This is a genomic window from Enterococcus sp. HY326 (genome assembly GCF_026157065.1).
Classification (GTDB): Bacteria; Bacillota; Bacilli; order Lactobacillales; family Enterococcaceae; genus HY326.
The window spans coordinates 172,554-287,896 of sequence record NZ_JANLGQ010000006.1; the positions used below are offsets into that span (position 1 = coordinate 172,554).

The window sequence follows — 115,343 nt, forward strand, 5'->3', positions numbered from 1 at the left end:
ACTGTTCTTTCTCCAGTAGAAGATCCGACGATGGCAGAAATAACGCGACTAAATTACACGTTTAAGGTACCAGAAACTTCTGATGGAAATTGGTCAATCAATCTAAAAGATTTAGGAATTAATGAGACATTTACTGCTGAGAATATTATTCACGTATATGCGTTTTACAATTTGAAAGAAGAAGAAGTAACCAAGGTAGTTTTAGATAAGACTCCGCCTGAAGGAACGGGCCTAACTTACTATAGTTACATCGGGGATGCGTTACCTGAGGCAAGTGACTTTGTTGATATTGATTCTGTCACTGATACTAATCCGTTGATGCAGATATTTACGTATGAATACGTTGATAGAGATTCAGTAGAGACTGCTTTAAGCGAGGGTACTTCTGATACGGGAATTCCGGTTCAAATTTATGTGTATGACAACGCTATGAATCAAGGAATAATTAACGCAACCTTGATAGTTTATGACAGTCAAACGGGCATCAGTGCAGATTCACCGCTTGAATTTTCATATGTAGATATCCGTGAAATGACCGATGCAGAGTTAAGTAGCTATATTCTCAATCATTCAGATGTTAGTGCATATAGTATTGTCAATGGTGTGAAAACCGAATGGACGGATCCAACTGATTTTGTAGTGACTGATTTAGGTGGTTTAGCTGGCTTAACGGGAATTACTCCAAACGTAAATTACCCGGTAGAAATTACATTGCCTACAACAGTTTCTGGATTGTCAGCAGCATTGTCTACTTCTATCAACGTACGCATTATTAATATGAATTCTATCTTAACAGTAGAGTTTGTAAACGAAGGTGGTACTGTTCTTAGCGGCTATACCTTAACTGCTGGCGAAGCAGATATAAACGATATTGTAACGGATATTTATGTTGGAGATGTAGTGAATTTGAAATCGACAACCTATCAGCTTGTACAAGATCAATTAGCTGCTTTGGAATTAGCAGGTTATGAAATTACAACCCGCCCACCAGATGAGGAAGCTTTAAATATTACAAATGTAACACAGACGGTCCAATATATTGTGACTGGGCAAGTCTTTTTAGAATCAAGTCCGACAACACTAGATTTTGGCTCTATTGATTACACTGCTGAAAGGCAACGTATTAATGCTCCTTCAAAAGTGGGAGATGACTTGGTCGTTGCGGACACCCGTGCCGATATAACAACGGGATGGACCTTACAAGTGGCTATTAAGGAAGAAATGAAAAATTCTGGTACAGGTTCTATTATGACAGAAGCCTTGCGCTATGTTCGCGGCGATAACGATGAAATCACGTTGAATGGTGGAAACCAGAATGTATACGTGAGTACAACAGGTGGACGATTAAATGTCACGGGGACTTGGGGACCGGAAGAAAACGATTTGGGTCTCAAGTTAGAAGTGAATCCGTCTAAAGTCTCCGGTAGTCAACTTGGAACATTCTCAGGAATTGTAAAGTGGACAATTATTCCGGGACAACCGTAGAAGGGACGAGAGATAAATGAAAAAAAATAAGTTTACTCCTCGGACTGTTCGTGGTCATCATCGGAGTTTATTGGAGCGGTCCACAAGTTTTAGCTGCAGGAGATGCGGGAGGTCAAGTTCAAGTTGATGGACAAATTACGTTTTATGAAGATTCCACTGAGCCGAGTAGTACAACAAGTGAGAGTTCGAGTCTATCTACATCTACAACAACGAGCGAAGAACTACCTAGCACAGGAGGCGGAAAGTTACCCAATACTGGAGAAACAGTTCGTAACTTTAGTTTAATCGGTGGAGGTGTCATCCTCTTGGCACTATTATTCTTCCTTTACCGACGAAAAAGGGAGAATGAAAAGGAGGGGCAAGCATGAGAAAGGAACGAATTGTTATTACTTCTCTTTTGACAAGCTTGTGTATCTGTTCGGTGGTACTTAATGCAACCTATGGACAAGCAGCTTCCTCATTAGACGGTCAAGGATCGGTATCTGTTGTAGGAACAGAGACGACACCTCCAAAAGATCCAGAAAATCCTGGTGTAGAGGTTGATCCTGGACCAGGACCATCTACAAAAGGTGATCTGCGTATTGATTTTGTGTCAAGCTTAAACTTTGGAGCGATAAAGATTACAGAAAACAATCGAAAGTATGATTCCTTAGCCCAGCTATTCCACAGTGATACTCCTGCTCGTGGATATTATATCCAAATTACTGATCAGCGGGGTGGCACAGAAGGATGGAACTTAACGTTGAAACAAGAAAGACAGTTTGAAAGCAGGATTATTCAAGACCTAGAGCATCAACAATTAGATGGGGCTGTTCTATCCTTTGATAAAGGCTGGGCAAATTCAATAGACAGCGGGACTCCAACAGTGACCCGCGACACATTGGCTATTAATCAGATGGGAACAGCTTATACAGTTGCCACAGCAACCAGCGGTCAAGGTGCTGGTGTTTGGCTAATCTCATTTGGGGCATCTGGGGAGAATAATGCTAATCAAGAGAATACACTGACTGCTGTGACAGATGAAAAAGGTGAACCAGTTCTTGATGCAACTTATAATAAACCAGTTTATCGGAACTCAGCAGTCTCATTGTCTGTTCCAGTAGCAACAAAAATTTATCCAGTTCAGTATACAACAACCTTAACATGGACATTAGAAGCTGGACCAACAAGTTAAAACAGGTACCACATTATATTAGGCAAACTGAGGGAAATCCTCATTTGTAAATAAAAGGGAAAAAATATTAGGAGGAAAACAAAATGAAATTTAAACGTTTATGTGCAGCTGCTTTAATCGCAGCAGTAGGAGCTTCAGTAGCAGGACCAGTCGCAGCAAATGCGAGTGCATTGACTTTACCATCTGAAGGAAAAGTAACAATTGTTCAAGGGGATATTGATACGCCAAATACTGATCTACCTGACCCGGAAGATGACGATAAAAAAATTAAAGTCCCGGATGACGATATCAATGAAAATCCAAATACAGGTCCTTTAGCATTGATGCGGACAACAAACTATGATTTTGGCACAATGGCTAAAACAGGTCAAGCAACTAGTGCTTATGCAGCACCAGTGACAGTGGAAGTGTATGACAAATTGGATGATCCTACAGACCCTGCTACTGTTTTCACGGAAGTTACTCGCGGTGCTTTAGTACAGTGGGGAGACATCGATGATAGCGCAACATCCGGTTATGAAGTATCTGCGAATTTATCTACACAATTCACGAATACAAATAGCAAAACATTAGATGGTGCGACTATCAAATTTAGCAATGGTATCTTAGCAACACAAACTGATGGTGCAACTGATTTAGAAAGTTTTGAATCGGCATTTGAACTTTCATACAACACACCAGTTATCATTGCAAAAGGCGGAACTACAAATAAAGGAATTTATACAGCTGAATATGGCCAAAGTCCAGACTACAGTCCAGTTGCAAACAGCATTGGCTATACAGGTGTAGCTGATACAGATACTACCTCTGTTCAATTAAACGTACCAGCTGCAGCAAACGGCGGAATGGAAGTAGGCACCACATATACTGCTACAATTACGTGGTCAATTGCAAGAGTTGCTTAAAAACCACACAAAGCTTTCAAAATGAAATCAAAAATTGCAGGCTGATAGAGGATTCTCTGTCAGCTTGCTCTATTCTTAATCAAAAAAAGTACATAGTAATAATATTTGCGTACAGGCAGATGCTAAATTTAGAAGACGAGGGATTTTATGAGACTGGGAATTAATAAAGAGCGATTATTAGGCCTGCTAGCGGTTATCATTTGCTTAATGGGCTTTTTTGTAACAGATAAAGCTGCGGCTACCTCAACATCAGGAAATTCTGGACAAGGGAATTTTACATATAGTTTAGAGTATCCCGAAAATCAAACGGACACGAGTCTTGGCTATTATCATTTAATGATGCAGCCAGGGCAACAACAAACACTTAATTTAATTATGAGTAACCCAAGTGAAACAGCTGTAACAGTGAACTTGGCTTTAAATGGTGCCAAAACGAATCAGAATGGTGTTATTGAGTATGCAAATAGCGAAATTGAAAATGATGCATCATTAGCATTTGATTTTAAAGATATTGTAACTGGGCCTAATAGTGTAGAGTTAGCTCCTGGGGAAACTAAAGCAGTACCACTAGAAATCCAGATGCCTGAAACCAGCTTTGACGGCGTGATTGCTGGCGGACTGCAAATGATGCAGGCCGGTCAAGGTGAGTCTTCAGAAAATGAAAGCGGAGGCTCTACAGTAATCAACCAGTATGCATATGTTATATCTATTTTATTACAAGAAACTGATGTGGAATTAACACCAGACTTACAATGGAATCAAGCCTATGGTGGGCAAAGTAATTATCGGAATACGATGTTTGTTAATTTTTCTAATGTAGTAGCAACATATGTGAACAATATGACTGTAGATGCGCAAATTACAACTCAAGGAAGTAATGAAGTGCTCTATGAATCTCGAACTACATCAATTCGCATGGCACCTAATTCGTTCATTGACTATCCTATCACTATGAATGGGGACCGAATGGAGGCTGGAATGTATACTGCCCATGTTGTTGTCACGACTTTGACCGGTGAGCGTTGGGAGTGGACAGAAGACTTTGAAATTACTGAAGAGGAAGCCACTCAATACAATGAAAGAGATGTTGGATTAGTACAAGATACAGGTATTGACTGGAAGATTATTGCAGCAATTGCAGGTGGTTTTCTAGCAGTTGTATTATTGGTCTTCATAGTAGTACGTCAGGTTAGAAAGAATAAGAAAAGCAAAGCAAAAGCAGTGCGAACAAAAAAAATAAGTACTAATAAGAAAAATTCTTCTAAAGAGACGAATACTAAACGAAAGCAATCTTAATAGAAAGAGAATGGGAGTGACATAATGACCATACTAGAATGGATTGTGATGATTGGAGCGGCTGGCTGTATCCTCTTCACGGTATTTACCCTCCTCTTCTTTTTCCAATTTCTCTTAAATCGCAGTAAATTAAAAAAAATACCTGAGCGGGCACCCAAGAATAAAAAAAAGCGGCGACGTTGGGAAAGAATAATTGTCTCGTTAAAAGAGCTTAAGAAGAAAAGCTTAGTTCGAATGGTAATCTTCTTAATTTTAAGTATGGGGGCAGGTGGTGCAACTTTTTATGCCTCGTTTTATCAATCAATAAATTTGACTTCTGATGATGCCGATGCAATCGTTCGTTCATACTATCTTTTACGAGACTTTCAGCAAGAGCTAGATAAGGCAGCTAATCAGACAGAAGATGAGACATCCAGTTTACAGAATATTCGTTATCTAGCGACTAGTCTATCAAGCTATAATACAAATAAAGCGAGTCAGTTAAACACAACTGAAGGACAGTCGGCATTGAATCGGTATTTTAATGCTTTGTCTAAGCTAGGGGTCAATGCAACTCGCGAGAGCCAGAACTTCTATGGAAATACCGAGTTGGTAGCTCAATTTCAAGAAGATGTTGAGCGGACTATTGGCTATGAAATGAAGGCTTTTGATTATTATAAAGTAAATCAATCCGCATTAGAATCGAAGGAGAGCGGGGGGCAATGACCTCTAAAAATCATTATAATAAATTAAAAGCCGAAACAACTCTCCATACAAGTAGAAGAAAGAGAAACACTAAGACTAGAAAGAGACAAAGAAAAAGAACACCATCACAGAATCAGCTGAATAGATTATCAAAAGAAAAATCAGTACCAAAGAGACCTCGATTAAAAAATAAAAAGGAAAAACAGTTGCGAAAATTAAAAAAAATTGTTTTGAAATTGCAACGAGAAGCAATGGATTTACTAATAGTGACAGTCGGCATAGTATTGTTTTCAATATTGATTGGTTCCTTTTTTTTCAAAGTGGCCACAATTGAGGACTTCAGTATGATTCCAACACTAAGAGATGGTGACATGGTGATTGTGAAACAAACAAAACAAATTGAAAGATTTGACTTAGTATATCTGAATTTAGGCAATAAACGTATAGTTCGTCGTGTCATAGGACTTCCTGGTGAAATGATGAAGTATGAAAATGATATTTTATATATTGATGGCTATGAAGTAGTGGAGAAATTTATTATTGATGAAATTGATGATGCTGCACTTAACGGGGGTTATTATACAGAAGATTTTATTACATCAGATATTATTGGTGAAAATTATATTCCAGAACAGTATTATATAGTATTAGGAGATAACCGACCTTATGGTACAGATAGCCGCCAGTGGGGAATGATAAATCAAGAAGAGATTATTGGTGTTGTCCAGATAAGGATATTGCCACTTAACGACATGAAGAACTTTACTGCAAAAATGCGATAGTTCTAGATCCAATTGTATGTAGATAAGTCGTTTTTATCTAAAAAATTAAACACACTTCGAGATTTGAACTATTTTAAGTAATGTAAGTGGGCGTAAAAAATATCGGAATTTATTTGATTTAGGCTAGCCATTACGGTTCTATCTGCAGTGTACTTGACATTGAGAAGCAAAAATAAGGAAAATCAATCCCTCAGAAAAAATATGTAAATATTTCAATATTACTTAATAGTAAGGGCATAAAAGATTCATAAATTAAAGGTAATCTATAGATATCCTAATAAAACAAACCCAATAAAACACTTTTTCATTTTTTACTCCTTGCCTATCGGTCCCCGCCGATGGGCTTCCTTTTTGTTTTGAGAGAAATTTTTTTCTGAAGAGTAACGGTCCGGATATGCGTAATCATAAGTTCTGTCCCTGTCATATTAAATACCTTCTCACTTCCCAAATTATCTAATCTCAACCTAAAAAGAATCTTTGTTGTCAGTAAAAAGTGCACAAAAAAACTCGGCCCCTCGATATGGCCGAGCTTTAATACTTTTCGGAAGGATATTAGTAAGAAAGAATTTATTTGTACTTGATGCTCTTACACATGCAAAGTATTGTTTGAATTTCTATTTTATAAACAAAAATTTGGTTCATTAATAAAGATTAACACGTTTGTCTTAAATACTATTCACTTTTTTGTTGCTGCATTGCCTTCTTTGTTACGTATAAAATTACTTCTAGTTGAGCGATGGTGCTGCTCATTTCGGTGATACGCATTCACTATTTTAAGGTTGCGATAAATACCTTACACGTATAATGCTTGGTGAATCTTGTTCAACTAACAATTTGTTGTTTACTGTTTCTGCTTGATCGAGAAATTCTTCTATTCTTACTAATAGTTCCTCCTTCCTTATGCTTTGAGTATAGCACAAAAAGAAAGCGTTTGCAAATAGAAAATTATAAGCAAAATTGTACTTTTTTTCAACAAAATTCTTTTGCGGTTTGATTAAATTCAATCATTTTTGTTGAACAACCCCTTTGAAACGTGCTACATTAATATAGGAAGCAACTTTATCAAAATATATTTTTGGGAAGTATTTTTTGATAAAACAAAGCTGATTAGTTGAAAATAAGCTACAGCTGCGGGGTTGTTTTCAGTGAATGGAATAAAAATTGAAAAAAATTGGAGGAATAGGATGGAATTATACGAAAAAAATATTGAAGAGATTTTCAAAGAAAATACCACGATAGAAACTGGGCTGAGCAGTCAAGAAGCACAAAAGCGTTTGAGCACATACGGCCGCAACCAGTTTGAAGAAGCAAAGAAGGATTCTTTAGCGAAAAAATTTCTACATAGCTTAGGCGACTTTACAACAATTATTTTGATTATTGCCGCCGTTATTTCTTTTTATACTGCCATTGCGACGGATCATGGCGATTATTTTGAAGGTATTTTGATTATCGCTATCGTTATTATTAATTCGGTTTTGACGATTGTCCAAGAAGGAAATGCTGAGAAATCTTTGGCAGCCTTGCAGGATATGAATAAACAGACGACTTTTGTCAAACGAGATGGTCGCGTTGAAAAAATTGATGCCGAAGAGGTCGTGCCGGGAGATATTTTAGTTTTAGAAAATGGGGCGATGATTGTTGCTGACGGTCGGATTGTTCAAGGCAACCAGCTGCGGCTGGACGAAGCTTCTTTGACGGGGGAAAGTGAAGCCGTTGAGAAGGATTTTACATTTGTTGCCGATGCCGATACACCTTTAGGCGACCGCATTAATATGGTTTACAAAGGCACCACGGTAACAAACGGTCGGGGACAAGTTTTAGTTACAGCAACAGGAATGCAGACGGAGATGGGGAAAATTGCCGGACTGCTAAATGATGAAACGACCAGTAAAACACCGCTACAAATTCGTTTAAATCAATTAGGTAAACGAATTTCTATCGTTGCTTTAGCGGCCGCTGCTCTAGTTTTTATTATCGGTGAGCTGCAGGGTGAACCGTTATTGGAAATGTTTATGACCTCAGTATCGCTTGCTGTTGCTGCCGTGCCGGAAACGTTGACGGTGATTGTGACCTTGACGCTGGCCTATGGCGTACAGCGGATGGCCAAGAAAAATGCGATTATCCGCAAGCTGCCCGCGGTTGAAACTTTGGGAACCGCCAGTGTAATTTGTTCGGATAAAACCGGTACACTGACACAAAATAAAATGCGGGTGCGGCGGGTTTGGACCCGTGGCGATGAAGTAACGGATACCGAAGATGCCATGACTGAAGAAGCGATGGAAGTTTTGAAAATGGCGGCATTGTGTACCGATGTCATCGTTGAATATGACAATGATGATTTAATTGTCAAAGGAAATCCAACCGAAGCAGCTATCGTGCGGGCGGTGGAGGAAAATTATCACACTAAGATTCAATTAGAAGAAGAATTTCCTCGTGTAGCTGAGTTGCCTTTTGATTCAGAAAGAAAAATGATGACCACCGTTCACAAGATGGGGAAAAAATATTTGTCTGTAACAAAAGGTGCCTTTGATGTTCTGCTGCCGAGATTTCATTATGGTGATGTCGAGCAGGCAGCTGTCGTAAATGACCGTTTTGGTAAACGGGCACTACGGGTAATTGCTGTCGGTTATGCTGTATATGATGAAATGCCCCAAGAGATTACCTCTGAAGCGTTAGAAAAAGATTTGAAGCTTTCTGGCTTAGTCGGCATGATTGATCCACCACGCCCTGAAAGTAAAGGTGCCATCAAGCGGGCGAAGCGGGCTGGTATCAAGACGGTTATGATTACCGGGGACCACATTGTAACGGCTAGTGCGATTGCCAAAGAATTAGGCATTCTAAAGAAAAAAACCGAAGCCATTACCGGTGCTAAAATGCGGGAAATGTCCGACGATGAATTAGTATCACGGGTGAAAGATTTTTCTGTTTATGCTCGGGTAACACCGGAGGATAAAATCCGTATCGTCAAAGCATGGCAAAAAACCGGTGCTGTTGTAGCGATGACCGGTGACGGTGTCAACGATGCGCCGGCTTTAAAAGCCAGCGATGTCGGAGCTGCGATGGGGATTACTGGAACCGATGTAGCTCAAAGTGCCGCTGATATGATTTTAACCGATGATAACTTTGCGACGATTGTCGATGCAGTAGCTCGAGGCCGGGCGGTGTATCGGAATATCCGCAAAGCGGTGAATTTCCTATTGAGCTGTAATATCTCAGAAATTTTTATTGTGTTGATCTCAATGCTGTTGGGCTGGGGAGCACCATTTACGGCCGTGCAGCTGCTTTTCGTCAATGTTGTGGCAGATGGTCTGCCAGGATTTGCTTTAGGTCGTGAGCCTGCGGAAAAAGGAATTATGCATGAGCCACCGATTCCCAAAAATGAGGGGATTTTCGCTCGTGGACTATGGCAGAAAATTGCTGTCAATGCTGCGATTTTCACCGTGGTTGCTCTTTTTGGTTTTTACCTAGGCAGCTTCGTGGATACCATTAGTCCTTGGGTTGAAGCTAGCCATGATGTTGGTCAGACGGTAGCTTTCCTCGTGTTAGCTTACTCGTCAATCCTACATGTCTTTAATGTCCGTAGCACCAAGTCGATTTTCCAAGTAAAACTTTCAACCAATAAATCTTTATTTGAAATGGCGGTCCTAGCTGTCTTGATTACAACAGCGATTGCTTTAATTCCCTTCACACAAAATTTATTTGGTTTAGTTCACATTAGTTTGAATCACTGGCTGCTAGTGGGACTACTGTCGATTGTGCCGATTTTTGTCAATGAAATGATTAAATTCCACAATGCACCAGAAGTGGACGATAGCACTAGCTCAGTCATCGTTGAAGAAGATTAGTTGAAATATCTGGACTCTTTTAAATTTCTCTATAAAGAGAATGCCTTGAAAGAGTTCAGGTATTTTTTTTGCCGAGTAATATAGAAGAGAACTAAATCTTGCCCTTTTTTTAAGAAAGGCAAGGACTCTTGCATTGACTTGAAAAAGCAAGTATGATTAATGCAGTTTGACATTTGCTCTAACTTGGATTAAAGCTGGCTTCTTCAAGTGCTGATTATTTTGCAGGGCAAAGTAATTGTTCATAGTAAAAGCCTTTTTACTCCGTGTAGAACTGTGCCGTTGGCCAAAACAAAATTCATTTTACAAATAGTATCTGGTGAAAAGTATTAATATGGTACAAACCTGCAACAAGGATTTACTGGATTGTAAAAGTAAGTGCAAGCACCTTGAGATTTTATCTGTAAAAACTAGTGCCAGGGTATCACTAAGACAAATTCTTAAATCGTTTCAGAAAGTAGGGGACTCAATGACGGAACCAGCAATTCGTTACCGTTTAATCAAAAAAGAAAAGCATACGGGTGCGCGCTTAGGGGAAATAATTACCCCCCACGGCACATTTCCCACACCGATGTTTATGCCGGTGGGAACTTTAGCGACAGTTAAAACCATGTCGCCAGAGGAATTAAAAGAGATGGGCGCCGGGATTATTTTAAGTAATACTTATCACTTATGGTTGCGCCCTGGGGAAGACTTAGTGGCAGAGGCAGGCGGCTTACATAAATTTATGAACTGGGATCAGCCGATTTTAACGGATTCTGGCGGTTTTCAAGTTTTTTCTTTGGCGGATATGCGCAATATCGTTGAAGAAGGCGTTCATTTCAAGAATCATTTGAATGGCTCAAAAATGTTTTTGTCACCGGAAAAAGCCATTGATATTCAAAATAAATTAGGCTCAGATATTATGATGAGCTTTGATGAGTGCCCGCCCTTTGATGAAAGCTATGATTACGTTAAAAAATCAGTGGAACGGACGTCTCGCTGGGCTGAGCGGGGCTTAAAGGCTCATGCCAATCCTAAAACACAAGGCTTATTTGGAATCATCCAAGGGGCTGGTTTTGAGGACTTACGAAAACAAAGTGCCCAAGATTTAGTCAGCATGGATTTTCCTGGCTATTCTATCGGCGGATTATCTGTCGGAGAGCCCAAGGAAGAAATGAATCGAGTGTTGGACTTTACCACACCGTTGATTCCAGAAAATAAACCTCGCTACTTGATGGGGGTTGGCGCTGCAGATTCATTGATTGATGGTGTGATTCGTGGCGTTGATATGTTTGACTGCGTACTGCCGACGAGAATTGCCCGCAATGGCACCTGTATGACATCCCACGGTCGTTTAGTTGTAAAAAATGCGACCTTTGCGCGCGATTTTGGTCCAATTGACGATAATTGCGATTGCTATGTTTGTAAAAATTATAGCCGAGCATACATCCGTCATCTGATTAAATGCGATGAAACCTTTGGCATTCGCTTGACCTCTTATCATAATTTGTATTTCTTATTGGACTTGATGAAAAAAGTTCGCCAAGCAATTATGGATGATAATTTGCTGGAATTTCGGGCTAACTTTTTTGAAGAGTACGGTTTTAACAAAGTAAATGCGAAAAGTTTCTAAAAAATCACCGGAAAGACTAGTGTAAACCGTTTTTTTTTGCTACAGTTATTCTTGTGAACAAAAAAAGCGAGGTGAGAATACATGGCAGGACTTATGCCTTTAATCCTTCTAGTTGCGATGGTTGCAATGTGGTGGTTTATGAGCCGCAGCCAAAAGAAACAGCAGCAGGAACGGCAAAATCAATTATCAGCGATGAAACCTGGTGATAAAGTGGTTACAATCGGCGGGTTGCATGGTGTGTTATCAGAAATTAATCCGAGTACAGTTATTATTGACTGTGAAGGAATCTTTTTAGAATTTGAAAAGAGCGCCATTCGGACAGTTAAATCTGCTGAAGCGACTGAACCAGTTGCAACAGTTGCAGAAGCGACTGAAGTAATCGAAGAAACACCAGAAACAACTGACGATACAGAAACCAAAAACTAAATCAGCAGCATTACTGATCTATTAAAGCTTCAGGCAAATTTTTTGTGCTGAAGCTTTTTTGTTTTTTATAATCGCATGTGATGGGGAGGGATTACTTTGGCGAAGCTAACTTGGATGCAAAAAATTATTTTGAAGCAGGCAGTAAAAAAGAAAATTCAATCTTTCACAAGTGCCGGTTATCAAGAAATTCAGCAGTCAGAATTATTAGAGTTTTTACTTGAATATCGCTGGAAACGTCGTAAAATCAATGATTTGAGTGCGCGTTTGCAGGACTTAAAAGAAGTCACTGCTAATGATTTTTTTGATTATCAACAGCTTAAAATTCAAACCTCCGCAAAAACCTTAGCTGAATTGGATGATTTTTCAGATTTATTCTAAGTTTTCTGTAAAAAAAAATTTAAAATATATAACAAAAAAATTTTTCTCTTTTGAAAACGGTATCTTTGTTGTCAGCTCGCAATTCCCTTGATAGCAATGTTTCTTGAAATAAAATTTCTAGTGAAAGAAATCACAAAAAACTATTTACAAACCCAAAATGATGTTGTATATTATGTATGTGAAATAGTTAACAAGAAATTTTTGAAGATAAATTTTAGGAGGACTATCATGGCTAAAGTAATTACTGAAGAAAAAGTAGATGTTCAAGGAGTCATCGATGAGTTAGCATTAAAAGCAAATGTTGCTTTGAAAGAATTAGAAACGTTTGACCAAGCAAAAATTGACCATATTGTGCACGAAATGGCAATGGCGGCTTTAGATCAACATATGCCATTAGCAAAAATGGCAGTAGCTGAAACTGGCCGCGGAATTGTTGAAGACAAAGCAATTAAAAATATGTATGCTTCTGAATATATTTGGAACAGCATCAAAGATAATAAAACAGTTGGTGTCATCAGCGAAGATAAACAAAAAGGTTTAATCGAAATTGCTGGCGGCGTAGGAGTTGTCTGTGGTGTTACACCAACAACGAACCCAACGTCAACAACTATTTTTAAAGCGATGATTGCTTTAAAAACAGCGAACCCAATTATTTTTGCTTTCCATCCAAGCGCTCAAGCATGTTCTGCTGAAGCAGCTCGCATCGTAAGAGATGCAGCGATTGCCGCTGGTGCTCCAGAAAACTGTGTGCAATGGATTGAACAGCCATCAATTGAAGCAACTTCAATGTTGATGAACCACCCTGGTGTTGCAATTGTTTTAGCAACTGGTGGACCTGGCATGGTGAAATCAGCTTACTCAACTGGTAAACCAGCTTTAGGTGTAGGTGCTGGTAACGTTCCTGCTTATATTGAAAAAACAGCTAAAGTGAAACGGGCAGTCAATGATTTAATCGTTTCAAAAACATTTGATAACGGTATGATTTGTGCTTCTGAACAAGCGGTCATTGTCGATAAAGAAATTTATGCATCTGTCAAAGCTGAATTTGAAGCGCATCAAGTTTACTTTGTAAAACCAAATGAATTAAGCAAATTAGAAGATGCTGTGATGAACGAAGGCAAATATGCCGTTGATCCATCAATCGTTGGTCATTCAGCAGAAGAAATTGCAGCCTTGGCTGGCATCAAAGTACCTGCTGGAACGAAAATGCTGATTGCTGAACTTGAAGGTGCTGGAGCGGAATATCCATTATCCCGTGAAAAACTTTCTCCAGTTTTAGCGATGATGAAAGCTAAAAATACCGCAGACGCTTTTGATTTATGTGAAGCAATGTTAGAATTAGGCGGCTTAGGCCATACAGCCGTTATCCATACTGAAAATGAAGACCTGCAAGTTCAATTTGGTATCCGTATGAAAGCTTGCCGGATCTTAGTTAACACACCATCAGCTGAAGGCGGAATTGGTAATATTTATAACGAAATGATTCCTTCATTAACATTAGGTTGTGGTTCTTACGGCCGGAACTCTGTCTCTCGTAACGTTTCTGCTGTTAACTTAATCAACGTGAAAACTGTGGCGAAACGGAGAAACAACATGCAATGGTTCAAATTACCACCAAAAATTTTCTTTGAACAAAACTCATTATTATATCTTGAAAAGATGGAAAATCTTGAAAGAGTAATGATTGTTTGTGACCCAGGCATGGTGCAATTCGGCTACTGCGATACGGTTCGTGAAGTGTTAGCTCGTCGCTCAAATGATGTTAAAGTTGAAGTTTTCTCTGATGTTGAACCAAATCCTTCAACAGATACAGTCTATGCTGGAACTAAAATGATGGTTGATTTCAAACCTGATACCATTATTGCACTAGGTGGCGGTTCTGCAATGGATGCTGCGAAGGGCATGTGGATGTTTTATGAACACCCAGATACTTCATTCTTCGGCGCAAAACAAAAATTCTTAGATATTCGCAAACGGACGTACAAAATTGACAAACCAGTGAAAACTCAATTTGTTTGTATCCCAACAACTTCTGGTACTGGTTCTGAAGTAACACCATTTGCGGTAATCACTGATAGTGATACACACGTTAAATATCCTTTAGCTGACTACGCTTTGACACCAGATGTTGCCATCGTGGACCCTCAATTTGTAATGTCAGTACCAGCTTCAGTAACGGCTGATACAGGGATGGACGTTTTAACACACGCAATTGAATCATATGTTTCTGTTATGGCATCTGATTACACTCGTGGTTTAAGCTTACAAGCAATCAAATTAGTCTTTGATTACTTAGAAAAATCCGTGAAAACGCCTGATATGGAATCACGGGAAAAAATGCATAATGCATCAACAATGGCTGGTATGGCTTTTGCAAATGCCTTCTTAGGAATTTGTCACTCTGTAGCCCACAAAATTGGGGGAGAGTACGGCATTCCTCACGGACGGACAAACGCAATCTTATTGCCACACATCATCCGTTACAATGCGAAAGATCCGCAAAAACATGCGATGTTCCCTAAATATGATTTCTTTAGAGCAGATACTGACTATGCAGACATTGCGAAATTCTTAGGCCTTAAAGGTAAAAACACTCAAGAATTAGTCGACGCTTTAGCAACTGCTGTCTTCGAATTAGGTCAATCTGTCGGCATCGAAATGAACTTGAAGGCTCAAGGGGTAACTCAAGTCACTTTGGATACAACTGTTGACCGGATGGCTGAATTGGCTTATGAAGACCAATGTACAACAGCAAATCCAAAAGAACCATTAATCAGCGAATTGAAACAAATTATTGTGGATGCTTATAATGGGTAAAGTTTAAATCTGAAATACAAAAATTCCTGAGGGAGCAATCCTTCAGGAATTTTTTTAGTCTTATTTTTTTCAGAGAATAGAACTTATGCTAAACAAACACCACAACTTCATTCACCTGAATCTTAGGGTCCAAAGACTGCACGACTGGACAATTTCGTTCAATCAAACGAATTGCTCGAGTAGCCTTAGCCTGTTGGTCAGGAGAAACGTTTTTTAGATAGAAGGTAACCGTGACAGACGCTAATGGCCGAGCTTTACCATCTTCTTGACGAGTATAAGCCAACTGAACGGTTTCGATATGATATTCAATATGAGAGTTGGTTAAAACTTGGCGGTAGACGGCGGCACTGCAACCGCCAATGGCAATCACGAGGGTTTCTAATGGTGAATAGCCTATGTCTTTTTTTAAAATCCAATTACCATCTGGATGAATGACTTCAAGGTTGTCGTTAATTAATTTAATTTCCATGGAGAAGCTCCTTTACTTTTTTTCAAGAATTTATTTTCATTCATTATACAAATAGTCCTAAGCAGAAAACAACTAATCTGAATGGAAGATTTTCCAGATAACCAAGGAGGACTAAATTTTGAACAGAAAAAAAGCTGATGCAATACCATCAGCTTTAGCGCATACTATATTTTTTTAAATCGATATTTCTTGCTTCAGCCCATTCTTTGGGGTGGCCGGAGAGAATGACTTGTTTTTGCTGTAGCTCTTGTAAGCTTTTAGCACCCACAAGGGAGAAGAGTAACCGGAGTTCCTCTTGCCAGCTGGTTAAAAGCTCAATTGTTTTGTCGACGCCATCTTTGAGCAACGAATTTAAAATCGTTGCGGAAATACCGACTGCTTGAGCACCTAAGGCAAGTGCCTTGAAAATGTCGTAGGCGTTGCGGACGCCGCCGGAGGCCAGCAGTGTGGCATCTGGTGGGAAAACCACTTCGTTAGCTTCTAATAAGGAGATAACGGTCGATTGGCCCCAATTATTTAAATAGGCCAGCTCTCTTTTAGGGCGGCGGGCATTTTCGATTTGCGTGAAGCTAGTACCACCTTGCCCGGCAACATCGATGTTTTTAACGCCTAATTCGAGTAGCTGAGCAATTGTTTCCCGGGACATGCCGAAGCCGACTTCTTTAACGATAACAGGCACGTCTAAGTTATGCACAATTTCCTGTAAACTAGCCGACCATTGTTCAAAATGGCGGTCGCCTTCAGGCATCACTAATTCCTGAGGTAAATTTAAATGAATTTGCAGGCCGTCCGCCTTTAAGCCAGCGACGGCTTTTTTGGCTTTTTCTAAATCGGCATCGGCCCCGACATTAGCCAAAACGATTCCCTCCGGATTGCTTTCTCTTAAGGAAGTAAATGTCGGCCACAACGTTTCATCTTTAATGGCAGCGCTGACGGAGCCGCTGGCAATCATCAGACCGGTTTCTTTGGCAATCAAGCCCAGGTCGTGATTGATTTTACCAGTTTTTTCACTGCCGCCGGTCATGGCATTAATGTAAAAAGGGCACGTCAAAGCAAAAGGGCCGACCGTGGTTGCCAAATTGACTTGGTCCACGTCGGCTCCTTGTAAGGAATGATGAAGGAAGCGGACCGCATCAAAATCGTTGGTATGTTCTTTATGAAAAGCTTTTGCTAATGATACGTGTTCGTCTTTACGATTCATCGGTTAATCCTTTCGTTTTTCTGAAAAATAAACGTGTAGTGGCAAAGGAGTGATATCGGCATTTTCCCAAGTGCTCATTAAAGGTAAAATCCCAGATTTTTGACTGGTAATCACAATGCCACAATCACCACCGCCAGCGCCTGAAGATTTGGCAGCTCCTTCGTTTTCTTCGGCTAAATCACAGAGTTGTTTCAAAGCAGGTGTTTCAATCACCACGCCAGTAATCGAAGTTAATTCCTGCAAAAGATGACGATTTTTGCGAATCATCTGTTGGATTTGTTTAATATTATTTTGACGGAAGCCCTCAATCATTTTTTCTACGCAGGCTTTGCTGTCAGCTAAAAATTGCGTATAGCGTTGCTGCTGCTGTTCTCTAGAATGATGGACCTGATCTACTAAATCAGAGGTTGAAGCCGGGCTGCCGGTCCAACCGATTAACAGGCGCAAATCTTTTGGCGCTTGCAGAGGCTGAATTGATAATTGCGGCCAGTCCATCGCGACTAATTCCGCAACAGAATGCTGAGCGTACACTTCTGCCAGCCAATCGTGGTCAAAGGTTGAGAAGGCTAACCAGCCACCGTAGCAGCTAGCGGCAATATCGCCGCAGGAACCATTGCTGGCTACTTCGTGGTGGGCTAGGGCTGCCAGTTTAAAAATGGTCAGCCGATCCAAGTTTAGCTGATAAAATTCATTTAAAGCCTTGACCGTCGCCACAGTCACCGCACCGCTAGAACCTAAGCCATATTTGCGTCCATTGGAGCTGTCCAGTTCGCTGGTGACTTTTAAATCAAAAAAGCGCAGAGTAGTCTCGTGCTCTAAAGCATATTTTTCAGTTAGGCGAATCGCCGCCAAAATATAATGAAAGGGATTGTCCCGGATATCTAAGACAAGCTCGCCTTTTTTGCGGGTCCAACGCACCGGCAAATCACTGTATTGTCCGGATTGAATGCTACCGTTGCGTTTGGCTTCATTCATTGAGACTGTGACAAATTGGTCGACAGCAACAATAATTGCTGGATGACCTGCTTCGACAACCGCATACTCACCGGCAATATATAATTTTCCTGGGGCAGATACTTCAATCATCTTCTCATTTCCTTTGTAAAAAATTTTGGCAGTTGTCGCAGTTTAACATCTGAGGGACAACTCATCTTAGCTAGTTTATACTTAATAGTTTAATCTTTTATAAAATTTCTAAACCGGGACCAGCTGCAGCACTGATAATTTGTTCCGGAGAAAAAGTTTGTTTCAATTCTTCTATCAGGGCGGGAACTTGGTTTTTTTTGGTTAAAATTTTAACATTGGGTCCAGCGTCCATCGTAAAGTAGCAGTCAAAGCCCGTTGCCCGCAACTCCCGCACGCGATTCATCGCCACTAGACTGTTTGGAGACCAATAAGTAAATGGCGGCTGCGCACCTAAAGTTGTTGCGTGCATCTTTAATCCATTAGCTTCTGTGGTTTCCCCAAGCAATTTGAAATCTTTTTGAGCAATCGCCTTTTTGGCAGTTTCAATATCTTCATTGACGGCCTTCAACCAGCCGTCGTAAAAAACCGAAGTCTCTACTGTTCGTTGCATGCCATCACGACTGGAGACATCTTTTTGTTGGTCATTGATTAAAATAAAAATCATCGCCAATTCTTTTTCCCAACCAGCAGCTTCAAGCGGCACAGCAAAAGACGTTTCATCGGAATCGCCCTTTTGCCATTCTGCAAAGCCACCGAAGATGCTGCGACAGGCCGAACCACTACCTTTTCGGGCAAAGCGGGACAATTCAGTCGGCGTCATCTGTAAATCTAGAGCTTCATTGCAAGCTCCAGCTAAAGCCGCTAATCCGCTGGCTGAAGAGGCGAGACCGGCTGCTGTCGGAACAAAATTTTGGCTCTCGACTTTGGCAAAGTCAGTTGTCTTGCCGAGCTTGCGGGCACGATTTAGAAATTGAATAATTTTTTTGTTTTCAGCGGCGCTTTGGACAGCGCCGTTTAAATAGAAACTATCGGCAGTAAACTCTTTTGAAAAAGTGACCTGCGTTTCACTGTAAAAGGCATCAAGGGTTAACGAAAGTGAGCTGTTCATTGGAATAATCAATTCTTGATCAGCTTTGCCCCAATATTTTATCAAAGCAATATTGGTATGGGTGCGGGCTTTTCCCTGTCTCATTTTTGATACACTCCTAATCCTTGAATCCATGTTTGTTTGGCACCGGCTTTTTCTTGGGCTGCGGCGATTTGTTTGGCAGTCGCTAAATCCTCTGCTAAGGCAATCAGACAGCCACCTCGGCCGCCACCGGTTAATTTCGCACCAAGAGCGTTGTTGGCAATCGCCGTGTCCGTCAATAAATCAAGGGCATCGTTACTGACACCTAAGGCTTTTAAATTGCGATGAGCTTTTGTCATCATGCTGCCTAGCAAGGCGGGTTGATTTGAAATAATTGCTTGTTTCGCATCTTTGGCCAATTGCCCTAAAATGTGAATAAGCTCTGGTACTGCGGGATTTTCTTGATATTGTTTAGCAACATCGGCCACGGCTCCGCGGGTTTTTCCTTTAATACCCGTGTCTGCGACGACTAAATAGGCATCGACATTCATTGGAAAGGAACTTAATTCCTGCCCTTTAATAAAGTAAAGAGGATTTGGTCCGCTGGTTGCGGCCGCATCAATACCGCTGGGATTTCCATGGGCAATTTTTTCTGATAAATTGACAAAGTCCAATAATTCTTGATCAGACAAATCAGTTTTTTGATAGTCAAAATAGCCCCGGGTAATCGCCACGGCAGTTGCTGCGCTGGAGCCCATGCCTCGTTCAGCCGGAATGGTACTGGTAATTTCTAAATGAATGCCCGCTTGCTGCTGGAATTTTTCCTGCAAAGCTGTGATTAATGCTTGAATATTTTTCAAAGGGGCGGGCACATCGGCCAACTTGCCGGAAAAATAAATAGAGTCGAGAGAGTTTTCTGGTCCGTCCGTGATTCGTGTCTGAATGTGGGTCGCGAGAAACGGCATCGCAATCGCCGGTTCGCCGTAAACGACAGAATGTTCTCCCATTAAAATAATTTTTCCTGTTGCTTTGCCAAGACCTACTGCTTCCATTGCAAGAAAGACTCCTTATTTAGCTTCCATTTTAGGGAAGTTTTTGGTAATGTTTCAATTTTGTAAGAAACCATGCTTTCCTATTTTATGCTAGGTCTTTGGATTCTGACAAGTAAAAGTTACAAACATTAAGGGAATCCCAAAAATTTTTAATAAAAAATAAGCCTTTCTTGAAAGTATTTGCGATTGACGATTTTTTTCGAAGAGCGTATAGTAAGTTGGTTGTGTGGAAACTTTTTAAGAAGAGAGCTGGAGGTTAATGAGCGTGATAGTATTAGCAGGAACGATTGGGGCAGGAAAATCTAGTTTGACAGCGATGTTGGCCAAACGGTTAAACAGTCAAGCCTTCTATGAATCCATTGATGATAATGAGGTGTTGCCATTATTTTATGCCAACCCTGAACAATATGCTTTTTTACTACAAATTTACTTTTTGAATCGCCGTTTTGAAAGTATCAAGCAGGCGATGAAGGATGATGATAATGTTTTGGATCGTTCAATCTATGAAGATTCACTACTGTTTCATTTAAATGCCGATTTAGGTCGCGCAACAGAAATTGAAGTCAAAGTCTATGATGAATTATTGGCCAATATGATGGAAGAGCTGCCCTTTGCTGCAGAAAAGAAACATCCAGATTTATTAGTCCACATCAAAGTCTCCTTTAAGACGATGCTGGAACGAATTCAAAAACGGGGCCGAGAATACGAACAGTTGGAGTTTGACCCTAGCTTATACGATTATTATGAAGAATTAAATCGCCGCTATGATTCATGGTATGACAACTACAATGAAAGTCCCAAAATTCAAATTGATGGCGACCGCCACAATTTTGTGGAGGACCCTCAAGCGCAGGAATATGTGATGCGCTTAGTGGAGGAAAAGTTGGCGGAGATTCGCGGGAATGTTGTGATTTAAGATAACTGAAACTGGACTAAATTTTTTATATAAGAGAAAAGAAAACAAGATGGCCTGAAGAAAAAGGCTATCTTGTTTTTTTGTTACTCATTATAAATATAGTTTTTTATATAGTTAACTTCCTCGGAAGGGATTACAACAGAGTAGAAAGTTTCTATAGGTAAAAAAGCTTCTTTAAAATTTTGATAGAAGGTCTGATCGAAATCAGCTTGCTGCTCTGTTAACTCTATTTCTTCGTCAATTGTACGAATTAATCTTTCAATCATGCAACATGTATGAATGTACAATCCAAAGCTAGTGTTGATTGGGAGAGTAAATTTTAAAATATTTTGGATATCATCAATTGCTTTTGTAACCAGTGAGAGGAGTTTCACAGGATTTAATATGGTTAATTCATTAATTAAATTAGTCAATGCAAATTCATTTAAGAGATTTTTACTTAATAGACGCAGTTCCCTATCAGTAAAAATATCAGATAATACATAGCTTAAAAAAGATAAAGAATTATTTGCAATTAAATCTCCAATTGAAATAAACGGAATATGGGAAATATTTGGATCAAGCGTACCGATAATAAATTTTACCTCATTTTTTTCTAGAAATGGCTGTGAAAGACCGACTGTTGCCAATTCATTATAACTGATAGTATGGACAGATAGCTTAGAATGCTCAGGAAATGCCTTTTCTAAGATTTGTTTTATTTTTTTGTCTGTTTCTGGGCCAGCGGCTGAAGAGCAAAGAATAGTATTATTCTTTGTGCTTTTTTGGACAATTTGCGTCTTGAAAGCTGATGCTGCTTCGTGAGCATTACTTTCAATTAATGTGATATGACTCTTTTGCAACAAATCATTGCCGATTGTGAGGCCGACAGGTGGATTTATTGTGTCGATAAATAGAATATTTGAATGAATTTCAGTGAGATTATCCTTCAGACTTGCTAAACTCCCCATATCGGACATGATAACTATCGTTTCTGCAGTTTTTTTCGTGCCAAGCCATTTCTCTAAATAGAGCAAGGCCTCTTTTGAATTTGCGTCTAAAGGAAGGTTGATACTATCAAAAAGATAACTATTCAATAATTGATTGATAGTCTTTGCTATTTCAGTTGCCACAGACTTTCCATGAGCCATAATCAAGCCGATAAAATCATTTTGTGTACTGCTTATTGAAAAATTCTCGATATAGCTTAACAAACAGAGTTTAGCTATTTCTAAGTTTAATGTATTTGGAAAATTTAAATGGTCTGCTAGAACAGTTGATAATTGGAGCTGCTTGTTTAGTTGGACATCCAATTTTATTATTACATCTTGAAAAAATGATTGCTTCACATCAATGTCATCTGAGACCTCATAATAAAGCCGATTCAAAAGATGAAGCAATTTCTGGAAATCTTCATTGGTTTCAGAGAAAGAATAGAAACTGCTATCGTCCATCTCAAATTGTTGTTTGAAAATTTTTTTTGATTGCTGAATCCAATCAGCTGGCTTTGAAGCCATAGGTACAGGAGAGTTTTCTAAATAAATTTTAAAGAGTTCCCAGTTTTTCTTAAAGAATAGATTTAATTGTTGTGGATCGGAAGTCTCGTCTATTTCTACACAATTCAGCTCAAGTTCCTTCACCAAAATAGTCCAAGGAGAAAAAATTTGTGCAACGGCGACTAAATCTGTGGCCCCTCGATAAGTTAGTGGACGGAAAGAGTCTTGTGGTATTGACTCTTGATGGGTAATTAATAAATCACTTAAATCGATATTAATTTGTTTTTCGGAGGATGCAAAACTCTCCTTAGCAATTGCTAGACGCAGGATGTTTTTGAACTCGCCAATATTTCCCGCAAATGTCGCTTTTAGTAGATACTCAATAAGCTGGTTACTAATTTTAATTTCTTTGTTTACTTTGTGCTCTTCTTTTTGAATTAGATTTGAGATTAAAGAAAGTTTTTCTTGATGTGTTCGTTCAGCTAAGCTAGGTACTGTTAAAATCACTGGAATTCTTCTCAAAAATGTGGTTAAAAAATTATCGCTAGGGTATTCCGTAGTCGCAAAGAGGAACCTAACTTCAGCTCTATGCCATTTTTCATTGTCTCCCAATCGATGATATTTTTTTGTATCCATAAATTGGAATAATTTTTCCTGACAAGAAGGAGTCAGACAATGAATCTCGTCCAAAAAAAGATAGCCTTGATTCGCTTCTTCGATAATTCCTGCAGTGTCTTTATACGCACCAGTATAAGCTCCTTTGACAAAACCAAATAAATTGGCTAAAAACAACTCTGGATTATTTGCGTATTCACTACAATTGATATGGATAAACGGTGCCGAGGCCTTTATTTGTTCTTCGTATTTGGAGTATTGATAAATTTTTTCCGCCAAAAATGTTTTTCCTGTGCCAGATTCTCCCACCAACATAATTGGCAGACCTTGTTTGGAGTAGGCTGCAGCAGCTTTACATTGGAAAATAATGTTTGCCAAACTATCTGTATGCCCAATCACCTCTGAAAAAGGATCTTGATTATGAGTTTGGAGATCCCGTTTTAATTCTTCTAAGGTATCAAATTCTGATTTAAGTAATATGTTGTGAAATGATAATTCTATTTTTTTCTTAGGAAAAAAAAGGACGGGTCGAGAATTGATTTTAATAGCGAGACCATCTTTGACTAGTTGGTTCAAATAACTAGAAGCGCGATTTCTGCTAATAGATAGTTCTTGAGCTAAGATATTAGCGTCTAAGTTGTCGACGAACGACTTATCGAAGTATTTTTCTAAAATATTTAGTATTTGATCTTCCATCGGCTGTATCCCCTTTCAAAATTTATGCTAACACATCTATAATGAAGCGTAAATAGTGTCCAAAAAAAAAATTAGTGTCCATCGAGATGAGATTACACTGTAATAAAAGGCGTTTGGAAGTTGGCATGCTTCTTGCTTATATATAATCAAACAAGGAAATTGGAGGAAATATTTATGACAGTTGTAGGAGCAAGAGTTGATAATCGATTGCTACATGGAATTGTGGCCACTCAGTGGGCACCGCAATCGGGTGCTAGCCGAGTAATGGTAATCAATGATGATGTAGCTAACGATCCAATTTTAAAAGAAAGTATGAAATTAGCTAGACCGAGTGGTATGGCAATCTCAATCATTACTGAGGAAACAGCGTTAGCAAATTTTAAAGCTGGCAAATATGATAATCAAAAAGTATTTGTAATTGCTAAAACACCTGAGGTATTTTTGAATATCCTGGAAGTCCCTATTGCTATTCCTGAATTAATTTTAGGGGGCACTGTTGTTTCTGAAAAAGAAGATAGCATTAAGGCTTCGAAAAGAGCTTACGTCGAGCAAGAACAAATTCCGACATATAAAAAAATATTGGAAAAGGATACGAATATTTTAGTTAAGTTTGTTCCTTCAGATAAAGATATCAAATTGAGTTCACTATTATAAGAAAGGATGAGGACATATGGAATTATCAATAATTCAAATTATCTTAATTACTTTACTAGCGTATGTGAAAGTGATTGAGTGGGGGACTACTCAGATAACTGCTTTTAATACAGTAATCTATGGTTTCTTGACAGGCTTAATTTTAGGTGATGTTAGTACAGGTTTAGCAGTAGGGGCAACCTTACAATTAATGTCTTTAGGTGTTGTGGCCGTTGGGGGAGCATCCATGCCGGATTATCCCGTAGCTGCAATTATCACTACAACAATCGCAGTGACTACTGGTCAAGGAATTGCTGCAGGTCTAGCTTTGGGACTGCCTGTAGGAATGTTAGGTGTTCAGCTGGATATTATTTGGAAATTGTTTAATGGTTTTATTACGAGAAAAGCAATGGAGTATGCAAGAAGGAAAGATTTCGGGAAAATGTTAAGAATTACCCTCGTATCGACATTTTCGATGGGCTTAACGGCAGCTGTTCCAGTTTTTCTATCAATTACACTAGGTGTTAGTGTGGTTAGTCAGCTACTAGAATTCTTACCGGAATGGTTTACAAGTGGCTTACAAGTTGCCGGCGGGATGTTACCGGCCGTTGGTATTGCTATGTTGTTAATGTATATGCCGGTTAAAAAATTATGGAGCTATTTAGCAATCGGTTTTGTCTTATCAGCTTATTTAGGAACACCGGTTTTAGGTGTTGCAATCATCGGGGCAGCTTTAGCATTTGAATTTTACAAAAGAGTTATTAATAATAGTGGAGATAATCAACAAGTGATAGGAGTTGACATGGAAGATGAATAATCCAAATACAAACGGTGTGTTAACAAAAAAAGATTTAAAGAAGGTTGGTAATCGCTGGTTTATCGGAGTTTCAACTTTCAACTATGAAACTCAGATGGCTCCTAGTGTAGTATACGCACTTTTCCCAGCTTTAAGAAAAATCTATGATAATGATGATGACTTATTAGAATCAATTGAAAACCATTATAAATACTTCAATACTCATCCGTGGATTGCTAATATTGTATTAGGTGCTGCACTAGCAGTTGAAGATGAAGGAAAATTGAACAGCTTGGAAGCTGTTCAAGATTTGAAAGTTGGGTTGATGGGACCTTTGGCTGGAATTGGTGATACTATTATCTGGGCAATGCTACCAACTATTCTTGGTTCTATTGCAGCATCTATGGCTCAAGAAGGTAGTCCAATAGGTGTCTTTATATGGGTACTAATTTACGGCTTGTCTTTATTTATTCGTCCTAGCTTGTATGAATTTGGTTATAAACAAGGGGCCAAATTAATCACGCAGATGGGGAGTCAGCTAAGTGCTTTTACCGACGCAATTTCTGTTCTCGGATTAGCTGTAGTTGGAGCGATTATTCCTACTACAATTAAACTCTCTACGGGTTTTGTATTTAAAAATGGAGATGTTGAACTTGAACTACAGTCAATGCTGGACCAAATACTACCAGCTTTACTTCCGGTTCTCTTAGTAGGGCTAATCTATTTCCTAATGTCTAAAAAACATATTAAAATGACGACGATTATTCTGTTGGTAATAGTAGTTGCTTTGTTGGGAGCCTTTTTAGGGGTGTTTACAGTTTAAGAGGAGAGATGTCATCTGATAGAAGTAGCAAATAAAAAAATATCAATTAACCCAACCGGCTACAAAGTTTATATGCCGGGTTATCCTCGAACACAAGCGGCACAAGGAATACACGATGACCCTGAAGCTATTATGTTACTAATAAAATCAAATGGTACTGAAATTCTTTTTGTTAGTGTAGATGTGGTAATTGTCACAAAAGATCGAGCAGACAGGTTAAGGGAGTTAATTTCTCGCAAAAATAAAATTCCAAAAAATCAAATTTTTGTTGAAGCAACACATACACATTCAGGACCAAGTGGTTTTGATACGATGATAAAGATTCCAGATGATAATGAAAATAGTCAATTTTTTAATTGGTCGATCAAGAAAATCCAAGAATCCGTTAATCAATTACGAGAGAATATGCAACAGGTTTCTGCGGAAATATGTGAAACAACCAGTCAAGGCTTCTATAGTAATCGAATAGACGCAAGAAAAAAGTATAATAATAAAATATGGATTCTAAATTTTGTCAATTCTGAAGATGAAACTATAGCAGGTATGCTAAATATAAATGTGCATTCAACTGTAGTTGGTCCAGAAAACACTTGGATTTCCAAGGATTTGATTGGCAGTATCAGAGAAACCTGTTATCAAGAACTCGGTGTGCTTTATTATGCTTTTCCAGGAGCTTGTGGGGATGTCTCGAATCGGCATAACCGGCAAGGGAATGATTTCGCTGAATTAAGTCGAGTGGTAAAAGGAATCACAAACCAAATTATAGATGCAAAAGAATTTAAAAAGATTACGATGGATTATCAGCAGATCGAGGCATTTTCTTATGTCATTGATTATGATAATCAAACTAACTTTCCAGCTTATCATGAGTCCTTAACTAGGATTGAGAGCATTCTAAATGCGCCAGAGACACTTAGCTTTGATGAAATTAAACTGAAAAAATCTGAAAAGAGTGCCCTTGAAAGTAAATTAATGACAAAGCATGTGCATATGGACGTAAAGATGGTGAAGATTGATTTTGGGGAGATTGTCTTGATAACCTTTCCAGGGGAGTTGTCTTCAAAATTAGGCGAGATAGTAGCAGATAGTTATGCTCCTGAAATCGCGCTAATTCTCGGGTATACAAATGATTTTCATATGTATTTTATGGAGAAGGAATTATACGGAAAAACATACGAGACAATCGCTTCGTTGGTTCCTGAAGGTGAACCAGAAAAAATAGTTGAAAGGATGTCCAAAATATGAGGAAATTTTTAATAGCCACCCACCGGAGTATGGCTGAGGGTATTAAGGATACAGTCAATTTTTTTACTGGGTCAACTTATGATATTAGTACTTTATCGGCATATATGGATAACAATGAATTGCGAGCTGATGAAATCAACGATTTCATTCCATTTTCTACAGATGATGAATTAGTTGTTTTTACAGATATTGCTTCAGGCAGCGTGACTCAAAAGTTTTATCCTTATCTAAAACAAGAAAACATTTTTTTGGTAAGTGGGATTAATTTGCCGATAGTCCTGTCAATCGTGTTAGCTACAGATCAAAAGTTAAGTTATCAAAAAATTGACGAATTGATTGGAGAAGCAAAGGAACAGATTGTACAAATTAAGTTAGAAGAAACTGTAAATATCGATGATGAGTAAAGATTGTTTTGTTATGAACAAAAGGAGTGGATCGCTTTGCAAATTAACGAAATTATTACGAAATTAAAAGGGTATTACTCTGGAATTGATTTTAATGGTCAAGTAATAGATGAAGAGACAACTAGAGACAAAGTTCTATTTGGCTCCGAAAAAATAGACATAGAATGCACTGGGATTGTAACATGCTGCTGGGCTTCAGCGGAAGTAATTAAAAAAGCGGGTGAATTGAATGCCAACTTGATTATTTGTCATGAAGCTCTTTTCTGGAATCATGGAGATCGTACTGATTGGCTCAAAGAGAACGAAACATATCTCGAAAAGAAAAAATTATTAGAAGAAAACAAGATTGTGGTATGGCGTAATCATGATTATATTCATTCAGGTTTTCCTCTAAATGGGGTAGGGTATGTGGACGGAATTTTTTACGGTTTAGCCAAGAAACTAGGCTGGGAAAGTTATATTCAAGGGGATAAAAAATTAATCACAAGTTTTTTGTTACCTGAAACGACTGTTGAAGAAGTTGCTAATAACTTTATTCAAAAGCTTAACTTAAATGGTGCAAAGATAATCGGAAATCCTAAGACGAAGGTGAGGAATACCTTCATTTGTGCCCACGTAATGGGTGAACACGATCGTGAACTAATCACATTGGTTGAAAAAGAAAAAATTGAGCTACTAATTGCGCTGGAATTAATAGATTATACTTTAACTGAAAACATCCATGACCGTAGCTTTCTCAATCAAGATAAAGCAATTTTAACTGTTGGCCACTTCAACACTGAAGAAGTTGGTATGGAATATATGCTTGAATATCTCGATGATGCTCTAGATGAAAAAGTCCCAGCTTATTTTATTCAATCGGGAGACATGTACACCTACATCACGCCTTAGGAAAAATAAAGAATCAGAAAGAGCCCCTAGTTCTATTGGCTCTTTCTTTTTTGTATAAAGTGACTCTCTCCTTTATAATTGAAACTGAGGTGAAAAAAGTGGAAAAACGCCGTCAATTCAATCAAGGCAAATGCAATTGGATTCAAATCAGCAGTCACAATTCAGATACGATTACCGATTTAAAGGAAAAATACCAGCTCACCGATGAGATTTTGGCGTATGCGCTGGACCGCCATGAACAAGGGCGGGTAGAATATGATGGCGATGAGGGCACTTTATTGGTGGTCTTCAATGTCCCCTTTAAAAAACAGCCGGACAATCATTATATGACAAAACCAATCACTTTTATTTTAAAAGAAGAAAATATTTTTACCTTCACAATGAAGGAAAACGAGTTTATCGTACCGATGATTGAAGGCATTTTGCATCAACATCCCGATCAAAGCATCTATAGCTTGCTGTTTCACAGTCTCTTGTCGATTAGCGAAAGCTATTTTCCGCTACTGGAGGAAATCACGGCCCAGCGAATTTTATTAAATGATCGACTGCGGACTCATACCACCAATAAAAATTTGATTGCCTTGTCAGATCTTTCTGTAGGTCTGGTTTATTTAGTGACGGCCACAAAACAAAATGCGATGCTCTTGGAATCCATCAAAACGTTGGAGGTCTATCGCAAAATGAAGGCCAATGAAAAAGAAGAACTGGATGATGCGCTAGTCGAAGCCAAACAGGCCGACAGCATGGCGCAAATGGCGGCCGACATCCTGCGTCAGCTTTCCAGCACTTACAATAATTTATTGAATAACAATTTGAACGACACCATGAAATTGTTAACAGTCTGGTCTTTGTTGCTGACTATCCCGACAATTGTCACCGGCTTTTTCGGCATGAACATGGACCTGCCTTTTACTAATTCAGCCTTTAGCTGGGGAATTGTGGTCGTTATCAGTTTAGGCCTATCCTTATGGCTACTGATTATTTTGTGGCGGCGGATAAAATAGCCAAAGTGTCTTTATCAATGAAATTATGAAAACTAGTAATATCTGATTCAATCTAGAGGAGTCTAATTATTATTTTTTTGTCAAAGTACAAAAATCTGATAAATGGGCTTTTTTTTTGATATCAAAAAAAGCGTTTCCAAATTAAGATGAGTTTATAAAATTTGAGGAGCGAATGATATGACTAAAATTACGATTGCCACAACAAAATATGGTGAAAGAATTAATCCGAATCTACACGGTCAATTTGTCGAATTTCTTGGAAGCGGTATCTATGATGGGATTTGGGTTGGTGAAGATTCAACAATTCCAAATTATCAAGGTTTGCGAAAAGATGTAGTAGATGCGTTAAAAGCTATCAAGCCATCAATTTTACGATGGCCTGGAGGGTGTTTTGCAGATACTTATCATTGGCGTGATGGTGTTGGACCGAGAAACCAGCGGCCAACTTATTTTAATGAAAATTTTGGAACTCAACAATTGGAAAATAATCATTTTGGGACTCATGAGTTCATGTTTCTATGTGAATTAGTTGGAGCTAAGCCTTGGTTCAATATCAACATGTTATCTGGAACAGTTCAAGAATCTCGTGAGTGGGTAGAATACGTCAATCGAGACACGGAAACTTCGTTAGTTAAAGAAAGAGCTAAAAATGGTCATTCAGAACCCTTTAATGTTGAATATTGGGGTATCGGCAATGAAAGTTGGGCTGGTGGCGGCAACTATACAGCAGAATCCTATGCCAATGAGTACCGCAAATATGCTAGTGCAATGCCAAGTTTTGGTCATGGATTGCCTTGGACAGAAACTTCTCAAGAATTAAAACTAATAGCGGTAGGACCTGACGGAAATAAACCAAAAGAGCGGGTAGATTGGACTAAGGATTTCTTCAAAGAGCTGACTAAGTATCGAAAACCTAAAATTGATGGCTATGATCTGCATTTTTACAATTGGAATTTGACGGATGAAACGGATACAGTAACGAATTTTAGTTTGGATGCTTGGTATCGCGTAATTAATGGAGCTTTTGAATTGGAGGAAGTCATCTGGGAGCAAGCTCAGCTAATTGAAGATGGTTTAAAAGCTATTCCACAGGAAGATGGAACCTTTGCCACAGATATTAAGGTAGATTTGATCGTTGGTGAATGGGGAAATTGGCATAATATTGACTTAACTGCCCCATCGATTCTATGGCAGCAATGTACAATGCGTGATGCAATTACGACAGCATTGACTTTGGATATTTTTCATCGTAATTGCGATAAAGTTCAAATGGCGTGTGTTGCACAATCTGTAAATGTTTTAAATTCTCTCTTTTTGACCAAAGATTCTGAGACTGTTTTAACCCCTAATTATTATGTTTTCAAGATGTATCAACCTCATCAAGATGGTCAAAAATTAGATTTAGGTATTATAACAAAAAAATTAGGACGGAAAACAGAACCGGGATTACAGCAGATTTATAGTTTTGCTTCTGTAAAAGAGAATCTAGTAACAGTGAATTTGGTCAATATTTCCGCGAATGATGCTGAAGAGGTTGAGCTTATATTTGACCAAAAGCTTCTGTTTAAGACTGGAGAAGTCTTAGCTGCTGAGGAGATGACTGATTTTAATGATTTTGGACAAGCGGAAAAGATTACACCTGAGCCGGCTGAAGATCCTAAAGTTAAAGGCAATATGGTTGCAATTAACGTTCCAAAAGCATCGGTATCAGTTTATCAGTTTGAATTAGTAAAATAGGAGGAACAAAAATGACAAAAAAAACAGCAAGCACAGGACTATTGAAATTGACAATCTTGTCAATCTCTCTGATGATTAGCGCAGCCAGCGCAATTTCGGTCACTTTGCCAATGATAAAAACACAATTTCCTGATGTTTCCGCAGCAACTGTAGAGTCCTTAGTGACGATTCCGTCTTTCACGATGATGATTTTTATCTTATTAAGTAGTTTTATTATCAAACGAATTGGCGAGAAAAAAACAGTAATTTTAGGGCTTAGCCTTGCTTTTATTGGTGGAGTTATCCCAGCATTTGTTGCAAATTTTGAAATAATTTTTATATCACGTTTCATTTTAGGTGCTGGAACGGGGATTTATAATTCCTTGGCAATCAGTTTAATCGGTGATTATTTTGAAGGGGAAACTCAACAAAAGATGTTAGGTTACCAAACTGCATTCTCCACACTAGGTTCAAGCTTTGTCACTTTTTTGGCCGGGATTTTAGTTAACCTGTCTTGGCAATATTCTTATCTAATTTATTTTTTCACTTTACCAATTGTTTTGATGGTCATTTTCTTTTTACCGGAAAAGAAGAAAACTTCATCTGATAATGGCACATCTCAATCTGAGGTGAAGTCCAAACAATCTGTCAATTCTTTAGTCATTTTTTCTTGTATCATGATGTTTCTCTTCTTCATTTTAGTAATGAATATATACACTAAGACTAGCACATTGATTTCAGATGAAAATTATGCCAACCAAGGATTTTTGGGCACGACGATGACAATTGGCAGCTTGGTGGGGGCATTAGGTGGTTTCGTGTACAGTTATGTGCGGAAGTTGTTTAAGAATCTGACACCTGTTATTGCACTAGCTGCAATCGCCTTAGCTTACTTTTTAATCCCTTATGCGGGTAATATGCTGATGCTGACCATTATTATGGCCATTGGTTTTGTAGTAGTTTCAACTTTTATCCCTTATATGTATGATATTCTATTACCAGGAGCACCAGAAAATTCAAGTAATTTAGCAGTATCTCTGGCGATGGTAGCCTGTAATCTAGGATCATTTTTCTCGCCTTATGTCATCCAAGGCCTAGGCTCTTTGACAGGAAATACTAGTGCAGCCTTTTCCTTTATTATTGGCGGATTCGTATTTGCAATAATGGCTTTGATTTTCTTAGTTCGAACTAGTCTGAAGCCAAAAACAGTGGCTGTCTCATCAGAGAAATAAAAAATAGAGGGGGATTTAATTGGAAATTGATAGTTTGCTGGAGCATCTTGCTCATATTATTAAAGTCCCAATTAGGACATATGATCCGCAATTTAAATTGATGCAGGTTTTTGGAGATTTTAATGCAGCACCAGATTCTCTAGCAGATGACAATGAAATTTTGCAAAGTTTTGTTGCTGAAAATCAAGTTGAAATCCCCTTAAAAATTTTTGAAAGACAAGGCGATTTTATCGCTGTCATTTTTGATTCCAAATTGCAACAATACTTTCTTACAGGTGCTGTTCAGACGCAGTCTGAAAATCAGCAGAAGCGGATTGTTTCAATTGATATTGAAACAATTTGTGAAACAACAGCTTTGATTTATGAGTATATTAGTGACATTAAGCTGTCTGTATATGAGATTTTGGCTCTCACTGAAAATAAAGAGGAGCTGCAACAGGTTTTTGCTGAATATTTAAGTGGTATCTCCTTCTCTTACCAAGAAGAAGGGGCCTTGCATAACCCTTACGACCAGGAAGTCCGCGAGCAATCCAGTATTCGTGAAGGAAATCGTGAAAAGCTACTATTAAGTTTTGAAGAAAGCTATTCTGGTCGCTTGGCAACACTTTCGAAGAATCCTCTCCGTTCAATTAAGAATTTAGGTATTGTTGTTTTGGCGATTTCAACACGTGCTGCGATTGAAGGGGGTCTGCATCCAGAGCAAGCTTTCTTGTTAAGTGACAGTTTTATCTTAAAGGTGGACGAAGCTCACACACAAACGGAGATTTTAACTATCGTTCGCAACGCAGAGCTATTCTTTACCGAGAGGGTTGCCGAAGTAAAAAAAGCTAGAACAGAAAATCCGATGATTTTGAGGGTAAAGGATTTGATCTTCAAAAATCTCCATGAGAAAATCACTTTGGATGAATTGGCAGAGCAACTCCACACAACACCAACTTATTTATCGAAAATTTTTAAAAAGGAAATGGGGAGTGGAGTGCATGAATTCATTATCCAGGAGAAATTAAAAATGACCGAAAGTTTGCTGATGTATTCAGATTATACGATTGAAGAAATAGCACATTACTATAGTTTTTCCAGTCAGAGCCATTATGGTAGTTTGTTCAAAAAATATTATCAGCTGACACCGAATAAATTTCGCCAAAAATATGGCATTAAAAGGGGAACTTAAGCGATGAAACTAGATTTTTTAAGTATTGACATCGGCGGTACAAATATCAAATGGGCTGTGATTAATCGCTCAGGCAATATTCGTAAGCAATGGTCCTTGCCAACTCCACAAAATAAGGATGATTTTTTTGCTGCATTATTGTCAGAAATTGAAGACCTTCAAAGTAAGATTCGCGGAATTGCCATCAGTTGTCCGGGGAAAGTTGATTCTACAACTGGTACAGTCTATTTCGGTGGGGCGTTACCATTTCTTGATAAAATTTCTTTAAAAGCAGTAATCAATCAGCAGTATAACCTACCTGTTGCTATTATCAATGACGGAAAGGCAGCTGCATTGGCTGAACTTTGGATGGGAAACTTACAAGAGGTAACCTATGGTGCGGCAATTACTTTAGGAACAGGTTTAGGTGGCGGACTAATCATTGATGGTAAACTCATTCAAGGTGCTCACTTTCAGGCCGGAGAGCTGAGCTTCATGTTAAAACCTGCTGTTGAACAATCTGCAAATATTGAAAATTTGTATGGATTCTCAGGTTCTGCAGTTGGTTTAATTAAAAGAATTTCAGGAATGCTAAACTATCCAGACTTAACCGATGGGAAACGTGTTTTCGCAGAAATAGTAGCAGGGAACCCACTTATTTATCCGATTTTTTCTGCTTATTGCCGAGAAATCGCTTATGTGATTATCAACTTGCAAGCAGCGATTGATTTAGAAAAAGTTGTTATTGGAGGAGGTATTAGTGCTCAGAATATTGTGATTCAAGAAATCACAAAGCAATATCAGGTATTAAGAAAAGCAATTCCGCTGATGAAAAGCTCTCTTACTGAACTCAACATCAGTGCCTGCCAATACCGCAATGAGGCTAATTTGTTAGGTGCGTTGTATCATTTGCTATTAGAGGTAGAAACAACAGAAGACTATTAAAGAAAAAAATCGTCTCAATTCAAAACTGTCCTTTGCCAGTATTTTGAATTGGAGCGATTTTTTATTATTTCTAGATATCAGAGGGGAAGTAGTTTCTATGAAATCTCTAAGTAACTAAGCGCTTTTTTATTCCTCAATCACCAAGCCTAACCCAGCAGCAATGACGATGGCTTGTTCCTGATTTACCTTCAAGCCTTTCAAAAGTTCTTGAGATAACGCAATTTTTTGAAAAGAATTGCTGGAAAAATCAAGACCGCTGAGCTTCGTTCGAAACCAGTTGCTGTCATCAAGGTTGCAGTTGATTAATTTTAAATGTCGCCAAGTGCTTTCGAAAAATTCACTTTGTGGCAGCTGACAATTTTCAAAGGTGACAACTTTTAAATTGGTACTGCTGAAGCTGCTAAAATCACCTAAGCAGTCATCAAAGAGGCAGTCGCGGAAATAACTATCGGCAAAATTGGTGCCGGTCAGCTTGCAGTTTTTAAAAAGGACCCGATGAAAGCTGCCGCCAAACATTTCGGCATTGGAAAAATCACAGTGGTCAAAGATGGTATTGCTGATATCCAGATGATCCAAACGGGTTTTGTGGAAAATCACATGGTCCAAATGACTGCTTCTGACCGCAATATTATCGGCGGTTTGATAGCTGATATCCTGACTGTTAAATTGTAAGTTTTCAAACAGCGCTTCTTCCTCAACATCAAAGAAACCTTCTGTGAGGGCGGGCAACTCAGGCAACGACGGATTATTTTTCTTCATTTATTTTCGCTCCAATAAATTTTACTCGTTTAAAATTTGCGGTACAAGGTTTGTTGGTGAAGTACCCAATAACCGACAAAAATTTCTTTGATTTTACGGGTGATAAAGGTGGCGAAGGGGCGAATTGCTGTAAAACCGACTGCTGCCAGCAGCGCTGCCAAAATTAGCCGCCACAAAGCAAAGGCTTGCAGGTGCATGACATCAGCTAAAACAACTAGCAGTGGTGATGCGATAAATGTAGCGACAACCAACCACAAAGAAAAGATAATCGCCACCAAGCCAACCGCAAAACCAAATAAAACCACATCAAGAAATAGTAAACCAACCAAAGCAAGACCATTTATTCTCATAAAGACACTCCTTATTTTTGTTTTCTATTTTATTAGTATCCCTTAGAAAACTAAAAATGGCAACGGGACTTTAGTCGGAGAAAGATTTTTGATGGCGGTGATTTATTCTCTGCTTAATGCAGGTCAAAAATCAGCAAAGGTCATATTAGCATTCTGACTCCGCCATCGTTTGCTGGAGAAATTGATAGTCAGCATCTGTGATATTTTTATCCAGCAAAAAGAAACCAATCAAAAAGACGGCAATTTTTCTTGAGATAATAATTTTTAAAGGGTCCTTTTTGTCAGCTGGTAAATCAAAATAGAGCCCAAGTAACGGCCGCTGTCCGTGCTCTAAGTCTTTATGTTTGATGCGGATGAACTGCTGGATAAGCAGCCAATGAATAAAAACAGTTTCTCTAAAATGAAAGGCATCTGCAAGTTCGCTTGTAGTCATAGTTTTATCCTCATTTTCTTGATAATAGTCTCATCTACATATACGTTTTTATGCCGCAATTTTTTTGAAAAAGTCTCTTGACATCCCTTCAAAAAGTCTGTATACTGTAAAAGTTGAGAAATAAAAGCAGAAGCCCCGCTTCTCGCCTTAGTTGACAGTGTCACTGGGCTAGATAGAAATTTTCCTGAGGTAACTCAGTTTAATTTGTACGGGCGTGTTCTGAAAAAGGACGCGTTTTTTTGTGTCTTGATTTGTTTCTCTCAATATATTCGGAGGTGAATGACCATAGCAAAGGATATGATGGTTAACGACGGCATTCGTGCTAGAGAATTACGATTGATCGGTGCAGACGGCGAACAGTTAGGCGTTAAAACTAAAGCAGAAGCTTTATCAATTGCTGAAGCAGCCAACTTGGACTTAGTTTTAGTCGCTCCAACCGCAAAACCACCAGTTGCACGAATTATGGATTACGGGAAATTCCGCTTTGAACAACAGAAAAAAGATCGTGAAGCTCGTAAGAAACAAAAAGTGATCAGCGTAAAAGAAGTTCGTTTAAGTCCGACAATTGATGTCAATGACTTCAACACAAAACTTCGTAATGCACGGAAATTCTTAGAAAAAGGCGATAAAGTGAAAGCTTCAATCCGTTTCAAAGGCCGTGCCATTACCCACAAAGAAATTGGTCAAAAAGTTCTTGATCGCTTAGCTGAAGAAACTGCAGACATTGCTACAGTGGAGCAAAAAGCGAAAATGGATGGACGCAGCATGTTTCTAACGCTGGCACCGAAAAACGAAAAGTAAGCATAACCGGTGAAAAATTCACCGATGAAAGATTTTGAGGAGGAAATTAGTCATGCCAAAACAAAAAACCCACCGCGGATTAGCAAAACGTGTTAAACGTACTGGTAATGGCGGTTTGAAAAGATTCCGCGCGTTTACTAGTCACCGTTTCCACGGAAAAACAAAGAAACAACGTCGCCAACTTCGCAAAGCAAGTATGGTATCTCGTGGCGATTACCGTCGTATTCGTCAACAATTAGCAAAAATGAAATAAGAGCCTTACTTGGCTTCAAGAAAACAAAAATTTATCTAGCTTCACCGCTGCTAGCCAGTCGTTGTGAAGGTTTTAAAAATTAGGAGGAATTAACCATGGCACGTGTTAAAGGTGGAACTGTAACTCGTAAACGCCGTAAAAAAATCCTTAAGTTAGCAAAAGGATATTACGGATCAAAACACACTTTATTTAAAACAGCTAAAGAACAAGTAATGAATTCATACAACTACGCATACCGCGATCGTCGTCAAAAGAAACGCGACTTCCGCAAATTGTGGATTGCCCGCATCAACGCAGCAGCTCGTATGAACGGCTTGAGCTATTCTAAATTAATGCACGGTTTGAAATTGGCAGAGATTGATATCAACCGCAAAATGTTAGCAGACTTAGCAGTTAACGATGCATCAGCATTCACTGCACTAGCTGACCAAGCTAAAACAGCTTTAGCAAAATAAGCTCATATACGTTGATTTATCAACACTTTACCCCACTTTAATTAGTGGGGTTTTTTGTTTGACCCAGAGATTGACCCAGATTTTTTCTGATTTTCGTCAAATCGTGTTGATGGAGATAAATTGGATAAAAATAATCGAGCAAGCAGCTAAAATCAAGTTGCTTTTTTAGTATCTATAAAATAATAATCCTTAAATCGGATACAATCTAGCTTGGAAATTGTAGAAGTTTCGATAGCTGTAGGCAGTCGTTTGATGACCTTTATTTTATTGTTTACTCTTCTGTAGTGCCATTAGAATAAAGCAGCAGAAAAGCATTGTTCACGCCTTGTCTAAATTTAGTGAACAGAGGGTCAATTCTTTTCTAATAGACTGTGGTAGCAATGGATTTAGATAAGTGGAAAGTAATCCAAAATCATCATTATCTAGCTGTTGAAAGGCAGATAACTAAGACTGCAAGGTTGAGTATGCAAGCCGCGGAAAGTATCCAAGTGATACGAGGCTTCATTAAACACAAACTACTTTCCAGCTCTAAATCCAAATCATCCGTTGACAGCGCTTTCCTCTAATGGTATATTTATATAGTAATGGAATTGTTACTGATTCGATCAGGCATAACCATAGTATAAAAAAGACAATGATTACTTATTGTTTTTGTTATACTATGGTTTTTTCTTTTGGGAGGTGGAGGCATGCTCGTAAAAAAAAGAATCAATAATAATGTGATTTTGGCAGTGAAAAATGATGGAGAGACGGATGAACAAGTTATTATTGGCAAAGGAATTGGCTTTCAAGTATATCCTGGGGACCCTGTTGATATAGAAAAAATTCAAAAAGTATATTTGCCGACAGAATCTTTAAATCTGGCGACGATTGGGAAGCTCCTTCAAGATGCTTCGATGGAGGACTTTCGTTTGGTGGAAAGAATTGTGACTTATGGGGAAGAAATTCTGCAAAAGAAAATCGGTCAGGGAATTATTTTTAGCTTGATGGATCACCTGCTGTTTGCTCTGAGTCGCTATCAAGATGAAATGACTATTAAAAGCCCATTAGAATGGGAAATTCGCCAATTTTATCCTAAGGAATTTTCTATTGGTCAAGGGGCCCTTGCGATTATCGCTGAAGAGCGGGGTATTTGTCTATCTGAATCGGAAGCAGCGCTGATTGCCCTACATTTTATTAATTATGAATTTGGGCATGATTCTTTAGAAAAGACCATGGATTTTATGGAGGCGATTAAAGATATTACCCGCTTGATTCAATTTCAATGCCAAGTCGATCTTGATGAGCAAAGCTTTGAATACCAACGGTTTTTAAATCATTTACGCTATTTTATTATTCGTTTACAAAATACCACGACAACTCACTCACCGTTAGACAATGAGGATTTACTATTTTCTGTAAAACAAAAGTATCCAAAAGAATTTCAATTAAGCTTGACCATCAGTGAGTTTATTGAAGAAAGGTATCAAAGGACTGCTGAGATTGATGAAAATCTTTATTTAACCTTGCATTTGGCAAGACTATTAAATAATTGATGCTATTATAGGATTCGTTACAGTTCGGCTGGCAAGACCTAAGTGAGCATGACGATCACATTTATTTGTGATGTCAGCTACCTAGGTCTTTTTATTTTTAAATTATTTTCAAATAGAAAGGAAGGAAGACGATGAAGGATTTGGCACAGAACATCATTAATTTAGTGGGAGGACCAGAGAATATCTCCGGTTTGACTCATTGTGTTACTCGTTTGCGTTTTAATTTGCTAGATGAATCGAAAGCCAAAACTAAAGAGATTGATGGTTTGGAAGGCGTAATGGGGGTTCAGAAAAAAGGTGGACAGTATCAAGTAATTGTTGGCGGTAAGGTGGCCAGGGTTTATCAAGAAATTATCGACTTGGTTCCTAAATTAGGCGATGATACGGGAGAAATGGCAGGCAATCAGAAAAAAGAAAATCTCTTCAACCGGATGATTAATCTGATTTCAGCTATTTTAGTTCCTAGTTTGGCACCAATTGTTGGGGGCGGTTTGCTGAAGGGTTTTTACTTTATGTTTACAACCTTTGGCTGGCTAGACGCGAGTGGGGATACGGCCATTATTTTGAATATGATTGGCGACTCAATGTTTTATTTCTTCCCATTCCTGTTAGCAGTCAGCAGTGCAAAAAAATTCCGCACCAATATGTATATGGCCCTCAGCTTGGCTGGGATTTTAATGTACCCGACATTAATTAATGCTGCAACAGCAGGAGAAATTACCAGTCTGAAATTATTAGGCTTCTTAACGATTCCAGTGGTGAATTATAGTGGTTCTATTTTACCGATTATTTTATCCGTCTGGCTATTGAGCCATATCTACCGCTTTTTAGAGAAAGTCTTGCCAGAGATGGTAACTATTTTATTTACACCTTTATTATCACTATTAATCGTTACGCCGATTATGTTATTTGCTTTAGCACCCATCGGTTTTTATGCAGGAGAATATGTGGCGCAAGGAATTCAAGTGCTGATTGATTTTTCTCCAATTGTATCCGGCTTTGTGATTGGCGCCAGCCGCCCATTCCTAGTTTTGATGGGGATGCATCACGCTATTCGGCCGATTACGCAGCAACAAATTGCGACCTATGGCTCTTCGACTATGGGAGCGATGAATTTCATGAGTACAATGGCACAAGCAACAGCTGCCTTGGCAATTTATTTTGCAGTTAAGAATCGAAAGATGAAACAAGTTGCTTTATCCTCAACAGTGTCTGGCTATATGGGGATTACTGAGCCAGCATTGTATGGTGTTTTAGTAAAATACAAATCAGCCTTCATCGGAGCTTCAGCAGGTGCTGGTATTGGTGCGGCAGTTGGAGCAGTCTTGGGAGCAAAATCTTTAGCGCCGGCGATGCCAAGTGTGTTATCAATTCCCGTATTTATTAATGATACGGCATCGGGATTCTTTATTGGTTTTTTAGTGACGGTTGTGAGTACGTTTGTGATTACCTTTGTGCTGGCTAAAAAAATGAACCCAGCAGAAGATGAATCCTCCATCGAAGACAGCGTTGCTTCAAGAGCAACATCTTATAGCATTGTTGCACCAATAAGCGGAACCACTTATCCAATGAGTGATGTGGGAGATGCTACGTTTTCTAAAGAATTAATGGGCAAGGGCAGCTCCATTTTACCGAGTAGTGATTTAATCAGCTCACCACTTTCAGGAACTGTGACCTTTACATTTAAAACCAATCATGCAATTGGGCTTGTTTCTGAGGACGGCGTGGAAGTGTTGATTCATGTCGGCATTGATACCGTTGAGTTAAATGGAAAACATTTCAAACTTCTTTGTAAAGAAGGTCAAAAAGTTCATATTGGTACACCATTGTTAGAGTTTAATCGAAAAGCCATTGAAGAAGAAGGCTACGACTCATCCGTTATCACGATTGTCACCAATACCAATGATTATCTATCCGTTTTAACTGAGGAGATGCAATTAGAAATTGAAGCTGGCGTACCGATTATCACGGTTATTCCAGAAAAGTCACAAGTTTTGGAACCAAATTTTTCATAGAGGAGATTAGAACATGAGAATTTTAAAAACAAAAAACCTAGCAGAATTTAATCAGTTGGGGGCGAATTTATTGCTAACGGAAATGCTTAAGAGCCATTATCGAGTAAATCTGGCTATTACGGCTGGTCGAACACCGAAAGGAATTTATGATGTTTTAATTGAACAGGTTAAGGATAAAACATATTTGGATAATGTTTTTTACTATAATTTTGATGAAATTCCCTATCAGCAATCAGATCGAGAAGGTATCACTATCTCTGATTTACGCTCCATGTATCTGAGACCAGCCAATGTTGCTGAAAAAAATATTCAAAAAATGGACATGACAAATTTTAACACCCAGGACGAACGCATTTTACAGGCAGGTGGGCTGGATGCAATCTTGTTAGGTGTCGGCGCAGATGGACACTACTGTGGCAACTTACCCGGCACGACAAAATTTGAGGATTTGACGACAGAGGTTGTCTGTGATGAAAAAATGAAGCAACGAATATCTCGTTTGTTTGAGACTAAAGAAGAAGTACCTGATAGCTATATTACGATGGGTCCAAGAAGTATCATGGCAGCCCACCACCTAATTCTAAGCGCCTGCGGTACAGAGAAAGCTGAGATTATTAAGGCTTTCGTCGAAGGACCCGTAACGATTGACTTACCTGTGACGTTATTAAAAACTCATCCTAATCTGACTCTCTTAGTGGATGATGAAGCTGGCAGTTTAATTTAAAAAAAATCTAGTTAATTCTTGATTCTGTGCTGAAAAGCCTGAATACAGTGAATTAACTAGATTTTTTTTGCGGTAAGTTTTATTGATGCTATTTACTTTTCTGAAATATTCTCCCCGTTACTTCCAATAACCTTTTGATACCAGTAATAGCTATCTTTTTTGTAACGCTGGCCGCTGCCGTGACCGTAATCATCTTTGTCAACATAGATGTAGCCATAACGTTTACTCATTTTGCCTTCTGTAACACTGACAAGATCGATGCAACCCCAAGAAGTATAGCCTAAAAGTTCGATATGATCTTCTTCAACTGCTTGAATCATTTGAGCTAAGTGGCGCTTAAGGTAATCAATGCGGTAATCATCATGAATTTTTAAATCTGCAGTCAATTCATCTGGAGTACCTAAGCCATTTTCAACAATGAATAGCGGGAGGTTATATCGATCATAAAGATTGTTTAGCATAATTCTCAAACCGATTGGGTCAATCTGCCAAGAATGATTTCGTGAAGTTAGATATGGATTTTTAACAGTGGTAAAGCCGTTTGTCCTGACTCTTTCCATATCCGCTTCATCAGCAGCTGCACAATCACTAGAATAGTAGCTAAAGGAAACAAAATCGACAGTGTTTCTAGCAAGAAGCTCTTCATCACCAGCTGCCATTGAGATGTCAATCTGATTCTTTTCAAAATAGCCTTTGATGTAATTCGGATATTTTCCACGAGCCTGCACGTCACCAAAGAAGAACAAGTTGCGTTCCTTTAGCATGGTTGCTAAATTGTCTTCCGGCTTAGCTGTATAAGCATATGTTTTGCCTGCAGCTAACATACTGCCAAACTGCAGTTCAGAATTGATTTTTTTACCATATTCAATAATTTTTGCATTAGCGATTAATTGGTGATGGGCCGCCTGATATTGCTTTTGTAGTTTATTTTCAGTTGTAGTAAAAGTTAAACCGCCACCTATGAAAGGAATGTGCAACAGCATATTCATCTCATTAAATGGAATCCAGTAGCGGATTTTGTTTTGATAACGGTTGACGAGAAACTTAGCAAATTGGAAATGAAAATCAACGACTTCACGACTCGCCCAACCACCGAAGTGTTCAACGAGATACATTGGAATATCAAAATGGCTGATTGTCACCAAGGGTTCAATGTCATACTTTATGAGCTCATTAATCAGGGCATCATAATACGCAACGCCAGCAGCATTCGGTTCGGCTTCAATTCCTTTAGGGAAAATTCTGGACCACGCAATTGAAAAACGAAAACACTTGATTCCCATCTCTGCTAAGAGCTGAATGTCTGTAACAAAATTCGTATAAAAATCAATTGCAGTATGGCTAGGAAAATAAGCCTCTTGATCAGAGAAAAAATTTTCTTGATCAAGGTAAACATCCTTGAGGCGCATCTCGTTCATTGGCAGCATATCAAAATTCGCCAAGCCTTTTTTATCGGCTAAATAAGCACCTTCAGTTTGGTTGGCAGAAATAGCGCCACCCCATAAAAAATTATTCGACAATTTCATTTAAGTTGTACTCCTGTTTTTCATTTTCAACAACGGTTTCCTGTTCAACAGCTTGTCGGTCTAGGATTTTGAAGAACGGAAAATAAATGGCTGTTGTAATCAAAATACAAATAAATTGTAAGACCGCTAATTGCCAACTACCTTGCAACAGTCCTTGAATTACAACCGGTACTCCCATTGGCACAGAGGTTCCAATTAACCGTGGAAATAAACCAATTGAAATAGTGATATAGCCAAAAGCTGCACTAACTAAAGGAGCCACAATAAAAGGAATTGCCATGATTGGATTCATTACTAAAGGGGTTCCAAATATTAGCGGTTCATTAATCCGACCTATACCAGGCAGAATTGCCAGCTTGCCTAAAGCTTTATAGCGTTGACTACGGGCTAAGAAAAGCATTAACAGATTTAAGCCAATTGTACAACCAGCCCCACCAATCTCTGAGAACATGTTCATAAAAGCACCACCAACGATATTCGGTAAAGCCTCACCGTTCGCATAGGCTGTCAGGTTAGCAGTATCTAAAGAAAGAAAAATCGGAGTCATGATGTTATAAACAATCAAGGATCCGTGAATTCCTAAGACCCACAAGACTTGCATCACGAGAATGGCAATCATGATACCGCCGAAGCTGCCACCAATACTTTCCAAAGGTGTTTGGATAAACTGATAGACAAAATGATGAATACTGGTAAAGCTTGTGCCATAGAAAATAGCTTTAATTACAAGTGCAACGACTAGCGTAACAAAAGCTGGGATGATGGCTGCAAAAGAACGGGAGACGGTCGGTGGAACTCCGTCAGGCATTTTAATAACTAAATCTTTTTGAATTATGAAAACATAAATGCGACCAACCAATAACGCCATGATGATAGCAACGAACAAACCTTGAGCACCTAGCCAAGTAAAAGCAAATCCGCTGAATTCATCAGTGGTAACTGACGGTGTGACAATAAAAAATGCTACAAGTGCTAATAGACCAGCGATAGTTCCATCGATACCAAAGGTTTTGGTGAAACGGTTAGCAATAAAATAGACGGCATAGACAGCAATAAGTCCAATTGTACAGTTGTAGGCTAGTGGTAAAATTTCAGCCAGACCAGTCGCTTCTAAAAACTTAGTGTAAGGCGCAATTGGTAGATTTCCTAACAGTAGAAAAATTGATCCGGAAATGGTGATGGAAAGCAAACTAGCCAGTCCATCGCTAATTCCTTTGAGATATCTGAAGTTGGAAATTTTATCAGCGACAACTAGCAAACGATCCATATTTTTTTCTGACATAAATTTCATGTTGTTCCCTCCTTTGTTTATGCTGTTATCATAATTTAAGAAAGCGGATACTTCTATAGTTTTTCAGTATTCTGTAACAGGTAACACAAGTCTGATTTTGTTCCAAAAAAAAAACAAAAAAATAGCAACTTCAAGCTGACTTAGAGAGCCAATTTTGAAGTTGCTATTTTATAGGTGCTCAGGCCAATCTTACTTTTCAAGACTGAGTTTGTAAACTTGCTTGCCGATAGATTCTAAAATGTAAATGACCGGAACTTGAGTAGTGATATTACTCAACCCAATAAATTCAGGATGGACATAGTAGGGGATATTAACATCTGATAATCTGCTAATAGTATTGTTAGCATAGTTTGTAATGCTAATGACCTTCCCATGATGCTTTTTGAAATTATTGATAAACTGGATTGTATCAGGAGTATCTCCAGATACCGAAACGATGATAAAGACAGTTTCTTCAGGAAAACGAATATCCTGTGGGTAATAAGGGTCGTCCACGTAGCTAGAGACAATGCCGAATGAAAATAAAAAACGAACAGCATATTTACATAGGATAGCCGAAGAGCCCAGGCCTAAAAAAACAATATTCGTTGAGTCGTGGATGTATTGGCTAGCTTGTATAATTTTTTGATCAATGTCACTGACTGCCATCCGCTCTAAGTTGGCGATGGCCAAATGAATATCTGATTGAACAGAGACTTCTTCCTTTGCTTCTAAAAACATTTCAAAACGGATTTTGAATTCTGTAAAGCCAGCGTATCCTAATTTGTTGCAAAATCTTAAAATCGTTGAGGTCGAAACATTAACTGCTTTAGCTAATTCGCGAATGCGCATAGACGGAATTTCTTCTTTATGAGTTATAACGTATTCATAAATATCCATCTCCAAAGGGTTCAAATCTTTTAATTTTTCATGACTAAACATAGTTACCTCCCAGAACAGCCTATTTGACTAGCTAAAGCTGGTCAGAAAATTCAATCACTTGTATTTTAGCACACATCAGCTTGGTAAAAATAGATGGGGAGTAAGTAAGCTAACCAAATGTAATCGAAAAAATTAAGTAGCAAAGAAGTTATCCATTGGTAATCCCTGAAAAGGATAGATGAAAAATGAGCACCTGATTTATGGATTCGGAAATCTTCAACGTTACAAAATTTCAGGTTGTATTGAATTTCAGTTTGCTTATCTACTAACGCTAAAGTAAAATTTATAAAACAAATACTTGAAGTGGATAAGCAGGGAACTTTGCATAAAGAAGCCTTAGAAAATTTGGAAATAGGAGAGAGGAAAAAATCATGACTAATATTAAAAGCAACCAGCATCCCACCACCCTAACCCAAATCCTTCAACAAGCTGAAGCCCTCTATTCCTTCAAAGTCCAAAAAGAAATCAAAAACGGACTTTCTGGCAGTTGGGTTTTTGAAGGACAGGCGGATGTTTCCTGTATTCTAAAAATTTCTGAGTATAGCAAAGCTAGAGCAGCTCACCTTAACTTTGAAACCAAGTGGACAGCAAATTTAGCGAAAAATATGACAGGTATCGCTAGACCAGTGCTGAGTTCTAAAAACCGGCTTTTTGAAACAATCACTACGGGAGATGGCAAAGAATATCTTTTATTTCTTCAAGAAAAGGTCGCTGGAAAATTAATTGACAGCGAAAGTCCAGCTGAATTTAATCTGCAATTGTTTGAAAATCTTGGAGCAGTGATGGGGGAGATGCATCAATTGACGCAGCACTATCCCGAAAATCAAGAGGATTTTAGCTTTGCTTGGAATGGTCCGCAGATTTGGCGCAGAAATATTCCGATTTTGGATGAGGCAGTCAGCCAGCGGGAGCAGGGGTTGATTCATCAGCTAGCTAGTTTGCCAAAAGAGACGGCAGTCTACGGGATTGTCCATTTTGATATTCATCCTGAAAATTTTTTAGTAGAGGAAACGCAGATTACGCTGATTGACTTTGATGCATGTCAGTTTAATTGGTATGCGGCGGATATTGCGAGTACGTTATTTTTTATAGTTCAAACAGCGGCGGGACCGCAAAAAAAATTGGCTGAGGAAAAACGTAGGGAATTTGCTGAACAATTTTTGATAGCTTATCTTAAAGGCTATTTAGAGAAAAAAACGATTGAGCCTGAATGGATACGACGGCTTGATTTGTTCATGAAATATCAGATGGTTGACGAGTATGTGGCGGCTCAGACTTATTGGCAGGGGGATGCAGCAGACAGGCAATGGTATCTTCAATGGTTCAAAGGGCGTTTGTTGGATAATTTGTCATATGTCGAAATTGATTTTGATAAGGTTATTTATACTGTATTTTCTGAGTAAAGTCGGGAAATACTTTTAAAATTCCAAGCTGAGCATTGATGAATTTGTCAGCTAGGAATATAAATAGTTTGAAAACTATCTCTACAGCTGATGTCCAGCAATTTGGGGTAGTTTTTTTGTAGTCTTAGTTTTCTAAATAATTATTTTAACTCAACTAATTCTATTTTTTCAGCCGTAGAAAAGGCATTAAACAACAATTTTTACTTCCTCCATACTTCACCTAATTGTATGCCATTTTGATGCCACTCTATGTTTTCTTCGTTCATCTTATAAAAGAAGTTTTAAAGATCAGAATAGTTTATAATATTTATGAATGGTGATGATTTTTATACAGGATGACCTGTTGAAGAAAAATTTTTCAAAGGTGTATTACAGCTGGGATTGTTGCTAGCGTCACGTCAAAGGGAGTAAAGGTAGTCTTTACTTTTTGGCAAAAATATCATTTGATGAAAGGATTAAAGATGATTGAAAAGAAGACAACTTTTGTAAGTGGCCTGACTATTTATTTGAACAGAAACAATCAGCAACATGAGCCCATCTATTCTGAAAATTATATCCCTTTTTATTGGGAGTTATTTTTTCTTGCTGCAGAACTTGAGTACGTTTATGAAGAGGATGGCCTGTCTTTTAAACTGGACCAAGTAAATCATGAGCAACAAATGAATGGCTATCTTCAGCGAATCGGTGAGTCAGGTTTGATGAGCTACCAGAAATTTTTAACATGGTTAAATAAAATTTTGCAGGAATACAGTTGCGAGGTTTCAATTTCTGGCTTAGAATCGATGTTTTTGTGTCAAGATCGGAGTAATCCTGAAGATTTTATAATGAGGGATAATCAGCTTGAGTTGCTTGTTGAGATTATGGAATTTGATTTGAAATACTATGTTTATGAAGTGAAGCAAGATATTGAAAATTATGATAATTATCTGTCTGACTATGGTGAAGTACCATTAGATTTACAGGGACAGGAATATTTGCAGTTCACTAAAGCAAGACAATTGCAGATGAATCAAGAAAGTTTAAAAGTAGTTCGCTCGCAATTAGGCAATACGTATTTCAAATTTTTAATTCCTGTCTTTCTACTAGGAATTATTCTACTCTTGTTTTCTTCGGTAGTAATCAACCCACAAGAATCAAAAATTCTAAAGGGAGGATTGGATACGGTAAAAGCTATTTTTGCTCGCATTGTTTTTGGAAGTATCGGTATCGGCTCAGGCTATATTGTCTTTAATTTGCTAAAAGAGGTCACTCAGTTGAAAAAAAGAAAACGGGAGCTTAAAGCAAAGATTCGGTTTTTTAAAACTCTATAAAAAAGAAAGAACGATAAGCGGATTAAAATGTAAGGCTATTAAGGACGTGAACTAAAATGAAAAAAATTGGTATCCTGATGATTTTTATTGTTGCCCTCCTATCTGCCTGTACTTCTATTGAGAGGGAAGCGGGAGTTATCAGACGTATTACTTATGAAGGGTCAACTTTTGGCCTAATCGTGGATGCTGTTGAAGTAGATTTTCAAAATGGAACCAGAAAGCTCTATGAAAATGATTTGGTAAGTAGAGAGAAAAATCCAACTGAATTTGATGAAATCCCTCAAAGTGATTTTACCGTTTCTAAAATTGAGGATATTCCAGAATTAGAACAAGATATTTTAGACACAGGGACTTGTGATTGGCAGGAAGAGTATATTGATCCAGATATGATGGACGGCTATCAATGGTTGTTAAACATCTATTTTCAAAATGACGAAGTGAAATCAATCTATGGAAGTAATAGTGCCCCTGAAACTTTCCTTGAATTGAGAGCTTTATTGTCGGGAAAAGATACCGTGTAACTTTTGAGCATAGCTTCGTGACTGTCGGCTCTGTCTTATATGAAGGACGGGATGTCATTTTATTGCAACTAATACTAATTGTGAATTGTGCTTAATGATTCGCTATTTTATTTAGGAGGATTTATTATGGGGAATCGTTCATATCTATTGGCAAGTAAAGAGGGGATTTTTTTTGAGTCTAACAATACACTACCACTTTTTTGGCTGATGGGTTTTAATGATACAAAAGATATGGCTGTGCTAAAGGAACAAATGGAGGAGTTAAATTTTGTAAGTAATCTGAATCACAAGAATGTGAGTGAACCAGACGTAATGTTATACTTTTTGTCTAAGAATAGAGTGGATTTTTACCAAACTTTCCTTTCTAGGAAATCCTATGTCGAGTTTTATCATCCCGACTTACTAGTATTATTCAAACAATTTTCAATTGTTCTTGAGCCCTCCTCTTCTGGTTATCAAAATGTTGGTATTGCCTTCAAAGAATATCTGGATTTTTACGATAATCCTTTTGAGTTTCTAACTGAAATTAGAAAAACCCTTTACGAAGTCTGCCACAACCAAGAAATATCTTGTGGGAATTATCAAATTAATAGACACGATATTTTAGCGACAACCACAGGTTTCCCATCTGACGATTTAGACAAGGAATCCACCCAAATCATTGAAGACATTGAGTATGAGTTTAAAAATAAATACGATACGAATAAAAGTCGGGATTTAGCTGTGCCTGTCTTGGCAGAACAAGAGATTCTTTCTCAAGTTCAAGTCTTTCCGTCTATTAGAAAAATAGCGAAATCTTCTCACGTGAAGTATGCTGAAATCATCACGATAGTCGACAAAATAAAACTACATCTAACCGTTCAAGAAGAACTGCAAGTGATAGACCTTCTCTACTATTTAACAGACTGGAATTCTGTGATGCTCAAAATTAATGACGAAGAGTACATCAATCAATGGGATAGCTATGAGATTCTTGATAAGGTATTCAGGAAAGCTATCAAGGAAAATAATCTATTGGAACATGGAACAACTAAGCTGAGTCTGAACAAAATTCAGAAGAGTTTTGAAACAAGCCATCAACGGCTTGTTATGCAACTGAATCAAGAACCCAAAAATCAGCTGTATACGAAAAAAGGCTGGACTAAATCCTTAACTACAAAAGGCCTCTTTTATGCAACAGTTCTTGTTTATCATTATGAAGTAGCTGTCAAAGAGTTAGCACATTATGATAAGTGAAGGCTGCTGAAAACTAGTTTTCTATTGTTAAACAACGAGAAATCGGTTAAGTAGTTGCTTTCAGTTTAGAGCACTAAATAGCTTTCTACACGGGAACCTTGCTCTAGTTTATAAAAGGTTGCAGATAACAACACAACATTTTGGAAAAAATTTCTCATACTATTGTTTCTCTACAAAAGAAAAAAAGGTGGGATTATGTGACTCTATTTTTGATGGCTATTTCAATCATAATAAACTATCTGATATTATTTAAAATTCCAGTTGCTCGTAAATATATATTTTTACCACCGATTATAATCATCCCTATTACATTTTTGGTGGCAGCAATTATGAATATATTTCAGGTTGTATGGACGGAAGACATGCGCAATACGGGAATTTCTATTTATTATGACATCTGGGGTTTTTACCCTCATGTGTTTTGCCAAGGCAGTGATACCATTTATGTTTGATATAGTAATAGGATTTCATAAAAAATATAATCAAAAGAATCTGCATCGATTTCCAATCTCTTTTTTTATCAAGTATCATGCTCAGATTATCAGAGTAGAGTAGAGTACATTATTTTCTTTTTAGGAGGTATAGTAATGATCTATGGTGTTTATATTGGGGAACTTCAGTAATTATATGAATTCGTAGTTAATTTTAGTTGTGTGTGTTCATAGATATGATTGATTTGGAATGTTTAAAAAAGTGGTTGAGCCTGCAAAGTTAGTGGGAGTATCAGCAGAACATCACCGCTGATAATAAAATTTTGCGGTCTATTTTTGGTTAAACTGCTATTTTCATCAATAGATTTTGATAGTTAGCTATACTTTTACATAACTAATTTTCGGACTGAAAGAGTAATTTGTATTATCTTTTGAAAAAATTCTGTAAGAAATTAAAAAATGGCGTTATAGTGTGAATCAACAGCGAGTAAATTTTAATAGATATTTCTAAGTAAGCAAGTATGTAGAGAAAAATTTAGAATGTGTGGTTTGGTTACAATTCCTACAAAGGGGTTGGAATAGCGCAAAGAAAGGGTGGGGAAATATGAAAAGGGTGGGTTTAAATATATTATTTAGTGTATTTCTTTTTGGTTGTTCATATCGGTTTATGCTCTTGCCGGTACAGAGTTTTTTTAGTGGACCACTTCCATGGCTCATCTTATTTACCTTTGGTGCGATTTTAATTATTTTTATACTGCCATTTATTTCAATTGCTTGCCCATTTTTAAAGGGAGAAAACCTGTATTCTATCGGTGCTGCTTGCATTCTATGTTGCTTACTATGGTTACTATTTTTCAATTTGAATCCACCAACAGTGGTGGGAACTAGTGAAGCCAACACAGGGGGCCGTTTAGTAGCAGCCTATGAGATTTACGCAACAAATCTGGCGGGCCTGGCAATCATTTTTTCGCTAGGTACTAAACTTATCCACTCCTATCTTAAATCTTGATTCATAAAGTCAAAGACAAATTTTTTACGCCAAGAGATTTTAGAGTCTGACCAGCATAAAGCTTTTTTTAATACTCACTTAAGCTAACGCTAAGAAAGTAGCATCAGAATAAGTTGAGAGTTATATTACTTTAAAAATTAAAAAGTCTACAACTGCTGCAAAAGATGTTTTTGCATTGATTTAGCTTTGTATTGAGAATTTGGTAGGTTAGGAAGTGGAAGTCCTTTGCGATACTATTGAATCTCTTTGTGTGAATTAATCTAAGAAATGTTATTGGAACAAGGCGTTTTCATAAATAGGCAAGCTAGGGATTTTGTGGAGTTGAAAGTTAGTCGCTTCAAAAATCATTATTTGAGTCACCGATTTATAGCGTTTATAATTATTGTATATTCAAATGATTAAAATTTGTAGGAGGTATAAAATGGTTGAATCCGAACAGAATGAACTGTTGAATCAGGAGCTTATAAAATATCAACAAATGTATTGTAAAAAAATAGCCACTCACTTTGGGGACTACCCAGAAGAAATTGCTCAATTTATTTTTCCTGCATTTTTCGCTCCGGATGTGTGGGAAGACGCGCATAAGGTGTATAAAAAAGTTGTGGAGCAAATTGCTTTTTTAGATGGGGAGCTACCCATTATGTTTGTAGGGGGGAGATCTCAGAATAAAATCACCAGAAAAAATCAAGCTATAGGCTTTTTTTTGACCGATTACACTCTCTATGTATTGGAGCCAAGTGTCTTTTCTGATACTCTGCCCCAAAAATTCGCTTATAATTCGTCAATAAATGAGGCAAATCAAACAGTAAACGAAGCAATCAATGCTTTTGACTGGGATTTTTTAGAACCGATTTTACCAGAAAACGGGAAAGAAGTGTTAAGCCATTTCATTTGGGAATCTATCGTAGATATCCTAACCTTGAAAAAAGATTTTAATATTGAACATGTAGTCATGGAGAAATCCACTACTCTTGCGGGGAGAATAATTGATTTAGGGTTAATGGATGATTCGTGTGTCAAGCTAGGCGAGGATGTGAAGCATCAAAAGCATTTCAAAAAAATTCATAAGAAATTTGGTATCCCTGATGATGAGTCGATTTGTTTTGCAGTAACTGATTCTACCTTAGCTGGAGTCTATGGGCTTGTGGTAACAGAAGAAAATATTTATTCAAAGGATTTAATGGAAAAAACCGAGAAAACTGAACTTAAGGAGTTATCATCGACTTACCCATCAACAGTCATCGAAAGCAGCATTAGATTAGGAGACACTATTGTTCACACTCTCCCCAAATACACAGCTAATAAAGAAGCAGTGAAAATAATCCTTGTGGAATTGATTAATGGTGAGTTGAAAGAAGATTAAGTCTAAAAAACGAGCTAATCCACATGTAGAGACTCAGGGATTTGGGGAATTTATCCTTTCTACTTAGGATAAGATTAATTCACTCGAATAATACGATGAGATTGTTAAATAAAAGCAAAAATAAATGGAGCTTGGTGATGAGTAGAAATTTACCTAAGCTAGCATTGTGGGAAAAAGATAACTAATTGGACAATTTTTATTCTTTAGAAAAAGTCATTTGGTCGGTGCCAATTAATTTACAATTGCAAATTAAAGATTTGCCTTTGGAGAAATTGTCATTGGTGCAAGAATCGCATATTTTAAAACAAGCGAAATTTGAATTGAATTTGATTAATCTCAATCAACATTTATTAACTGAGGAGCACACCATTCAAACAAGCAATTTAGTTGGATGAAAGGACAAAAGGAAAATGGTTCTCTAAGGACTAGTTCATATAGGGTACAGTATAAAAATTGACCTGCCAACACTAGGTTTAAAGGATGTACGATTGAAAAAAATATTTCTGCTATTTAAAATGGTTAGCTTCTTCATTTAATGAGTAAGCTGAAGTTTCTGAATAGCTATTTTAAATCGATAACTGCGGGTTGCCATATGAAAAAGAAATAAACTAATAATGCGATTAATAAAATAATTAAAAACAAAGCTATTATTGAGACGGCTCTCCAAAAAAAGTGGGCGGTCTTTTTATTAATTCTTTTGCTTCTTTTGGCAAAAGACATAGAGATGACAAAAAGAATGAGTGCTAGAGAAAAAATAAGAAAGTATTGAATGCCATCAGACATAGGGAAGATTCCTTTTTTGAAACACTATATCATAGTAGGATAGGAAAACAGTGATTATATTAGTGATTAAAGGATTTTTTAGAAAAATTCTCCTCGTTTTGTTTTCGGAAGAAATAGCAAACTTGTCTAGGTGTTGAATTATACAAGCAAAGAAAAGAGAGCCACAGGTAGCATAGAGAAAGCAATTTCCTGATACCAGAGGTTCTTCCTAATATTGAATGTTCAAATAATTTTACATTGATTTACTTGAAATTATGAACAGTGAAAAACGCTGTGAAAGTATGCGACAAGTGTGTAAAGCCAGCTACTTTTTCTTAAAAAAGACTTGGGAAAAGTATCGCTTTTTTATCATTTCCAACCACTTTTCTTCCTAAAGGATTGCTTAATATCGGCTCTGCATTAAAGACAGCTTGGCAAAAGTTTGCTACCATTCTAGAAAAGGTGATTGTTAGGACGAGGGGAGAAATCTGAGTGTCAGAAAATAGAAGAAGTAGCGGGCCGCAGAAAAGAGGCGGGAAAAAATGGCCGCTGATTATTGGTGGCGTTGTGATTGTGCTAGGCGTCGGTGGCTTTTTTGCTTATCGTGCTTATAGCAGCAGTCAAAATTTGAAGGCAGCGGAAACGACTGTCACCGAGTTTACAGATAATTTGATAGCAGCTGATTATGAGGCGTTACCGCAATTATTAGTAACGGATGAAGCACAAAAAAGTGATTATAGCGATCAAGAGATTATCGATAAATATCAAGCTGTCTATGGTGGTGTTGGAGCGGAAAACCTTTCTGTGGAAAATCTTTCGGTGACTGCCGCAGATGAGGGATATGATTTTACATATGAGTTGAGCATGACAACTTCTGTCGGAGAATTGCAGAATTTAGCCTATTCTGGCACGGTCGTGTTAGAAGACGGCGAAGCTAAGCTGACTTGGGCGCCGAGTCTGGTTTTTCCTGATATGAGCGGGCAGGATAAAGTAAGCGTGTCAGTGGATGAAGCGGTGCGTGGGGAAATCTTAGACCGCAATCAGCGACAGTTAGCGGCCAATGGTCAGTTAAATGAGTTGGGCGTGGTCCCAGAAAACTTAGGTGAAGGGGACGAGCGCACGCAAAATATCGCCGCAATCGCAGAAAGATTTTCATTGGAAGTGGCGACGATTGAAGCGGCGTTAGAGCAGGAATGGGTTCAGCCGGATTATTTTGTACCGCTGAAGGTGGTGGACAGTGATGCTGGAAATTTACCGGAAGGTGCAGTTGCAGCGACTGAGGAATTGCCGGCCGGAGCAGACATTCGTTTGGTGGATGCGAGAACTTATCCTTTAGGGGAAGCGGCGGCGCATTTAATCGGCTATGTCGGTCAGGTGACGGCTGAGGATTTAGAAAGTGATCCGACGCTATCCAGCAATAGTGAAATTGGTCGGGCTGGTTTGGAGGCAACCTTTGATGAGGAGCTGCGGGGGCAAAATGGCGGCAGCATCTCCATCACGGATGAAGAAGGCAATTTGAAAACGACTTTGGTGGAAGCAGAAAAAACTGATGGTCAGACAATTCATGTGACGATTGACAGTCAAGCGCAGCAAATTGCGTACGATGCATTGGAGGGCCAAGCAGGTTCGACGGTGGTGACGCAGCCGACGACTGGCGATTTAATCGTCTTGACGAGTTCACCGAGCTTTGACCCTAATAAGATGAGTCAAGGAATTTCCCAAGCTGATTACGATGCCTATGCCAATAATCCTGAGCTGCCGTTTATCAGTCGCTTTGCGACTGGTTATGCGCCAGGCTCGACTTTTAAGGTGATTACCTCAGCAATTGGTTTAGATAACGGCACGATTACACCGGAGGAAGAAGTCAGTATTGAGGGCTTAAAATGGCAAAAAGATGCCTCTTGGGGAGACTATCAAGTGACACGGGTTTCTGATGTGGATCCGGTTAATCTGCGGAGCGCTTTAGTTTATTCGGATAATATTTATATGGCGCAGGAAACTTTGAAAATGGGTGAGGAGGCCTTCCGGGAGGGCCTGAATAAATTTATTTTCGGAGAAACCTTGGATGTGCCGATTGCGATGAATACCGCCCAGATTTCTAATGAAGACAGCTTTAATTCAGAAATTTTGCTGGCAGATACCGGTTATGGTCAAGGGGAGCTGCTGATTAATCCAATTCAGCAGGCGACGATGTATTCGGTTTTTGCCAATGATGGCACCTTAGTTTATCCGAGATTAATCGTGGATGCAGAAGTTAAGACCAAAGCCGATGTGGTATCGGCTGGAGCGGTGGCAACAATCGTCGAAGACATGCAGGCGGTTGTCTCTGATGCGAATGGCACGGCTCATTCACTAAGTAGTTTAGGCATTCCGCTGGCTGCAAAAACTGGAACGGCTGAAATTAAAGAAACGCAGGATGAATCTGGTCAGGAAAATAGTTTTCTTTTGGCTTTTAATCCCGAGAAGAAAAATTATTTGGCAATTTCAATGATGGAAAATAGCCAAGACACAACATCGGCTAAAAATACTGCACCAGCTTTGCTTCAATATTTAAACGGCTTGTTGTAAACTTGTAAATAATCAAAAGACCGCTCACTGTTAGCTAAAACTAACAGCGAGCGGTCATTTTTTTTAAAACTGTAAATCTCTTTGAAAGCAAAAATTTACTTCACTTTTGCGAAATTGGATAAAGCGGTTAGATTTTTTAAATGGCGGTGTAGCCACCGTCGATGATAAAGTCGGCACCGGTAGCAAAAGAGCTGGCATCACTGGCTAAATAAAGCGCGATGCCCTGTAATTCCTCCGGCTTTCCTAAGCGGCCTTGCGGGGTGATTTCTTCCCATTTTTTTATAAGCGGTTGCAGTTCTTCGGCTTCGAAAATTAAATCTGTGCCGATGTAACCGGGACTAATGGTGTTGACCCGCACGCCTCGGTCGGCCCATTCGACAGCTAATGATTTACTTAAATGTTTGACGCCAGCTTTGGCTGCATTGTAGGACGCTTGCGGTTGTGGCACATTGACGATACTGCCGGACATTGAAGCGGTATTAATAATAGAGCCGTTGCCTTGTTCTAACATGACTCTTCCTGCTGCTTGAGAAGTTAAAAAGACACCATTCAAATCTAAATCAATCACTTTATGCCAGTCTTCCGGGCTCATCTCCTCAGCGGGAATGTTCATGGTGATACCGGCATTGTTGAAGGCAATATCGATTCTACCAAAGGCCTGAACAATCGTTTCAATCATTTGATTAACTGAATCTGCATCGGTGACATCTGTTTGGACTGCTAAAGTTTGACTGCCGGTTGCTTGGGCAATTTCATCGGCAACTTCCTGTGCTTTGCCGCCCTCCAAATCAACGATGGCAACTTTTGCGCCGGCTTCTGCGAGAGCGGTGGCGATACTTTTACCGATGCCACCGGCTCCCCCTGTGACATAAGCTACTTTTCCATCTAAACGCATTTTTTCAATGATTCCCATTTTCTTCGTCTCTTTTCTTATTTTTTATCTGAAAACAGCTGAGGTACAAGCTGGCTGGCAGTAAGAATCGCAATTGCTGCGTTCTTATTGGAAGTCGACCTGCCCTCAGCTGTTTACAACCTAAAAGGGTAAAACTTTATTCAATTTTTATTTTACATTTCGTCTTCCATCGGAGTGGCTTTGACAAAATTGGCTCCTAACATGCCGGCAACAGAAGTTAAAACTAAGCCAACAACCATAGCAACAAAGGCCCAGATTGAAGCACTAGCCGTTGCATCAGTGGCATCGTCGGCTGTTTCCCGGACTTCTTGAATCGCATCATCTAAATCATCACGAGCTTGCGCTAGACCATCACGGGCATTTTCAATTTGGGTTTGGGCTTCTTCACTGGCGGTATTCAAAGCCGTCACGATGTTTTCGGTCGCTTCTTGAGCTTCCTGCTCCGTTAAAGAAGTATTAGCAGAGACCGCATTAGCAATGGCATCTTCATCAATGGCGTCGCCAATAGTCATGGCCCGCTCCTCTAAATCAGCTGACAAGTCATCAATAATTTGATCTGAATTATTTGGATTGGTTAACAATTCACGCCCGGCATCCGTAATTTGGGTAGTTGCTTCTGCCAATTCATTTCGTAAATAATCTGGTTGCAATTCAGGAATATCCGTATCCGTTAAGACGGCTTCCACATCTGTTTGCAATGCGTCTACGTCAACTGAATCGATATTATTTGCGACTTCATCAAAGCCATCTGAGATAACATCGCCGGCAGTTGAGGCTACGTTGCCGACGCCATCTGTCACCGCTCCGGTAATATTTCCAAATAAAGAGCCAACTGCTGAAAAAACACCGACTGTCAGATATGACAGCATTAAAACTAAAACAAAAGCGCTGGCTGCCCACGATAAAAATCCATGGAGCAGGCCGACCCGCCGTGCTGCCATCCCAGCAACAAAACCGCCGCCAAAGAAAGATAAGATTAAAGTAATCGCCGTCCAAATTAATACGCCGGTTCCTACGCCGTCAAGGGGATTTGCGGCCGTTGGGTCAGTCATACCAAACCCGATAGCAGAGCTGATTAATGATAAGGTGAAAAATAAAGCAAAGAATGTCACAACACCTGCAAAAATTGCTCCCCAAGAAATATTGTAGCCGGCCTCTCTTTCGCCTGCGTCTAAGTAGGATTTAAATCCTTTATTCATAACAAATGTACCTCCCAATAAATTTTAGTAACAGCCTTACTCTAACAAGCGAACTGTTTTTTTATCAATAAATAAAGCTAACTGACAAGTTTACAAGGATTGTTAGATTTCGGCGTTAGAAATTTGAAATATAATTAAATAAAGGTCGTTATATCAGTATTTTTAACAGTTGTTAAGCTGGGATGGCAATTATTTCAAAGCGATTTCAGGCGAGCTTGTCAGGAGCGGTTGGCACAAATGAAAATCCATCTAAACGCTATTTATTCAAGGGTTTAAGAAGTTTTTATTTGTTAAAAGAAAACGTCTCTTCATAATTTTCAAAAAAAATCCGCTCCTTGACGAAAAGCGGATCACCCACAAAATAATTTTTTTTAAACTGAACAGTGTCTTAAAAAAATAGCTAAAAACAAACAGTAAAGGGAAAAATTTTACGGATTAAAAGCAGCAACGTTTTTTCAAAATATATTATAGAAGGAAAAGGGACGGCAGCTGGAAATTTTAGGCAAGATTAAAATTAAATGAAAAAAACTTTTGCAAAAGGTGTTGACTTCTCTTTATTTGTCCTGTATTCTAATCCCAAGTTAATAATTACTTGCTCCGTTGAAGAGGAAAGTACTTTTGGGAAACTTTTAGAGAGATGCTGGTTGGTGAAAAGCATCAGTGAAACAAAAGGAAAAATGGCCTTTGAGGAGGATTGTCGATAGGTAGGCAGTCACGGTCCGCTAGTCCGATATCATTAGCACCATTCTTATAAGCAAACTTATAACGATGGATCTGAGGGAATTTTATTCCGAACAAAAGGTGGTAACACGCATCGTCGTCCTTTTACTAGAGTTAATCTGGTAAAGGGACTTTTTTTATAGCTAAAATTGCAGTGAATTGATAAGTAATAGAGCAACTCTTTTGACAGAGAGCCTTGGTAGCTGAAAAAAGGCAGAGAGAAACTTTATGAAAATGGTCAAGGAGCAATTCGTCTCAAGTAGCAAAGTATTTTAACAAATGCTGTGAGGTGGCGACGGGAGCAACCGTTATATTGCTAGAGTATGGAAGTACTTGAAGAGGGTTTATGCCAGAGCATAAACTAAACTGAGGTGGTAACACGCAATCGCGTCCTCATACAGCTGTCATTTTTTGACGGCTGTGTGGGGACTTTTTTATTTGGCAAAGGAGCGGGAAAAATGATTGAACTGAAAAATATTGATGTGACATTTAAAGAGAAAAAACAGGAAATTGCCGCAGTCAGAGAGGTCAACCTGACGATTGAAGACGGCGACGTTTACGGAATTGTCGGCTATTCCGGTGCTGGCAAAAGCACCTTAGTTCGCGTAATTAATCTGCTGCAGCGGCCCACCAATGGAGAAGTTTTGATTAATCAGGTCAATCTGACAAAGCTGAACCAAAAGGAATTACGGCAGGCCCGCAAGAAAATCGGCATGATTTTCCAGCACTTTAATTTGATGCAGGCCCGCACGATTTTTGACAACGTGGATTTTTCTTTGCGCTATTCAAAATTGAATAAACAGGAACGCCAAGCAAAAGTCACGCAGCTATTAGAGCTAGTCGGGATTGCCGACAAAGCTCAAGCGTACCCCAGTCAATTATCCGGCGGGCAAAAGCAGCGGGTGGCGATTGCCAGAGCGTTGGCCAATGATCCGGAAATTCTTTTATGTGATGAGGCCACTAGCGCTTTAGACCCAAAAACAACATTGCAAATCTTAGAGCTGTTGAAAAAATTAAACAAAGAGCTGGGACTGACGATTGTCTTAATTACCCATGAGATGCAAGTCGTCAAAGAAATTTGCAATAAAGTGGCGGTAATGGAGGCGGGTTTAATCATTGAAAAGGGCAGTGCAATTGACGTGTTCAGTGCACCACAGGAACCCTTGACCAAGGATTTTATTCGGACGGCAACCCACGTCGATCAAGCGTTGGCAACGATTTTGGAACATCCGAAATTTTCCGCTTTGCAGCCTAATGAATGGCTGGTGGAGCTGGCTTATGTGGGAGATGAAACTAACGAGCCGCTGATTGCTTCGCTGTACAGTCGCTATCAAGTATCTACCAATATTCTATACGGCAATGTTGAAATTATTCAAGAAACGCCGCTGGGCAGTTTGATTGTCACGCTGCAAGGGGGCTTACAGCAACGACAGCAGGCGCTAAATTATTTAGCTGAGCAGGGTGTGCGGACGCAAGTCTTGAAAAAAGAAAATGTCGCCGCAACAAATGTTTATGTATTAGAAGGGAGTAATCAGCGATGAACGTATCAGAACTTTTAGAAAAATGGCTGCCGAATGTGGTTGCCTATCCCGCCGATTTTATTGAAGCGACTTGGCAGACCTTGTACATGGTCTTTTGGACGGCCTTAATCGCTGGGATTTTAGGCATTATTGTTGGCGTCTTTCTAGTGGTAATTCGCCCCGGCGGTATTTTAGAAAACCGCTACGTTTATCAGCTTTTTGATAAAGTCATCAATGTGGTGCGCTCGATTCCCTTTATTATTTTATTAACTTTATTAGCAGTCGTAACTCGTTTTATCGTGGGGACGACGATTGGTGCACAGGCGGCTTTAGTTCCGCTGATTATCGGCGTAATTCCCTTTTTCGCCCGCCAAGTTGAAAATGCTCTCTTAGAAGTTGACCACGGTGTGATAGAAGCGGCCCAAGCGATGGGGACGAGTAATATCGGCATTATTTTACGTGTCTATCTGGTGGAGGGGCTGCCGGGGATTGTCCGGGCATCGGCTTTGACGATTATCAATGTGATTGGCTTAACGGCGATGGCAGGAGCGGTTGGTGCTGGTGGCTTGGGCAATCTGGCCATCACCCGTGGCTATAATCGGTTTCAAACAGATGTCACGATTGTTGCGACCTTATTGATTTTAATCTTAGTCTTTATCAGCCAGTTTATCAGTAATTTAATTATTAAAAGAGTAACCCATTAAAAAAATAGCAAACAACCATTTGGAGGAAATTATTTATGAAAAAATTAGTTGCAGGTTTATTTATCGGATTAGCAGGATTGACTTTGGCGGCGTGCTCTACTAGCTCCGCTTCACCATCAGAAAGCTCTAGCGATGAGGCAGTAACCGTGAAATTAGGGGTTGTCGGGGACAATACAGATGTCTGGGACAGCGTCAGTGAACGCTTGGCCGATGAAGGTATCAATATCGAATATGTAAAATTTACTGATTACACACAGCCAAATGTCGCTTTAAGTGATGGTTCAATTGATTTGAACTCCTTCCAGACAGAAATTTTCTTAGATGCCTATAATGAAGAATCCGGCGATGATTTGACGCCAATCGGCTTGACGGTGATTGCACCACTTGGAATTTATTCAGACAAGGTGACAGACGTAAAAGATTTAACTGAAGGGGCGACCATCGCGATTCCGAATGATACAACGAACGGTGGCAGAGCATTATTATTATTGGAAACAGCCGGCTTGATTGAAGTGGATGATGCCGCCGGTTCAACGCCGACACCGTCTGACATCACAGACAATCCGTTGAATTTAAATATCGAAGAAGTGGATGCTTCCCAAACCGCTCGTTCGTTGCAAGATGTGGATGCATCAGTTATCAATAGCGGCATGGCTGTGGATGCTGGCTTTACACCGAGTGAAGATGCGATTTTCTTAGAGCCAGTTAGCGATACTTCTCGACCTTATGTCAATGTGATTGTGGCCCGCAGTGAAGATGTCGACAATGAAACTTATAAAAAAATTGTTGCAGCTTACCAAACTGAAGCAACTGAAAAAGTGATTGATGATACTTCTAAGGGTTCATCGATTGCCGCTTGGAATGATTTTGAATTATAGAATAAGGAAATAAAGGAGTAATTGGTTATGGCGAAAGTTTTAACAGCTTTAGAGGTTTTGAAAAAGCATAGATGGTTAGATTTAACTCATGAAGTAAATAATTCAATCCCTTATTTTCAAGCTTTTCAGCCACTTGCTGAACGAACCCTATTCACGGTTGAAGGGGACGGCTTTTTAGCCAAAGAATATAAAATTGTCAGTCAATACGGCACACACATTGATGCACCTGTTCATTTTGCAAGTGGCAAGCGAATCTTGACAGATTTATCGCTAAAAGAACTTTTTCTACCATTGTATGTGATTCATAAGGAAGCCGAGGTTGCAGAAAATCCTGATTATTCAATTTCGGTTGCCGATATTTTAGAATTTGAAGCGGCCTACGGAAAAATTCCTGCGGATAGCTTTGTGGCCTTTGCCAGCGGTTGGTCACAGCGTTGGGATAAAGCAGCTGATTTTTATAATTTGGATGAAACAGGAATTTCCCACACGCCAGGTTGGTCGCTAGCAGCTTTAAAATTCTTACATGAAGAACGGAACATTACAGCAATTGGCCACGAAACTTTAGATACCGATGCTGGAGCAGACTATGCTAAAAATAAAGGCTTGGTCGCTGAATTGTATTGGCTCTCACAAAATAAATATCAAGTGGAAGTCTTGAATAATTTAAAAGAGCTACCAGCAGTTGGCGCTATTATCCAAATCGGTGTACCTAAAATTGCTGAAGCGCCTGGCTTTACCGTACGAGCAGTAGCCATTTTACCTGAATTAGCTTAAATAGAACTAGCATAACACAATTGAAAATAAAAATACCGGAGGAATTTCCATGACTTATAAAGAACAATTTGAAACATTTATCGCAGAACGCTTACCAGAGTACCAAGCCTTAGCCTTAGATATCCATGATCATCCAGAAGTCAGCAATTATGAATTTTATTCTTCAGACGTTTTGATTGACCGTCTGAAAAAAGAAGGCTTTACAGTAGAAAAAGATGTTGCCGGTCACCGGACGGGCTTTGATGCCCGCTATCAATCCGGAAAGGCTGGTCCGACGATTGCCTTTTTAGCTGAATACGACGCATTGCCAGGCATTGGCCATGCCTGTGGTCACAATTTATTTGGAACCACTTCGATTTTGGCGGCCAGCGCATTGAAACAAATTATCGATGAAATTGGCGGTGAAATCCGCGTTTACGGAACACCAGGCGAAGAAGGCGGCGAAAATGGTTCAGCGAAGGGGAGCTTTGTGCGGGAAGGTTTCTTTGAGGATGTCGATGCGGCAGTGTGCTGCCATCCGGGCCATCGCTATAGCTTGACGAGTCCCGGCTTAGCTAATGACCCGGTGGATATTAAATTTTACGGGCGGGCCTCACACGCGGCGGCGGCTCCGGAAAAAGGAATTAATGCTTTAGATGCCGTGATTCAAGTTTATAACAGCATTAATGCTTTGCGGGAGCATTTGCCAAGCGATGTGCGGATTCACGGTATTATCACCGATGGCGGTGTTGCAGCGAATGTCGTGCCGGAATTTGCCTCAGCTCGTTTTTATCTGCGGGCTTTAAAACGGAACACCTTAAATGAAGTTTATCAAAAGGTCGAAAATATTGTGAAGGGAGCTGCCTTGGCCACCGGAACAACCTATGAATTTGGGTTATTCCAAAATTCTGTCGATGATATCGTCGTGACACCAGCCTTTGACGCAGTGTTTTTAAAACACCTGCGGGATTTAGGCACTTCTGAGGAGGAAATTGCCACGAAGAAACCGGATGCTTTAGGTTCATCAGATGTGGGAAATGTCAGCCAAGTGATTCCAACGATTCAACCTTTAGTCTCCATTTCGGATGACTACATTGCCGGTCACAGCATTGAATTTAAAGCGGCGGCCCGCAGTGAAAAAGGACTAGCCTCCATCGGCATCGGCGCTGAATTATTGGCCCTCACAGCACTGGATTTGATTTTGCAACCAGAGCTGCTGGCGCAAATTAAAGCACAGCACCAAGCGGCAATTCAAACGGAAGTTTTAGTTTAATAAAATACGACCTCTTTAGGCTAAAGATTCTAGCTTAAAGAGGTCGCATTTTGTTTTGAGGCAGACAAAGCAAGTCTGACTGTTTAATTTTATTTCAGCTGCCAATCAAAATTGGCAAATAGTCATTTTTTGCGGTGCTTATTCCACATCGATTTTGCGGTACAAGTCGATGATTTCCTTAGCCAAGTCAGTAAAAGCAATCGCTGTCATCAAGTGGTCTTGTGAGTGAACAGTTAATAACGTCACTTCCATGTGATTGCCTTGTGCTTCTTCAGTTAACATATTGGTTTGAGAATGGTGAGCTTGCACTAAAGATTGCTCAGCATCGACGATTTTTTGGTCAGCTAATTCAAAGTTGCCTTCTTTGGCTGCTTGAATGGCTTCCATGGCATCGCTTTTAGCATTGCCTCCGTACATAATTAAGCCCATGATTGCTTCTAAATTTTGTTGATCTTCCATCGTTGTTCCCTCCAAATTTTGTTATTTCATTAAACTTTCAGCTTGGTCTAACACTTTTTCGCCATTCATCATGCCGTAATCAGACATGTTGATAACGTCCAAAGGAATGCCCAATGGTGCTAATTTATCAGCGAACTGATTTTTCATAAAGCGAACTTGCGGGCCTAAAAGCAAGACATCAATATTTTTGCTTTCGATATTATTGTCCGCTTCAGAAGCAGACACTGCAAAAATATCTGCATCCATGCCGCGTTCATCCGCCGCTTTTTGCATTTTTGTTACCAGTAAACTTGTGCTCATGCCGGCTGAACAAACCAGCATAATTGTTTTTTTAGCCATTGTTATCACTCCTTGTATTTTTGATACCTTCTTATCATAATCTAATCTAAGCAGAAAATCAAAGCCGCTTTTTGAAAAGTTTTTCCAGATAGCTAGGTCAACAATCCAGATAAAAGATTTCAAAGAGGCGGCTAGTTTTTTTAGTTGTTAACGCAGTGTTTCTTTAAAGACCGCTACATCCTTCATGCTCAAAGAACGGATAAAGGCCACCAGCAGTTGAATGGTTTGGCGATAATCTTCTTGGTGAATCAGTAAGCGGGAAGAATGCATGTACCGGGTGGGCAGCGAGAGGGTCATGGTGACAACCCCCTCCATCGCCTTGTGAATATTACAAGCATCGGTGCCGCCGACAGTCATAAAGTCATAGCGAACATTTAAATTTTGTTCTTTAATAATTGTTTCCATGCGCTCTAGTAAACCACGATTGGCAATCGTCAAGGAATCTAACACTGCTAAAATACAGCCATCACCTAATCGCAGCCCGTCTTTATCAAAGGGAGTGTCTTTTGCTGTGGTGACGTCTAAAGCAATCGCAATATCAGGCTTGATGCTATGGACCGCCGTTCGTGCGCCCCGAATGCCGACTTCTTCTTGGACCGTTGCCGCAAAATAAACATCTGCCGCAATTTCAGATTGCGCTATGTTACGTAGCACCTCTAAGCTTGTCCCTAGACAGATTCTGTCGTCCCAGGCTTTGCCCATTAGATATTCGGGGTCATTCATTTGCCGAAATTGTGTATTTGGCGTAATCATATCACCAACGGCAATTCCCAGTTCGTTAATTTTTGCAGCGCTACTAACCCCCATGTCCAAATAAAAATCCATCGGTGCAAAGACTTTATTTTTTTCTTCAGCGGGCATTCCGTGGGGTGCCCGACTGCCGATAACGCCGATGTATTTTTGGCCAGTAGCGGTGGTGACTTTCATCTCTTGGGCAGGCATTACATGGCCCCACCAGCCGCCGACAGGTAAAAGATACAAGTAACCCTCAGGCGTAATTTTGCGCACCATAAAGCCGACTTCATCCATATGAGCGGAGAGCATAATTTTCGGACCGGTACCTTTTTTGTGCAAAATCAGAGAACCTAGATTATCATAAAAATACTCATCGACTAACGGTGCGCCATAATTTTTGACAACACGGGAGACTTCCCGCTCACAGCCGCCGATACCATCGGCTTCACTTAAATTTTTTAGGAGCTCAAGGTCAATTGCTTGAATTGTCATAGTGAGGCCTCCTAACGGTTTTCTTCTTGATAGGCTACAATTTTTTCAGGAGTTAAGGCTTTTAAGAAAGCGGCTAGAGCAGAGGCAATTGCCCGATAGTCTGTTTGCCGTGCGACTTGCAAGCCAGCATCCAAATTACGCAGAGCCTGACCGATTAATAAAGTCGGGCAGCCAGTCCGTAATTTATTAATCCAGCCGGCATCAGAGCCAGTTAAGGAATAATAATCTTGATAAGCAATTTTTTCTGTATCACACAGCTGCCGCAGCTCATTTAAAAGCAAACGATTTGGTAAAACGGAAGGGTCGTAATAGGTGAGTAATAAGCCCTCACCTAAAATCCCTTGTTGGTCAGTCGCATCTGTTTGATAATCCCACGCCTGCTGCGTATCCAGCATCACTGCCAAGTCAGGTTGAACTAAATTGGCGGCGGTTTGGGCGCCACGGGTACCGACTTGTTCCTGTACTGTACAGCCGACATATAAATCAAAAGGCAGAGTCACATCAGTTAAGGAACGCAGGATGTCGATTGTTTGACTGACGGCCAAGCGCCCATTCCAATTTGCAGCATACCAAGTTTCCTGATTTTCTGAAGTGAAAAAATCAGCCGCTAAAGTAATCATATCGCCGACCATGATTTGCTTTGTCGTCGCTTCGGCTTCTGAAATAAAGCCAAAATCCAAGAGGACATCGCCGGTTTTGCCTAAGGCAGTGCCAGCTTGGTCTTGTCCTAAGATGACACCGGTGAAAGTTTTTTGACTGCGGGTCATTAGTTTAACCTTGGTTCCCAACAAAGCTTTGTCGTTAACTTGCCCTAGCGCCAAAGCTGTCAAGGTACCATTCCCATTAATTTTTTTCAAAATAAAGCCCAATTCGTCCATGTGGGCGTTGACCATCACTCGTAGCTGACTAGCCCCGCTGCCTTTTTTCAACGCATAAATGGAGCCCAGATTGTCATAAATAATTTCGTCACAGTAGGGTGTGTACTGTTCCTTTAAAAAATGGGAAATATATTTTTCATTGCCCGCAATACCTGGCGTTGTCGCCAGAGCTTGCAGTTGTTCAACTAAGTCCATCTTTTATCCTCGATTCTCTTAATAGCAATATTCAGCAGTAAAGGCCGTGGTGTCTTCCTGATTGACTTTCAGCTGGCAGAGTTTCAGCATTGTTTCCATTGATTCCGTCAAGCCAGTGCCGCCTTTTTTCGGCATTTTAACAATGTCGACTTGGTCTTTGTACAATTCAATCGCTTCGGCACATTCCTGAGACATGGCGGCAATCACCGGTTTGTGGAGCTTATCAGTAATCGTCGCCGCCACTTTGCCGGCCATCAAGCCGTATTTATCATAATTAAAACAAGGACCGCAAATGACGACATCGGGATTTAATTTTTTAACCATTGCAGTTAATTTCAAGGCATTGGTTTCAGCATCGGCGGCGAAATAATCATCGCCGCAATACAAGGTTGCCATGACTTCGCCGTTGACCGCCCCTAGATAATTTTCAAACATCTGGACTGAGCCAATCGCCATATATTTGCCGCCCAAGGGTTGGTCGCCTTTTTCAGCGCCACCTAAACCGGCTTGAATTTGATCGAGTATAAAAATAATTTTCATGTCAGCCACCTCCTATAAGTCTTCGATTGAAATATCGTCAAAGGAAATTTCATCTTCGGCCAATTTTTCCGCTGCCGCATCGGCTTCGTCTTGAAGATATTGTTTGTCTAATGTTTTGATGAACGGATAATAAATCAGACAGCCTAGCGCCAGCAGAACAAACTGCCATAAAGCGGCCACTAAACTACCGGTACTCAAGTAACCAGAAAAACCAATCGGAGTGGTCCATGGTAGTGAAACGCCGGTCGTATAAGGAATCAGACCAATTTTTGTAACAAAAGTTGACAGCAGTAGGTTAACTGTCGGTGTCAAAATAAACGGAATGATGATAATTGGATTTAAGACAACTGGTAAACCGAAGATAATCGGTTCATTGATACCAAAAATTCCTGGGACAATTGATAGTTTTCCCAGTTCTTTAATTCGCCGGGATTTGCAGAAGAGCATCATCACGATAATTAATGAAAGGGTCGAACCGCCACCGCCGAAATTGGTAAAGAAATTAGAAAACGGATCGGTAAAGATATTTGGCAAAGTGGTGCCGGCTTGGAAGGCATCTAAGTTTTCCATCGTTAAAATTTTGGTGATTGGGGCAAAAACGGAATTGGCTACCGCCGGACCATTAATCCCAAAGAACCAGAAAATAGTACAAGCCAAGCTGTAAATAATTTGCGCCGTCAAAGTATTGCCGGCCCCCCGCAAAGGTGTTTGCAGGACTTCAAAAATAAAATTGTGGGCGGTTTCAAAGGAAGTCATCCCAAATAAAATATTAACTAAGAAGAAGGTCATCATAACTAACGCACTTGGAACTAAAGCGGCAAAGGATTTAGTAACTGCTGGCGGCACACCGTCAGGCATTTTAATTGTCCACCCCTTTTTAGTCGCATAGGAATAAATAATTACTGAAACAAAAGCGACAACTAAACCAACGAAAATCCCATTGGTACCCAGATGGTCAAAGGACAAACCGCTTACCGGATCTGCAACACCTTCAATAAAAATTTTGTTGGGTGTTAAAATCAAAAAGCCAATCGCTGCCACAGCAGCTGCTTGAATCGGGTCGCTTTTTTTCTCCCGGGCATAGGCATAAGCCGTACCAAGACAGGAGAAGAAGCCAACGGTATTAAAGACAGAACCGGAGACTCTTGTAATCCAAGATTCCCAACCAGTTCCAAAAATTCCCGCCCAAAATTCAGACCAGCCGGTGATTGGGAAATTGGCGATTAATAAAAAGATTGATCCTACGATTACCAAAGGGGTTGTGATTAAAAAACCATCACGAATGGCAATCAGCGCTTTGTTCTGGCCCAGTTTAACGGCAACTGGCATCAAAACATTTTCCAACTTACTAAACATTTTTTCATCCTCATTTCTTTTCTTATTTTATTTAAACGATTAATCGATTGGTGCCTTAATCCGTTTTTCGTATGCGTCGAGCCATTCTTGTGAAATTGGCTCAATTATTGTTTGCTCGTCTGCTCCCATATTGGCGATGAAAATTTGGCTGTCTTCACCGTTGGCAGCGACGGAAAAAGTAAATTCAACATTAGTGGCAACGCCCCATTCACCCTTGGGATTCATGGCGACTAACGAAAAGGCACCGGCTTTGCCATAGCGTTTTTTCAACTTATGATGGAAGCGATAGACCGCTTCGTCACAGGCCTGTTGCGGAGCTAAGCCCTCAGACATTTTGCGGACAATTTCATAGGAGAGACAACCCTTCATCAAATCTTCTCCCAAGCCTGTGGCAACGGCACCGCCGACTTCACTGTCCACGTAAAAGCCGCTGCCGGATAAGGGCGAATCGCCAACCCGACCAGCTTGCTTCATAAACAAGCCTGAGCTGGAGGTGCCGGCACACATTTTGCCAAATTGATCCAGAGAAACCACGCCGACGGTATCGTGTCCGTCATAAGGGTCCAAATTATGTTTGGAAATTTCCTCCACCCGTTGTTCCCAGATTTTTTTAGCTCGGGGGGTTAACATGTTGCAGCGCTCAAAGCCCGCCAACATGGCATACTCAGTCGCTCCTTGCCCAACCCGAAAGCTGTTAAATTTTTCATCGCTCAATTTTCGGGCAACTGAAATCGGATTTTTAACATCGACAATACCTGCGACAGCGCCAATTTTAAAGGAGTCGCCATCCATAAAAGCCGCATCCATTTCTAAAATTCCGTGGGCATTTGGCAGGCCCCCGTAGCCGACCGATTTGTAATAGGGATAATCTTCGACGGCTTTGATAGCCGTCTCGACAGCATCCCCCGCCGTTCCTCGGTTTGCTAATAATGCGGCGGCTTTGTGCACGCCGTCATCGGCCATCCGCCATGTTGCTATGGTTCCCCAACTCATATTGATTCCTCCAATTTTATAAATCAGCAACTGCTAAAGCGCAGATTGCCTTGAGATAAATTTCCATATTTAAAAATAAATCTTTTTTCGCCATATACTCATTTTTATTGTGGGCAATGCCTTTTTGTCCGGGAAATGATGGACCAAAGGCGACAATATTCGGCATTGAGCGGGCATAAGTGGCCCCTGTCGTTGTCACCGGCGTGCCATCTAAACCGCTAGTTTCCTCATAGACTCGTGATAAAATCTGAATGCCGGCAGCTTCTTTAGGAATCACATGACTTTTGATACGGCGAGTGACGTTTAGCTGACTGGCTTCTGGAATCACTTGTAAAAGTCCAGCTGTGACATCGTCTTCAGAAAAAGTTACTGGATAACGAACGGCAAAATCTAAGACTAGCTGCGTCCCATCTTTTTGCAGCTGATAAGGCGTAATCATCAATTTACCAGAATCGCCATCTTCAAAGGCAATGTTCAAACCTTCGCCGGCGTGTTTTTGATGGAAACTTGTGTAGAGCCAAGAAAAATATGTTGCAACTTCTGTTGGCAAAGCCGCTTCACCTAATAATTTTTCCGCCAATAGTGTAATGGCATTTAAGCCTAAGTCAGGGGCGTTTGAAGGGGCTCGTTTACCAACTGCAAAAAAAGTTTTTCCTTGATAGGTGACAGTTAGTTCATCGGGGACGTGGTCGCGAGCTTGGTCGCCGTTAAAAGCACCAAGGTCAGAAAGAGCGCTTTCAGAAAAAGCAGTCCTCAATTGATAATTTACAACTCCTCGTTCTCCGTAGACAACTGAATATTTACCATCCGGCGTGAAACCAAATATCGGCGGCTGTTCCTCCGCTAAATACAGCGGTAAATCAGCCGAACCACTTTCTTCGTCCGTTCCGAAAATAATGCGAATCTGCCGTTTAGGCTGAAAGCCGGCGTCCTTCAAAAGTTTCAAAGCAAACAGACAGGCGAGGATTGGACCTTTATTATCTAAAATGCCCCGTCCATAAAAATTTTCGGTATCTTCGCTTAAATCAAAGGGCGGATAATCCCAACCGCTGCCGGCTGCCACGACATCCAAATGCCCAACGACTCCGATATATTCACTGCTTTCGCCAAAAGCGGCATAGCCAACGGCATCGCCGATGGTCTTTCTTTTGAATCCGTAGCTCTCTGCCAATTTTAGCGTTTGTTCTAAAGCTGCCCGTGGCCCTGGACCAAAGGGCTCGCCGGTAGCGGTTGGTCCTTTAATGCTGGGAATCTGCAGGACACTTTTTAAATCTGTTAAAAATTCTGCAGCATGCTCTTGGATCAGCTGCTGATAATTCAGTTCGTTCATTGTGAGGTCTCCTTTAATGATTACGAATTAAGGTGTTCTTGAAGGTATATTTGTCAGCACGGTAATAGGAAGTATCGTAAATTATCGGAATTGCCGTGGCAGAATAGGCAATCGAATTAACTTTTAATACGGGATCATTTTTTTTGATTTGCAAAAGCTTCGCTAACTCTTGGTCAGCTAGCATGGCCTCCACCTCTTGATGGGAATAGGCAATCTCGACAGTTTTTTCAATTAGTTCAAAAAGCGAATTGGCTAACTGTTCCTTGGTAACCTCTTTGACAGTGCTGCTCTTCACGTATAAATGTTCAATCGTCATCGGCTCTTCATCAAAAGAGCGTAGCCGCTCGATATAAACCAAATCACCTTGTTTGGTCAATTGCATAGCATTTAAAATAGTTTGCGGCGCTTGCGGCGTTTGGTCATAAACTAAAACCTTTGTATTAGAAGATTTACCAAAGGCCTTCGCCGACTCGGTAAAGCCGACTAGACCCGATTTGCCGCTTTGATATTTTTCGCTCGGCTGCATCACGTAGGTGCCTTTGCCCTTCATTTTGAAAAGCAAATTTTGCTGAATCAAAAAATCAATCGCTTTGCGCACCGTCAGCCGGCTGACAGCAAATTCAGTGGCCAAATCGTATTCTGAAGGCAGCTTTTGCGAGCTGACGTAAACACCTGTCTTGATTTTTTCTTCAATTTCTTTTGCAACGAGTTGATAACTCGGTAATTTTTCCATTCTAATCCATCCTTTTTACCAGTCAAAAAAACTAGTATTGGTAGCAACGCCAGAAGCAATGCTGATAAACGCTTGTTGATCTGTTTGCGTAATAATTGTTTTGACGGCGGCTAATTCTCTTTTGGAAACTACGACAATCAGCATCTTGCGGGACTCGTGGTCAAAGGCCCCCTCGACATCATTGACAATCGTCATGCCTCGGGAAATCTTTTCTTGAATATTCGGTACCAGCTGCGGCGCTTTTTGCGTAACAACTAACAGCTGAACCTTCTGCTGTTTAGCGTTGACATAATCGACCACCCTGCCGCTGATAAAAACCGAAAAAGCGCTATAAAAGGCATATTGCCAACCAAATAGAAAGCCTGCCGCAAATTCAATCAAGACATTAAAAACAATAAAAACCGAACCAATGCTTTGTTTGGTGTATTTGCGGGCGATGATGCCGATAATATCTAAACCACCAGTTGAAAAATCACTGTTTAACGTAATGCCCACCGAAATTCCGTGAAGCACACCACCAAATAATGCGCAGATAAAAGGATCCGTGGTAATAACAAGCGGCGGAATAAGTTTCATCACAAATGAGGTGATGACAACCGCAAAAATTGTATAGCAGGTAAATTCTTTGTCAATTTTGAACCAGGCAATAATCAAAAGAGGTAAGTTAAAAATTAAAACTAAAAAAGGAATCGACAGCTGAATATGTGCAAACTGATTCAAACTAACCGACAACAGCTGCGATAAGCCCGTGATACCGTTTGCATAAATGTTGCCAGACAACCAAAAAAAGTTTAAGGCAATCGATGATAGCACCGCATACAATAAAGCAATTCCCATTTTTGAAAAATTAGCTTTTGGCATAGCACTGATCTCCCATTAATTTTTTCAAGTTTATTATAACTAGTATATACTGTTTTGTATATACTGTTTTTGAAATTTATTTTTGATTGAAGGGAAAATAATTTTTTTGTGTGAGAAATAAAATGGATTGGTTTTTGCAGTGTAGTAGAGGTACAACTGGTAATTCACAAATGAAAACGTAGAATTGTTTTGCAGAATCGATGATGAAACTATTAAAAACGAAATGACATGACTGGTTTGTCCAAATAGAAAGCCCCAGATTTAGCACTGCAGAAAGCAGTTCTAAATCTGGGAGATAATTAAAATCCTATTTTGATTGAGTGGATGATATGAAATGGCTAGCTACCAATTATTTTCTTGCAGAGCATCTCAATAATAAACATGACTGGCAGTTGAGTGGTCATATCAATTTCACTGGATTTGCTGTAGGGAATATAGTAAGCCAGCACATAATCAGAAAGTTTGGCTAAAGTTGAGTTGTCGTAGTTGGTAATGCTAATAATTTGGTTTTGACTCTGTTTGAGATTTTGTAAAATTCGGATGGTATTATCAATTTCACCAGATACTGAGAGAACAATCAGCACAGAATTATCAAAAAGAGAATCTTGACTGTGGAAATACGGATCATCAATAACTAAGTTTGTTTTACCAGTATTGGCAAAATAACTAGCAGCATAGCGACAGATTCCAGCTGAGGCACCAAAGCCCATCCAGACAATGCCACTGGATTTTTTGATAACAGCCGCAATCTCACTAAGCTTTTCTTGAAACTCTAGTGTTATATACCTTTCCAAATAACTGATGTCCGTTGAAGGGAAATCTGCTGCTACGGAGTTTTCATTTGCAAGATAATCTTTGTAGTGCAGCTTGAATTCTGCATAGCCCTTGAGTCCAAGGGAGCGGCAAAATCTTAAAATCGTAGTGGTGGAAACGTGGGTTTTATTGGCAAGTTCCTGAATCGACATGTTTAAAATATCGTTGGGATGATCAATTATATAATTGTAAATAATGATTTCCAATTCGCTTAAGTGCTTGATTTTGTCATAATTAAACATCATTTTGACTCGCTCCATTTATTTTTTTTCAGGTAATAAATTACAAACGCCTTGAAATTGGTTTCACAACCTTTGGCTATGATATAAAATATACCTCAGAAAGGAAGCGATAACAAATGAAAAATTGAATTTTAACTTTTATGAATGAGAAAGCTGTACCACAGGCTCTGAAGTTTATAAATATGAAAGGAATTGTGGCTTTAAAAGAAGGTATCTTGTATACGTTACCATTATTAATGATAGGGTCTGTCTTTCTGTTACTAGCCAGTTTTCCTTATCAACCAGTTGTTGATTTTATAACAAATCAAGGCTGGATGGATGCTTTTAATCAAGTGAGTGGCGCTACTTTCAATATCAGCGCAATTGTAGCGGTTGTCGGGATAGCCTATTCCTATGCTAAAAATGAAAATGTTGAACCGTTAGCAGCTGGCTTTCTAGGCTTAGTTTGTTTCTTAATTACCTTGAGAAGCACTGTGGAATCAGAGGGCGGCGATATTGTTTCTAACATTATCAATAAAAGCTGGACTGCTGGTCAAGGGATGATTGGAGCAATTCTTATCGGCTTGATTGTCGGTTTTGTATATTCATTATTTATTAAAAAAGGCATTACTATTAAGATGCCGGATGGTGTACCGACAAACGTTGCCAGTTCTTTTGCAGCATTGGTACCAGGAGCCATCTTGATTGCAGGAGCAGCTATTGTCTATCAGATTTTTGCTAATTTTGATACAACGTTTATTGAATATATTTATGAAATTATTCAAGCACCAATGCAAGGTGTGACAGATTCACTATTTGGTATTATTTTATATTGTACAATTGCGACAATTTTCTGGTGGTTTGGCGTTCACGGCGGCTCAATTGTTACAGGAATTATGGGGGCTTTACTCTTATCCAACCTGACTGCGAATCAAGCCATTATTGATAGTGGTCAAGCTCTGACTGTCCAAAACGGCGCCTATATCGTGACTGATCAATTCACGGCTGTTTTTATTAATCTGACAGGTACTGGAACAACTTTCGGGTTAGTTTTCTTTATGGCCTTCTTAGCGAAATCAAAACAATTTAAAGAGTTAGGGAAATTAGCAATTGTGCCATCACTTTTCAATATTAACGAACCCGTTATCTTTGGGACACCGATTGTCATGAATCCATTTTTATTTTTACCCTTCGTTTTAACACCAACTGTAGTTGGAGTATTAATGTATGGTGCAATTTATTTTGGCTTAGTTCCACCGTTTAGCGGCGTGACTGTACCTTGGACGACGCCAGCGATTATCTCCGGCTTTTTACTAGGCGGCTGGCGCACTGCTCTTTCCCAAGTGGTCATTTTATTAATTTCAGTTGGGATGTATTATCCTTTTGCAAAAAAAGTAGACAAGATGAATTTACAAGCAGAATTGGAGGCAGAGTAACATGGAATATCATAACTATGCAGGCTTTCCTAAAGATTTTTTATGGGGCGGTTCAACTTCTGCCTATCAAGTAGAAGGTGCTTATAACGAGGATGGCAAAGGGCTATCTGTGCAAGATACCAAAGCTGTTACTCCAGGCACGTCTGATTTTAAAGTTGCCAGCGATCATTATCATCGCTATAAAGAAGATATTGCCTTGTTTGCTGAAATGGGCTTTAAGGCTTATCGGTTTTCAGTTGCTTGGACTCGTATTATTCCTAATGGAGTTGGTGAAGTTAATCAAAAGGGAATTGAATTTTATTCAAACTTAATTGATGAATGTATCAAGTATGAAATCGAACCTATCGTAACCATGTATCATTTTGATTTGCCAGATGCACTGAATCAAAAAGGTGGTTGGAGCAATCCAGAAACTTCGGAAGCTTTTATTGAGTATGCACGAGTTTTATTTGAAAACCTCGGCCATAAGGTTAACTATTGGCTGACAATTAACGAACAAAACATGATGATTTTACATGGTGCAGCAATTGGAACGGTTAATGAAAAAGTCAGCAATGTGAAGCAAGACCTTTACCAACAAAATCACTATATGCTTTTGGCGCAAGCGAAAGTGATGAAAATGTGTCATGATTTATGTCCGCAGGCTAAAATCGGTCCGGCACCCAATATTTCTGAAGTTTATCCAGAGAGCGCTGATCCAAGAGATTTTATTGCTGCTCAAAATTTGAATGCTATTCGCAACTGGCTCTATTTAGATGTGGCCGTTTATGGTCGCTACAATCCAATTGCTTTGGCCTATCTGAAGGACCGAGGCTACGCTCCAGAAATTACTGAAGAAGATTTAGACGTCTTCAAAGCGGGGAAACCGGATTTCATCGCATTCAATTACTATAATACGTCAACAGCAGCCCATAGTTCGTTTTCAGACGCAGTAGTTGGTCCTGAAGATGGCGACCAACAGATTGAATTGGGAGAAAAAGGTGTTTACAAAGCTGTTTACAATCAATTTTTAGAACGAACTAATTTTAATTGGGAAGTGGATCCAGTTGGCTTCCGAGCAACTTTACGCAGTGTTTATGAGCGTTATGGTTTGCCAATTATTATCACCGAAAATGGCTTAGGGGAATTTGACGAACTAACAGCCGATCACCAAGTCCATGATCAATATCGGATTGATTATTTAAAAGATGAAATTGCTGAAATGAAGCTAGCTTTATCTGATGGTGTTGAAGTATTTGGCTTTTGTCCTTGGTCAGCAATTGATTTAGTCAGCACTCATTCAGGGGTTAAAAAGCGCTATGGTTTTATCTATGTTGATCGGGATGAGTTTGACTTAAAGGAATTGAAACGCTACAAGAAGGATAGCTTTGCCTGGTACCAGCAAGTCATCGCCACTGACGGAGAAAATTTATCATGAAAATTAAAAATGAAGTGATGCTGATTACTTATGCAGACAGCTTGGGTGAAAATTTACAGGACCTCTCCTCTGTCACTCGTAAATATTTAGCTGGTGTGATTGGCGGTATTCATCTGCTGCCCTTCTTCCCATCTTCCGGTGATCGCGGCTTTTCACCTAGTGATTATTCCAAAGTTGAAGCAACCTTTGGAACGTGGCAAGATGTTGAAGCATTGGCTAATGATTATTATCTAATGTTTGATTTTATGGTCAATCATATTTCACGCCAATCGAGTTTTTTTCAAGACTTCAAGCAAAAACATTTAGCGTCTATGTATAAAGACATGTTTATTCGAGTCAATGATTTTTTTCCAAGCGGGCGACCGACTCAAGAAGACATTGATTTGATTTATAAGCGGAAAGACAAAGCGCCTTTTCAAATGGTTGATTTTGCCGATGGTCAACAAGAGGAAGTATGGAATACATTTGGAGAAGACCAAATTGATTTAGATGTGACAACAAAAGTTACTAAAGCATTTATTAGAGAAACGATTGCTGATATGGCTAGCCACGGCTGCTCATTGATTCGACTAGATGCTTTTGCTTATGCCATCAAGAAACTAGATACCAACGACTTTTTTGTCGAACCAGAGATTTGGGAACTATTGGATTTTGTGGCGGATTTAGCGCAACAATATCAAATCGAGCTTTTACCAGAAATTCATGAACACTATACGATTCAACATAAGATTGCCGACCATGATTATTATATCTATGATTTTGCCTTACCAATGCTGGTGCTGTATTCCTTATATAGTGGAAGAAGTGAGCGACTCGCTGCTTGGTTGGAACAGAGTCCGATGAAACAATTTACTACACTAGATACCCACGACGGTATCGGTGTAGTGGATGCTCGTGATTTATTGAGCCAATCAGAGCTAGATTATACCTCAGAGCGTTTGTATGAAGTCGGCGCCAACGTTAAGAAAATTTATTCATCGGAAAATTATAATAATTTGGATATTTACCAAATCAACAGCACCTATTACAGCGCTCTAGGTAACGATGATGCCAGCTACCTGTTAGCTCGAGCGATTCAATGCTTTGCTCCTGGAATTCCCCAAATATACTATGTGGGACTTCTAGCTGGGGAAAACGATATTGAATTGTTAGAGGCTACCAAAGAAGGTCGTAATATTAATCGTCATTATTATTCCCTTGATGAAATTTCTGCGGAGGTCCAACGCCCAGTTGTCAAAAAGCTATTTGCGTTGCTACGTTTTCGCAATCAAGAAGCTGCTTTTGATTTGAATGGGACCATTTCTATCAGTACGCCGAGTAGCTCGGAAGTAAAAATAATCCGTAGCAATCAATCTGGCACGGAGCAAGTTGTCTTGGAGGCTGATTTAGCCTTGAAGCAGTTCCAAATTTTTAAAAATGATGTCGAAATTTTGTTAGCTGATTAGTAATAAAAATGTTAGCAGTTAGAAAACGGGCTGAACCGCCATTTTCTAACTGCTTTTTGGTGTGGAAGAAAAAACAATTTCTATTGTGGTTTTGATTAGAGAAGAATTTCAAATGGAGAAACAAGTCAACAGGAAATTTAACGTTTTTGAAGTAAGTCACCCTTGCTATAATAAAATTAAAAAAATTTCTATAAAGCTGTAACATTTTCCAATGTCAAACGTATATAAAGCGAAGGGGGAGTGGGGATGGAAAGTTCACAATTGGAATTGTTGTATCAGTTGTATGCCAAGGAACTATTTTTATATGCCCGCTCCTTTACTAAAGATAATTACGGGGCCGAGGAGCTAGTCAGTGATGCTTTTTTTCAGTTGGCGCTGCAGGAAGTGCTGCCCGAAAATTTGAAATTTTGGCTCTTTGCAGTCGTCAAGCATCGGTTTATTGATATGACACGGAAAAGTCGTCGCTGGCAGCTGCTGCCGTTAGAAAAGGCGATAGAAGCAAAGTCGCCACTTTTTCAGTCAGCAGATGAGCAGTTGCTTCAAAAGGAAAACTATCAGCAGCTCTATCAGGCAATCAACGATTTAAAACCACCTCAAAGTGAGATTATTTTGCTCTTTTATTTTTTACATTGGTCAACAGCCGATATTGCCCAATACTTGGGCTTAAAGCCAGGGCAGGTGCGAGTGATGCTCCATCGCAGCCGCCACAAATTGAAGGGAGTGTTAACAGATGACGGAAAAGTTAACTGATTTATTGGAAAAATATCAGCGGGGGGAAGCTACTGCTGCGGAGAAAAACTATGTGGAGGAACGCTTAAAAGAATTTGCTGCCCTGCAGGAGGTTTTATTGGAGCAGGAAGACAGCGAAGTCTTTGAACTGCCGAATTCGACTGAGGCAGAAACGGTCGATTCAAAAAAATTGAAACACCAATTCAATCGTAAATTTTTACGATTAGGATTAGGCGTAGCTGGGATTTTACTGGTTGTTTTTGCGGTTTTGCAGTGGCTGCTTTTTCCATTGGCCAATTTTTTCTATTTCAATCCAACAGAAAAAGTAGTTCATGAAGAAGTCGTTCCTTATAATATTGTGGCCGCAATTCAGACAGAGGTGACGAGTCCTTTGTATCACTTATCTGCGCTTGGTTCTCAGCAGGATGGCATCGGGAAATATATCATCACCAAAACGTATCAGAGCAATCTGCCAGCTGTTCCCCTTTCTGGTAATCAAGAAACTTATGAAATTGTGCGGGGGAAGGTTGGGGAAACGAGTGGCACCTTGCCAGCAGCCAGCAGTCTAATTGGCAGAACCAGTGAGTTAAGCGAAGAGAGTCGGCAATTATTTCTTGCCAACAAGGAACAAACTCTCGAAAAACTTACAGCGTTACCGGCGACTAGCGAAATCGCCGGCGGACTAACTTTTGCTACGCCACTAGGACTTGGTGAGGTTCAAGAGTTTTTTGGGACAGAAAGTTTTTTCAGTGACAGCGATTATCGAGTGAACTGGTTTAGCGTGGATATTGGCGATAGCGAAGGGCTACAGCTGGGCTTCAACTGGTTTGCGACCTTTGATTTTGCAGCCAATTATATTGGCACTAGCAGTTCTTATCTCACGGATTTAAACGGTCAATATCCCCATCTATTGCCAAGCACTGAGGCCGGAGCGACAGACGTTAATTTGCGACAAGACTTCAAAGAGCATTTTACATCCTGCTTACAATATCTTTTAGACAATCATGAGCTATTAAAAATGCAAAATAAGGCAACACCATTGTCTGCTGAATACTTGCAGCAGGCCCTGGATTATATCGAGGAAAATGATGTAAAAATAACCGGTGTTTATTTTTCGGCAACCACGGAACGCTATCGGGAAATCGTGGGGGCAGATCAGGTGTTGGACACGCAGATTTTGGGGACAGAGCTGTATAGTCAGAGTTTTGTGAATTCATAAAAAAACGAATCAGTTACTAGCAAAGCCAAGTAACTGATTCGTTTTTGATTATTTTTGAAAACAAATCTCTCCCTGATAAAAACTCGTTTCCACCGGCGTTTTACGGGCAACAAATTCAGCAGAACAGCTGCTGTCAGTCAAAATAAAATTAGCTGGCTTGCCGCTGGTTAGAAAATTGTCGGGTCCCATTGTGGTTTGTCCGGTGATAAGACTTAAAGCCTCAGTCAATGCTTCCTGCGTGGTGAGTTGGTAAATTTCTGCGTAACGATTCAGTTTTTCTAAGACGCTGCCATCTCCAAAAGGCGACCAAGAATCGTCAATATTATCACACCCCAATGCAAGCTGAACGCCTGCTTGACGAATCTCTTCCAACGGTGGTCTAACACTATCTAATGGCACGCTGGAAATCAATGAAATGCCTTGCTCAGCCAAACCGTGAAAAATTTCTTGACTTTCCACTTCAGAAAAATCCTGCAGACCATAGCCATGACTGATGGTGACGCGGTTTTGCCAACCGGCATCAGCGGTTAACGCCATCATTTTTTGATAAGTTTGGCGAGCAGCATCCCCTCGCTCATGGAGATGAATGTCAATCGGCACGTTAAACTGCGTTGCCAAATCAAAGGTTTGCTGCAATGATTTTTCTAAATTACCATCTAAGGAAAAAGGGTCAACACCGCCAACGAGGGTGGCGCCATTTGCCAAGGCGCGTTTCATCTCGTCATAGGCTTCAGATAGTAACAAGCCATGCTGAGGAAAGGCGACTAGCTCGTAGCCAAATATTCCCTGATACTTGGCCAAGACAGCCTGTGCCTGTTCTAAAAATTTTTGCCCAATTTTCGGATGAACATCAATGTGGGAACGGAAAAAAGTGGTGCCATTAGCCAATTCCAGCTCAATCAAGCGGCTCATTCGGTCTTCAAATGTGGCGTTGACCGCTGTTAAGTCTTTTATTTCCTGAGTAAAGCGCTCAACAATTGAGGCAGCCGGCTTAATCGGTTCCCAAGGCAGCCCAAGCTTGCTTTTATCAAAATGACAATGCATCTCACGAATCGCCGGCAGCAATAATAATCCGCGGCCGTCAAAATCTTCTTTGGCTCGTTCAACATGTTGCTGAGGACGAACTTCGGCCACGACACCATCCACCAGCCTGACATCGACATTTTTAGTCGCTGTGCCAGAGGTAATGCCCGCTGCTCGTAGGTAATCTGTTTCAATTTTTACGTTGTAAAGCCATTTTGTTGTCATAGTGCACCTCTTTCGTTTAAGAGCCAAGCATGCTACGGGAATGGATTGTTTGGAAAATCAGATTTAAAGAATGAATCAAAATATCGAAATAAAGTAGCAAAGGCTTTTTTCAAAATAATTGGTTGGATGTTTAAAACAGGCCGCACCTAAAGTCGTTATCAGGGCGGCCTAGTTCGGTTGAAATTCGGAATAGGGTTTAAGCTTAATGTTAATCAATCTTTAATAGGTAAATCTTGTATCTGAAAAAGGTTTCTATTTCACATAACTCTCCGTTAAGTCCATAAACTGTTGGATATCCTTCATGACCATATCAATACCGGCCTGCCAGAAGTCGGGTTTAGTCAGGTCAACCTGCAAATGTTTTTGGGCCAAATCTTCTGAGGTCATCACGGCAGTGTCCCGCAGTAATGCGATATATTGGTCCTCAAAATTTCCTTGGTGCTGGTTGGCGTAGGCGTAAATGCCCATGCTGAAAAGATAACCAAAGGTATATGGGAAATTGTAAAAGGGAACATCGTCAATAAAGAAATGCAGTTTTGCTGCCCAGAAATAAGGGTGGTAGCTGCCCAATTGATCGAGATAGCTTTCCTTTTGTGCCGCCAGCATCATGTCGGCAATTTCTGCCTCTGAAACTAAACCTTTTTGGCGGGCTTCGTAGAAATTAGTTTCAAAAATAAAGCGGGCGTGGATATTCATAAACATCGCCACAGCGTTTTGCAATTTGGTATCTAATAAATTGATTTTTTCTTCGATGGTTTTAGCTTCCTTCAGGGTTGCATCGGCAACAATTAATTCCGCAAAGGTGCTGGCGGTTTCCGCCACGTTCATAGCATATTCCTGATTGATAACTGGTAAATCCCATAGTAAACTGCTGTGGAAGGCGTGGCCTAGTTCATGGGCTAAGGTGGCTACTTCATTGACAGATTCGCCATAGGTCATGAAAATCCGTGATTCTTCGGATTCTGGGAAGCCTTCACAGTAGCCGCCGGGACGTTTGCCGGGGCGGTTTTCCGCTTCAATCCAAGATTTTTCAAAGGCCGATTGGGCAAAGGTCGCCATTTTCGGGCTAAAGCTTTGGAAATGTTCTAAAATAAAGTCGGCGGCCGCATCAAAGGAATAGGTTTTTTCAGTTAAATCCCCTAAGATAATCGGTGCATCTTGGTCCTGCCAATCAAGTTTTTCTTTGCCGAACAATTGGGCTTTGCGGGTCAAAAAGTCCATCACGCCTTGTTTGTTTTTGGCGATGGTCGACCACATCACATCCAAGGTTTCTTTTTTGAGACGGTTGTACTCCAACGGCTCCTGTAAAAAGTCGTCTTCCCCGTGGAGCTTATAAGTGGAGAGGCGGAAGCCGTCTAAATGGTTTAAGGTATCGGCTAAAATGCTGCCTTTTTCCCGCCAAGCTGCTTCCCATTTTGTAAATAATTCTTGGCGCACAGCGGCGTCGGCGTCCCCCATCATTGTGTTGAAGGCTTGACCGGCTGACAACAGTTTTTCACTACCATCCTCTGTAAAAGGAATTTGAATCGTGGCAACAATCGTATCATAATGCGAGCTCCAAGCATTCAAGCCGTCTAAAGCAAGCACTTGGATAATGTTTTCGGCTTCGCTGCTCAAGAGGCGTTGGCCGTCGCGGCGGATTTCACCTAAGCGAAAAGCCAACGGGGCAATTTGGCTGTCAGCAGCTAATTCCTGCCAAGCGGTATCGGAAATTTCCGCTAATTTTTTAGAAAATAATGTTTCAGCCAAACGGATTGTCGGCAAAAGGGCAAATAAATCGCCGGCTAAAACCTTGGCTTTGGCGTCGGTGACGTCCGCTGAGTTTAAAGCGGTGATAAAGCTATTGCATTGGCTAAAGCCATTGGTGACGATGCCTAAAGTCGTCACAACTTCGACGAGCTTTTCTGGGGCATCGCTCCCTTGATAGCGGTCAACCAAGTCATAGAAATCTTTGGCCTGCTGTTTTAATAAGGTCATCCGCTCCTGTAAGCCTTGCGAGCTGCTGCCGCCGGTGAAAATACTGTCTAAATCCCATTTCATTGAATATGTCATGCGTGTACCAACCTTTCTTCATACTTTCCTAAGTATAGCAAAGTTTTTTTCTGCTGTAAGGCTTGGCATTCAAATTTGGCGTGGTAAGATAGAAGGCAGAGATATTTTTAATAGAAAGTAGCGAAATTTTTGAAGAAATCAATCAGCAAATCCATGAAAAACGGCAATTTTTATTTAGCCGTGGCCGCTCTTATCATGCTTATTTTATTTATCAGCTCATCGCAAACCTATGAGGAGCAATCACAAATCGGCCTCTTACAAAGCCTCTTGAAAAATGAACCCTTCAAGGACCAACTTAGTGACATCTCCTTTGTCTACGGCGGTTCAGAGGTCAGCATTGCCGCCTCAGGCTATTTTAAATTTGTCGAATTTTTCATTCGCAAAGGCGCCCATTTTGGCACGTATTTTGTAATGGGCTGGGGTTTATTTTTAGGCACCCGCAATAAAACCAAGCTGACCGCTTTACCGATGATTCTAGCTTGGCTGTCGGCCACCGGCTATGCGGCGACAGATGAATTTCATCAGATGTTGACCGGCGGCCGCACGCCGTTATTCCAAGATGTGATGCTGGATTCAGTGGGGGCGGCGACAGCGATTGTGCTGACCTTTTTAGTCGGGCTGATAGTCACAAAGCGGAAAAGAAGATAGCTAAGAACAACTAACAAGACCCGGCAAAAGAGAATTTTTGTCGGGTTTTGTTTTAGTTTTTTGTTCGAAGTCAGAGTTGCAAAACTAAAATACTAGCTTGAAATTTTTGATAGTTTAAATAGATTGAAGTTGAAATTTTTTTATCTAGCTCTTCTACGGATTAAAATGCAACGAAAATTCTGCGATTGGCTTGGTGAGATCATTGCAGAAATAGTAGTCGCTACCTTGCTTGACGGCAATGCTGTCCTGGCCGTCGCCATCCCAATCGCCGGCTAAACCAACGTCCTCAGCAGCACCAAAGGTTACAGAAAAAGTCTGTTCCTCCGTCTCAAGCGAATTAGTAAAATAATATACATTTCCCCGTTTAACCGCCACGCTATCTTTGCCATCCCCATCCCAGTCACCGACTAAAAGCTCGTCATCATCGTGACCAAAAGCAAAGGTAAATTCCGCTGTGGTGGCTTCAAAATTATTCGTAAAATAGAAGATATTTCCCCGCCTAACGGCAATTGTATCAATGCCGTCACCGTCCCAATCACCGGTAATCGCCGTGTCTTCAAGATTGCCATAGGCTAGTTCAATGTCAATCAGGTCATCAGTCAAATCATTGTCAAAATAGAAACGATTGTCTCGCTTCAAGGCCAGCGTATCTTGTCCATCCCCATTCCAATCGCCAACTAGCACCTGATCTTCAGACAGACCATAGTCAAACTGCCAATCAATTTGGTCATCAGTCAGCGTATAGTTGAGAAAGTAGCTGGTCGCTTTTTTGACGCCTAGACTATCAACACCCGTGCCTTGCCAATCCCCAATAAGTGCTAATTCTGTTTGAATGGATGAAGTGGTGGGTAAAATCCGCTTGGCAAAGCTAGGTGGATAATAGTTGACCGGTGTGACTTTAACGGTTTCTCCCGGCTGCGGTGCGTAAATCATCTGCTGGTCGCCAAGATACAAGGCGACGTGATAAGCGGCGCCCCGTTCTCCGTAAAATAATAAATCGCCGACTTGTAAAGTCTCGAAACTAACCTCTTCACCATAGCGCTCTTGATTGGTAGTGCCCATCGGTAAATCAATGTTCAAGGCCTGCTGGTAGCTGTATTTCACCAAGCCACCGCAGTCAAAACTGTCAGGACCATAGGCACCTAAAACGTAGGGCTTGCCAACTTGGGCTAAGGCGACCTCCCGCAATGCTTGCTGGGCGGCAGTGACATCCGTCGTCAAGTTGATAGTTAGCGGCGGCGCTGGTGTCTGGGGCTTTTCGGCTGCCGCTTGTGAATTGGCGGTATCCGAGGGGGCCGGGGCAGCGGGTTCTGCGGGATTGGTAGTTGGCGGCGAACTTTCGGCGGGAACCTCCGCTGGTGATTCGCCAGGCGTTTCACTGGAATTCTCACTGGGAGGTTCTGCTGGCGATTCTGGTGAGGGGGACGGCGTCGGTTCCGGCAATGGTTCTGGGACAGTTGTTTCTGGCGGCTGTTCGGGTGTTTGTTCAGGGGGCGGACTAGCTTCTGGTGTGACGGGTGCAGTTTTTGGTCCGCTCTGGTCAAAGGTAGCGTCGGCATCGGCGGCTTGGGCGATTTGACCACTCCATAGTGCAGCAGATAGGACAGGCACTAGCAAACAGGAACTTAAAAGCAAGCGGGACTTATACAAGGGCTGACCTTTTTTCATTTTTCTCCCTCCGTTTCATGGTAAATAAAACCGTAAAGAAATCACCTTCATTGTATACGGATTTATTTAACGCAGGCTGAAAAATTTATTTTTTTCAGGTCTGGCCGCTTTGAAAAATGCTGCACAATTGCGAAATGATAAGTCTTTTAAACTCTGAAATGCAGCTGAAATTGAATTCTCAGGTTTTCCGCTTACTATTTATTTTTTGAACATCGCTTCAAATAGAAAGTAGAAAAATAATTTTTACTGTGGGAATCCATTTTTTTAAACACAAAGATTAAAAAATAGTTGGCTGCCCATTTTTGACAATGGGTCAGCAGATTTCGGACTTGACGGAAAAAAATTTTTTTCCTGGGGGTGTTGATTTTTGGCCGGCTCAGGTTGTGTATATTATGAAGAGAAAAAAGGGGGAGACACCATGCGAAAATTACATTTAATTTTTAGAAATGCAGACGGTAGCCGCAAAACACTAATTATTCACCATTGCCACCAAAACTTAAGTCCAGCGCTTGTCCGCTGGGCGATGAGTGAAATCATCGCCTTAAAGCTTTTTGTCCGCAACGGCGTGCAGCTGTACACGGAAATTATCGGGGCGAAATATGTTGAAAAGCGGATTACACCGCTATTTGATGATTTTAATCCCCGTCATGCCGCAAAACAGAAAATGCGCCAGCGACTTTTGAAAAAGTCGCCAGAGCCTCTGTCAGCTGAGAAAATTAGCCCGTCGTCGGAGGCTGAGTTAGAGCCAAAAAACGGTTGTTGCGAAGATCAATTAGCGGTCAAACCAAGTCAGCCGCAAGCAGTTAAATTTCCGACTAAACTAAAAGCCAACTATACTCAGCCGTTTTTCAAAAAACAGCTTGGTCTGTTTGGGGAGCAGTGCTGCCTGCTCCTTTCTGCTGGAAATCACAAGGCCGCCCCTCGTCCAAAGGCGTATTTAGCAAGAGCTCCTTAGACACGGCAAAGCCCTGAAATAATTTTATCAAAACCCTGATAAGGCTTTTTTAAGCTGCACAAAAACAGCCAAGCAGCGGTGCTTGGCTGATAAGATGGTTATTTAGATTCTTTATTTTTCTCGGCTTTTCTGCGTTTGCGGCGGCCAATGCCCACCACGCCCAACAGACCTAGCATGCTGGCACCAAGGCGTTGGTACCAAGCTGGATTGACTTCTGAAGTCTGCGGTAAAAGCTGATTGTTACTGCTGCCGGTATTTGGCAGCCCTGATGTGTTGGCAAGCCTATTGGCCGTTCGATTGCCACTGAAGTTAATGGTAATCGTACCGCCTGAGCCTGGTGTCCGATTGGTGTTGGCATCGCCGACACCCGAATTGACATTGGTTGGATTACCTGGATTTGTCGGATTGCCAGGATTTTGAGGGTCTTCTGGTTCCTCCGGTCCATTAGGATTTTCTGGCTCCAATACCGGTGGGTCAACCTCTGGTATTGGTTCTGGCTCGACTGGTTCGACGGTTTCGATTTCCTCAGGTTCCTGCGGCTCGGTGATAATAATTTCTTCTTCTTCCTCTTTAATCACGCCCTCGCCAGGGTCCTCAGGTGTATCAATCGGCGTCGGGTCAAATTCCGGTTTTTCGACGCCTTCAAAGGCCGGCGATTCCGTGAATTCTGGTGTCGGTTTGACAGGTTCTGGTACATCGGTGATAACTCCCTCAGGTTTTGCTGGCGTCGTGTTTTCGGTCGGGTCGCTAAGTTCTGGTGTGTATTCCGTCACGCCAGTGGTGACATCTAAGCTAGGCAGATCCACCGTAATCGACGTCGCCTCTTCAGTCGTAATCCCAACAAAGCTGATTGTTGTTAATGTTGGTAAGTCTTCAATAGTTGGCAAGGTGGTTGCCGTCACACCTGTTGCGGTCATCTCAGGTTCACTAAGGGAGATATCCAGCTCCGTCATTTCAATTGGGGCCAACGTAGATACCGTTAGCTCGTCTGGCAGTTCTGGTTCTGGAATCACTGCTTTAGGCGCTGCTAAACCAAAGGGGTCCAAAGGAAAGTCAGGTGTTAAGTTCGCTTCAGGGACAGAATCGAAACGCTCTATAGGTTGGTATTGTTTTGCTTCATATACTCCCTCCCCGAGGATATCATTAAGGGTCCAATTATTCGCTTTCATCCATTCAAATGGATCACCATCCCCATCTGTGTAACCAGCTCCTGAAATCCACTTGCCATCACCCTTTAGCCCAATCCAGAAGGCTCTTTGTATTTCCTCTGCATTACTTGCAGTATATTCTTCAAAAGCAGATAAAAATTCATTGGCTCTTGCAAAGACAGAACCAGCTGAAGTTTGCCAAAAAGTCCAAGTACCTGACTCAGGACGGACTTGAAGATCACAATTATCTAGTATTGGCTTCAACTCACTGTAAAATTCAGTTTTTTTCTCTATCCATTCACCCCTAACGCTAGTCATATGCGTTGCCCACTCGTTGATTCTGTCCTTTTGTGTAGCAGGATAGGCTACATATGTCTTTAACATATCTTTGAATTGTTCAAAGCTTGTAATGGTTGCATACTCATCCCCGACAAGTGAAAAATCTAACGGCAATTCCTTTTTATTCTCATCAAACTTAATAAATATAGCACTAATGTAAGCTCTCCATTCTGTATAATCCACATCATAAGATGGTCCGCCATCAAGGTTCCCATGCACATCCAATAGATACCAATTATTATACTCATCTAATAAATCCACATACAGTTCATAGACTTGCTGATAAGCTTTTAGATTGACAACATTGCGATCTGGATTAGTGTCAGCGTTATAGGTCTCAGCTTTATCAAAGAGGGCAGTGGCATCTTCAATAAACTTGCTAGCGTTGAAGCTAGTAGTTGCTGAGTTTGCTACGCCACTTTCTTTGTAATTATTAAGAGCTGCTGTATAGTCTGAAATACTACCAATATTGGCTTCAAAGATAACCTTACTAGTAACGACCTGAGCTGTATACTCCTTCCACCAATCTTCTATTTCTCCAGCTAATGCAGTATATTTTTTAGCGTCAGCCTCATTAACTGTTCCGGATGTCAAGACAGCTCCTTCTTTAATCGGATAGCGTGCGATTAACTCAGCTAAAGGTGCAAGAGCATCTTCTTGAATAGTGTTATGGGCTGCCTTCGCTTTATCAAAGGCTGCTTTGACTGTTAGATACTCTGCCATCGTTTGCCGTTGAGCATTGTACTCAGTTGCTGCTGTTTCCGCAGCTGGTTCTAAAGCTTTAACAGCATCGTATTTTTCTTTAGCAGCGGTAAAGGCAGCCTTGATAGCAGTTACGTCAGGGTCGTTTTTATACTTGTCAATCGCTTGGAGAGCTGCCTCGTGCAGCAATCCGGCATTTTCGAAATCCTCTTCGATTATGGTGTATTGCGCAGCCGCTTTTTCAAAGCGCTCTTTGATGCCATCTGTCTTGTTAAACTCAGTAGTCAATGTTGCTAATAAGCCAACTAACGTTGTTCTTTGTTGATCAAGCGAATCATAGAGTGCAAAGGCTTTGTCATATTCCCCGTCTGCAGCATCAAATTGATTTTTCAAGTTGCTATGCTGGGTCTTTAAGGATTCATAAAGACCTTGGACCTTAGCAAGATCAGCTCCGGCGATTTCCGCCTGCTCAGTTATGGCATCTCGAGCATCTTGGGCAACTTTGAGGAGTTCTTTGACTTCCTCAAACTGTGCGGAAACAACTGTAAAAGTTTCTGAATGCCGTTTTAATTTAGTCTCAAGGGCAGTTTTTTCCGAGCGAACAGTTTGCAATTGATTATTTAGGACCCCTAAGTCTGTGATCAACTGATTATAAGTGCCCTCTAAATTCGTCAAGTCAGCTGCCAAAGCCGTCTTTTTGATATTCAATTCATCGGCTTGTGCCTTGGCGATATTGTAGGCAGCCAGAGCTGCTGCATAATCGGCTTTCGCCTGCTGATAGGCGGCAGTGACTGCTTGATATTCGGCATCATTTTTAGGGATTTGCGCATCAACTTCCTCAAAGGCAATCAGTAAATCTAGGTACAGATCTTCAACCTGTTCTTTTTTAGAAGTCAAGAGTTCGACTTCCGCTAACAACCGCTCATGCTCTGCTTTGACAGTGGTGTATTGGTCGGCAGCTGCTTGATAATTTTTTTCCAATGTTTCATAGGTTGACTCAGCATAAAGCTTCTGCTCATTCAACTCATCATATTCTGTTTTCAGACTTTGATAGTTGCTTTCTAGAGTGCTGAAGGCGGTTTTTACTGCGTCGTAATTACTTTGCGTCGTCTTAAACTCAGTCAGCAGTTGATCATAAGCGGTTTTAACCGGCTGGTATTTTTCCATTGTCTGATTGTATAAGGCGACATTTTCACTGTAGGTTTGGTAAGCTGTTGCGTACTCGACACTGCCTTCAGCATATTGGTCCATCACTTTTTGGGCGCTATCTCGATTAGCCGCATAGGTGGCTAGTTCTCCTTCAAGTGCAGTCAACTGGCTTTCGTAGCTACGTTTATTTTCATCGTAGGTGCTTTTTGCTAAGTTATAGGCTTCAGTTTCCTGTTTATAAACGAGGACAGCTGCTTGATACTCTGCCGCTTTGGCTTCATAGGTTGGTAAAAGCTCATTCAGCTTAGTGGTGGTTTCTTTGTAAGTCGCCACCGTCGTTTCATAAGCTTCTTTGGCAGCTAGATAAGTATCCCGCAACTGATTATATTCGGTAACCTGCAGATTATGTTTAGCAATCTGGCTTTCTAAAGTTGCCAATTCACCTTCGTAAGCACGTAATTGTTCAAAATATTTTGACTTCAGCGCTGCCAATTCGGCATATTGGGCTTCATATTTTTCTTGAAGCGGCGTGTAAATAGCTAAACTCTCCGTATAAATTTGCGATAGACGATCAACCTCAGTGTTCAATCCACTCAAAGTTACTAAAGCTGCATTATAATCGGACAATGAGCTCTCAAATTCGGCTTTTTTACTGTTATAGCCAGTCAAGTCTTCGTTGTAAATAGTTTGCTTTTTCTCATAGTCGGCTAATAGATTGGTGTATTGCAGCACCAAGTCATCGTAGTTTTTCTGATCATTCTCATAGGCAAATTTAGCTGCATTATATTCAGCTAATTTTGCATCGTAGGCTGCCTTGGCATTTGTAAAGGTAGTTTGCAACTCACTGTCAATTGCCAACTCATCTTTGAGCTTATTGTACTCAGCTAAGGCATTTAAATAGAGCACTTCTTGATTAATAAAAGCTTGTTTTGCTTGATTGTAGGGTTCTACTAAAGCTTCGTATTTTTCTCGGGCAGCTATATATTCTGGTAAAACCTTCTGATATTCGGCGTTCACCGGATTAAATTGGTTCTCAAGAATAATGTTGTATGCTGCTAACGCCTCTTCATAAGCCTTTTTCAGTGGTGTATAAGTATCTTCAGCTGCTTTCAGTGTATCGAGCTGATTCTGATACTCAGTTTTAGCTTCATTCGCAGCTAGATACAACTCATTTTCTTCTAACTTGTTTGCTTCATAAGCTGCTTTTGCTTTTTCGTAAGTATCATATGCCTCTTTGTATTCGGTATAGGCTGCTGGCAATTCAGTTGCCGCTTGGGCCTCAGCAGCTAGTTCCTTTTGTTCCTTCTGTTCCGCTTGTGAAGTGGTGATGGCTAGGACATTGACTGGCGTCGTCAACCCCATTAAAACGGTACTTGAGTACAGCAACAACCGAAAATATTTATTCTTTTTCATCTCCTGTTCGCTCCTTTTTTAAGTTTGACAACGTCCTTTTTAGTAGAGCTTTTCTTTTGGCTTATTTAGAAGGTGGTGAATACCACATTTTCAACTATATAAGAGAGCGCTGTCATAATAATCTTGTTCATACTGTTTCTCTGCAATCTGGTCCTAATGATAGATAAAGCAATGGGTAGCTTGATTGTAAAAGTCGGCATGAAAACTTGGTTTTCTAAAGCCACTTTTTGGAATTAGTCATGTGTTTTATGTAGCAACACACTCAGTATTAGTACTAGGTCGCTCTGTCGATTGGTGGGCCAAAAGAAAAAGGCAGCGAATCTCGATACCAGAAAATCTGATGAGGGGATTGATTTGCTTGACATCTCATCTCACAGTACTCCTTTCGTGAAAATAGAAACAGGTTTTTTAGTAGACCAATTTAATAACTTTGCGAAAATATAAAATTCTGTCTATTTAGCTAGACATAGACCATTTTTGAAGTGCCATTCCTATTGTTGTGATAGCGTTTTCTTCAGGGTTTATCAAACTGGAAAACTTAACATTATATATAAAAAGTATAACATATTTTAGAAAAAATGATTAAAAAATTAATAAATATGAAAATATATTATATTTAAAGATTAAAAAGAAAACTTTTTTGTGAAAAGATATGAAATAATGGTTATTTTTAAAAATGCTGATTCTTTGTTTTATGCTAAGTTTTTTTGCTTGGGGTTATTACCTCAATGTTTTTTTATTTGGTGAAAAAATTTTTGCTAAATTAGTTTTTTTTAATGAAGTTTGAAAATAGAAAAAGAAAAAATATTGATGGGTAAATTTTTAGAAGAAAAGGGGAGATTAACCAATCTAATGCAGGCGAAAAATAACCCCACAGAGGATTGTCAGTTATTGCAGGCAATCTTCTGTGGGGTTTGTTGTAATGGTTGTTTAAGCTAAAGTTTTGAAAAACGCCGAGTTAGTTTGCAGCAAGTCCATCCTGCTCAGCAGCGTCTTCAGTTAAGATAGGGCAGTCGGGTGCGCAGTAGGCGGTTTTTTTCGGCTGATAAAAATTACCTTTCAGCATTTCAGCCTTTAATTCTTGGGAATCAAAAAATTGAATAGCCGCCATTTCAGCGTGACTGATGTGTTGTTCAACGGCTCGTTTCAAATAATCGGCCTCTTTAGCTTCAATCAGTTGGACGAGAATCTGATGTTCTTTGGTCGCAACTTTGCGGCGCTCCCGCGTATCAAAGGAGAAGCTGCGGAAATTGCGGAAGTAAGTATGTAAGTCTGATAAAATGCCAGTCAATGTCGTCATCTGGGCAATCTCATTGATACGCTGATTAAATTGATTGAGTTCCAAATTCAAAGCCTCGGTCTGGTTTTGGTCCTCCAACTCAATCATTTTTTGAACGGAGTGCTTTAAAAAAGCCAAATCAGCGGCGTCAGCTTTGCGGGCCACCTCGTCATAGAGCAGTACCTCTAATGATTTGCGAATTTTGTAAATTTCGTGAATTTTATCCAAGTTAACACTTTTGACAAAGGTACCGTAATCATAGACATGGTCCACCAAGTCTTCTTCAATCAAGCGATTCAGGGCTTTTCGAATCGGTGTACGGGAAATTGACAATTGTACCGCCAGGCTGTTTTCATTAATCCTTTCTCCCAAAGGAAAGGTGCCATCTAAAATCGCTTCTTTTAATCCTAAGTAGACGACTTCGGCAAGGGGCTTGCGCTGAGTGAAATCAATTTTTTCCAACAGTTTTTCTTCATATCCATATTTGTTCATCTTTGACCTCCGTTTACAGTAAGGACATTGGCTTCTTTATAATAACGACTTTAATATTCTTTTTCAAGAGACCTTCTGAGAAAATTCACAGGAGCCTAATTTATCCCTGCTGGAAAATATTTTACGATTTTTAAGAGTCGAATAGAAAAAAACAGAAAAAAAACAGGAAGCACAATTTTTGGACAGAAATCGCTTTCACAGAAAACTTGAAAGGTGCTATATTGAGGGTGCTTAAGCACTACATAAAAAATGGTGAGGAGTTTTTATATGGTTACATTTATGGCGTATGCACTGGTGGCGACTTTCCTAGTGCTGATTATGACCAAAAAATTAAGTCCCTTTGCGGCTTTGGCATCTGTTCCGTTGCTCTTTGGGATTGCCGGGCAATTGTTTGGACTCTGGGATGTTAATTTAGGGGAAGCAGCCTTGGAAGGGTTGAAAACAACCAGTACCACGGCAATTATGCTATTATTTGCAGTTTTATTCTTTACTCTAATGATTGATGCCGGTTTGTTTGATCCATTATCCAATGCGATGATTCGTTTTGCCAAAGGTGACCCCTTGAAGGTGATGATGGCAACGGTTATTCTGTCTGCTGGAGTTTCTCTAAATGGAGATGGCACCACGACGATGATTATCGTCTGCTCGGCCTTTGTCCCAATTTATAAAAAGCTGAAGATGAGTATGCTAGACTTGGCAGTTTTAACCATTCTTTCCCACTCGGTGTTGAATTTACTGCCGTGGGGCGGACCAACTGCCCGGGTTATTACCGTCTTGAACTTGAATGAGTCAGAAGTTTTACGTGGTTTGGTGCCGATGATGATTGCCGCCACCATCTACATGGTGGTAGTAGCTTATTTCATGGGTAAAAAAGAACGCAAACGTCTTGGCATCATGGACTTTACTGATGAAATGCTTTTAGAAATGACCACGATTACTGACCCTGAATTGCAAGCCATCCGTCGTCCTAAATTGTTGTGGATTAACTTTATTTTAACTGCTGCTGTTATTATCTTGTTGATTATGGGAACTATTCCTTCAGCAATTCTGTTTATTGTTGGTATGGCCTTAGGTTTGATTATCAACTATCCAAACTTAAAAGATCAGCGGGCGCGGATTGAAGCCAACTTGCCAGATGCTGGTCAAGTTTCAATGGTGGTTATCGCTGCCGGAATTTTTATGGGCGTTTTGTCAGGCACAGGCATGAACGATGCCATTGCCAATAGTTTAACGGCGGTTATTCCAAGCAGCATGGGTAGCTACTGGGGCTTGATTGTTGCTATTTTATCCGCACCAGGAACCTTCTTCTTGTCGAATGATGCCTTTTATTATGGCGTGTTACCCGTCTTGGCCGAATCCGGTGCGCAATACGGCTTCACACCATTACAGTTAGGTTTTGCTTCCTTGATGGGTCAAGCCTTCCACTTATTGAGCCCATTAGTACCATTTATTTACGTATTACTGAGAATGACAGACGTCGACATGGGGCAATGGCAAAAGAAAAGCGCCCTTTATGCCATCGGAATTTTCATCATTTACGTGGTGGTAGGAATTGTTTTCGGCTTGATGCCATTGTCAGTCTAGGTTTAACGAAGGAGAGAGACTATGAGTCAGACTTATTTAAAGCAGCTAAAAAATTACGGCGACTACTTTGATATTAAAGCAGCGGCCGCAGAATATGAGTTAGATATAAACACGTTACCTTATGCGATTCGAATTTTATTGGAAAATGTTTTGCGGAAATCCTCGACAGCTGATTTACCAAAAAATATTGAAAAAATTCGCAATTGGAAACAAAGTACCGGCGAAGATATCGCCTTCTACCCAGCACGGATTTTACTACAGGATTACACTGGTGTTCCCTGTGTAGTAGATATCGCTTCGATGCGGGATGCCGCAAAAGCAATGGGCCTAAATCCGCTAGATATTAATCCGGAAATTCCTGTAGATTTGGTCATTGATCACTCAGTTCAGGTTGACCAAGCAGGCTCACCGGCAGCGATGGCTTACAATATCAAAAAAGAATTTGAGCGTAACCATGAACGCTACGAATTGTTGAAATGGGCCCAAAAATCCTTTGATAATTTCCGGGCAATTCCACCGGATACTGGCATTATCCACCAAATTAATGTGGAATATTTATCGCCAGTAATTCAAGAATCAAAAGAGCATGTGTTGTATCCAGATAGTGTTTTTGGAACTGATTCCCATACAACGATGGTCAATTCTCTTGGTGTACTTGGCTGGGGTGTTGGCGGAATTGAAGCGGAGGCCTGCATGTTAGGCGAGGCCTCAATCTTCGGCATTCCAGAAGTGATTGGCGTTAAATTAGTTGGTCAATTGCCTTCTGGCGTTGTCGCAACTGATGTGGCTTTGCGGATTACCTCTTTGCTGAGAGAAAACAATGTAGTTGGCAAATTTGTGGAGTATTTTGGCGAAGGCTATCAAGCGTTGAGCCTCGCTGATCGTTCAACGATTTCCAACATGGCACCAGAATATGGCTCGACTTGCGGCTATTTCCCAATTGATGAGCAAACCTTAACTTATCTAGAGTTAACCAATCGAGAGGCTGATAAAATTGCGACAATTGAAGCTTATGCTAAAGCTAACGGCTTATTTTATACAGCGGCAACAGCAGCAGAAATCGACTATACGAAAGTGATTGAATTAGACTTAGCGACGATTTCGCCTAGCCTTTCCGGGCCAAAACGGCCGCAGGACTTAGTCTTATTGGAAGACTTAAACGAATCCTTTGAAAAAGCCGTTTCTGCGCCATTAGGCAACCATGGCTTCGGCGGCACAACGGCTGACTTAGATAAAGAATTTGCCTTTGAAATGGACCAAGCAGAAACCTTAAAGACTGGTGATGTCTTGATTGCGGCTATTACTAGCTGTACCAATACCTCAAATCCAGAAGTTCTAATTGGTGCTGGCCTGATTGCGAAAAAAGCTGTCGAACAGGGCTTGACGATTTCGCCAAAGGTAAAAACCTCCTTTGCTCCTGGCTCACAAGCGGTAACCCGCTACCTAGAAGAAGCTGGCTTGATGCCTTACTTGAATCAATTAGGCTTCAATATTATTGCTTATGGCTGTACAACTTGTATCGGGAATTCCGGTCCGTTAAATCCGGCCATTGAAAAAGCATTAGTCGATTCAGAAATGATTGCTGGCGCTGTTCTCAGCGGCAACCGCAACTTTGAAAGCCGGATTCATCCGCTGATTAAGGCTAATTATCTAGCATCCCCAATGTTAGTAATTGCGTATGCATTAGCTGGCAATTTACGGGTCAACTTGAATAAAGAGGCAATCGGCACAAACGAAGCCGGCGCTGATATCTTCTTAAAAGATATCTGGCCGACGACAGAAGAAATCAATGAGTTAACTAAAAAATATGTCACCTCTGATGTTTATCGGGAAGCGTATGAAGAAATTTTCTCAGGAACAGAAGAGTGGAATAAATTAGCCGTGACGGATTCAACCAATTTTAATTGGAATGAAGACTCCACCTATATTGCCAACCCGCCGTATTTTGATGAACAAGTGGCGGGGACAACTAAAACCCCAAGTCTAAAGAATATGCGGATTTTGGCAAACTTAGGTGATTCCATTACAACGGATCATATTTCACCAGCCGGGTCGATTGCATTAGGCACGCCAGCTGCCCAGTATTTAGAAGAGCATCACGTTGCGCCGAAGGATTTTAATTCTTACGGTTCTCGGCGGGGAAATCATCATGTGATGGCCCGGGGAACACTAGCAAATACTCGTTTGAATAATAGCTTAGCCGATGGCAAAATCGGCGGCTTTACAAAATTCTTCCCAACGGATAAAATTCTGCCAATTTTTGATGCTAGTCAACAATATGACCAAGCGAATACCGAGTTAGTTATTCTAGCTGGTAAGGATTACGGCATGGGCTCTTCACGAGATTGGGCTGCAAAAGGTGTGAAATTACTGGGAGTTAAAGCGGTTATTGCTGAATCATTTGAACGGATTCATCGCTCAAACTTGGTAATGATGGGCTTAGTGCCACTCCAATTTAAAACAGGGGAAAATGCGGCAACGCTTGGTTTAACGGGTGAGGAGATTCTCACGATTGACCTGCCAGATAATTTTGTACCGAAACAAGATGTCAGCGTGTCGGCAACAAAAGCTGACGGCACAGTTATCAGCTTCACGACTACATTGCGCTACGACACAGATGCTGAATTAGCCTATTATCAATTAGGCGGTATCTTAAATAAGGTCTTGCAGGACAAAGTTGCCGAGTTTAAGTAATAGGTTACCACCGTCATTTTGGTGACGGATAAGATAGTTAGCGGGGTTGTGCAGAAGTCAAAACAGAGGAAATGCCTGAAACACAAATCAGTAAAAACTGGTGCTGGCAGTCATCTGGAACAAGGCTTGTTGCACGACCTCATTTTTTAGTGAACGAGAGGCGTGACCTTAGAGGAGGAAGCATACAATGCAGCTTTTTGACAGTCATTTTCATATTATTGAACCAGGATTTCCAATCATTGAAAATAATGGTTTTTTGCCGGGTTTTTATTCAGTTGCCGATTATCAGACTGAATTAGCAGCTATTGGTTTAGAAGCTGTCGGCGGCGCAGTCGTCTCGGGTTCTTTTCAAGGCTTTGACCAGAGCTACCTAGAAGCCGTGTTAAAAAAATTTGGTCCGAACTTTGTCGGCATCACTCAATTGCCACCGGAAACCTCTGATGCAGAAATTCTCCGTTTGGATGCAGCGGGGGTCAAAGGGATTCGCTTTAATCTATACCGAGGAGCCGCAGCTGATTTAAAAACGATTGAAAAATTTTCCCGGCGAGTCCACGATTTGGTCAACTGGCGGACGGAATTTTATTTAAATTTAGATACAGTTTCGGCTGATTTAGAAGCAGTGATTTTAAACCTGCCGAAGGTTTCCATCGACCACTTAGGCATGGGGAAAGCCAACTCACAGCGTGTAGCTAAATTTTTAGCGGCTGATGTGGCGGTCAAAGTGACCGGCTTTGGACGGGTAGACTATTCCCGAGAAGAAATTGCCCGTCTGTTGCCACAATTATTTGCCGAAAATCCCGACCGTTTATTATTCGGCAGTGATTTGCCGGGGACCAGAGCCAGAGAGCGTTTTACCCTCAATGATATCAAACTGATTCAAGATCAGTTCTCAGTCGCCGATGCCAAAAAGATTCTACTGACAAACGGACAAAACTGGTATTTGTAGGAGAAAAGCCCACAACGAAAAACCCCTTAGCAATTTTGCTAAGGGGTTTTGTGGTGAAGGATTAGATAACTAAAACAGGTGTACCAACTGAAACTGATTCATACAAGGTTGCCATCACACTTGGTGGTGTATTGATACAGCCATGGGAACCGTTTGTTGTGTAACGGTCACCGCCGTAAGCACTTTGCCAGCTAGAATCATGAATCCCAACGCCCGTCCAATCAATTGGCATCCAATAGCTAACGGGTGTCTGATAATCTTCGCCGACTAAAGTCGCATTTCTTTCTTTGTTCCAGACGTAATTTACACCAGTCGGGGTCGCCATTGAAGGTCGACCACTGACGATATCCGTTTCTAAAACTAAAGCGCCGTCTTTGTAATACCACATATGTTGGTTCACTAAATCTACTTCGATATAAGTGTTGCCGACTAATGCATGGTCGGCAGTTGTCGCTCCGCTGGTAATCGGCGTGCGGGTGAAATCTTCACCGGCTAAAATCTGTTCCGTCAAAGCAGCGACTTCATCACCAGTTTGAATGGACCAGCTGTACGTACCGGCTGGCACCGACACCGTGCCCCGCAACGTGCTGGCGAAGCTAGTTGGGTTGGTACTCGTATTGTATTGTGTACCTAAATCAGTCACATAAGCCGTAACTTTATCATTATCCAAGCCGACTTGACCGTCAGCATACGTTAACCAATCGGCAATTGTTTCTGTTGGAATTTGGAAGCTGGTGCCGTTAATCGAATAAGTCGCACTGACTTGGGCAATCTTATTTAAGCTGGTTAATTGATTTTGTAAATCAGCATTGTCAGCAGTAATGGTTGGCTGCGTAATATAATTTTCCAATTCAATTGAAAAGCTGCCGTTGGCAATGGCCTCAGAAATCGCAGCCATTGCAGCTTCAGCATTGATGTTGTCACCTACAACAGCATCTTGGACACTAAAGCCAGTCTCATTTTTAACAATGGTCGCATCTTGGGTTGTCGTACGGCCTTCATTTAATGTATTGATTTCACTAGTGATTTCAGCCAAGGCTGTGTTCAAAGTTTCTTCATCTAATGAAAGGCTGTCAACCGTCAAATCGCTATCGGAAAATAGCGCTGTACCCCACGCCCAATTATTTTGATCTTGTAGATGGGCGCTGATTTGATTAATGGTATCAGCGGTCACACCTAAATCGGCGATAGGTAAAGTTTTCCATTCTTGGCCGTTATCGGTAATCGTAAAATTCTGACCATTGTAATAATTTGCTAAAGCTTCCTGAGCTTCATTGGCCGTCATTCCGCTAACGTCAATATTGTTAATCGAAGTCTGAGGTTCAAAGCGACTTGCGTAATAATTACTTCCAAAGGCATAACCACCGAGTAAAACAACAATAACAGCTGGAATTACAATTAAGAGAACTTTTTTCAAACGTCCCTTTTTACCTGCATTTCTAGCACTTCTGCTCATAAAAGCAACTCCTTATAGTTAGTCAAAAAAATGTCAATCGGTAATAATTGTAACATAAAAAGGCAGCTTTGTAGAGAACTTTATCTTGGACTAAAACGACCAGTCCTCCAAAGGAAAACTGGCCGTCAAAATAATACTGCTTATTCGTTGTCTAATTGGGCAAAGGCTTGGTCGATAACTTCTTTTAATTGGTCGGCTGAAGCCTTCATCCGATCTTTTTCTGCATCGGTTAAAGGAATTTCAATGACTTGCTTGATACCGGAACGGTTGACAACCGCCGGCGCACCGATAAAGATGCCTTCTTGATCATATTCGCCGTTTAAGTAGACGGACAATGGCAGGACAGAATTTTCATCGTCTAAAATCGCTTTGGTAATCCGGGCTAAAGCGACGGCGATGCCATAGAAGGTCGCACCTTTTTTCTCGATAATTGTATAGGCAGCATCCCGCACACCGAAGAAGAGGTTAACCATCGCTTCTTCATCGACATCTGGATTGTTTTTGATCCATTCGTAAATTTGCAGACCGGCCACGTTAGCATGAGACCAAACTGGGAATTCGGAATCCCCGTGTTCCCCTAAGATATAAGCATGGACGTTTCTGGCATCTACATCCACCAGTTCAGCAATCGCTTGACGGAAACGAGCTGAATCCAAGGAAGTACCTGAACCGATAACCCGTTCTTTTGGAAAGCCGGAGAATTTCCAAGTGGCATAAGTTAAGATGTCCACCGGGTTAGCGGCCACTAAAAAGATACCGGAAAATCCAGAATTGACAATTTCTGTCACGATGGCACGACTAATCTTTAAGTTTTTGCTCACTAAGTCTAAACGAGTTTCACCGGGTTTTTGCGGTGCACCAGCTGTTAAGACAACGATATCAGCGTCTTGGCAATCGCTATATTCAGCAGCGTAAATTTTCTTGGGGGAAGTGAAGGCCAAGGCATGAGATAAATCAATCGCATCCCCTTCAGTTTTTTCTTTAGCTATATCAATAATACCAATTTCTTGGGCAATGTTCTGATTGACTAGTGCGAAAGCGTAGCTGGAACCGACAGCCCCGTCGCCGACTAAAATTACTTTTTGATGATTTTTAATTGCTGAATCTGTCATGTTGATCATCCTTTCAAGTTGTATTTCACTACACATACTAACAGTATTTACGGCCCTTGTCACTTCAGACGCTCGCAAAAATAATACAGATTTATCAACTGTTTCTTTTGGAATTGTTTACATGTGTGGTTTTTCACGATTTCCAGCCTTTTGATATTTTTTGAAGAGTTGAAAAAAATGACGAACTAATAAAATAGCAGAATAATAAAGTTTTCTTAGAAGTTTCCAGTTGAAAATAGTTAGAATGAAAACTTGAGCAATATTTTCCATTTTTAAATGAAAATTATCGGAAAAAGGAATTGAAAAGAAAATTTTCAAGAAAATTATGTAACAGGATTAAAGAGCTGCATGAAAATAATTTGCTGTTAGAATGCCCTATGGGAAAGAAGGCTTGCGCCTGTATAACAACTAAAAATTTTAACGAAGTCTTAAAGTCTCAACAGGGTTTTCTTCAGCGGAGTATGCTATAATTTTGAAAGAAAAACTGGGTAGCGGTGAAGCTATCCAGTATTTTGTGTTGGAGCGGAGAAAAACCCGCTGATAATCTTCGAGGTGGAAAATGAAAATGATTGTAGGGCTGGGGAATCCCGGCAGTAAATATGAAAAGACCAAGCACAACGTCGGCTTTATGACCGTCGACCGTTTAGCAGATAAATATCAAGTGACATTTAAAGAAAACAGCTTTAAAGCTGAGGTCGGCAATTTTTTTCTTAATGGAGAAAAAATATATTTGGTGAAGCCCCAGACCTTTATGAATGAGTCCGGTAAAGCGGTGGTGCCGTTGATGAATTATTTTGGCATGTATCCAGAGGAGCTGCTGGTGATTTATGATGATTTAGATTTAGAAGTCGGTAAAATCCGTCTGCGACAAAAGGGCGGCGCCGGTGGACACAATGGTATCAAGAGTATTATTTCCCATTTAAATGACAATGTGTTTGATCGGATAAAAATCGGCATTGGTCGGCCAAAAGGACAGATGAGTGTTGTCAATCATGTTTTGAGCCCCTTTGACACAGATGACCTGCCTTTAATCGAAGGCGCCATTGACCAAGCGGTGGCCGCCAGCGAGTTTTACTTGGAACAAAATAATTTTATTGATACCATGAATAAATTTAATTAATAAAGAAGCTGTCCCCTCGCTCTGATAAGAAAAATTATCAGCCGGCAAAAATTACAGCTTTAAGAGGAGCACTAGCATGAATTTGGTTGAATTAATCAGTCGCAGTCCTTTGTTACAGGAGTGGACTGGGCTGTTGTCGAAAAAAAATAATCGCGAGCTGCTGACAGGCCTTTCCAGCAGCGCTAAAATGCTGGCCTTTGTAGCCGCCTATCAAAAAATGCAGCGGAGCATTGTAGTCGTCACTCCAAATTTGTATTACGCCAATCAATTAATGGAGGACTTATTGAATGTGCTGCCGGAAAATGAAGTTCATATTTTCCCGGTGGACGAAGTCATGTCGGCGGAAATGGCCTTTGCCTCTCCGGAAGCCAAAGCCAATCGAGTGATTACCTTAAATGCTTTAGCAGCGGGGGGACGGGGCATCTACATCGTCCCAGTGGCTGCTTTACGCAAGCAGCTGCCAGAAAAAGACACCTGGCAGGCCGCCCATTTAAATTGGCAGGTCGGCACTGAAATCGACTTTGATAACTTGCCCCAACAATTAGTGCTAATGGGCTATGAGCGCCAAGAAATGGTAGGCCGCCCTGGCGAATTTAGTATTCGTGGCAGCATTATTGATATTTATCCCCTTGATACAGCTTATCCAGTGCGGGGGGAATTATTTGACGTGGAGCTGGATTCCCTGCGCTTTTTTGATGCCGATACCCAGCGTTCGGTGGAAACGCTGGAAACAATCACCATCAGCCCCACCTCTGAGCTGGTTTTTTCGGAGGAAAATCTCAAGGCAGGTGTCACTAGTTTACAAGTAGCTTTGGAAAAAAGGCTGGCCGTCACCAAAGAAAAAGTTGACCAAAACTTTTTAACCGATTATTTCGGTCAGCTGATTGCTTCATGGGAGCAAGGAATTCCCGGCGAGCAGGCCAATTATTATCCCTCGTTTCTCTATCAAGAGGCAACGACTTTACTGGATTATGTGGCAGAGGGCAGCCTACTTTTTGTCGATGACTTTTCTCGGGTCATGGAAACCAATCGGGAAATTGAACGGGAAGCAGCAGAGTGGCAGACACTGAAAATTGAAGAGCTGCGAATTTTTCCTGAGCAGAGTTTTGGCGGCGATGTCCATCAGCTATTGACGAAATCAACGCTGAACACCAGCTTTTTCTCTCTCTTTCAAAAGGGCATGGGCAATCTGCGCTTTCAAGGAATTTATAATTTCCAATACCGCAGTATGCAGCAATTTTTCGGACAAATGCCCCTCTTAAAAGTCGAAATCGACCGCTGGCAAAAACAGCAGCAGACCGTAGTGATTTTACTACCCTCCAGTGAGCGACTGAAAAAAATGGAGGAGATGCTGCGGGACTTTGATGTCACCAGCGTAGTCACCAGGCCAGAGGAGCTGATTGAAGGCAAGCTGCAATTAGTCGCCGGCAATCTTCAGACCGGCTTTGAGCTGTTGCAGGAAAAGCTCGTCGTCATTACGGAAACGGAAATTTTCCAGAAGGCGACTAAAAAACGGGCAAAGCGTCAGACGATTTCAAATGCAGAACGTCTGAAAAGCTATAACGAGTTAAAAACCGGCGATTATGTCGTGCATGCCAATCACGGGATTGGGAAATATATCGGCATGGAAACCTTAGAAGTCGATGGGGTCCATCAAGACTATATGACGATTCTTTATCAAAATGATGATAAAATTTTTATTCCCGTCACCCAGCTGAACCTGATTCAAAAATATGTTGCCTCTGAAGGTAAGAGTCCACGGATTAATAAACTCGGTGGCAGCGAATGGACCAAAACAAAACGGAAAATTGCCGCTAAGGTCGAGGACATTGCCGATGATTTAATTCAGCTCTATGCCGCTAGAGAAGCGGAAAAAGGGTTCGCCTTTGGGCCCGATGACCAGTATCAAAAGGAGTTCGAGGATGCCTTTCCTTACTCAGAAACCGATGACCAGCTGCGGAGTGCCGCTGAAATCAAGCACGATATGGAGCGGGAACGACCGATGGACCGTCTTTTGGTCGGCGATGTCGGCTTCGGTAAAACGGAAGTCGCCTTGCGGGCAGCCTTTAAGGCAATCAAAGAAAGTAAACAAGTCGCCTTTTTAGTACCAACAACGATTTTGGCTCAGCAGCATTATGAAACAATGCTGGAACGCTTTGAAGGCTTTCCGGTAAATGTTGGGCTTTTAAGTCGCTTTAGAACGAAAAAACAACAAAACGAAACCTTGGAACAGTTGAAACAAGGCAAAATTGATATTGTTGTCGGCACCCATCGGATTTTATCGAAGGATATTACCTTTAGTGACTTAGGTCTGTTAATCATTGATGAAGAACAGCGCTTTGGTGTTAAACACAAAGAGCGCTTGAAACAATTGCGCTCACAAGTCGATGTGCTGACCTTGACGGCGACACCAATCCCACGGACTTTGCACATGTCAATGCTAGGAGTGCGGGATTTATCGGTGATTGAAACACCGCCGGAAAATCGTTATCCGATTCAAACCTATGTCATGGAAAAAAATCCCGGTGCCATTCGTGAGGCAATTGAGCGGGAATTAGCCCGAGACGGTCAGATTTTCTACTTATATAATCGCGTCGATACTATTGAACAAAAGGTAGAAGAGCTGCAGGCTTTAGTTCCAGAAGCCAATATTGCCTTTGCCCACGGCCAGATGACTGAGGTGCAGCTGGAAAACACCCTCTTTGATTTTATTGAGGGGCAGTATGATATTTTAGTCACCACGACGATTATTGAAACCGGCGTGGACATTCCCAACGTCAACACCCTTTTTGTGGAAAATGCCGACTATATGGGGCTGTCGACCCTCTATCAATTGCGGGGGCGCGTTGGTCGGAGCAATCGGGTGGCTTACGCCTACTTTATGTATGAGCAACAAAAGATTTTAAATGAGGTCAGTGAAAAACGACTGCAGGCGATTAAGGATTTCACTGAGCTGGGTTCTGGCTTTAAAATTGCCATGAGGGATTTATCGATTCGGGGTGCCGGTAATATTTTAGGTTCTCAGCAGCACGGCTTTATCGATGCCGTCGGGTTTGATATGTACTCACAAATGCTTTCTGAAGCGGTAGCCCGCAAACAGGGTAAAAATGCCCAAATTCAGCGGACCTCTGTCGAGATTGATTTGGGCATTGATGCCTATATTCCGGCTGAATACATTGAAGATGAACGCCAAAAAATCGAAATTTACAAACGAATTCGAGAACTGGAAAATCAAGAAATGTTGGAGGAGCTGGAGGCAGACCTCTTAGACCGCTTTGGCGAATTTCCAGATGAGGTCGCCTATCTTTTGGCAATCGGTCAATTGAAGATGGACGGCGACCGGGCTTTATTGGAGACCATCCGCAAACAGCAGATGACCGTCCAAGTTGTTTTGAGCAAAGTCGGCACCAAGCGCTTTTCTGTGGAGCAGATTTTTGAAGCCTTAGCCGCTACGAAAATGAAGGCGACTTTAGGAATTGAAAAAGAACAAATGGTCATCAAGCTGACCATCGGTAAAAACATGTCACAGCCGGAACTCTTGCAGGAGCTAAGCAGCTTTGTCAAAGGGCTGCGGCAGTTAAAGAGTACCGAAGAATTAACAACAGTTGAATGAGAATAGCTAAAGGAAGAAAAATCTCAGCTGCAATTCAGCTAGAGTAAAGTAAATCACTAGCCAATTTAGGTAAGGAAAAAAATACTAGAAGCAGACAAGGAGGGTAGCCATGGCCAGAGAGATGCAATCGATTATGAAGGGGGCAGCGATTTTGACCATCGCTTCCTTCATTGCTAAGTTGTTGAGTGCGGTTTATCGGGTGCCCTTTCAAAATCTGGTTGGGGACGAAGGCTTTTACGTCTATCAGCAGATTTACCCGATTTATGGAATTGCCATGACGCTGGCCTTGAGTGGTCTGCCGCAATTTGTTTCAAAGTATGTGGCGGCTCAAAATAGTTTAGCCGAAGAAAAACAGGCGATGCAGCGGCTAATGCCGCTGCTGTCAGCCCTGAGCATTGGCTTGTGGGGGCTGACCTTGTTTGGCAGTGGCTGGATTGCCAGCTTAATGGGGGATAGAAGTCTTCAGCCTTTGCTGCAAGTAGTGTCCTTCACCTTTTTATTGATGCCCGGCTCATCTTATTACCGCGGCTATTTTCAGGGCCGCCTGCAGATGATTCCAACGGCGATTTCGCAAGTCTTGGAGCAGCTGGTCAGAGTTGGGATTATTATTGTCGCGGCCTTATTTTTCTATTACTTAGGCTGGGATGTTTACCAGACCGGCACATTGGCCATGGCCGGTTCCGTTGCCGGTGGCTTATTGGCCTATGCTGTCTTGTATTATTATGACGGCAAAATTAATGGCCACGGCCTGTCAACGCGGGATATTTCCCTGCGGAGCTGGCCAGACAAAGCCCTGCTGCGGCGCTTTATCATTGAAGGCGGCTTGGTGTCAATTTACAGCGGTTTTTTGATTTTATTTCAGCTGGTGGATTCCTTTTTTGTCAAAAATTACCTGGTGGTGGCGGGGCTCAGTGAAGAAGCCGCTAAGATTGCCAAGGGGGTGTATGATCGGGGTCAGCCACTGGTGCAATTGGGTCTGGTAGTGGCCACGGCCTTGAGTGCGACTTTTTTGCCGCCTCTGACCAAGAGCTTTTTAACCCGCAATCAGCAGCAGTTTCAAAAAAATGCCACAATTTATCTGCGGCTGACCGCTAGTTTGGCTTTGGCGGCGACCTTAGGATTAGTGCTGTTGGCACCGTTTATCAACTACGCCCTCTTTAAAGATTTGGTCGGCAATCCAACCTTGATTGTCTTTGTCTTGGCAGTGGGGCTGATGGCTTTGATTCAGACGTATCAAAGTATCACCCAAAGTCAAAATATTTTCCGCAAACCACTGCGGGGGGCGCTTTTGGGATTTTTTACGAAACTTTTGACAACCGGCCTCTTAACCTATACTCTTGGTACTGTAGGAGCCAGTCTATCGACAATTTTAGGCCTCTTGGTGACATTGGTCTACCTGATTCGACTGCTGCCGCCAGAAATCAATCAGTTTTGGCGCAAACAGCAGTTTAATCGTAAATTGTACCGCTGCTTGGCGGTGATGACAGCGGTCATTTTCATTCTGTATGGCGTGATTTTAGTCAGCGGCTTATACACTCACCGAAGTCAGGCTCTTTGGTGGTCACTGACAGGGGTAGCCCTTGGCGCCAGTGCTTTTGTGATTACGGCAATCCGAGTTCGGTTATTTACCATTCGGGAATGGCTGATGTTTCCTTTCGGGGAAAAAATATTAAGATTTGTTCAAAGAAGGGAGAAAAAATAAATGCGTTTAGATAAATTTTTAAAAATTTCGAGAATTATTAAAAGACGGTCGGTGGCCAAAGAAGTTGCCGACAAAGGTCGGATTCAAATCAACGGCAAGCTGGCGAAATCCTCCAGTGACGTTAAGGTTGGCGATGAATTAAAGGTTCAATTTGGTAATAAAATTTTGGCTGTAAAAATTACTGAACTGCATGAATCCACTAAAAAGGAAGATGCAGCGAAAATGTATACGATTTTATCAGAAGAACGGGTCAATTCCTCAGAGAATTAGGTTAGACAAGGTTCTGAGATGTTGGTATAATAAAACGAACTTAGAAAGGCTGAGGGGATTATCTTGAGTAAAGACGATAAAATTACAAAACTCACCAATGACTATACAAAAGAACAATACGCACAATTTCAAAAACAGCGTCGCCAAGTCGTTTTTAAGCGCCGCCGCTTATTTTTCATCTGTCTAGTGGCCATTGGCGTCTTTGCCTTTATGGGTTATAACGTTTACGGTAATTATCAGAAGTTGGCGAATTTAGAAGATATCAAGTCTGAAGCTGAAGTTGAAGCCCAAGCCGCTACGGATAAAGTAGCGGATTTGCAGACGGATGTTGGTCTGTTGCAAGACGACCAATACGTGCTGAAATTAGCCCGCGACCGACTTTTTTACTCAAGGGAAGGCGAATCGGTCTATGTACTACCTAGCGGAACTACCGAATCTAGTAATAGTGCAACAGATAGCAGTCAAAGCACTGAGGATTCCACTACAAGTGCGAGTGACGACAGCGCCGCTCAGTAAAAGCAATAATTAATTTATATAAATTAGGAACAAAAAATTAGGAGGAACATTTTTAGATGTCAATCGAAGTAGGAGCTAAGTTACAAGGAAAAGTGTCAGGTATTACCAATTTTGGTGCTTTTATTGATTTAGGAGGCGGCAAAACTGGTCTGGTTCATATCAGTGAAGTTTCTAACGGGTATGTGAAAGATATTCATGATGTATTAACAGTTGGTGATGAAGTAACGGTTAAAGTTACCTCAGTTGGAAATGATGGGAAGATTGGTCTTTCAATTCGTCAAACACAGGAACAACCGGCCGATGCCAAACCCGAGGTGAAAAAAGAATTTCGTCCTCGTCCTCCGCAAAAGAAAAACTTCAGTAAACCTGCCGGCAACAGCGGCGGTAAAGATGATTTTGACACTTTGATGAGCTCTTTTCTTAAAGACAGTGATGATCGCCTTTCCTCTTTAAGAAGAAATACCGAAGGCAAACGTGGTGGCCGTGGTGGCCGTCGTAATTAATTAAATGTAAAAACGAGGCTGTGACATTAGGTGTAACAGAGTAGAAATTTCCGAAGACTAGTTGGCTGATGCCAATTAAATAGTATGAATTTGGGCAAAGTCCGCCGAGGGTGATGCGCACGTTCATGCTACTGCGGGATTTCAACTGTTGACAAGACTAATGCCACAGCCTCTTTTCTTGGTTTTAGCAAAGGAGGTCCGCAAAATGGCGGCAGTAAATCTATTTGCCGAATTTCAAAAGCAATATCAAAGGTCTTGGCAGCAGGAAAAAATTTTAGTAGCTGTTTCCGGCGGAGTCGATTCAATTGTTCTATTGAATCTGCTGCAAAGGCTAGCACCAGCTGGAAATTTTAAGCTAGCCGTCGCTCATGTCAATCATAATTTGCGGGCAGAATCCGTGATGGAAGCGGATTATTTACGAAAATTCTGTCAGCAAGCAGGGCTAGCCTTTTACGAAACCAGCTGGGAAGAAGTTCCTACAAGCGGTGTTGAAGTGGCTGCCCGGGAATTTCGTTATCAATTTTTTGCCGAAACAATGCTGCAAAATGATTTTTCGCTGTTGATGACGGCCCATCACGGAGATGACCTAGCAGAAACAATTTTAATGAAGCTAATTCGTGGCGGTCATCTGGAAAATTTTGTGGGCATTTCTCCAAGGCAGCCCTTTGCAAACGGGCAACTAGTTCGGCCGCTCTTGCCTTTTACAAAAGCAGAGCTGAGAGCCTATGCCGCTGAGCAGCAGCTGGACTATTTTGAAGATGCCAGCAATCAAAGTGTACTCTATCAACGCAATCGGCTGCGGCAACAGGTCTTGCCGTTATTAATTGAAGAAAATCCCCGCATGGTTGCTCACTTGGCGGAATTTTCAACTAAACTGGCAGCCGCTAATCAACTGGTGGCAGAGGAGATGACCCAGCTCTATCAAACGCTGGTCCAAAAGCAGACAAGTCCTGTCAGTTATCAGCTGAACTTATCGAATTTTTTGGCTTATTCACAGCCGCGTCAAGAACTTTTTTGGGATTACTTTTTTGAACGAGTCCGCAGTGAAACTGGGATGGTCGGGAAAAACAGCCAACTCAATCAAGTGAAGGAGCTGCTGGAAAATTCTCAGGCTCCGCAATGGCAGGTTGACTTTGCTGACGGTTGGCAGCTGCGGCGGCGCTATCAACGACTAATTTTTGAAAAGTCCGTTGTGGCCGAAACAATTGAAAAAAATGAAATTGTCAAAGCTTTGCCGCTTCCAGAAGAAGGTATTTTTATTAATGAAACAAGCTGGTTGGCGATTTTTCCAACGGATCAGCCAATTCCAATCCCGAAAAAGGCTCAAGAATGGTCAGCTTGGCAACAGGAATTTCGTTATCCAAAAAACAGCAGATTTTTTTATCGCTCCCGTCAGGCGGGAGATTTCATCCAGTTATCGTCAGAAATGCGCAAAAAAATTCGCCGCTATTTTATCGATGAAAAAATCCCGACTGAAAAGAGGGCGGAAGCGTTAGTCATTTTATCTGATGAGGGGCAGATTTTGGTGCTTGTTCCCCATCTGCTTTCCTATTTGAGTATTGCTCCAGAAACTGATACAATACACTACACATTGCTTTATCGAGCAAAAAATTTATGATGTTTACCTGCTGAAAAAAATAGTTCGTTTTTTAAATCAATGAGGAGGATTTACTAGAGAATGTTAGAAAAAGACATTGAAAAAGTTTTGATTACTAGAGAGGAGATTCAAGCCCGCTGCGCTGAGCTGGGGCAAGTTTTGACAGCGGAATATGCTGATAAAAGTCCTTTAATCGTCGGCGTTTTGAAGGGCGCTGTGCCTTTTATGGCGGATATTATTCGTGAGATTGACGGTCACTTGGAAATTGATTTCATGGATGTTTCCAGCTACGGAGCTGCCACGGTTTCTTCTGGTGAAGTCAAAATTGTTAAAGACTTGGACACTAATGTAGAAGGCCGGGACCTGTTAATTGTCGAAGATATTATCGACAGCGGGCGGACGTTGGCGTATCTGGTGGATTTATTTAAATACCGCAAAGCCAACTCTGTGAAAATTGTGACATTGTTGGATAAACCAGAGGGTCGCGTGGTGGATATTCAAGCTGATTATGTCGGCTTTGACGTGCCAAATGAATTTGTTGTGGGCTACGGCTTAGACTACGCAGAAAATTATCGCAACCTGCCTTATGTCGGTGTATTAAAACCTGAAGTTTATCAAACAAATTAGTGCCTTTTTCCCTGTGAGTTATGTTACAATTGAATGGTCAGAATTGATTAAAAAAATTAAAGTAAAATTCTTATAGTCATGGGAGGGCGAATATGAACAAAAAAGGTAATGGTATGATGAAAAATACCTTATATTATGTCCTCGTAATCTTAGCGATGGTGATGGTTGTCTATTTTATTTTCGGCAACAATTCTTCCCAATCAACAGATATCGAGTACTCAACATTTAAGCAACAACTTGAAGATGGAGAAATTGAATCCTTCTCAATCCAACCGGCTAACGGTGTGTATCGCATTACTGGTGAATACACTAGTTCGCAAACGGTTGACAATTCTGGTGGCTTAGCAATTTTAGGCTCCACCAGCAGTTCTACTACAAGCTTTACCACGATTGTACTGCCAAATGATTCGACTTTAAATGAAGTCTTAAATCTGGCGACAGACAATGATGTCGACACAACGGTTCGGGAAGAATCCTCCAGCGGTGTCTGGGTGTCTCTATTAATCAGCTTCCTGCCAATTGTGTTCTTATTGTTCATCTTCTATATGATGATGAGTCAACAAGGCGGCGGCTCTGGTGGCGGTGGCGGCCGAGTGATGAGCTTTGGTAAATCAAAAGCCAAAGAGGCCGACAAAAAAGCCAATCGGGTGCGTTTCTCTGACGTAGCTGGTGCCGAAGAAGAAAAACAAGAACTAGTTGAAGTTGTGGAATTTCTAAAAGATCCCCGTCGCTTCGTTGAACTAGGTGCCAGAATTCCAGCTGGGGTACTATTAGAGGGCCCTCCAGGAACTGGTAAAACTTTACTTGCTAAAGCCGTTGCTGGTGAAGCCGGCGTACCATTTTACTCGATTTCTGGTTCAGACTTCGTGGAAATGTTCGTTGGGGTCGGTGCTAGCCGAGTGCGGGATTTATTTGAAACAGCTAAGAAAAATGCACCAGCGATTATCTTTATCGATGAAATCGATGCTGTTGGTCGTCAACGGGGCGCTGGTATGGGGGGCGGACACGATGAACGTGAACAAACCTTGAACCAATTGCTGGTTGAAATGGATGGTTTTGATGGTAACGAAGGTGTTATCGTGATTGCCGCAACCAACCGTTCTGATGTCTTAGACCCTGCGTTATTACGTCCAGGTCGTTTTGACCGCCAAATTTTAGTTGGCCGTCCTGACGTCAAAGGCCGTGAAGCGATTCTAAAAGTTCACGCTAGAAACAAACCTTTAGCTGATGATGTTGATTTGAAGGTCGTGGCCCAACAAACACCAGGTTTTGCCGGTGCTGATTTGGAAAACGTCTTGAATGAAGCAGCTTTAGTAGCGGCTCGCCGCAACAAGAAGAAAATTGATGCCTCTGATATCGATGAAGCAGAAGACCGGGTAATCGCCGGACCTGCTAAAAAAGATCGGGTTATCAACAAAAAAGAACGGGAAATGGTGGCCTACCACGAAGCTGGTCATACGATTGTCGGTTTAGTCTTAAGCCGGGCCCGGGTTGTCCATAAAGTAACGATTATTCCTCGTGGCCGCGCTGGCGGTTACATGATTGCTTTACCAAAAGAAGACCAATTCTTAATGACCAAAGAAGATATGTTTGAACAAATCGTTGGTTTACTCGGTGGTCGGACGGCAGAAGAAATCGTCTTCGGCGTTCAATCAACTGGTGCCTCTAATGACTTTGAACAAGCTACTTCATTGGCCCGCAGCATGGTAACTGAATACGGCATGAGCGATCGCTTAGGACCAGTTCAGTATGAAGGCAATCACCAAGTCTTCGTCGGCCGTGATTATGGTCAAACTAAGGCTTACTCTGAACAAGTTGCCTTTGAAATCGACCAAGAAGTCCGCAAGATTTTAGTGGAAGCCCATGATAAAGCTCGGGAAATCATTGAAACAAACCGGGATAAACACAAACTGATTGCCCAAAAACTATTAGAATTTGAAACCCTTGATGCTAAGGCAATCAAATCATTATACGAAGAAGGCAAGATGCCGGATGATGCTGCTAGCAGCGAATTCCCAAGCGAAAAAGCGCAAACCTTTGAAGAAGCGAAACGTGCTTTAGAAGAAAAGGATGCGCAAAAACAAGCCGAAGAAAAACGTGACTTTGAAGCTGCCAAACAAGAGCTTCACGAGGAAACGGAGGAAGTTAAATTAGAGGCTGACCAAGAAAGTCATAAAGTCTCTGAAGAAATTTCCGAAGAAAAAACGGACAAAAAAGATGACGACGATCATGATGATTCAGATTATGACCGCAACAACTTTGAAGACCGCTACAAATAAGCACAAATTGAAAACCACCTGCAAAATAATGATTTTGCGGGTGGTTTTTTGTATGGGATTGTTACTTAATTATGTTCCAATTCCATTCCACGAATATACTCGACATACTTAGAAAAGAGGATTTCTACAGCTAAATACATGGACTGCATGGTATCGAAGAAAAAGTTATCGACAAGGGCATGGCGTTCAATTGAAACAAAAATATTTTGTGTACTGAGCTGAGCGACAGTATTATTACTGGAACGTGTGAGGGAAATAATCGGGACATCCTTCATCTGTAACTCTTGGAGCATTTCTTTCAAAAAGGCTCCTTCGCCATCTTTTGAGATAGCAAAAATCACATCTTGGTCACCGATGATTCGATTTGTTTGGCGAAATTCTCCTTCGCCAGAGATTACATCTACAACGATTCCTAAGTAAAGAAAAAGACGTTTAAATTCAGCAGCGACACTCCTCTGCACTTGTCCAGTACCATAAACGAAGATTCGATTAGCCTGAAATAAGAGTTCGCAGACTGCTGTCATATCAGTATTCTGAAAGTGTTTTATGACGCTCATCTCGTTTTTGCAAATCAGCTCGACGAAATTCCCGGGATAATTGGGAATGGTTTGTAAATTCATTTTTATCAAGAGTTTTAGCTCAGCAAAACCTTTTAAGCCGAGCTTTTGCGAAAAGCGCATAACTGTACTTCTAGAAACTAAACAGGTGGCTGCTAAACTGTCAATTGACATTTGGGAGACAGTTTTTTTGTTATTTAAAATATATTTTGCGATATCCACATCACTGTTGCTGAAGCTGTCATAGTATTTAGAAATTAACTCATCGATTGTCATAGTTATCATTCATCCTTCCAATAGTTGCAACCTGTTCACATGATTTGCTACATTGTACCATAATGTGAATACCGCTACCAAAAGCCTTTGAAAGGGTTGTCATTCGTTGCTGGAAAATTTATGATAAGTACAACAAAAAGTCGTTGGCCACGAATTTTTAAAAATTTGTTGGAGGATATCACACATGAAAAAATTTGCAATAACGATTGCCGGTGGTGGAAGTACCTTTACCCCAGGTATTGTTTCGATGCTTTTGGACTACTATGAGGAATTTCCCATTTCTGTTATAAAACTCTACGATAATTTTCAAGAGCGACAAGACCCAATTGGAGAAGCGTGTAAAATCATGCTACAAGAACGCCATCCAGAAGTAACTTTCTCGTATACCACGGATCCCAAAGAGGCGTTCTCTAATATTGATTTTGTGATGGCTCATATCCGGGTTGGCTTGTATGCCATGCGAGAGCAGGATGAGAAAATTCCTTTGAAATATGGAGTGGTGGGTCAGGAAACCTGTGGCCCTGGCGGAATGGCCTATGGCATGCGCTCCATCGGCGGTGTATTGGAAATTTTAGACTACATGGAAAAATACTCACCTGATGCTTGGATGCTGAACTACTCAAACCCAGCTGCGATTGTCGCAGAAGCAACTCGTCGCTTAAGACCAAATTCGAAAATTATCAATATCTGTGATATGCCAGTTTCAATTGAAAATACTTTTGCCGGAATTTTAGGCTTAGAATCTCGTAAAGAATTAATCGTCAGATATTTCGGTTTAAATCATTTTGGTTGGTGGACTAGTATTACTGACAAGGCTGGAAATGATTTGATGCCACAATTAAAAGAGTGGGTTGCTGAGCACGGTTACGAATCTAGTAC

97 protein-coding genes, 1 pseudogene and 3 other annotated features (2 of these 101 cut by a window edge) are annotated in these 115,343 nt (G+C 40.6%); of the genes and pseudogenes, 64 read left to right on the forward strand and 34 right to left on the reverse strand.

Features of this window, described 5'->3' with window-relative positions:
• The 12 genes from ORH16_RS15380 to adhE all read left to right on the forward strand — a co-directional run.
• Positions 1–1,485, forward strand: the 3' portion of a protein-coding gene (locus ORH16_RS15380) for a pectate lyase-like adhesive domain-containing protein (protein WP_322597310.1). It extends 2,856 nt beyond the left edge of the window; the window shows 1,485 of its 4,341 coding nt (coding positions 2,857–4,341); the start codon falls outside the window, past its left edge; the stop codon is at positions 1,483–1,485.
• Between the two features lie 50 nt (positions 1,486–1,535).
• On the forward strand, positions 1,536–1,853 hold the full coding sequence (locus tag ORH16_RS15385) for an LPXTG cell wall anchor domain-containing protein (protein ID WP_265459738.1): 318 nt from the start codon (positions 1,536–1,538) through the stop codon (positions 1,851–1,853).
• Positions 1,850–2,659: a WxL domain-containing protein gene (locus ORH16_RS15390; RefSeq protein ID WP_265459739.1), complete on the forward strand. Its 810-nt coding sequence runs from the start codon at positions 1,850–1,852 to the stop codon at positions 2,657–2,659. The genes ORH16_RS15385 and ORH16_RS15390 overlap by 4 nt, the downstream gene beginning before the upstream one ends.
• A gap of 83 nt (positions 2,660–2,742) precedes the next feature.
• Entirely contained in the window at positions 2,743–3,564 is an 822-nt protein-coding gene (locus tag ORH16_RS15395) for a WxL domain-containing protein (protein WP_265459740.1), read from the forward strand.
• 147 nt (positions 3,565–3,711) lie between these two features.
• Positions 3,712–4,860, forward strand: coding sequence for a DUF916 and DUF3324 domain-containing protein (locus tag ORH16_RS15400; RefSeq protein ID WP_265459741.1), 1,149 nt, complete (start codon positions 3,712–3,714; stop codon positions 4,858–4,860).
• 24 nt (positions 4,861–4,884) lie between these two features.
• Positions 4,885–5,565, forward strand: coding sequence for a hypothetical protein (locus tag ORH16_RS15405; RefSeq protein WP_265459742.1), 681 nt, complete (start codon positions 4,885–4,887; stop codon positions 5,563–5,565).
• Complete coding sequence (gene lepB / locus ORH16_RS15410; protein WP_265459743.1) at positions 5,562–6,326, forward strand: signal peptidase I; 765 nt, start codon at positions 5,562–5,564, stop codon at positions 6,324–6,326. Before ORH16_RS15405 ends, lepB begins: the two co-directional genes overlap by 4 nt.
• Positions 6,327–7,510: 1,184 nt before the next feature.
• The gene (locus tag ORH16_RS15415; RefSeq protein ID WP_265459744.1) at positions 7,511–10,171 is read left to right on the forward strand and encodes a calcium-translocating P-type ATPase, PMCA-type; all 2,661 of its coding nucleotides are present in this window, start codon (positions 7,511–7,513) and stop codon (positions 10,169–10,171) included.
• A gap of 466 nt (positions 10,172–10,637) precedes the next feature.
• The gene (gene tgt, locus ORH16_RS15420) at positions 10,638–11,783 is read left to right on the forward strand and encodes a tRNA guanosine(34) transglycosylase Tgt (RefSeq protein ID WP_265459746.1); all 1,146 of its coding nucleotides are present in this window, start codon (positions 10,638–10,640) and stop codon (positions 11,781–11,783) included.
• Between the two features lie 81 nt (positions 11,784–11,864).
• Complete coding sequence (yajC, locus tag ORH16_RS15425) at positions 11,865–12,209, forward strand: preprotein translocase subunit YajC (RefSeq protein ID WP_265459747.1); 345 nt, start codon at positions 11,865–11,867, stop codon at positions 12,207–12,209.
• Positions 12,210–12,305: 96 nt separating this feature from the next.
• Entirely contained in the window at positions 12,306–12,587 is a 282-nt protein-coding gene (locus ORH16_RS15430) for a post-transcriptional regulator (protein WP_265459748.1), read from the forward strand.
• Positions 12,588–12,815: 228 nt separating this feature from the next.
• Positions 12,816–15,404: a bifunctional acetaldehyde-CoA/alcohol dehydrogenase gene (adhE, locus tag ORH16_RS15435; protein ID WP_265459749.1), complete on the forward strand. Its 2,589-nt coding sequence runs from the start codon at positions 12,816–12,818 to the stop codon at positions 15,402–15,404.
• 88 nt (positions 15,405–15,492) lie between these two features.
• Here the strand turns inward: adhE and ORH16_RS15440 are convergent, their stop codons facing one another.
• The 5 genes from ORH16_RS15440 to mvk all read right to left on the reverse strand — a co-directional run bounded on the left by ORH16_RS15440 (position 15,493) and on the right by mvk (position 20,161).
• The gene (locus ORH16_RS15440) at positions 15,493–15,873 is read right to left on the reverse strand and encodes an OsmC family protein (protein ID WP_265459750.1); all 381 of its coding nucleotides are present in this window, start codon (positions 15,871–15,873) and stop codon (positions 15,493–15,495) included.
• A 154-nt stretch (positions 15,874–16,027) separates the two neighbouring features.
• Positions 16,028–17,074 carry a type 2 isopentenyl-diphosphate Delta-isomerase gene (gene fni / locus ORH16_RS15445; RefSeq protein ID WP_265459751.1) on the reverse strand — a complete coding sequence of 349 codons (1,047 nt, stop codon included), beginning with the start codon at positions 17,072–17,074 and terminating at the stop codon, positions 16,028–16,030.
• A gap of 3 nt (positions 17,075–17,077) precedes the next feature.
• A complete protein-coding gene (locus ORH16_RS15450) occupies positions 17,078–18,160 on the reverse strand; it encodes a phosphomevalonate kinase (protein WP_265459752.1) in 1,083 nt (360 codons plus the stop codon).
• A 97-nt stretch (positions 18,161–18,257) separates the two neighbouring features.
• Entirely contained in the window at positions 18,258–19,232 is a 975-nt protein-coding gene (gene mvaD / locus ORH16_RS15455) for a diphosphomevalonate decarboxylase (protein WP_265459753.1), read from the reverse strand.
• A complete protein-coding gene (gene mvk / locus ORH16_RS15460) occupies positions 19,229–20,161 on the reverse strand; it encodes a mevalonate kinase (protein WP_265459755.1) in 933 nt (310 codons plus the stop codon). The genes mvaD and mvk overlap by 4 nt, the downstream gene beginning before the upstream one ends.
• A 259-nt stretch (positions 20,162–20,420) precedes the next feature.
• On the opposite strand from mvk, the gene ORH16_RS15465 reads away from it, so the two are divergent.
• Complete coding sequence (locus ORH16_RS15465; protein WP_265459756.1) at positions 20,421–21,077, forward strand: deoxynucleoside kinase; 657 nt, start codon at positions 20,421–20,423, stop codon at positions 21,075–21,077.
• Between the two features lie 83 nt (positions 21,078–21,160).
• Here the strand turns inward: ORH16_RS15465 and ORH16_RS15470 are convergent, their stop codons facing one another.
• Complete coding sequence (locus tag ORH16_RS15470) at positions 21,161–23,863, reverse strand: sigma 54-interacting transcriptional regulator (protein ID WP_265459757.1); 2,703 nt, start codon at positions 23,861–23,863, stop codon at positions 21,161–21,163.
• Positions 23,864–24,037: 174 nt separating this feature from the next.
• Between ORH16_RS15470 and ORH16_RS15475 the strand changes: the two genes are divergently transcribed.
• From ORH16_RS15475 to ORH16_RS15525, 11 genes are all read left to right on the forward strand, one after another.
• Positions 24,038–24,517, forward strand: coding sequence for a PTS sugar transporter subunit IIB (locus ORH16_RS15475; protein ID WP_265459758.1), 480 nt, complete (start codon positions 24,038–24,040; stop codon positions 24,515–24,517).
• A gap of 16 nt (positions 24,518–24,533) precedes the next feature.
• The gene (locus ORH16_RS15480; protein WP_265459759.1) at positions 24,534–25,313 is read left to right on the forward strand and encodes a PTS mannose/fructose/sorbose/N-acetylgalactosamine transporter subunit IIC; all 780 of its coding nucleotides are present in this window, start codon (positions 24,534–24,536) and stop codon (positions 25,311–25,313) included.
• Entirely contained in the window at positions 25,306–26,115 is an 810-nt protein-coding gene (locus ORH16_RS15485; RefSeq protein WP_265459760.1) for a PTS system mannose/fructose/sorbose family transporter subunit IID, read from the forward strand. Before ORH16_RS15480 ends, ORH16_RS15485 begins: the two co-directional genes overlap by 8 nt.
• 72 nt (positions 26,116–26,187) lie before the next feature.
• Positions 26,188–27,360 (forward strand): neutral/alkaline non-lysosomal ceramidase N-terminal domain-containing protein, encoded by a 1,173-nt coding sequence (locus ORH16_RS15490; protein WP_265459761.1) that lies wholly within the window; start codon positions 26,188–26,190, stop codon positions 27,358–27,360.
• Complete coding sequence (locus ORH16_RS15495; RefSeq protein WP_265459762.1) at positions 27,357–27,764, forward strand: PTS sugar transporter subunit IIA; 408 nt, start codon at positions 27,357–27,359, stop codon at positions 27,762–27,764. The genes ORH16_RS15490 and ORH16_RS15495 overlap by 4 nt, the downstream gene beginning before the upstream one ends.
• Positions 27,765–27,800: 36 nt before the next feature.
• Positions 27,801–28,655 (forward strand): Nif3-like dinuclear metal center hexameric protein, encoded by an 855-nt coding sequence (locus tag ORH16_RS15500; protein WP_265459763.1) that lies wholly within the window; start codon positions 27,801–27,803, stop codon positions 28,653–28,655.
• Between the two features lie 98 nt (positions 28,656–28,753).
• Complete coding sequence (locus tag ORH16_RS15505) at positions 28,754–29,659, forward strand: magnesium transporter CorA family protein (protein ID WP_265459764.1); 906 nt, start codon at positions 28,754–28,756, stop codon at positions 29,657–29,659.
• 177 nt (positions 29,660–29,836) lie between these two features.
• On the forward strand, positions 29,837–31,396 hold the full coding sequence (locus ORH16_RS15510; protein ID WP_265459765.1) for an alpha-N-arabinofuranosidase: 1,560 nt from the start codon (positions 29,837–29,839) through the stop codon (positions 31,394–31,396).
• 11 nt (positions 31,397–31,407) lie between these two features.
• On the forward strand, positions 31,408–32,607 hold the full coding sequence (locus ORH16_RS15515; protein WP_265459766.1) for an MFS transporter: 1,200 nt from the start codon (positions 31,408–31,410) through the stop codon (positions 32,605–32,607).
• 19 nt (positions 32,608–32,626) lie between these two features.
• Complete coding sequence (locus ORH16_RS15520; RefSeq protein WP_265459767.1) at positions 32,627–33,778, forward strand: helix-turn-helix domain-containing protein; 1,152 nt, start codon at positions 32,627–32,629, stop codon at positions 33,776–33,778.
• A 3-nt stretch (positions 33,779–33,781) separates the two neighbouring features.
• On the forward strand, positions 33,782–34,702 hold the full coding sequence (locus tag ORH16_RS15525; RefSeq protein WP_265459768.1) for an ROK family protein: 921 nt from the start codon (positions 33,782–33,784) through the stop codon (positions 34,700–34,702).
• Positions 34,703–34,828: 126 nt separating this feature from the next.
• On the opposite strand, the gene ORH16_RS15530 is transcribed toward ORH16_RS15525, so the two are convergent.
• From ORH16_RS15530 to ORH16_RS15540, 3 genes are all read right to left on the reverse strand, one after another.
• A complete protein-coding gene (locus tag ORH16_RS15530) occupies positions 34,829–35,461 on the reverse strand; it encodes a pentapeptide repeat-containing protein (RefSeq protein WP_265459769.1) in 633 nt (210 codons plus the stop codon).
• 29 nt (positions 35,462–35,490) lie between these two features.
• Positions 35,491–35,811: a hypothetical protein gene (locus tag ORH16_RS15535; protein WP_265459770.1), complete on the reverse strand. Its 321-nt coding sequence runs from the start codon at positions 35,809–35,811 to the stop codon at positions 35,491–35,493.
• Between the two features lie 145 nt (positions 35,812–35,956).
• A complete protein-coding gene (locus ORH16_RS15540) occupies positions 35,957–36,244 on the reverse strand; it encodes a hypothetical protein (RefSeq protein ID WP_265459771.1) in 288 nt (95 codons plus the stop codon).
• Between the two features lie 118 nt (positions 36,245–36,362).
• Positions 36,363–36,493 (forward strand) — a sequence feature (ribosomal protein L20 leader region).
• A gap of 30 nt (positions 36,494–36,523) precedes the next feature.
• On the opposite strand from ORH16_RS15540, the gene infC reads away from it, so the two are divergent.
• From infC to ORH16_RS15570, 6 genes are all read left to right on the forward strand, one after another.
• The gene (gene infC, locus ORH16_RS15545; RefSeq protein WP_265459772.1) at positions 36,524–37,045 is read left to right on the forward strand and encodes a translation initiation factor IF-3; all 522 of its coding nucleotides are present in this window, start codon (positions 36,524–36,526) and stop codon (positions 37,043–37,045) included.
• 52 nt (positions 37,046–37,097) lie between these two features.
• A complete protein-coding gene (gene rpmI / locus ORH16_RS15550) occupies positions 37,098–37,298 on the forward strand; it encodes a 50S ribosomal protein L35 (RefSeq protein ID WP_265459773.1) in 201 nt (66 codons plus the stop codon).
• A 95-nt stretch (positions 37,299–37,393) separates the two neighbouring features.
• Positions 37,394–37,753, forward strand: coding sequence for a 50S ribosomal protein L20 (gene rplT / locus ORH16_RS15555; protein ID WP_265459774.1), 360 nt, complete (start codon positions 37,394–37,396; stop codon positions 37,751–37,753).
• A 689-nt stretch (positions 37,754–38,442) separates the two neighbouring features.
• Positions 38,443–39,288: a PRD domain-containing protein gene (locus ORH16_RS15560; RefSeq protein WP_265459775.1), complete on the forward strand. Its 846-nt coding sequence runs from the start codon at positions 38,443–38,445 to the stop codon at positions 39,286–39,288.
• Between the two features lie 131 nt (positions 39,289–39,419).
• Entirely contained in the window at positions 39,420–41,303 is a 1,884-nt protein-coding gene (locus ORH16_RS15565) for a beta-glucoside-specific PTS transporter subunit IIABC (protein ID WP_265459776.1), read from the forward strand.
• A gap of 13 nt (positions 41,304–41,316) precedes the next feature.
• Positions 41,317–42,027 (forward strand): glucosamine-6-phosphate deaminase, encoded by a 711-nt coding sequence (locus ORH16_RS15570; RefSeq protein ID WP_265459777.1) that lies wholly within the window; start codon positions 41,317–41,319, stop codon positions 42,025–42,027.
• A 92-nt stretch (positions 42,028–42,119) separates the two neighbouring features.
• Here ORH16_RS15570 and ORH16_RS15575 read toward each other — a convergent pair whose 3' ends face one another.
• From ORH16_RS15575 to ORH16_RS18965, 4 genes and pseudogenes are all read right to left on the reverse strand, one after another.
• Entirely contained in the window at positions 42,120–43,553 is a 1,434-nt protein-coding gene (locus tag ORH16_RS15575) for a family 1 glycosylhydrolase (protein WP_265459778.1), read from the reverse strand.
• Complete coding sequence (locus tag ORH16_RS15580; RefSeq protein WP_265459779.1) at positions 43,537–44,844, reverse strand: PTS sugar transporter subunit IIC; 1,308 nt, start codon at positions 44,842–44,844, stop codon at positions 43,537–43,539. The genes ORH16_RS15575 and ORH16_RS15580 overlap by 17 nt, the downstream gene beginning before the upstream one ends.
• Before the next feature lie 189 nt (positions 44,845–45,033).
• A complete protein-coding gene (locus ORH16_RS18960; RefSeq protein ID WP_416207874.1) occupies positions 45,034–45,492 on the reverse strand; it encodes an SIS domain-containing protein in 459 nt (152 codons plus the stop codon).
• A gap of 84 nt (positions 45,493–45,576) precedes the next feature.
• Positions 45,577–45,765, reverse strand: a pseudogene (locus tag ORH16_RS18965) (MurR/RpiR family transcriptional regulator); the annotation flags it as partial.
• Between the two features lie 371 nt (positions 45,766–46,136).
• On the opposite strand from ORH16_RS18965, the gene ORH16_RS15590 reads away from it, so the two are divergent.
• The 9 genes from ORH16_RS15590 (at position 46,137) to ORH16_RS15630 (ending at position 56,368) form a co-directional block, all read left to right on the forward strand.
• Positions 46,137–47,168 (forward strand): phosphotransferase enzyme family protein, encoded by a 1,032-nt coding sequence (locus tag ORH16_RS15590; RefSeq protein ID WP_265459781.1) that lies wholly within the window; start codon positions 46,137–46,139, stop codon positions 47,166–47,168.
• A gap of 461 nt (positions 47,169–47,629) precedes the next feature.
• Positions 47,630–48,478 carry a hypothetical protein gene (locus ORH16_RS15595; RefSeq protein ID WP_265459782.1) on the forward strand — a complete coding sequence of 283 codons (849 nt, stop codon included), beginning with the start codon at positions 47,630–47,632 and terminating at the stop codon, positions 48,476–48,478.
• A 56-nt stretch (positions 48,479–48,534) separates the two neighbouring features.
• Entirely contained in the window at positions 48,535–48,999 is a 465-nt protein-coding gene (locus ORH16_RS15600) for a hypothetical protein (RefSeq protein ID WP_265459783.1), read from the forward strand.
• A 126-nt stretch (positions 49,000–49,125) separates the two neighbouring features.
• Positions 49,126–50,235, forward strand: a complete 1,110-nt coding sequence (locus tag ORH16_RS15605; RefSeq protein WP_265459784.1) for a hypothetical protein — start codon at positions 49,126–49,128, stop codon at positions 50,233–50,235.
• A 329-nt stretch (positions 50,236–50,564) separates the two neighbouring features.
• Entirely contained in the window at positions 50,565–50,687 is a 123-nt protein-coding gene (locus ORH16_RS15610; RefSeq protein ID WP_265459785.1) for a hypothetical protein, read from the forward strand.
• 583 nt (positions 50,688–51,270) lie between these two features.
• A complete protein-coding gene (locus ORH16_RS15615; protein ID WP_265459787.1) occupies positions 51,271–51,675 on the forward strand; it encodes a hypothetical protein in 405 nt (134 codons plus the stop codon).
• Positions 51,676–52,096: 421 nt separating this feature from the next.
• Positions 52,097–53,038, forward strand: a complete 942-nt coding sequence (locus ORH16_RS15620) for a hypothetical protein (protein ID WP_265459789.1) — start codon at positions 52,097–52,099, stop codon at positions 53,036–53,038.
• Positions 53,039–53,223: 185 nt separating this feature from the next.
• Entirely contained in the window at positions 53,224–53,433 is a 210-nt protein-coding gene (locus tag ORH16_RS15625; RefSeq protein ID WP_265459790.1) for a hypothetical protein, read from the forward strand.
• 859 nt (positions 53,434–54,292) lie between these two features.
• On the forward strand, positions 54,293–56,368 hold the full coding sequence (locus tag ORH16_RS15630) for a penicillin-binding transpeptidase domain-containing protein (RefSeq protein WP_416207871.1): 2,076 nt from the start codon (positions 54,293–54,295) through the stop codon (positions 56,366–56,368).
• 136 nt (positions 56,369–56,504) lie between these two features.
• Here ORH16_RS15630 and ORH16_RS15635 read toward each other — a convergent pair whose 3' ends face one another.
• Both ORH16_RS15635 and ORH16_RS15640 read right to left on the reverse strand, forming a co-directional pair.
• Positions 56,505–57,281 carry an SDR family oxidoreductase gene (locus ORH16_RS15635; RefSeq protein ID WP_265459791.1) on the reverse strand — a complete coding sequence of 259 codons (777 nt, stop codon included), beginning with the start codon at positions 57,279–57,281 and terminating at the stop codon, positions 56,505–56,507.
• A 152-nt stretch (positions 57,282–57,433) separates the two neighbouring features.
• Positions 57,434–58,480, reverse strand: coding sequence for a hypothetical protein (locus ORH16_RS15640; RefSeq protein WP_265459792.1), 1,047 nt, complete (start codon positions 58,478–58,480; stop codon positions 57,434–57,436).
• Positions 58,481–59,071: 591 nt separating this feature from the next.
• Positions 59,072–59,308 (forward strand) — a binding site (T-box leader).
• A 37-nt stretch (positions 59,309–59,345) separates the two neighbouring features.
• Positions 59,346–59,598 (forward strand) — a binding site (T-box leader).
• A gap of 60 nt (positions 59,599–59,658) precedes the next feature.
• Between ORH16_RS15640 and ORH16_RS15645 the strand changes: the two genes are divergently transcribed.
• The 5 genes from ORH16_RS15645 to ORH16_RS15665 are packed head-to-tail and all read left to right on the forward strand — an operon-like array spanning position 59,659 to position 64,328.
• Positions 59,659–60,741, forward strand: coding sequence for a methionine ABC transporter ATP-binding protein (locus tag ORH16_RS15645; RefSeq protein ID WP_265459793.1), 1,083 nt, complete (start codon positions 59,659–59,661; stop codon positions 60,739–60,741).
• Positions 60,738–61,424, forward strand: coding sequence for a methionine ABC transporter permease (locus ORH16_RS15650; RefSeq protein WP_265459794.1), 687 nt, complete (start codon positions 60,738–60,740; stop codon positions 61,422–61,424). Before ORH16_RS15645 ends, ORH16_RS15650 begins: the two co-directional genes overlap by 4 nt.
• A gap of 35 nt (positions 61,425–61,459) precedes the next feature.
• Positions 61,460–62,302, forward strand: a complete 843-nt coding sequence (locus ORH16_RS15655) for a MetQ/NlpA family ABC transporter substrate-binding protein (RefSeq protein WP_265459795.1) — start codon at positions 61,460–61,462, stop codon at positions 62,300–62,302.
• A gap of 27 nt (positions 62,303–62,329) precedes the next feature.
• Entirely contained in the window at positions 62,330–63,076 is a 747-nt protein-coding gene (locus ORH16_RS15660) for a cyclase family protein (protein WP_265459796.1), read from the forward strand.
• A gap of 49 nt (positions 63,077–63,125) precedes the next feature.
• On the forward strand, positions 63,126–64,328 hold the full coding sequence (locus ORH16_RS15665; protein ID WP_265459797.1) for a M20 family metallopeptidase: 1,203 nt from the start codon (positions 63,126–63,128) through the stop codon (positions 64,326–64,328).
• 138 nt (positions 64,329–64,466) lie between these two features.
• Here ORH16_RS15665 and ORH16_RS15670 read toward each other — a convergent pair whose 3' ends face one another.
• The 11 genes from ORH16_RS15670 to ORH16_RS15720 all read right to left on the reverse strand — a co-directional run bounded on the left by ORH16_RS15670 (position 64,467) and on the right by ORH16_RS15720 (position 74,297).
• A complete protein-coding gene (locus ORH16_RS15670) occupies positions 64,467–64,787 on the reverse strand; it encodes a PTS lactose/cellobiose transporter subunit IIA (RefSeq protein WP_265459798.1) in 321 nt (106 codons plus the stop codon).
• Positions 64,788–64,808: 21 nt separating this feature from the next.
• Positions 64,809–65,126, reverse strand: a complete 318-nt coding sequence (locus ORH16_RS15675) for a PTS sugar transporter subunit IIB (RefSeq protein WP_265459799.1) — start codon at positions 65,124–65,126, stop codon at positions 64,809–64,811.
• 147 nt (positions 65,127–65,273) lie between these two features.
• The gene (locus ORH16_RS15680) at positions 65,274–66,353 is read right to left on the reverse strand and encodes a M42 family metallopeptidase (protein ID WP_265459800.1); all 1,080 of its coding nucleotides are present in this window, start codon (positions 66,351–66,353) and stop codon (positions 65,274–65,276) included.
• Positions 66,354–66,364: 11 nt separating this feature from the next.
• Positions 66,365–67,426 (reverse strand): M42 family metallopeptidase, encoded by a 1,062-nt coding sequence (locus ORH16_RS15685; RefSeq protein WP_265459801.1) that lies wholly within the window; start codon positions 67,424–67,426, stop codon positions 66,365–66,367.
• Between the two features lie 18 nt (positions 67,427–67,444).
• Positions 67,445–67,966: a GrdB-related putative oxidoreductase gene (locus ORH16_RS15690; RefSeq protein ID WP_265459802.1), complete on the reverse strand. Its 522-nt coding sequence runs from the start codon at positions 67,964–67,966 to the stop codon at positions 67,445–67,447.
• 12 nt (positions 67,967–67,978) lie between these two features.
• Positions 67,979–69,322, reverse strand: coding sequence for a PTS sugar transporter subunit IIC (locus tag ORH16_RS15695; RefSeq protein WP_265459803.1), 1,344 nt, complete (start codon positions 69,320–69,322; stop codon positions 67,979–67,981).
• Between the two features lie 39 nt (positions 69,323–69,361).
• Positions 69,362–70,315, reverse strand: a complete 954-nt coding sequence (locus ORH16_RS15700; protein ID WP_265459804.1) for a N(4)-(beta-N-acetylglucosaminyl)-L-asparaginase — start codon at positions 70,313–70,315, stop codon at positions 69,362–69,364.
• Positions 70,316–70,331: 16 nt separating this feature from the next.
• Positions 70,332–71,645: a Sapep family Mn(2+)-dependent dipeptidase gene (locus tag ORH16_RS15705; RefSeq protein ID WP_265459805.1), complete on the reverse strand. Its 1,314-nt coding sequence runs from the start codon at positions 71,643–71,645 to the stop codon at positions 70,332–70,334.
• A 13-nt stretch (positions 71,646–71,658) separates the two neighbouring features.
• The gene (locus ORH16_RS15710) at positions 71,659–72,378 is read right to left on the reverse strand and encodes a GntR family transcriptional regulator, LSA1692 subfamily (RefSeq protein ID WP_265459806.1); all 720 of its coding nucleotides are present in this window, start codon (positions 72,376–72,378) and stop codon (positions 71,659–71,661) included.
• Positions 72,379–72,393: 15 nt separating this feature from the next.
• Positions 72,394–73,239, reverse strand: a complete 846-nt coding sequence (locus tag ORH16_RS15715) for a YitT family protein (RefSeq protein ID WP_265459807.1) — start codon at positions 73,237–73,239, stop codon at positions 72,394–72,396.
• Positions 73,240–73,577: 338 nt separating this feature from the next.
• Positions 73,578–74,297 carry a MurR/RpiR family transcriptional regulator gene (locus tag ORH16_RS15720; protein ID WP_265459809.1) on the reverse strand — a complete coding sequence of 240 codons (720 nt, stop codon included), beginning with the start codon at positions 74,295–74,297 and terminating at the stop codon, positions 73,578–73,580.
• 137 nt (positions 74,298–74,434) lie between these two features.
• Between ORH16_RS15720 and ORH16_RS15725 the strand changes: the two genes are divergently transcribed.
• The 5 genes from ORH16_RS15725 to ORH16_RS15745 all read left to right on the forward strand — a co-directional run bounded on the left by ORH16_RS15725 (position 74,435) and on the right by ORH16_RS15745 (position 80,519).
• Entirely contained in the window at positions 74,435–75,709 is a 1,275-nt protein-coding gene (locus tag ORH16_RS15725; RefSeq protein WP_265459811.1) for a PTS sugar transporter subunit IIC, read from the forward strand.
• Position 75,710: 1 nt separating this feature from the next.
• Entirely contained in the window at positions 75,711–77,126 is a 1,416-nt protein-coding gene (locus ORH16_RS15730; protein WP_265459812.1) for a glycoside hydrolase family 1 protein, read from the forward strand.
• A complete protein-coding gene (gene gtfA, locus ORH16_RS15735; protein WP_265459813.1) occupies positions 77,123–78,571 on the forward strand; it encodes a sucrose phosphorylase in 1,449 nt (482 codons plus the stop codon). The genes ORH16_RS15730 and gtfA overlap by 4 nt, the downstream gene beginning before the upstream one ends.
• A 246-nt stretch (positions 78,572–78,817) precedes the next feature.
• Complete coding sequence (locus ORH16_RS15740) at positions 78,818–79,321, forward strand: RNA polymerase sigma factor (protein WP_265459814.1); 504 nt, start codon at positions 78,818–78,820, stop codon at positions 79,319–79,321.
• A complete protein-coding gene (locus ORH16_RS15745; RefSeq protein WP_265459815.1) occupies positions 79,302–80,519 on the forward strand; it encodes an anti sigma factor C-terminal domain-containing protein in 1,218 nt (405 codons plus the stop codon). The genes ORH16_RS15740 and ORH16_RS15745 overlap by 20 nt, the downstream gene beginning before the upstream one ends.
• A gap of 48 nt (positions 80,520–80,567) precedes the next feature.
• On the opposite strand, the gene ORH16_RS15750 is transcribed toward ORH16_RS15745, so the two are convergent.
• Together ORH16_RS15750 and ORH16_RS15755 are read right to left on the reverse strand one after the other, a co-directional pair.
• On the reverse strand, positions 80,568–81,767 hold the full coding sequence (locus ORH16_RS15750; RefSeq protein WP_265459817.1) for an amidohydrolase family protein: 1,200 nt from the start codon (positions 81,765–81,767) through the stop codon (positions 80,568–80,570).
• A gap of 252 nt (positions 81,768–82,019) precedes the next feature.
• On the reverse strand, positions 82,020–83,819 hold the full coding sequence (locus ORH16_RS15755) for a M3 family oligoendopeptidase (protein WP_265459818.1): 1,800 nt from the start codon (positions 83,817–83,819) through the stop codon (positions 82,020–82,022).
• Positions 83,820–83,972: 153 nt separating this feature from the next.
• On the opposite strand from ORH16_RS15755, the gene ORH16_RS15760 reads away from it, so the two are divergent.
• Positions 83,973–84,467: a VanZ family protein gene (locus tag ORH16_RS15760; protein WP_265459865.1), complete on the forward strand. Its 495-nt coding sequence runs from the start codon at positions 83,973–83,975 to the stop codon at positions 84,465–84,467.
• 153 nt (positions 84,468–84,620) lie between these two features.
• Here ORH16_RS15760 and ORH16_RS15765 read toward each other — a convergent pair whose 3' ends face one another.
• Positions 84,621–86,135: an NlpC/P60 family protein gene (locus tag ORH16_RS15765; RefSeq protein WP_265459819.1), complete on the reverse strand. Its 1,515-nt coding sequence runs from the start codon at positions 86,133–86,135 to the stop codon at positions 84,621–84,623.
• Positions 86,136–86,553: 418 nt separating this feature from the next.
• Between ORH16_RS15765 and ORH16_RS15770 the strand changes: the two genes are divergently transcribed.
• Positions 86,554–87,090 (forward strand): DUF2922 domain-containing protein, encoded by a 537-nt coding sequence (locus tag ORH16_RS15770; RefSeq protein ID WP_265459820.1) that lies wholly within the window; start codon positions 86,554–86,556, stop codon positions 87,088–87,090.
• A gap of 98 nt (positions 87,091–87,188) precedes the next feature.
• Here the strand turns inward: ORH16_RS15770 and ORH16_RS15775 are convergent, their stop codons facing one another.
• The gene (locus ORH16_RS15775; protein ID WP_265459821.1) at positions 87,189–91,841 is read right to left on the reverse strand and encodes a hypothetical protein; all 4,653 of its coding nucleotides are present in this window, start codon (positions 91,839–91,841) and stop codon (positions 87,189–87,191) included.
• Positions 91,842–92,799: 958 nt separating this feature from the next.
• Positions 92,800–93,612 carry a GntR family transcriptional regulator gene (locus ORH16_RS15780; RefSeq protein ID WP_265459823.1) on the reverse strand — a complete coding sequence of 271 codons (813 nt, stop codon included), beginning with the start codon at positions 93,610–93,612 and terminating at the stop codon, positions 92,800–92,802.
• A gap of 267 nt (positions 93,613–93,879) precedes the next feature.
• Here ORH16_RS15780 and ORH16_RS15785 point away from each other — a divergent pair, with 267 nt between their 5' ends.
• The 3 genes from ORH16_RS15785 to ORH16_RS15795 all read left to right on the forward strand — a co-directional run bounded on the left by ORH16_RS15785 (position 93,880) and on the right by ORH16_RS15795 (position 98,836).
• The gene (locus ORH16_RS15785) at positions 93,880–95,196 is read left to right on the forward strand and encodes a CitMHS family transporter (protein ID WP_265459824.1); all 1,317 of its coding nucleotides are present in this window, start codon (positions 93,880–93,882) and stop codon (positions 95,194–95,196) included.
• A gap of 21 nt (positions 95,197–95,217) precedes the next feature.
• Positions 95,218–97,890 carry an aconitate hydratase AcnA gene (gene acnA / locus ORH16_RS15790; RefSeq protein WP_265459825.1) on the forward strand — a complete coding sequence of 891 codons (2,673 nt, stop codon included), beginning with the start codon at positions 95,218–95,220 and terminating at the stop codon, positions 97,888–97,890.
• A gap of 187 nt (positions 97,891–98,077) precedes the next feature.
• Positions 98,078–98,836 carry an amidohydrolase family protein gene (locus ORH16_RS15795; protein WP_265459826.1) on the forward strand — a complete coding sequence of 253 codons (759 nt, stop codon included), beginning with the start codon at positions 98,078–98,080 and terminating at the stop codon, positions 98,834–98,836.
• Positions 98,837–98,897: 61 nt separating this feature from the next.
• Here the strand turns inward: ORH16_RS15795 and ORH16_RS15800 are convergent, their stop codons facing one another.
• A complete protein-coding gene (locus ORH16_RS15800; protein WP_265459827.1) occupies positions 98,898–100,292 on the reverse strand; it encodes a L,D-transpeptidase family protein in 1,395 nt (464 codons plus the stop codon).
• Positions 100,293–100,432: 140 nt separating this feature from the next.
• The gene (locus tag ORH16_RS15805; RefSeq protein ID WP_265459828.1) at positions 100,433–101,404 is read right to left on the reverse strand and encodes an L-lactate dehydrogenase; all 972 of its coding nucleotides are present in this window, start codon (positions 101,402–101,404) and stop codon (positions 100,433–100,435) included.
• Between the two features lie 559 nt (positions 101,405–101,963).
• Here ORH16_RS15805 and pth point away from each other — a divergent pair.
• The 9 genes from pth to ftsH all read left to right on the forward strand — a co-directional run bounded on the left by pth (position 101,964) and on the right by ftsH (position 113,631).
• Complete coding sequence (gene pth / locus ORH16_RS15810) at positions 101,964–102,524, forward strand: aminoacyl-tRNA hydrolase (protein WP_265459829.1); 561 nt, start codon at positions 101,964–101,966, stop codon at positions 102,522–102,524.
• 76 nt (positions 102,525–102,600) lie between these two features.
• Entirely contained in the window at positions 102,601–106,137 is a 3,537-nt protein-coding gene (gene mfd / locus ORH16_RS15815) for a transcription-repair coupling factor (RefSeq protein ID WP_265459830.1), read from the forward strand.
• A 133-nt stretch (positions 106,138–106,270) separates the two neighbouring features.
• Positions 106,271–107,839: a putative polysaccharide biosynthesis protein gene (locus tag ORH16_RS15820; protein WP_265459866.1), complete on the forward strand. Its 1,569-nt coding sequence runs from the start codon at positions 106,271–106,273 to the stop codon at positions 107,837–107,839.
• Complete coding sequence (locus tag ORH16_RS15825; RefSeq protein WP_265459831.1) at positions 107,840–108,109, forward strand: RNA-binding S4 domain-containing protein; 270 nt, start codon at positions 107,840–107,842, stop codon at positions 108,107–108,109.
• A gap of 63 nt (positions 108,110–108,172) precedes the next feature.
• The gene (locus tag ORH16_RS15830; RefSeq protein WP_265459832.1) at positions 108,173–108,625 is read left to right on the forward strand and encodes an FtsB family cell division protein; all 453 of its coding nucleotides are present in this window, start codon (positions 108,173–108,175) and stop codon (positions 108,623–108,625) included.
• Between the two features lie 56 nt (positions 108,626–108,681).
• Entirely contained in the window at positions 108,682–109,128 is a 447-nt protein-coding gene (locus ORH16_RS15835) for a S1 domain-containing RNA-binding protein (protein ID WP_265459833.1), read from the forward strand.
• Positions 109,129–109,333: 205 nt separating this feature from the next.
• Positions 109,334–110,746: a tRNA lysidine(34) synthetase TilS gene (gene tilS / locus ORH16_RS15840; RefSeq protein ID WP_265459834.1), complete on the forward strand. Its 1,413-nt coding sequence runs from the start codon at positions 109,334–109,336 to the stop codon at positions 110,744–110,746.
• Between the two features lie 60 nt (positions 110,747–110,806).
• A complete protein-coding gene (gene hpt / locus ORH16_RS15845) occupies positions 110,807–111,352 on the forward strand; it encodes a hypoxanthine phosphoribosyltransferase (RefSeq protein ID WP_265459835.1) in 546 nt (181 codons plus the stop codon).
• Positions 111,353–111,444: 92 nt separating this feature from the next.
• On the forward strand, positions 111,445–113,631 hold the full coding sequence (gene ftsH, locus ORH16_RS15850; RefSeq protein WP_265459836.1) for an ATP-dependent zinc metalloprotease FtsH: 2,187 nt from the start codon (positions 111,445–111,447) through the stop codon (positions 113,629–113,631).
• A gap of 65 nt (positions 113,632–113,696) precedes the next feature.
• Here ftsH and ORH16_RS15855 read toward each other — a convergent pair whose 3' ends face one another.
• A complete protein-coding gene (locus ORH16_RS15855) occupies positions 113,697–114,473 on the reverse strand; it encodes a MurR/RpiR family transcriptional regulator (protein ID WP_265459837.1) in 777 nt (258 codons plus the stop codon).
• Positions 114,474–114,648: 175 nt separating this feature from the next.
• Between ORH16_RS15855 and ORH16_RS15860 the strand changes: the two genes are divergently transcribed.
• Positions 114,649–115,343, forward strand: partial view of a 6-phospho-alpha-glucosidase gene (locus ORH16_RS15860; protein WP_265459838.1) — the 5' portion only. It continues 631 nt past the right edge of the window; the window shows 695 of its 1,326 coding nt (coding positions 1–695); the start codon lies at positions 114,649–114,651; its stop codon lies beyond the right edge, outside the window.

Bases quoted from the DNA above. Each gene is read 5' to 3' on its own strand.
- ORH16_RS15805 (WP_265459828.1), bottom strand. From the start codon at position 101,404: ATGACAGATTCAGCAATTAAAAATCATCAAAAAGTAATTTTAGTCGGC.
- ORH16_RS15570 (WP_265459777.1), top strand. From the start codon at position 41,317: ATGAGAATTTTAAAAACAAAAAACCTAGCAGAATTTAATCAGTTGGGG.
- ORH16_RS15440 (WP_265459750.1), bottom strand. From the start codon at position 15,873: ATGGAAATTAAATTAATTAACGACAACCTTGAAGTCATTCATCCAGAT.
- yajC (WP_265459747.1), top strand. From the start codon at position 11,865: ATGGCAGGACTTATGCCTTTAATCCTTCTAGTTGCGATGGTTGCAATG.
- ORH16_RS15475 (WP_265459758.1), top strand. From the start codon at position 24,038: ATGACAGTTGTAGGAGCAAGAGTTGATAATCGATTGCTACATGGAATT.
- fni (WP_265459751.1), bottom strand. From the start codon at position 17,074: ATGAATCGTAAAGACGAACACGTATCATTAGCAAAAGCTTTTCATAAA.
- ORH16_RS18960 (WP_416207874.1), bottom strand. From the start codon at position 45,492: ATGGCAGTCAGTGACATTGATCAAAAAATTATACAAGCTAGCCAATAC.
- ORH16_RS15610 (WP_265459785.1), top strand. From the start codon at position 50,565: ATGAATATATTTCAGGTTGTATGGACGGAAGACATGCGCAATACGGGA.
- mfd (WP_265459830.1), top strand. From the start codon at position 102,601: ATGAATTTGGTTGAATTAATCAGTCGCAGTCCTTTGTTACAGGAGTGG.
- ORH16_RS15535 (WP_265459770.1), bottom strand. From the start codon at position 35,811: ATGAGAATAAATGGTCTTGCTTTGGTTGGTTTACTATTTCTTGATGTG.
- ORH16_RS15495 (WP_265459762.1), top strand. From the start codon at position 27,357: ATGAGGAAATTTTTAATAGCCACCCACCGGAGTATGGCTGAGGGTATT.
- ORH16_RS15685 (WP_265459801.1), bottom strand. From the start codon at position 67,426: ATGGACTTAGTTGAACAACTGCAAGCTCTGGCGACAACGCCAGGTATT.
- ORH16_RS15405 (WP_265459742.1), top strand. From the start codon at position 4,885: ATGACCATACTAGAATGGATTGTGATGATTGGAGCGGCTGGCTGTATC.
- rplT (WP_265459774.1), top strand. From the start codon at position 37,394: ATGGCACGTGTTAAAGGTGGAACTGTAACTCGTAAACGCCGTAAAAAA.
- ORH16_RS15855 (WP_265459837.1), bottom strand. From the start codon at position 114,473: ATGATAACTATGACAATCGATGAGTTAATTTCTAAATACTATGACAGC.
- ORH16_RS15780 (WP_265459823.1), bottom strand. From the start codon at position 93,612: ATGAACAAATATGGATATGAAGAAAAACTGTTGGAAAAAATTGATTTC.
- ORH16_RS15665 (WP_265459797.1), top strand. From the start codon at position 63,126: ATGACTTATAAAGAACAATTTGAAACATTTATCGCAGAACGCTTACCA.
- ORH16_RS15390 (WP_265459739.1), top strand. From the start codon at position 1,850: ATGAGAAAGGAACGAATTGTTATTACTTCTCTTTTGACAAGCTTGTGT.
- ORH16_RS15580 (WP_265459779.1), bottom strand. From the start codon at position 44,844: ATGAAATTTATGTCAGAAAAAAATATGGATCGTTTGCTAGTTGTCGCT.
- ORH16_RS15705 (WP_265459805.1), bottom strand. From the start codon at position 71,645: ATGAACGAACTGAATTATCAGCAGCTGATCCAAGAGCATGCTGCAGAA.
- ORH16_RS15760 (WP_265459865.1), top strand. From the start codon at position 83,973: ATGAAAAACGGCAATTTTTATTTAGCCGTGGCCGCTCTTATCATGCTT.
- ORH16_RS15835 (WP_265459833.1), top strand. From the start codon at position 108,682: ATGTCAATCGAAGTAGGAGCTAAGTTACAAGGAAAAGTGTCAGGTATT.
- ORH16_RS15465 (WP_265459756.1), top strand. From the start codon at position 20,421: ATGAGCGTGATAGTATTAGCAGGAACGATTGGGGCAGGAAAATCTAGT.
- adhE (WP_265459749.1), top strand. From the start codon at position 12,816: ATGGCTAAAGTAATTACTGAAGAAAAAGTAGATGTTCAAGGAGTCATC.
- ORH16_RS15600 (WP_265459783.1), top strand. From the start codon at position 48,535: ATGAAAAAAATTGGTATCCTGATGATTTTTATTGTTGCCCTCCTATCT.
- ORH16_RS15575 (WP_265459778.1), bottom strand. From the start codon at position 43,553: ATGAAATTGTCGAATAATTTTTTATGGGGTGGCGCTATTTCTGCCAAC.
- ORH16_RS15730 (WP_265459812.1), top strand. From the start codon at position 75,711: ATGGAATATCATAACTATGCAGGCTTTCCTAAAGATTTTTTATGGGGC.
- ORH16_RS15400 (WP_265459741.1), top strand. From the start codon at position 3,712: ATGAGACTGGGAATTAATAAAGAGCGATTATTAGGCCTGCTAGCGGTT.
- ORH16_RS15750 (WP_265459817.1), bottom strand. From the start codon at position 81,767: ATGACAACAAAATGGCTTTACAACGTAAAAATTGAAACAGATTACCTA.
- ORH16_RS15480 (WP_265459759.1), top strand. From the start codon at position 24,534: ATGGAATTATCAATAATTCAAATTATCTTAATTACTTTACTAGCGTAT.
- ORH16_RS15650 (WP_265459794.1), top strand. From the start codon at position 60,738: ATGAACGTATCAGAACTTTTAGAAAAATGGCTGCCGAATGTGGTTGCC.
- ftsH (WP_265459836.1), top strand. From the start codon at position 111,445: ATGAACAAAAAAGGTAATGGTATGATGAAAAATACCTTATATTATGTC.
- ORH16_RS15740 (WP_265459814.1), top strand. From the start codon at position 78,818: ATGGAAAGTTCACAATTGGAATTGTTGTATCAGTTGTATGCCAAGGAA.
- ORH16_RS15525 (WP_265459768.1), top strand. From the start codon at position 33,782: ATGAAACTAGATTTTTTAAGTATTGACATCGGCGGTACAAATATCAAA.
- infC (WP_265459772.1), top strand. From the start codon at position 36,524: ATGACCATAGCAAAGGATATGATGGTTAACGACGGCATTCGTGCTAGA.
- lepB (WP_265459743.1), top strand. From the start codon at position 5,562: ATGACCTCTAAAAATCATTATAATAAATTAAAAGCCGAAACAACTCTC.
- ORH16_RS15530 (WP_265459769.1), bottom strand. From the start codon at position 35,461: ATGAAGAAAAATAATCCGTCGTTGCCTGAGTTGCCCGCCCTCACAGAA.
- ORH16_RS15695 (WP_265459803.1), bottom strand. From the start codon at position 69,322: ATGTTTAGTAAGTTGGAAAATGTTTTGATGCCAGTTGCCGTTAAACTG.
- ORH16_RS15490 (WP_265459761.1), top strand. From the start codon at position 26,188: ATGCCGGGTTATCCTCGAACACAAGCGGCACAAGGAATACACGATGAC.
- ORH16_RS15615 (WP_265459787.1), top strand. From the start codon at position 51,271: ATGAAAAGGGTGGGTTTAAATATATTATTTAGTGTATTTCTTTTTGGT.
- acnA (WP_265459825.1), top strand. From the start codon at position 95,218: ATGAGTCAGACTTATTTAAAGCAGCTAAAAAATTACGGCGACTACTTT.
- ORH16_RS15655 (WP_265459795.1), top strand. From the start codon at position 61,460: ATGAAAAAATTAGTTGCAGGTTTATTTATCGGATTAGCAGGATTGACT.
- mvk (WP_265459755.1), bottom strand. From the start codon at position 20,161: ATGGAAGCAGTAGGTCTTGGCAAAGCAACAGGAAAAATTATTTTAATG.
- ORH16_RS15800 (WP_265459827.1), bottom strand. From the start codon at position 100,292: ATGAGCAGAAGTGCTAGAAATGCAGGTAAAAAGGGACGTTTGAAAAAA.
- ORH16_RS15670 (WP_265459798.1), bottom strand. From the start codon at position 64,787: ATGGAAGATCAACAAAATTTAGAAGCAATCATGGGCTTAATTATGTAC.
- ORH16_RS15640 (WP_265459792.1), bottom strand. From the start codon at position 58,480: ATGAATAAAGGATTTAAATCCTACTTAGACGCAGGCGAAAGAGAGGCC.
- ORH16_RS15395 (WP_265459740.1), top strand. From the start codon at position 2,743: ATGAAATTTAAACGTTTATGTGCAGCTGCTTTAATCGCAGCAGTAGGA.
- rpmI (WP_265459773.1), top strand. From the start codon at position 37,098: ATGCCAAAACAAAAAACCCACCGCGGATTAGCAAAACGTGTTAAACGT.
- mvaD (WP_265459753.1), bottom strand. From the start codon at position 19,232: ATGAGACAGGGAAAAGCCCGCACCCATACCAATATTGCTTTGATAAAA.
- ORH16_RS15785 (WP_265459824.1), top strand. From the start codon at position 93,880: ATGGTTACATTTATGGCGTATGCACTGGTGGCGACTTTCCTAGTGCTG.
- ORH16_RS15485 (WP_265459760.1), top strand. From the start codon at position 25,306: ATGAATAATCCAAATACAAACGGTGTGTTAACAAAAAAAGATTTAAAG.
- ORH16_RS15820 (WP_265459866.1), top strand. From the start codon at position 106,271: ATGAAGGGGGCAGCGATTTTGACCATCGCTTCCTTCATTGCTAAGTTG.
- ORH16_RS15560 (WP_265459775.1), top strand. From the start codon at position 38,443: ATGCTCGTAAAAAAAAGAATCAATAATAATGTGATTTTGGCAGTGAAA.
- pth (WP_265459829.1), top strand. From the start codon at position 101,964: ATGAAAATGATTGTAGGGCTGGGGAATCCCGGCAGTAAATATGAAAAG.
- ORH16_RS15795 (WP_265459826.1), top strand. From the start codon at position 98,078: ATGCAGCTTTTTGACAGTCATTTTCATATTATTGAACCAGGATTTCCA.
- ORH16_RS15715 (WP_265459807.1), bottom strand. From the start codon at position 73,239: ATGCCAAAAGCTAATTTTTCAAAAATGGGAATTGCTTTATTGTATGCG.
- ORH16_RS15720 (WP_265459809.1), bottom strand. From the start codon at position 74,297: ATGATGTTTAATTATGACAAAATCAAGCACTTAAGCGAATTGGAAATC.
- ORH16_RS15645 (WP_265459793.1), top strand. From the start codon at position 59,659: ATGATTGAACTGAAAAATATTGATGTGACATTTAAAGAGAAAAAACAG.
- ORH16_RS15765 (WP_265459819.1), bottom strand. From the start codon at position 86,135: ATGAAAAAAGGTCAGCCCTTGTATAAGTCCCGCTTGCTTTTAAGTTCC.
- ORH16_RS15770 (WP_265459820.1), top strand. From the start codon at position 86,554: ATGCGAAAATTACATTTAATTTTTAGAAATGCAGACGGTAGCCGCAAA.
- ORH16_RS15450 (WP_265459752.1), bottom strand. From the start codon at position 18,160: ATGATTGAAGTATCTGCCCCAGGAAAATTATATATTGCCGGTGAGTAT.
- ORH16_RS15680 (WP_265459800.1), bottom strand. From the start codon at position 66,353: ATGACAATTCAAGCAATTGACCTTGAGCTCCTAAAAAATTTAAGTGAA.
- ORH16_RS15700 (WP_265459804.1), bottom strand. From the start codon at position 70,315: ATGAGTTGGGGAACCATAGCAACATGGCGGATGGCCGATGACGGCGTG.
- tgt (WP_265459746.1), top strand. From the start codon at position 10,638: ATGACGGAACCAGCAATTCGTTACCGTTTAATCAAAAAAGAAAAGCAT.
- ORH16_RS15745 (WP_265459815.1), top strand. From the start codon at position 79,302: ATGACGGAAAAGTTAACTGATTTATTGGAAAAATATCAGCGGGGGGAA.
- hpt (WP_265459835.1), top strand. From the start codon at position 110,807: ATGTTAGAAAAAGACATTGAAAAAGTTTTGATTACTAGAGAGGAGATT.
- ORH16_RS15690 (WP_265459802.1), bottom strand. From the start codon at position 67,966: ATGAAAATTATTTTTATACTCGATCAAATTCAAGCCGGTTTAGGTGGC.
- tilS (WP_265459834.1), top strand. From the start codon at position 109,334: ATGGCGGCAGTAAATCTATTTGCCGAATTTCAAAAGCAATATCAAAGG.
- ORH16_RS15590 (WP_265459781.1), top strand. From the start codon at position 46,137: ATGACTAATATTAAAAGCAACCAGCATCCCACCACCCTAACCCAAATC.
- ORH16_RS15775 (WP_265459821.1), bottom strand. From the start codon at position 91,841: ATGAAAAAGAATAAATATTTTCGGTTGTTGCTGTACTCAAGTACCGTT.
- ORH16_RS15605 (WP_265459784.1), top strand. From the start codon at position 49,126: ATGGGGAATCGTTCATATCTATTGGCAAGTAAAGAGGGGATTTTTTTT.
- gtfA (WP_265459813.1), top strand. From the start codon at position 77,123: ATGAAAATTAAAAATGAAGTGATGCTGATTACTTATGCAGACAGCTTG.
- ORH16_RS15725 (WP_265459811.1), top strand. From the start codon at position 74,435: ATGAATGAGAAAGCTGTACCACAGGCTCTGAAGTTTATAAATATGAAA.
- ORH16_RS15710 (WP_265459806.1), bottom strand. From the start codon at position 72,378: ATGGAAAAATTACCGAGTTATCAACTCGTTGCAAAAGAAATTGAAGAA.
- ORH16_RS15510 (WP_265459765.1), top strand. From the start codon at position 29,837: ATGACTAAAATTACGATTGCCACAACAAAATATGGTGAAAGAATTAAT.
- ORH16_RS15755 (WP_265459818.1), bottom strand. From the start codon at position 83,819: ATGACATATTCAATGAAATGGGATTTAGACAGTATTTTCACCGGCGGC.
- ORH16_RS15635 (WP_265459791.1), bottom strand. From the start codon at position 57,281: ATGGGAATCATTGAAAAAATGCGTTTAGATGGAAAAGTAGCTTATGTC.
- ORH16_RS15825 (WP_265459831.1), top strand. From the start codon at position 107,840: ATGCGTTTAGATAAATTTTTAAAAATTTCGAGAATTATTAAAAGACGG.
- ORH16_RS15415 (WP_265459744.1), top strand. From the start codon at position 7,511: ATGGAATTATACGAAAAAAATATTGAAGAGATTTTCAAAGAAAATACC.
- ORH16_RS15540 (WP_265459771.1), bottom strand. From the start codon at position 36,244: ATGACTACAAGCGAACTTGCAGATGCCTTTCATTTTAGAGAAACTGTT.
- ORH16_RS15515 (WP_265459766.1), top strand. From the start codon at position 31,408: ATGACAAAAAAAACAGCAAGCACAGGACTATTGAAATTGACAATCTTG.
- ORH16_RS15565 (WP_265459776.1), top strand. From the start codon at position 39,420: ATGAAGGATTTGGCACAGAACATCATTAATTTAGTGGGAGGACCAGAG.
- ORH16_RS15620 (WP_265459789.1), top strand. From the start codon at position 52,097: ATGGTTGAATCCGAACAGAATGAACTGTTGAATCAGGAGCTTATAAAA.
- ORH16_RS15595 (WP_265459782.1), top strand. From the start codon at position 47,630: ATGATTGAAAAGAAGACAACTTTTGTAAGTGGCCTGACTATTTATTTG.
- ORH16_RS15660 (WP_265459796.1), top strand. From the start codon at position 62,330: ATGGCGAAAGTTTTAACAGCTTTAGAGGTTTTGAAAAAGCATAGATGG.
- ORH16_RS15470 (WP_265459757.1), bottom strand. From the start codon at position 23,863: ATGGAAGATCAAATACTAAATATTTTAGAAAAATACTTCGATAAGTCG.
- ORH16_RS15675 (WP_265459799.1), bottom strand. From the start codon at position 65,126: ATGGCTAAAAAAACAATTATGCTGGTTTGTTCAGCCGGCATGAGCACA.